The organism is Vibrio sp. V09_P4A23P171 (assembly GCF_963875615.1).
Taxonomy (GTDB): Bacteria; Pseudomonadota; Gammaproteobacteria; order Enterobacterales; family Vibrionaceae; genus Vibrio; species Vibrio anguillarum.
This window is the reverse complement of the sequence record NZ_CAWNMR010000011.1, coordinates 115,220-230,562: the sequence shown is the minus strand read 5'-3', so window position 1 is coordinate 230,562 and position 115,343 is coordinate 115,220. Positions and strand designations below refer to the sequence as shown.

85 protein-coding genes, 4 pseudogenes and 1 other annotated feature (2 of these 90 running past the window's edge) are annotated in these 115,343 nt (G+C 46.0%); of the genes and pseudogenes, 57 read left to right on the top strand and 32 right to left on the bottom strand.

Annotated features, from left to right (window positions below):
* The 14 genes from rsmH to lpxC all read left to right on the top strand — a co-directional run.
* Positions 1 to 771, top strand: partial view of a 16S rRNA (cytosine(1402)-N(4))-methyltransferase RsmH gene (gene rsmH, locus AACT23_RS05285; protein WP_047691553.1) — the 3' portion only. Its footprint begins 180 nt before the window's first position; the window shows 771 of its 951 coding nt (coding positions 181–951); the start codon falls outside the window, past its left edge; the stop codon is at positions 769 to 771.
* Between the two features lie 3 nt (positions 772 to 774).
* On the top strand, positions 775 to 1,092 hold the full coding sequence (ftsL, locus tag AACT23_RS05280; protein WP_010318013.1) for a cell division protein FtsL: 318 nt from the start codon (positions 775 to 777) through the stop codon (positions 1,090 to 1,092).
* Positions 1,089 to 2,819, top strand: a complete 1,731-nt coding sequence (locus tag AACT23_RS05275; protein ID WP_013856076.1) for a peptidoglycan glycosyltransferase FtsI — start codon at positions 1,089 to 1,091, stop codon at positions 2,817 to 2,819. The genes ftsL and AACT23_RS05275 overlap by 4 nt, the downstream gene beginning before the upstream one ends.
* A 16-nt stretch (positions 2,820 to 2,835) precedes the next feature.
* Positions 2,836 to 4,323, top strand: a complete 1,488-nt coding sequence (gene murE / locus AACT23_RS05270; RefSeq protein WP_094129867.1) for a UDP-N-acetylmuramoyl-L-alanyl-D-glutamate--2,6-diaminopimelate ligase — start codon at positions 2,836 to 2,838, stop codon at positions 4,321 to 4,323.
* Positions 4,320 to 5,678: a UDP-N-acetylmuramoyl-tripeptide--D-alanyl-D-alanine ligase gene (locus AACT23_RS05265; protein WP_094129865.1), complete on the top strand. Its 1,359-nt coding sequence runs from the start codon at positions 4,320 to 4,322 to the stop codon at positions 5,676 to 5,678. The genes murE and AACT23_RS05265 overlap by 4 nt, the downstream gene beginning before the upstream one ends.
* A complete protein-coding gene (gene mraY / locus AACT23_RS05260; RefSeq protein WP_017046513.1) occupies positions 5,675 to 6,757 on the top strand; it encodes a phospho-N-acetylmuramoyl-pentapeptide-transferase in 1,083 nt (360 codons plus the stop codon). The genes AACT23_RS05265 and mraY overlap by 4 nt, the downstream gene beginning before the upstream one ends.
* Positions 6,758 to 6,772: 15 nt before the next feature.
* Positions 6,773 to 8,110 carry a UDP-N-acetylmuramoyl-L-alanine--D-glutamate ligase gene (murD, locus tag AACT23_RS05255; protein WP_094123834.1) on the top strand — a complete coding sequence of 446 codons (1,338 nt, stop codon included), beginning with the start codon at positions 6,773 to 6,775 and terminating at the stop codon, positions 8,108 to 8,110.
* A gap of 42 nt (positions 8,111 to 8,152) precedes the next feature.
* Entirely contained in the window at positions 8,153 to 9,328 is a 1,176-nt protein-coding gene (gene ftsW, locus AACT23_RS05250) for a cell division protein FtsW (RefSeq protein WP_038148764.1), read from the top strand.
* Entirely contained in the window at positions 9,315 to 10,376 is a 1,062-nt protein-coding gene (gene murG, locus AACT23_RS05245; protein ID WP_017050453.1) for an undecaprenyldiphospho-muramoylpentapeptide beta-N-acetylglucosaminyltransferase, read from the top strand. Before ftsW ends, murG begins: the two co-directional genes overlap by 14 nt.
* A 13-nt stretch (positions 10,377 to 10,389) precedes the next feature.
* Positions 10,390 to 11,850: a UDP-N-acetylmuramate--L-alanine ligase gene (murC, locus tag AACT23_RS05240; RefSeq protein WP_064625871.1), complete on the top strand. Its 1,461-nt coding sequence runs from the start codon at positions 10,390 to 10,392 to the stop codon at positions 11,848 to 11,850.
* 188 nt (positions 11,851 to 12,038) lie between these two features.
* On the top strand, positions 12,039 to 12,812 hold the full coding sequence (locus tag AACT23_RS05235; RefSeq protein WP_088718004.1) for a cell division protein FtsQ/DivIB: 774 nt from the start codon (positions 12,039 to 12,041) through the stop codon (positions 12,810 to 12,812).
* Positions 12,805 to 14,067, top strand: a complete 1,263-nt coding sequence (gene ftsA / locus AACT23_RS05230) for a cell division protein FtsA (protein ID WP_010317995.1) — start codon at positions 12,805 to 12,807, stop codon at positions 14,065 to 14,067. The genes AACT23_RS05235 and ftsA overlap by 8 nt, the downstream gene beginning before the upstream one ends.
* Positions 14,068 to 14,097: 30 nt before the next feature.
* A complete protein-coding gene (gene ftsZ / locus AACT23_RS05225; RefSeq protein ID WP_017042647.1) occupies positions 14,098 to 15,315 on the top strand; it encodes a cell division protein FtsZ in 1,218 nt (405 codons plus the stop codon).
* 97 nt (positions 15,316 to 15,412) lie between these two features.
* Positions 15,413 to 16,330, top strand: a complete 918-nt coding sequence (gene lpxC, locus AACT23_RS05220; protein ID WP_010317993.1) for a UDP-3-O-acyl-N-acetylglucosamine deacetylase — start codon at positions 15,413 to 15,415, stop codon at positions 16,328 to 16,330.
* A 70-nt stretch (positions 16,331 to 16,400) separates the two neighbouring features.
* On the opposite strand, the gene AACT23_RS05215 is transcribed toward lpxC, so the two are convergent.
* The gene (locus tag AACT23_RS05215) at positions 16,401 to 16,856 is read right to left on the bottom strand and encodes a DUF721 domain-containing protein (RefSeq protein ID WP_017046518.1); all 456 of its coding nucleotides are present in this window, start codon (positions 16,854 to 16,856) and stop codon (positions 16,401 to 16,403) included.
* A gap of 324 nt (positions 16,857 to 17,180) precedes the next feature.
* Between AACT23_RS05215 and secA the strand changes: the two genes are divergently transcribed.
* The 7 genes and pseudogenes from secA (at position 17,181) to AACT23_RS05180 (ending at position 27,907) form a co-directional block, all read left to right on the top strand.
* The gene (gene secA / locus AACT23_RS05210) at positions 17,181 to 19,907 is read left to right on the top strand and encodes a preprotein translocase subunit SecA (RefSeq protein WP_013856087.1); all 2,727 of its coding nucleotides are present in this window, start codon (positions 17,181 to 17,183) and stop codon (positions 19,905 to 19,907) included.
* Between the two features lie 104 nt (positions 19,908 to 20,011).
* Positions 20,012 to 20,410, top strand: coding sequence for an 8-oxo-dGTP diphosphatase MutT (gene mutT / locus AACT23_RS05205; RefSeq protein WP_081244967.1), 399 nt, complete (start codon positions 20,012 to 20,014; stop codon positions 20,408 to 20,410).
* A gap of 104 nt (positions 20,411 to 20,514) precedes the next feature.
* The gene (dapB, locus tag AACT23_RS05200) at positions 20,515 to 21,324 is read left to right on the top strand and encodes a 4-hydroxy-tetrahydrodipicolinate reductase (RefSeq protein WP_094129862.1); all 810 of its coding nucleotides are present in this window, start codon (positions 20,515 to 20,517) and stop codon (positions 21,322 to 21,324) included.
* Positions 21,325 to 21,806: 482 nt separating this feature from the next.
* On the top strand, positions 21,807 to 22,946 hold the full coding sequence (gene carA / locus AACT23_RS05195; protein WP_017047461.1) for a glutamine-hydrolyzing carbamoyl-phosphate synthase small subunit: 1,140 nt from the start codon (positions 21,807 to 21,809) through the stop codon (positions 22,944 to 22,946).
* 16 nt (positions 22,947 to 22,962) lie between these two features.
* Positions 22,963 to 26,193 (top strand): carbamoyl-phosphate synthase large subunit, encoded by a 3,231-nt coding sequence (carB, locus tag AACT23_RS05190; RefSeq protein WP_017046523.1) that lies wholly within the window; start codon positions 22,963 to 22,965, stop codon positions 26,191 to 26,193.
* Positions 26,194 to 26,414: 221 nt separating this feature from the next.
* Positions 26,415 to 26,862: pseudogene (gene tnpA, locus AACT23_RS05185) on the top strand (IS200/IS605 family transposase).
* A 265-nt stretch (positions 26,863 to 27,127) separates the two neighbouring features.
* Positions 27,128 to 27,907 carry a TSUP family transporter gene (locus AACT23_RS05180; protein ID WP_017047462.1) on the top strand — a complete coding sequence of 260 codons (780 nt, stop codon included), beginning with the start codon at positions 27,128 to 27,130 and terminating at the stop codon, positions 27,905 to 27,907.
* On the opposite strand, the gene AACT23_RS05175 is transcribed toward AACT23_RS05180, so the two are convergent.
* The 11 genes and pseudogenes from AACT23_RS05175 to gltB (AACT23_RS05125) form a co-directional block, all read right to left on the bottom strand.
* On the bottom strand, positions 27,831 to 28,703 hold the full coding sequence (locus AACT23_RS05175; RefSeq protein WP_017047463.1) for a LysR family transcriptional regulator: 873 nt from the start codon (positions 28,701 to 28,703) through the stop codon (positions 27,831 to 27,833). The genes AACT23_RS05180 and AACT23_RS05175 overlap by 77 nt on opposite strands.
* 102 nt (positions 28,704 to 28,805) lie before the next feature.
* Positions 28,806 to 29,426 (bottom strand): TRIC cation channel family protein, encoded by a 621-nt coding sequence (locus AACT23_RS05170; protein ID WP_013856095.1) that lies wholly within the window; start codon positions 29,424 to 29,426, stop codon positions 28,806 to 28,808.
* A 74-nt stretch (positions 29,427 to 29,500) separates the two neighbouring features.
* Positions 29,501 to 30,325, bottom strand: coding sequence for a vitamin B12 ABC transporter substrate-binding protein BtuF (gene btuF / locus AACT23_RS05165; protein WP_013856096.1), 825 nt, complete (start codon positions 30,323 to 30,325; stop codon positions 29,501 to 29,503).
* Positions 30,326 to 31,279: a cobalamin biosynthesis family protein gene (locus AACT23_RS05160; RefSeq protein WP_013856097.1), complete on the bottom strand. Its 954-nt coding sequence runs from the start codon at positions 31,277 to 31,279 to the stop codon at positions 30,326 to 30,328. It lies immediately after the preceding gene.
* 17 nt (positions 31,280 to 31,296) lie between these two features.
* A complete protein-coding gene (mtnN, locus tag AACT23_RS05155; protein ID WP_013856098.1) occupies positions 31,297 to 31,992 on the bottom strand; it encodes a 5'-methylthioadenosine/S-adenosylhomocysteine nucleosidase in 696 nt (231 codons plus the stop codon).
* A 240-nt stretch (positions 31,993 to 32,232) separates the two neighbouring features.
* Entirely contained in the window at positions 32,233 to 32,658 is a 426-nt protein-coding gene (locus AACT23_RS05150; RefSeq protein ID WP_081244961.1) for a DUF1499 domain-containing protein, read from the bottom strand.
* A gap of 140 nt (positions 32,659 to 32,798) precedes the next feature.
* A pseudogene (locus AACT23_RS05145) lies at positions 32,799 to 33,602 on the bottom strand (FAD-dependent oxidoreductase); the annotation flags it as partial.
* A pseudogene (locus tag AACT23_RS05140) lies at positions 33,595 to 34,612 on the bottom strand (NAD(P)-binding protein); the annotation flags it as partial. The pseudogenes AACT23_RS05140 and AACT23_RS05145, both read right to left, overlap by 8 nt.
* A gap of 18 nt (positions 34,613 to 34,630) precedes the next feature.
* Positions 34,631 to 39,094, bottom strand: a complete 4,464-nt coding sequence (gene gltB / locus AACT23_RS05135) for a glutamate synthase large subunit (protein ID WP_094129859.1) — start codon at positions 39,092 to 39,094, stop codon at positions 34,631 to 34,633.
* Positions 39,095 to 39,506: 412 nt separating this feature from the next.
* Positions 39,507 to 40,976 carry a glutamate synthase subunit beta gene (locus AACT23_RS05130; protein ID WP_094129856.1) on the bottom strand — a complete coding sequence of 490 codons (1,470 nt, stop codon included), beginning with the start codon at positions 40,974 to 40,976 and terminating at the stop codon, positions 39,507 to 39,509.
* Positions 40,977 to 45,524, bottom strand: a complete 4,548-nt coding sequence (gene gltB / locus AACT23_RS05125) for a glutamate synthase large subunit (protein WP_094129853.1) — start codon at positions 45,522 to 45,524, stop codon at positions 40,977 to 40,979.
* 538 nt (positions 45,525 to 46,062) lie between these two features.
* On the opposite strand from gltB (AACT23_RS05125), the gene AACT23_RS05120 reads away from it, so the two are divergent.
* The 3 genes from AACT23_RS05120 to AACT23_RS05110 all read left to right on the top strand — a co-directional run bounded on the left by AACT23_RS05120 (position 46,063) and on the right by AACT23_RS05110 (position 49,888).
* Entirely contained in the window at positions 46,063 to 46,998 is a 936-nt protein-coding gene (locus AACT23_RS05120; protein ID WP_094129850.1) for a TIGR01212 family radical SAM protein, read from the top strand.
* A 99-nt stretch (positions 46,999 to 47,097) separates the two neighbouring features.
* On the top strand, positions 47,098 to 49,437 hold the full coding sequence (arcB, locus tag AACT23_RS05115; RefSeq protein ID WP_094129847.1) for an aerobic respiration two-component sensor histidine kinase ArcB: 2,340 nt from the start codon (positions 47,098 to 47,100) through the stop codon (positions 49,435 to 49,437).
* Between the two features lie 4 nt (positions 49,438 to 49,441).
* Entirely contained in the window at positions 49,442 to 49,888 is a 447-nt protein-coding gene (locus AACT23_RS05110) for a hypothetical protein (protein WP_013856107.1), read from the top strand.
* A gap of 92 nt (positions 49,889 to 49,980) precedes the next feature.
* Here the strand turns inward: AACT23_RS05110 and arcA are convergent, their stop codons facing one another.
* The gene (gene arcA / locus AACT23_RS05105) at positions 49,981 to 50,697 is read right to left on the bottom strand and encodes a two-component system response regulator ArcA (protein ID WP_013856108.1); all 717 of its coding nucleotides are present in this window, start codon (positions 50,695 to 50,697) and stop codon (positions 49,981 to 49,983) included.
* A 697-nt stretch (positions 50,698 to 51,394) separates the two neighbouring features.
* Here arcA and AACT23_RS05100 point away from each other — a divergent pair.
* Positions 51,395 to 51,880, top strand: coding sequence for a putative 4-hydroxy-4-methyl-2-oxoglutarate aldolase (locus AACT23_RS05100; protein ID WP_010318275.1), 486 nt, complete (start codon positions 51,395 to 51,397; stop codon positions 51,878 to 51,880).
* Here AACT23_RS05100 and AACT23_RS05095 read toward each other — a convergent pair.
* The gene (locus tag AACT23_RS05095) at positions 51,877 to 52,380 is read right to left on the bottom strand and encodes a hypothetical protein (protein WP_094129844.1); all 504 of its coding nucleotides are present in this window, start codon (positions 52,378 to 52,380) and stop codon (positions 51,877 to 51,879) included. The two genes, AACT23_RS05100 and AACT23_RS05095, sit on opposite strands and share 4 nt — an antisense overlap.
* Positions 52,381 to 52,622: 242 nt before the next feature.
* Here AACT23_RS05095 and thrL point away from each other — a divergent pair, with 242 nt between their 5' ends.
* The 4 genes from thrL (at position 52,623) to thrC (ending at position 57,499) form a co-directional block, all read left to right on the top strand.
* Entirely contained in the window at positions 52,623 to 52,700 is a 78-nt protein-coding gene (gene thrL / locus AACT23_RS05090) for a thr operon leader peptide (protein WP_100208354.1), read from the top strand.
* Positions 52,638 to 52,755, top strand: a sequence feature (Thr leader region). (Overlaps the previous gene by 63 nt.)
* Positions 52,756 to 52,784: 29 nt before the next feature.
* Positions 52,785 to 55,244: a bifunctional aspartate kinase/homoserine dehydrogenase I gene (gene thrA / locus AACT23_RS05085; protein WP_026027387.1), complete on the top strand. Its 2,460-nt coding sequence runs from the start codon at positions 52,785 to 52,787 to the stop codon at positions 55,242 to 55,244.
* An 18-nt stretch (positions 55,245 to 55,262) separates the two neighbouring features.
* Positions 55,263 to 56,219 (top strand): homoserine kinase, encoded by a 957-nt coding sequence (gene thrB / locus AACT23_RS05080; protein ID WP_094125216.1) that lies wholly within the window; start codon positions 55,263 to 55,265, stop codon positions 56,217 to 56,219.
* Positions 56,216 to 57,499 carry a threonine synthase gene (thrC, locus tag AACT23_RS05075; protein ID WP_094129841.1) on the top strand — a complete coding sequence of 428 codons (1,284 nt, stop codon included), beginning with the start codon at positions 56,216 to 56,218 and terminating at the stop codon, positions 57,497 to 57,499. The genes thrB and thrC overlap by 4 nt, the downstream gene beginning before the upstream one ends.
* 109 nt (positions 57,500 to 57,608) lie before the next feature.
* On the opposite strand, the gene grcA is transcribed toward thrC, so the two are convergent.
* The gene (gene grcA / locus AACT23_RS05070; protein WP_026027385.1) at positions 57,609 to 57,986 is read right to left on the bottom strand and encodes an autonomous glycyl radical cofactor GrcA; all 378 of its coding nucleotides are present in this window, start codon (positions 57,984 to 57,986) and stop codon (positions 57,609 to 57,611) included.
* Between the two features lie 298 nt (positions 57,987 to 58,284).
* Between grcA and nfo the strand changes: the two genes are divergently transcribed.
* From nfo to AACT23_RS05055, 3 genes are all read left to right on the top strand, one after another.
* On the top strand, positions 58,285 to 59,202 hold the full coding sequence (gene nfo, locus AACT23_RS05065) for a deoxyribonuclease IV (protein ID WP_019282352.1): 918 nt from the start codon (positions 58,285 to 58,287) through the stop codon (positions 59,200 to 59,202).
* 270 nt (positions 59,203 to 59,472) lie between these two features.
* Positions 59,473 to 60,153, top strand: coding sequence for a uracil-DNA glycosylase (gene ung, locus AACT23_RS05060; protein ID WP_094129838.1), 681 nt, complete (start codon positions 59,473 to 59,475; stop codon positions 60,151 to 60,153).
* An 87-nt stretch (positions 60,154 to 60,240) separates the two neighbouring features.
* Complete coding sequence (locus AACT23_RS05055) at positions 60,241 to 60,792, top strand: hemerythrin domain-containing protein (RefSeq protein ID WP_013856117.1); 552 nt, start codon at positions 60,241 to 60,243, stop codon at positions 60,790 to 60,792.
* Between the two features lie 50 nt (positions 60,793 to 60,842).
* On the opposite strand, the gene AACT23_RS05050 is transcribed toward AACT23_RS05055, so the two are convergent.
* Complete coding sequence (locus AACT23_RS05050; protein WP_010318284.1) at positions 60,843 to 61,022, bottom strand: DUF3545 family protein; 180 nt, start codon at positions 61,020 to 61,022, stop codon at positions 60,843 to 60,845.
* Positions 61,023 to 61,732: 710 nt separating this feature from the next.
* Here AACT23_RS05050 and AACT23_RS05045 point away from each other — a divergent pair.
* The 9 genes from AACT23_RS05045 (at position 61,733) to deoD (ending at position 71,361) form a co-directional block, all read left to right on the top strand.
* Entirely contained in the window at positions 61,733 to 63,157 is a 1,425-nt protein-coding gene (locus tag AACT23_RS05045) for an alanine/glycine:cation symporter family protein (protein WP_013856119.1), read from the top strand.
* Between the two features lie 109 nt (positions 63,158 to 63,266).
* Entirely contained in the window at positions 63,267 to 64,040 is a 774-nt protein-coding gene (yaaA, locus tag AACT23_RS05040) for a peroxide stress protein YaaA (protein WP_094129835.1), read from the top strand.
* A gap of 16 nt (positions 64,041 to 64,056) precedes the next feature.
* A complete protein-coding gene (locus AACT23_RS05035) occupies positions 64,057 to 64,188 on the top strand; it encodes a DUF5363 family protein (protein ID WP_170895495.1) in 132 nt (43 codons plus the stop codon).
* Entirely contained in the window at positions 64,181 to 64,969 is a 789-nt protein-coding gene (locus AACT23_RS05030; protein ID WP_094129832.1) for a TatD family hydrolase, read from the top strand. The genes AACT23_RS05035 and AACT23_RS05030 overlap by 8 nt, the downstream gene beginning before the upstream one ends.
* A gap of 208 nt (positions 64,970 to 65,177) precedes the next feature.
* On the top strand, positions 65,178 to 66,437 hold the full coding sequence (locus AACT23_RS05025; RefSeq protein ID WP_013856123.1) for a NupC/NupG family nucleoside CNT transporter: 1,260 nt from the start codon (positions 65,178 to 65,180) through the stop codon (positions 66,435 to 66,437).
* A gap of 646 nt (positions 66,438 to 67,083) precedes the next feature.
* The gene (gene deoC, locus AACT23_RS05020; protein WP_013856124.1) at positions 67,084 to 67,860 is read left to right on the top strand and encodes a deoxyribose-phosphate aldolase; all 777 of its coding nucleotides are present in this window, start codon (positions 67,084 to 67,086) and stop codon (positions 67,858 to 67,860) included.
* 95 nt (positions 67,861 to 67,955) lie between these two features.
* Positions 67,956 to 69,317, top strand: coding sequence for a thymidine phosphorylase (gene deoA, locus AACT23_RS05015; RefSeq protein WP_017043061.1), 1,362 nt, complete (start codon positions 67,956 to 67,958; stop codon positions 69,315 to 69,317).
* Positions 69,318 to 69,338: 21 nt separating this feature from the next.
* A complete protein-coding gene (locus tag AACT23_RS05010; RefSeq protein WP_026027961.1) occupies positions 69,339 to 70,562 on the top strand; it encodes a phosphopentomutase in 1,224 nt (407 codons plus the stop codon).
* Positions 70,563 to 70,641: 79 nt separating this feature from the next.
* Positions 70,642 to 71,361 (top strand): purine-nucleoside phosphorylase, encoded by a 720-nt coding sequence (deoD, locus tag AACT23_RS05005; RefSeq protein ID WP_013856127.1) that lies wholly within the window; start codon positions 70,642 to 70,644, stop codon positions 71,359 to 71,361.
* Between the two features lie 58 nt (positions 71,362 to 71,419).
* On the opposite strand, the gene AACT23_RS05000 is transcribed toward deoD, so the two are convergent.
* The gene (locus AACT23_RS05000; RefSeq protein WP_094129830.1) at positions 71,420 to 72,037 is read right to left on the bottom strand and encodes a YtjB family periplasmic protein; all 618 of its coding nucleotides are present in this window, start codon (positions 72,035 to 72,037) and stop codon (positions 71,420 to 71,422) included.
* Between the two features lie 186 nt (positions 72,038 to 72,223).
* On the opposite strand from AACT23_RS05000, the gene serB reads away from it, so the two are divergent.
* Positions 72,224 to 73,204, top strand: a complete 981-nt coding sequence (gene serB, locus AACT23_RS04995) for a phosphoserine phosphatase (protein ID WP_026027962.1) — start codon at positions 72,224 to 72,226, stop codon at positions 73,202 to 73,204.
* Between the two features lie 86 nt (positions 73,205 to 73,290).
* On the opposite strand, the gene AACT23_RS04990 is transcribed toward serB, so the two are convergent.
* Positions 73,291 to 75,636: a PilZ domain-containing protein gene (locus tag AACT23_RS04990; RefSeq protein ID WP_094129827.1), complete on the bottom strand. Its 2,346-nt coding sequence runs from the start codon at positions 75,634 to 75,636 to the stop codon at positions 73,291 to 73,293.
* A gap of 191 nt (positions 75,637 to 75,827) precedes the next feature.
* On the opposite strand from AACT23_RS04990, the gene radA reads away from it, so the two are divergent.
* On the top strand, positions 75,828 to 77,207 hold the full coding sequence (radA, locus tag AACT23_RS04985) for a DNA repair protein RadA (protein ID WP_094129824.1): 1,380 nt from the start codon (positions 75,828 to 75,830) through the stop codon (positions 77,205 to 77,207).
* Positions 77,208 to 77,369: 162 nt separating this feature from the next.
* A complete protein-coding gene (fusA, locus tag AACT23_RS04980) occupies positions 77,370 to 79,463 on the top strand; it encodes an elongation factor G (RefSeq protein WP_017043055.1) in 2,094 nt (697 codons plus the stop codon).
* Between the two features lie 168 nt (positions 79,464 to 79,631).
* On the opposite strand, the gene AACT23_RS04975 is transcribed toward fusA, so the two are convergent.
* From AACT23_RS04975 to AACT23_RS04955, 5 genes are all read right to left on the bottom strand, one after another.
* Complete coding sequence (locus AACT23_RS04975; protein WP_013856133.1) at positions 79,632 to 79,844, bottom strand: VF530 family protein; 213 nt, start codon at positions 79,842 to 79,844, stop codon at positions 79,632 to 79,634.
* Positions 79,845 to 79,998: 154 nt separating this feature from the next.
* Complete coding sequence (locus AACT23_RS04970) at positions 79,999 to 81,687, bottom strand: AMP-binding protein (RefSeq protein WP_094129821.1); 1,689 nt, start codon at positions 81,685 to 81,687, stop codon at positions 79,999 to 80,001.
* Positions 81,688 to 81,863: 176 nt separating this feature from the next.
* The gene (locus AACT23_RS04965; RefSeq protein WP_017046553.1) at positions 81,864 to 83,012 is read right to left on the bottom strand and encodes an HD domain-containing phosphohydrolase; all 1,149 of its coding nucleotides are present in this window, start codon (positions 83,010 to 83,012) and stop codon (positions 81,864 to 81,866) included.
* A 224-nt stretch (positions 83,013 to 83,236) separates the two neighbouring features.
* Positions 83,237 to 84,385 carry a chromate efflux transporter gene (gene chrA, locus AACT23_RS04960; protein WP_094129818.1) on the bottom strand — a complete coding sequence of 383 codons (1,149 nt, stop codon included), beginning with the start codon at positions 84,383 to 84,385 and terminating at the stop codon, positions 83,237 to 83,239.
* Between the two features lie 114 nt (positions 84,386 to 84,499).
* Positions 84,500 to 85,810: an MATE family efflux transporter gene (locus tag AACT23_RS04955; RefSeq protein WP_094129815.1), complete on the bottom strand. Its 1,311-nt coding sequence runs from the start codon at positions 85,808 to 85,810 to the stop codon at positions 84,500 to 84,502.
* Between the two features lie 292 nt (positions 85,811 to 86,102).
* On the opposite strand from AACT23_RS04955, the gene galE reads away from it, so the two are divergent.
* The 4 genes and pseudogenes from galE (at position 86,103) to galM (ending at position 90,627) form a co-directional block, all read left to right on the top strand.
* The gene (galE, locus tag AACT23_RS04950; protein ID WP_094129812.1) at positions 86,103 to 87,116 is read left to right on the top strand and encodes a UDP-glucose 4-epimerase GalE; all 1,014 of its coding nucleotides are present in this window, start codon (positions 86,103 to 86,105) and stop codon (positions 87,114 to 87,116) included.
* A 53-nt stretch (positions 87,117 to 87,169) separates the two neighbouring features.
* The gene (locus AACT23_RS04945) at positions 87,170 to 88,222 is read left to right on the top strand and encodes a UDP-glucose--hexose-1-phosphate uridylyltransferase (RefSeq protein ID WP_094129809.1); all 1,053 of its coding nucleotides are present in this window, start codon (positions 87,170 to 87,172) and stop codon (positions 88,220 to 88,222) included.
* Between the two features lie 188 nt (positions 88,223 to 88,410).
* A pseudogene (gene galK / locus AACT23_RS04940) lies at positions 88,411 to 89,562 on the top strand (galactokinase); the annotation flags it as partial.
* Positions 89,563 to 89,592: 30 nt separating this feature from the next.
* Positions 89,593 to 90,627 carry a galactose-1-epimerase gene (galM, locus tag AACT23_RS04935; protein WP_255211892.1) on the top strand — a complete coding sequence of 345 codons (1,035 nt, stop codon included), beginning with the start codon at positions 89,593 to 89,595 and terminating at the stop codon, positions 90,625 to 90,627.
* A 69-nt stretch (positions 90,628 to 90,696) separates the two neighbouring features.
* Here the strand turns inward: galM and AACT23_RS04930 are convergent, their stop codons facing one another.
* The 4 genes from AACT23_RS04930 to AACT23_RS04915 all read right to left on the bottom strand — a co-directional run bounded on the left by AACT23_RS04930 (position 90,697) and on the right by AACT23_RS04915 (position 94,873).
* A complete protein-coding gene (locus AACT23_RS04930) occupies positions 90,697 to 91,695 on the bottom strand; it encodes a substrate-binding domain-containing protein (protein WP_026027964.1) in 999 nt (332 codons plus the stop codon).
* A gap of 156 nt (positions 91,696 to 91,851) precedes the next feature.
* The gene (locus tag AACT23_RS04925) at positions 91,852 to 92,403 is read right to left on the bottom strand and encodes a gamma-glutamylcyclotransferase family protein (protein WP_029189893.1); all 552 of its coding nucleotides are present in this window, start codon (positions 92,401 to 92,403) and stop codon (positions 91,852 to 91,854) included.
* A gap of 10 nt (positions 92,404 to 92,413) precedes the next feature.
* Complete coding sequence (locus AACT23_RS04920; protein WP_094129803.1) at positions 92,414 to 93,355, bottom strand: zinc transporter ZntB; 942 nt, start codon at positions 93,353 to 93,355, stop codon at positions 92,414 to 92,416.
* A 66-nt stretch (positions 93,356 to 93,421) separates the two neighbouring features.
* Entirely contained in the window at positions 93,422 to 94,873 is a 1,452-nt protein-coding gene (locus AACT23_RS04915) for a RimK family protein (RefSeq protein WP_017046561.1), read from the bottom strand.
* Positions 94,874 to 94,943: 70 nt separating this feature from the next.
* On the opposite strand from AACT23_RS04915, the gene AACT23_RS04910 reads away from it, so the two are divergent.
* Complete coding sequence (locus tag AACT23_RS04910) at positions 94,944 to 96,059, top strand: GNAT family N-acetyltransferase/peptidase C39 family protein (RefSeq protein WP_088721260.1); 1,116 nt, start codon at positions 94,944 to 94,946, stop codon at positions 96,057 to 96,059.
* Between the two features lie 180 nt (positions 96,060 to 96,239).
* A complete protein-coding gene (locus AACT23_RS04905; RefSeq protein WP_094129800.1) occupies positions 96,240 to 97,424 on the top strand; it encodes an NnrS family protein in 1,185 nt (394 codons plus the stop codon).
* A gap of 120 nt (positions 97,425 to 97,544) precedes the next feature.
* Here AACT23_RS04905 and dapD read toward each other — a convergent pair whose 3' ends face one another.
* The 3 genes from dapD to AACT23_RS04890 all read right to left on the bottom strand — a co-directional run bounded on the left by dapD (position 97,545) and on the right by AACT23_RS04890 (position 100,115).
* Positions 97,545 to 98,576 carry a 2,3,4,5-tetrahydropyridine-2,6-dicarboxylate N-succinyltransferase gene (dapD, locus tag AACT23_RS04900; protein ID WP_094124791.1) on the bottom strand — a complete coding sequence of 344 codons (1,032 nt, stop codon included), beginning with the start codon at positions 98,574 to 98,576 and terminating at the stop codon, positions 97,545 to 97,547.
* Between the two features lie 248 nt (positions 98,577 to 98,824).
* A complete protein-coding gene (locus AACT23_RS04895) occupies positions 98,825 to 99,124 on the bottom strand; it encodes a YebG family protein (RefSeq protein ID WP_010318120.1) in 300 nt (99 codons plus the stop codon).
* Between the two features lie 97 nt (positions 99,125 to 99,221).
* A complete protein-coding gene (locus AACT23_RS04890) occupies positions 99,222 to 100,115 on the bottom strand; it encodes a LysR family transcriptional regulator (RefSeq protein ID WP_094129798.1) in 894 nt (297 codons plus the stop codon).
* A 117-nt stretch (positions 100,116 to 100,232) separates the two neighbouring features.
* Here AACT23_RS04890 and AACT23_RS04885 point away from each other — a divergent pair, with 117 nt between their 5' ends.
* The 4 genes from AACT23_RS04885 (at position 100,233) to recD (ending at position 110,805) form a co-directional block, all read left to right on the top strand.
* On the top strand, positions 100,233 to 101,249 hold the full coding sequence (locus AACT23_RS04885) for a TDT family transporter (protein ID WP_094129795.1): 1,017 nt from the start codon (positions 100,233 to 100,235) through the stop codon (positions 101,247 to 101,249).
* 98 nt (positions 101,250 to 101,347) lie between these two features.
* Entirely contained in the window at positions 101,348 to 104,791 is a 3,444-nt protein-coding gene (gene recC, locus AACT23_RS04880; protein WP_094129793.1) for an exodeoxyribonuclease V subunit gamma, read from the top strand.
* 279 nt (positions 104,792 to 105,070) lie between these two features.
* Positions 105,071 to 108,682, top strand: coding sequence for an exodeoxyribonuclease V subunit beta (recB, locus tag AACT23_RS04875; protein WP_176428692.1), 3,612 nt, complete (start codon positions 105,071 to 105,073; stop codon positions 108,680 to 108,682).
* Positions 108,679 to 110,805, top strand: a complete 2,127-nt coding sequence (recD, locus tag AACT23_RS04870) for an exodeoxyribonuclease V subunit alpha (protein ID WP_094129787.1) — start codon at positions 108,679 to 108,681, stop codon at positions 110,803 to 110,805. The genes recB and recD overlap by 4 nt, the downstream gene beginning before the upstream one ends.
* Positions 110,806 to 110,919: 114 nt before the next feature.
* Here recD and AACT23_RS04865 read toward each other — a convergent pair whose 3' ends face one another.
* Complete coding sequence (locus AACT23_RS04865) at positions 110,920 to 111,099, bottom strand: hypothetical protein (RefSeq protein ID WP_013856153.1); 180 nt, start codon at positions 111,097 to 111,099, stop codon at positions 110,920 to 110,922.
* A 257-nt stretch (positions 111,100 to 111,356) separates the two neighbouring features.
* Entirely contained in the window at positions 111,357 to 112,694 is a 1,338-nt protein-coding gene (gene argA, locus AACT23_RS04860; protein ID WP_026027647.1) for an amino-acid N-acetyltransferase, read from the bottom strand.
* A 151-nt stretch (positions 112,695 to 112,845) separates the two neighbouring features.
* On the opposite strand from argA, the gene AACT23_RS04855 reads away from it, so the two are divergent.
* The 3 genes from AACT23_RS04855 to tcdA all read left to right on the top strand — a co-directional run.
* Positions 112,846 to 113,313, top strand: a complete 468-nt coding sequence (locus tag AACT23_RS04855) for a DUF2850 domain-containing protein (RefSeq protein WP_013856155.1) — start codon at positions 112,846 to 112,848, stop codon at positions 113,311 to 113,313.
* A gap of 69 nt (positions 113,314 to 113,382) precedes the next feature.
* Positions 113,383 to 114,486 (top strand): murein transglycosylase A, encoded by a 1,104-nt coding sequence (gene mltA / locus AACT23_RS04850; RefSeq protein ID WP_013856156.1) that lies wholly within the window; start codon positions 113,383 to 113,385, stop codon positions 114,484 to 114,486.
* Between the two features lie 90 nt (positions 114,487 to 114,576).
* Positions 114,577 to 115,343 carry the 5' portion of a tRNA cyclic N6-threonylcarbamoyladenosine(37) synthase TcdA gene (gene tcdA / locus AACT23_RS04845; RefSeq protein WP_017047341.1) on the top strand. 43 nt of this gene lie beyond the right edge of the window, so the window shows 767 of its 810 coding nt (coding positions 1–767); it begins with the start codon at positions 114,577 to 114,579; its stop codon lies off the right edge, out of view.

Sequence of the window (115,343 nt, the reverse complement as noted above, 5' to 3'; positions counted from 1 at the left end):
ATTGCTGAAGCTGGAAAAATTAACGACCCGCGTTTTACTATCATTCATGGCCCATTTTCTGGCATGGCACAATACGCTGAGCGCTACGATCTGGTCGGAAAAGTGGATGGAGTACTACTTGATTTAGGCGTTTCCTCGCCACAGTTGGACGATGCCGAGCGCGGTTTTAGCTTCATGAAAGATGGCCCGCTTGATATGCGTATGGACCCGACGTCAGGGCTCCCTGTCTCGCAGTGGCTTGCGCAAGCCGATTTGGACGACATTACTTGGGTGATTCGTGAATTTGGTGAAGACAAGCACGCGCGCCGTATTGCCAAAGCGATTGTCGCTTACCGTGAAGACGATGAAAAAGAGCCTCTGACGCGAACCAGTCAATTGGCTAAACTGATTTCAGAAGCTGCGCCGAAAAGCTTTAAAGAGAAAAAGCACCCGGCTACGCGCTCATTTCAAGCATTTCGTATCTATATCAATAGTGAATTAGAAGAGATCGACACTGCATTAAAAGGCGCAGCTAAGATCTTAGCCCCACAAGGGCGTTTATCGGTGATCAGTTTCCATTCGCTTGAAGATCGCATGGTCAAACGCTTTATTCGTAAAGAGAGTAAAGGCCCAGAGGTTCCACATGGTTTGCCGTTAACAGAAATACAAATTCAGGCATTGGGCTCAGCCAACTTAAAACCAGTTGGGAAAGCGATTATGCCAACTAAAGAAGAAGTGGAACTCAATCCCCGCTCACGCAGCTCAGTATTACGAGTTGCTGAAAAACTGTAGTCCATGTCTAAGTCGCCGCCTAACTTAACCAAACTGATTGCACTTGACCTGTTTACGGTGGGTCGAGTGCCGCTTATTTTGTTAATGTTAATTTTTGCCAGTGCGATGGGAGTGGTGTTTATTACCCACCATTCTAGGCAGGCGATTTCAGAAAAAGATCAAACCTTAGTTGAGCGCGAGCGGCTCGATAATGAATGGCGTAACCTCATTCTTGAGGAAACGGCCCTCGCAGAACATAGCCGCGTGCAGAATCTTGCCAAACAAGAGCTGGAAATGAAGCGACCTGATTCTGATAAAGAAGTGGTGATTACGCTCAAATGAAAAAAAACAAAGACAAAGCCCAAGCGGCACCTCGTCAAGAAAAAGCGACATCTCCTATTTTGATCCGTTGGCGATTCTATCTCATCCTCTTTTTTGTATTCGTTGCTTTCGCTTTATTGGTTGGGCGCGTTGCTTTCATCCAAATTATCGAACCGGATAATTTGATCCGCGAAGGGGATATGCGCTCTGTCCGAGCCAAAACCTTGCCATCGGCACGCGGAATCATTTCAGATCGTAATGGTGAACCTCTCGCAGTCAGTGTTCCTGTCGATGCAGTATGGGCTGATCCTGTAGCTATTTTTAAAGCCGGCGGCTTAGTTGAACGTGAACGCTGGTACGCACTGGCTGATGTGTTAGGCATTAAGCGCAGTGAGCTGCTGAAAAAAATTGAAGAGAACCAAACCCGCCGTTTTATCTATTTGCAGCGTCAAGTTAGCCCTGCAATGGCCAATTATATTCGCGAACTTAAATTAGCGGGTGTGGGGCTCAAGGCCGAATCTCGCCGTTACTATCCAGCCGGTGAGGCGAGTGCGCACTTAATTGGTGTGACGGGCATCGATGGCCACGGTTTAGAAGGGGTTGAGCGCAGCTATGATAAATGGCTGACGGGGGAAGCTGGCAAACAGGTGATCCGCAAAGATCGGTATGGCCGAGTGGTGGAAAATATCTCGCTTGAAGAGCGTGAAGAGGGCAAGCCACTGGCGTTGACCATTGACCAACGTTTGCAAGCGATCGCCTTTCGTGCGGTCAAGCAAGCTGTGGCGGACTATCGTGCTACTTCGGCATCGGCCATTTTGCTCGACGTGAAAACGGGTGCAGTATTAGCGATGGTTAACGCCCCCTCATACAACCCCAATAACCGTTCCGATTGGCAAAGTTTTAAAATGCGTAACCGCGTGATCACGGACGCCTTTGAACCGGGCTCAACTGTCAAACCTTTTGTAGTATTGGCCGCGCTTGAAAATGGCGTTGCGAATGACAAAACGGTGATTGATACAGGGAATGGCATCATGCAAATCGGCGGCAGTCGAGTGCGTGATACCTCAAAAGTCGGCAAAGCCGATTTAACCTTAATTCTGAAAAAATCGAGTAACATCGGAGTGGCTAAGCTGGCGCTTGAAATGCCTCTCGAAGCTCTATTAGGTATGTATACCTCTGTAGGGCTTGGTGAAATGTCCGGTTTAAACCTCGTCGGTGAGACTTTGGGTATTTTCCCGAATCGCCGCCGTTGGTCACCGTTTGAAATTGCCACCTTGGCATTTGGCTATGGTTTGTCAATTACCCCCATTCAGTTGGCTCATGCTTATGCCACTTTAGGCAATTTAGGTCAGTACCAACCAATCCATATTATTGACAGCAACCAGCAAGATTTATCACGCCAAGTGGTTGATAAAACTAATGCTAAGAAAGTGTTGGAAATGTTAGAAACCGTTACCCAACCCGGTGGCACAGCAACTCAAGCCGCGGTTCCGGGCTATCGTATTGCGGCCAAGTCAGGCACTTCGCGCAAAGCGATTGCCGGCGGTTATGGTGATGAATATTTTGCTTACACGGCAGGAGTGGCTCCAGTGAGCGACCCTCGAGTCTCGTTAGTGGTGATGGTGAATGAACCTCAAGGTGACTTATATTATGGCGGTTCCGTTGCCGGCCCTGTCTTTGCCGAAATAATGAAAGGAGCGTTGCAGATCCTCAATGTTGCTCCTGATGAAAATCGATTCCAAAAATAATTAAGAGAGAAGCACAATGACGCCGAGTATGTGTTTACAAGATCTCATCGCCCCTTGGCTTGACCTCGATGGCCATTCTATTTCAACGTTGCCGGTGACTCGTTTAGTGCTCGATAGCCGTAAAATATCACCCAATGATACCTTTATTGCAGTGGTCGGCCATACCATCGACGGAAGGCAGTTTATTGATAGCGCCACTCAAGCTGGGGCGAATCTGGTATTGGCTCAAGCGTGTGAGCAGTATCTGCATGGTAGTATGGCTACCGTCAATGGCGTGTTAGTGATTTACCTTGCTGATCTAAACCAACATCTATCTCAACTGGCATCGCGGCTTTACCGCTCGAAGACCAGTACGTTGATTGGGGTTACGGGAACCAACGGTAAAACCACCATTACTCAATTAATCGCGCAGTGGATTGACTTGTTAGGCGAGAAAGCGGCGGTGCTGGGTACGACGGGGAATGGTTTTCTCAACCATTTACAGCCTGCCGCCAATACCACAGGTAATGCCATTGAGGTCCAAGAAACACTCTATCAATTAGCGCAGCAGGGCGCTCGCTATACTGCGCTGGAAGTCTCTTCGCACGGATTAGTTCAAGGGCGAGTTCAAGCATTGAAGTTCGCTGTGGGCGTGTTTTCTAACTTAAGCCGCGATCATCTCGATTATCATGGCACCATGGAAGAGTACGCCAAAGCAAAGTTCTCCTTATTTACCGCTCATCACTGCCAACACGCTGTCATTAATGCCGACGATGCGGTGGGTGCGAGTTGGTTAGCACAGCTGAAAGCACCGATTGCCGTCTCTTTAAAGCAGCAACCGCAATGCGCTAAAGCGCTGTGGGCGAGCTCGGTCTCTTACAGTGATAATGGTATTTCATTAACCTTCGACGGCTACTATGGTCAAGGTGAATTGAGCGTGCCGTTGATTGGCGAATTTAACGCCAGCAATCTTCTACTCGCTTTTGCCACTATGCTGACTTTAGGTTTTGATAAACAAGCCTTGATGACAACGGCTTCTCAACTGCAGCCAGTCTTAGGGCGAATGGAGCTCTTTCAAGCGCCAAATCGTGCGAAGATCGTCGTCGATTATGCACACACGCCTGATGCTTTGGAAAAAGCACTATTAGCACTTCGCGTTCATTGCCAAGGTCAGCTATGGGCGATTTTTGGTTGTGGTGGCGACCGTGATAAAGGCAAACGCCCGATGATGGCCGAAATTGCAGAGCGCTGCGCCGATAAGGTCATTTTGACCGACGATAACCCTCGTAGCGAAAAACCGGCAGACATTGTGCAAGATATGGTGGCAGGGCTTGAGTTTGCAAGTCACGCACACGTTGAACACAATCGTTACGCTGCCGTGCAATACGCCCTGCAACATGCTGATCAGCAAGACATCATTTTATTGGCAGGCAAAGGGCATGAAGATTATCAAGTGATGGCCCATCAAACTATTCACTATTCGGATCGCGAAACGGCGCAAACCTTACTGGAGATAAGTGCATGATAGAAGTCTCTTTACAGCAATTGACGCACGTTTTGCATGCACAATTGGTTGGTTGTGATGTCACCGTGTCCGAGGTCTCGACCGACACACGTCAAATCAAACCCGGTGCGCTCTTTATTGCCTTGGTCGGGGATAAATTTGATGCTCATGAGTTTGCTGTACAAGCGGTTGCGTCTGGTGCAAAGGCGTTATTGGTTCAGCGCCCTTTGGCGGTTTCGGTTCCTCAACTGGTGGTTACCGACACCAAACTGGCGTTAGGCCAGCTTGGCGCTTGGGTTCACCAACAGTGTCAAACACCGACCGCTGCGATTACAGGCAGTTGCGGTAAAACCACAGTCAAAGAGATGGTGGCAAATATTTTATCAGCCAAAGGCCGCGTGCTCTTTACTGCTGGCAATTTTAATAATGATATCGGCGTGCCGCTCACTCTGCTTCGCTCTGGTCCTAATGATGCGTATGCGGTGATTGAGTTAGGGGCGAACCATATTGGTGAAATTGCTTATACCACCTCTTTAGTGAAGCCGGATGTCGCATTGGTGAACAATGTTGCCGCGGCGCATCTGGAAGGTTTTGGCTCAATTGAGGGCGTAAAACAGGCGAAAGGTGAAATTTATCAAGGCCTTGCTTCAGGTGCGACAGCCATTATTAATTTAGAAAGCCACGGTGGTGAGCGGTGGAGCGCTATTTTAGCGGACAAAACCGTTAAAACCTTTTCCAGCCGTCAAATTGCAGATTTTTACGCCCGTGGTATTAGGCTTAATGAACAAGGTGAAGCCCAGTTTGAAATGATCACACCCGTCGGTCATATTGATATTGGGCTCAATATTGTGGGTGAACATAACGTTTCTAATGCGTTGGCGGCGGCGGCATTAGCCATTGAGTTGGGGGCGAATCTTGAAGAGGTGCAGTACGGACTTGCGCATCTAGCTCAGGTGAAAGGGCGTGTTGATGTCACCCAATTGAGCACGACTGTGAAACTGATTGATGACAGTTACAATGCCAGTGTTCCAGCGATGAAAGCGGCGGTTGATCTACTTAACACTTTCTCTGCAAGGCGTTGGTTAATTTTAGGTAATATGGCTGAGTTGGGCGATGAAAGCCTTGCACTTCATCGTCAAGTCGGTGAACATGCTGCACCATTCCAGTTTGACTATGTCCTTACTTACGGTCGCGATGCAAAAGTGATCAGTGACCTATGCCATGGCCTCCATTTTGAAAGCCATGCGGACATGATTGCTTATATCGAGCAGCAATTATCACAATTCGATCAAGAGTCTCATACCTTACTTGTCAAAGGTGCAAACAGTGCGGGTATGAGTAAAATTGTGGCTGCTCTTAAGGAGAAATACTCATGATTATTTGGCTCGCGGATCTACTCCAGCCATACTTCTCTTTTTTTCGTCTGTTCGAATATCTTTCATTTCGGGCCATCGTCAGTATTTTAACCGCACTTGCTCTGTCGTTATGGATGGGGCCGCGCTTGATTAAACGTTTGCAACTACTGCAAATTGGTCAAGTAGTGCGTAACGACGGTCCAGAATCACATTTTAGTAAGCGCGGTACGCCAACCATGGGCGGAGTGATGATCCTCGCCTCTATCATTATTACCGTACTGCTGTGGACTGATCTCTCAAACCCTTACGTGTGGGCTGTACTCGCGGTGCTGCTTGGTTATGGCGTAGTCGGTTTTGTGGATGATTATCGCAAAGTGGTGCGTAAAAACAGTGATGGATTGATCGCGCGCTGGAAATACTTTTGGCAGTCGGCCATTGCGTTGATAGTGGCGTTTGCTCTCTATGCACATGGCAACGATACCGCAGCTACTCAGCTTGTGGTGCCTTTCTTTAAAGATGTGATGCCGCAACTGGGCTTGCTCTACATTGTGCTGACCTATTTTGTCATCGTCGGAACCAGTAACGCGGTGAATTTAACCGATGGTCTGGATGGTTTAGCCATCATGCCGACTGTTTTGGTTGCTGCTGGTTTTGCTGTGATTGCATGGGCAACTGGGAACGTCAATTTCGCCAGTTATCTGCATATTCCTTATGTTCCTTATGCCTCAGAGTTGGTGGTGGTGTGTACTGCAATTGTGGGGGCCGGTTTAGGTTTTCTGTGGTTCAACACTTATCCTGCGCAAGTCTTTATGGGCGATGTGGGTTCACTCGCTCTAGGCGGTGCACTCGGTACAATTGCGGTGTTGGTTCGTCAAGAGTTTGTGTTAGTGATCATGGGCGGCGTGTTTGTGATGGAAACCTTGTCGGTGATTTTACAAGTCGGTTCCTACAAATTGCGTGGTCAACGCATTTTCCGGATGGCCCCTATCCATCACCACTATGAATTGAAAGGTTGGCCAGAACCACGCGTGATCGTCCGTTTTTGGATTATCTCAATTGTGTTGGTGTTAGTGGGTTTGGCTACACTAAAAGTGCGCTAGTGATAGAGCAAAACGGTGTTGAATGGAATGAAGATGGATCGTTGGCAAACTGTTAATAATGTGGTGGTCGTGGGGCTAGGTATGACGGGCCTCTCGGTGGTTAACTACCTTTTGAGCTTAGATCGCTCGCTCACGATTAAGGTGATCGACACGCGGGAAAACCCGCCAGGTCGAGAGCATTTAAGCTCGCAAGTTGAGCTACATTGTGGCGGCTGGAACAAAGCTTGGTTATTTGACGCTGACCTGATTGTTACTAATCCGGGCATTGCTTTAGCTACGCCAGAGATTCAACAGGCGTTAGCACAACATATTCCCGTGGTGGGCGATATTGAGCTCTTTGCTTGGCAGGTGGATAAGCCTGTTATCGCTATCACAGGAGCCAACGGCAAGAGCACAGTGACGGATTTAACCGGAGTACTTGCTAAAGCTGCTGGGGTTAAGGTTGCCGTTGGCGGCAATATTGGTGTGCCTGCTTTAGATCTACTTCAGCAAGAGGCCGATCTTTATGTGCTGGAGCTCTCAAGCTTCCAGCTAGAAACGACCTCAAGTTTAAAACTCGTCTCTGCTGCCTTTCTCAATCTGACTGAAGATCATATGGATCGCTACGATGGTATGGAATCGTATCGCCAAGCTAAATTGCGCATTTTTAAGTATGCGCAAGCGGCGGTCGTGAACGCCGATGATAGCCAGACAGAACCTCCCTCATTTTCAGGTCACATCGCACGTTTTTCCGTTGAACATGACGCGGACTATTGCACTCAAATGATTGATGGCAAATCGTTCTTAGTGGCGAAAGGCACGCCATTGTTGGCAAGCGAGGAACTCAGCTTAGTGGGACGACACAATAGTGCTAACGTGCTCACTGTGCTCGCACTGCTCGATTTAGCGGGTGTTGATTACTCATCTGCGCTTGATGCATTGAAATCTTACCGCGGGCTGACACATCGTTGTCAGGTTGTTGCTGATAATCACGGCGTAAAATGGGTCAATGACTCGAAAGCGACCAATGTCGCAAGCACTCAAGCGGCGTTGTCGGGGTTAAATTGCCAAGGGACTTTGTATCTGCTTGTGGGGGGCGTCGGCAAGGGCGCTGATTTCTCGCCATTAGCACCGATACTAAAAACATTGAACGTAAAACTGTGCTGTTTTGGCGTTGACGGTGGGCAATTCATGCCACTGCATCCATCGGCTCAGTTCTATTCATCGATGGAAGAGATTATCGTATCGATCAAACCGCAGCTGCGTCGTGGTGATATGGTGATGCTTTCGCCTGCTTGTGCCAGTTTTGATCAGTTTAAAAACTTTATGGCCAGAGGTGACGCCTTTGCCGAGCTTGCGCAGCGTTACGCTTAATCAACAGGAAATTGCATTTTGTCCTTTTCAAGCCTCATCAAAATGACTCGTCAATGGTTTCAGAGCCAAGCGCCTGAAGCCTTGTTTGATCGTCAATTGGTATGGATTGCTTTAGGTTTGATGCTGACTGGGCTTGTGATGGTGACATCGGCTTCGTTTCCTATCAGTTCGCGTTTAACGGATCAACCGTTTCACTTTATGTTTCGTCACGCCATTTTCTTGATGCTGGCCATCGTGACATCGAGTGTGGTGTTGCAAGTGCCAATGAAACGTTGGATGCAATACAGCTCGGTGCTACTTGGCGTCTCTTTTATGCTGCTGATTGTGGTTTTGCTCGCGGGCAAATCGGTCAATGGTGCCTCGCGCTGGATCCCTTTGGGGTTATTTAACCTGCAACCTGCTGAGGTCGCGAAACTGTCACTGTTTATTTTCATGGCTGGTTACTTAGTTCGTAAACAAGATGAAGTGAGGCAAACCTTTTTTGGTGGTTTCATGAAACCGATTATGGTGTTTGGAACCTTGGCCATCTTGCTGCTTGGCCAGCCAGATTTGGGAACCGTGGTTGTGATGCTGGTGACTCTGTTTGGTATGCTGTTTATTGCTGGGGCCAAACTGTCACAATTTATTGCGCTCATGGTGGCTGGAATTGTTGCGGTAATCGCACTGATTGCGGCAGAGCCTTACCGTATTCGCCGTGTAACGTCATTTCTTGACCCGTGGGAAGACCCGTTTGGCAGCGGTTATCAATTGACTCAATCTTTGATGGCCTTTGGTCGTGGAGAGTGGTTTGGTCAAGGGCTTGGTAACTCGATTCAAAAGCTAGAGTACTTACCTGAAGCGCACACTGATTTCGTATTTGCAGTGCTGGCTGAAGAGCTCGGTTTTGTTGGCGTTGTACTGGTTCTACTGCTGATTTTTAGTCTGGTGCTTAAAGCGGTGTTTATCGGTAAAAAAGCCTTTGAGCATGATCAGCAATTTGGTGGCTATCTGGCCTTTGGTATTGGAATTTGGTTTGCATTCCAAACACTCGTCAATGTGGGTGCTGCTGCGGGTATGGTGCCGACTAAGGGCCTAACGCTGCCCTTGATCAGTTACGGCGGTTCAAGCTTAATTATTATGTCGGTTGCGGTGTCGATCTTATTGAGAATTGATCATGAATGTCGACTCAAAGATCGCAATCGAGTGTCTATAGAAAAAGAATCCAATGATAAACAATAAACGTTTAATGGTTATGGCTGGTGGCACGGGGGGACATGTTTTTCCCGGCCTAGCTGTGGCTAAACAGCTCCAACAACAAGGTTGGCAGATCCGCTGGCTAGGGACTGCGGATCGGATGGAAGCAGAATTAGTGCCTAAACATGGTATTGAGATCGACTTTATTCAGGTCAAAGGTTTACGTGGCCAAGGCATAGGGCGTTTGCTGAAAGCGCCTTTTCAAATTGTGAACGCGATTTTTCAAGCGCGTCGTTATTTGAAGCAGTGGCAACCTGATGCGGTGCTCGGCATGGGCGGATACGTCAGTGGCCCCGGTGGCGTGGCAGCGTGGTCTATGGGAATTCCCGTTGTGCTTCACGAGCAAAATGCCGTAGCAGGGTTAACCAACCGTTGGCTTTCGAAAATTGCCAAACGCGTATTTCAAGCCTTCCCCGGTGCCTTTACTGAGGCGCAAGTCGTAGGTAACCCTGTACGTCAAGATGTCGCTACATTACCCGCGCCGCAAGTACGCTTTGCTGAGCGAAATGAACCGATCCGCATTCTCGTGATGGGCGGCAGCCAAGGTGCGCAGATTCTCAACCGAACTTTGCCTGACGTACTAGCTGTGCTTGGCGATAATTACCAAGTTTGCCATCAAGCAGGCAAGAATAATCAACAGTCGGTTGAGCAAGCTTATCGCGCGCTTCAGATCAAAAATGCACACGTTACCGAGTTCATTGAGGATGTGGCTGGCGCTTATGCGTGGGCTGATTTACTGGTGTGCCGTTCGGGAGCATTAACGGTTTCCGAAGTGGCAGCGGCCGGTGTTGGCGCTATATTTATCCCTTTTATGCATAAAGACCGACAGCAAGCGCTTAACGCGGATCACTTAGTCGCTTGTGGTGCGGCCAAAATGATTGAACAGCCGCAGCTCACAGTAGAAAAACTAGCGCAAGAGATTGCTTCTCTTGAGCGTCATGATCTGCTGTTGATGGCGCAACAAGCGCGTGCAGCCGCACAACTGGATGCTGATAAAGTCGTTGCCGACGCTATCATCGCACTTACCCAATAACGAGAAATTTTTCATGACCATTAAACATACTCAAGATTTAGCTCAAATCCGTGCCATGGTGCCAGAGATGCGCCGCGTCAAGTGTATTCACTTTGTCGGTATTGGTGGGGCGGGAATGAGCGGAATTGCAGAAGTATTGCTCAATGAAGGCTACCAAATTACCGGCTCAGATCTCGCTTCCAACCCTGTGACTGAAAGATTGGCAAATAAAGGGGCTATCATTTATATCGGTCATCAAGCCACTAATATTGAACACGCCAGCGTGGTGGTAGTCTCTACTGCAATCGATGAGCTAAATCCTGAACTGAAAGCGGCGCGTGAGCGACGCATTCCTATTGTTCGTCGTGCAGAAATGTTGGCGGAATTAATGCGTTTTCGTCATGGCATTGCAGTGGCTGGTACGCATGGTAAAACAACGACTACGGCATTGGTTACGCAAATTTATTCTGAGGCTGGTTTAGATCCTACGTTTGTTAATGGCGGGTTAGTCAAAAGCGCCGGCACCAATGCGCGTTTGGGTTCAAGTCGGATTTTGATTGCTGAAGCTGACGAAAGTGATGCTTCATTTCTTCATCTTCAGCCTATGGTTAGTATCGTGACCAACATCGAAGCTGATCACATGGATACGTATGGCGGTGATTTTGAAACGCTCAAACAGACCTTCATCGATTTCTTACACAACCTGCCATTTTATGGTCAGGCGATATTATGTATTGATGATCCTGTTGTGCGTGAAATCATCCCACGTATCAGCCGTCAAGTGATCACCTACGGTTTTGCCGATGATGCAGATGTCAGGATTGAGAATTACCATCAGCAGGGGCAACAAGGCCAGTTTACGGTCGTCAGACAGGGACGAGCCAATCTGGATATCACGCTTAATATTCCAGGTCGTCATAATGCGCTTAATGCCTCCGCGGCTATTGCAGTGGCAACGGAAGACGACATCAGCGATGAAGCGATTTTAAAAGCGATGGCTAGCACCCAAGGTACGGGACGTCGTTTTGATCATCTGGGCGAGTTTGATACGGGCAATGGGGTTGCGATGCTCGTTGATGATTATGGTCATCATCCGACCGAGGTGGGCGTGACTATTAAGGCGGCGCGTAGTGGTTGGCAAGAAAAACGGCTAGTGATGATTTTCCAACCTCATCGCTACAGTCGAACTCGCGATCTGTATGATGATTTTGCCAATGTACTGGAGCAAGTCGATGTGCTGATCATGCTCGATGTCTATGCCGCAGGAGAAAAGCCGATTGCGGGAGCCGATGGTCGATCGTTGTGCCGAACGATACGCAGTCGCGGTAAAATTGATCCTATTTTTGTTCCCGACAGCACCATACTGCCTTCGATTCTGGCTAATGTATTACAAGATGGTGACCTCGTGCTGACGCAAGGTGCTGGGGATATCGGCAAGGTAGCGAAACATTTAGCGGGGCTCGAACTGAATATCAGTAAAATGCAACAGGTTTAATTTAAATGGCTTATTTGTGTATCAATATTGAATAACATGGTATCCAGTCCAGATTTATTACTTTCAATGTTTGATACTTTCAGCGACCTCAGTATAATCCGGAGGTTAAAGTCAGTGCTTTTACCTCTATTGTGAACCAAATAGGGCATGCGATTGCGATTTAGAAACAGGAACATCAGGCTTTGTTAATGAATGTGTTCGATGAAAGCCGAGCTGTGTCCCGTTCGCCACTCATAAAAGATCACGCCGCTGGCGCTATTTTTTTATTTGTGGTGTTGTTGCTGATAAGTTCACTCATTTATTCAACACTCAGTTGGATGTGGGACGAACAGAGGCTACCGCTTTCAAAAATTGTTCTACAAGGTGACTTGCAATACGTATCTTCGCTAGATGTGCAGCGCGCTTTTGCTCAGTTGGATCATATCGGTACTTTCATGTCGCAAGATATTAACGTACTTCAATCGAGTGTACAGGTCATCCCGTGGGTGGCCCATGCATCGATTCGTAAACAATGGCCTGACACAATAAAAGTGTTTCTGACAGAGTATAGAGCGGTAGCGATTTGGAATGGCAACGCTTTGTTAGACGGATATGGCACGGTATTTAATGGTGATATTGGTCAATTGAACGGCGATAGAGTGAAACTTTATGGCCCGCAAGGAACCAGTCACGAAGTACTGGATGTTTGGAATAAAACGAACCCTAAGTTTCAATCATTAAACTTAAATATATCGTCACTGTTACTCAACGATCGTCGAGCGTGGCAAATAATTTTAGATAATGGCATCCGCTTAGAGTTAGGTAAAGAATCACTAGATGAGCGAGTTGCACGTTTTATTTCGCTGTATAAGAATTTAGGTAATAAAGCTGAACAAGTTAGCTATATCGATCTTAGATATGATACAGGAGCCGCAGTAGGTTGGTTCCCTGAACAAGAAGCACAAGAGAGTAAAAATGACTAAGACCGCTGATGACAACATTATTGTTGGTCTTGATATAGGCACAGCCACCGTGTCAGCTTTAGTCGGTGAAATACTGCCTGACGGTCAAATTAATATTATTGGCGCTGGTACGAGCCCATCCCGTGGGATGGATAAAGGGGGAGTTAACGATCTTGAATCGGTCGTTAAGTCTGTCCAAAGAGCGGTTGACCAAGCAGAATTAATGGCGGAATGCCAAATTAGTAATGTGTTTCTCTCTCTATCTGGGCGACATATTGCGAGCCGTATTGAAAAAGGCATGGGAACTATTTCGGATGAAGAAGTTTCTCAAGAAGATATGGATCGAGCGATTCATACCGCCAAATCAATAAAAATTGGGGAAGAGCAAAGAATATTGCACGTCATTCCTCAAGAATTTACGATTGATTACCAAGAGGGAATTAAAAACCCGCTTGGTTTATCAGGTGTGCGCATGGAAGTGAGCGTGCATCTTATTTCTTGTCATAATGATATGGCGAGAAATATTATCAAAGCGGTAGAACGCTGTGGTTTAAAAGTTGAACAACTGGTTTACTCTGGTTTAGCGGCAAGTAATGCAGTTATTACGGAAGATGAGCGAGAGTTAGGTGTGTGCGTGATTGATATAGGCGCAGGCACTATGGATGTTGCTATCTGGACCGGTGGTGCGTTACGACATACTGAAGTGTTTTCTTATGCAGGAAACGCAGTAACCAGTGATATTGCTTTTGCATTTGGCACACCAGTCAGTGATGCTGAAGAGATTAAAGTAAAATATGGCTGTGCGCTGAGTGAATTGGTAAGCAAGGATGATACCGTTAACGTCCCAAGTGTAGGAGGAAGACCTTCGCGAAGTTTGCAAAGACAAACCTTGTCGGAAGTGATTGAACCTCGCTACACTGAATTAATGGGATTAGTTAACCAAACTATAGATACTGTCCAAGACAAATTGCGCAAAAATGGTATTAAACACCATTTAGCGGCTGGTGTTGTTTTAACTGGCGGCGCTGCGCAAATTGAAGGTTTGGTTGAGTGTGCGGAACGCGTTTTCCGCAATCAAGTTCGCGTAGGCAAGCCTTTAGAGGTGAGTGGCCTTACAGATTACGTAAAAGAGCCGTATCATTCTACGGCGGTTGGTTTACTTCATTATGCGAAAGAGAGCCAAATTAATGACGACACGGAATACAGCGAACCGAAACGCCAATCCATGTCGAGCTTAATTGGTCGTTTGCGTAACTGGATACAAAAAGAGTTTTAACCTGAGTTGCAGGGAAAACGGAGATAACACATGTTTGAACCGATGATGGAAATGTCTGACGATGCTGTAATTAAAGTCGTTGGAGTTGGTGGTGGTGGCGGTAACGCTGTTGAACACATGGTGCGTGAGTCCATCGAAGGCGTGGAATTCATCAGTGTCAATACCGATGCGCAAGCACTTCGTAAAACAAGCGTAAGTAGCGTCATTCAAATTGGTGGTGATATCACTAAAGGTTTGGGTGCTGGTGCAAACCCGCAAGTTGGACGTGATGCAGCTCTAGAAGACCGAGAAAGAATTAAAGAAGTTCTGATGGGTGCCGATATGGTGTTTATCGCAGCTGGTATGGGCGGTGGTACAGGTACTGGTGCAGCTCCTGTTATTGCAGAAGTTGCCAAAGAACTGGGTATCTTAACCGTAGCGGTTGTCACGAAACCTTTCAGTTTTGAAGGAAAAAAACGTTTGGCATTTGCTGAGCAAGGTATTGAAGAGTTGTCAAAACACGTTGACTCTTTGATTACCATTCCTAATGAAAAACTACTGAAAGTGTTAGGTCGTGGTATTACCTTACTTGAAGCATTTGCGAGTGCGAATGATGTACTTAAAAATGCAGTGCAAGGTATTGCAGAGCTAATTACACGCCCAGGCATGATTAACGTGGACTTTGCTGACGTACGTACTGTGATGTCAGAAATGGGCCACGCGATGATGGGTAGTGGAGTGGCTCGCGGCGAAGATCGTGCTGAAGAAGCGGCAGAGATGGCAATTTCTAGCCCTCTTTTGGAAGATATTGATCTTGCAGGCGCTCGTGGCGTGTTGGTCAATATTACTGCTGGTTTGGATATGCGACTAGACGAATTCGAAACCGTCGGTAATACTGTTAAGGCGTTTGCGTCTGACAATGCGACAGTTGTCATCGGTACTTCGTTAGATCCTGATATGGCAGACGAAATTCGCGTGACTGTCGTTGCAACGGGTATTGGCAATGAGAAAAAGCCAGACATTACTTTAGTTGCAGGCGGTAAAGCCAAAGTCGCACCAGCAGTTCAACCACAAATGGTTCAGCAAGCAGCGAAAATCGAAGAAAAAACGGCACAGCCTTTGCAAGAAAGAGCAGAAGTGAAACCGCAATCAGCATCGTCGTCAACTGTTTCATCTTCTTCCGGTGCAAGCCAAAATACGGCACCGAAAGCAGATAAGGAAAATGGATATCTTGATATCCCAGCATTTTTACGTCGTCAGGCTGATTAACAATTAGACATAATTTGACACTGTTCAAAATTATGGTAGCATTCGCGGTCGGTGCTTTACCGACCGTGTTTTGTCGCACTGACATAGAGGCAAGTAGATGATCAGACAACGAACTCTGAAAGAAATAGTGAAAACAACTGGGGTGGGCTTACACTCTGGTCGTAAAGTCACATTAACGCTTCGCCCTGCTGCTGCAAACACTGGGATCATTTACCGCCGTACTGATGTCAATCCTCCAGTAGACTTCCCTGCGGATCCTGAATCTGTTCGCGATACCATGCTATGTACTGCTTTGGTCAACGATGAAGGTATTCGTATCTCTACTGTTGAGCACTTAAATGCAGCATTAGCGGGCATGGGAATCGACAACGTTATCATCGAAGTTGACGCACCTGAAATTCCTATTATGGATGGTAGTGCTAGCCCATTTGTTTACTTGCTACAACAAGCGGGCATTCAAACGCTGAATACACCAAAACGTTTTATTCGAATTAAGAAACCAGTTCGATTTGAAGATGGTGATAAGTGGGCGGAACTTGTACCCCATAACGGTTTTCGTATGGATTTTGAGATTGACTTTCAACATCCTGCTATCGATTCTGATGAACAACGCATGGTGTTTGATTTTTCCTCGCAAGGTTTCGTCAAAGAAATTTCAAGAGCTCGTACTTTTGGTTTCATGCGTGACATTGAGTACCTACAATCGCAAAACCTCTGTTTAGGTGGTAGCTTTGATTGCGCCATCGTATTAGATGAATACCGTATTCTTAATGAAGAAGGTTTGCGTTTTGCCAATGAGTTTGTCACTCATAAAGTATTGGATGCCATTGGTGACTTGTACATGTGTGGTCATTCCATTGTGGGTGAGTTCCGTGCTTATAAATCAGGCCATGGTTTAAATAACCAGCTACTGCGTGCGGTCTTAGCCGACCAAGAGGCGTGGGAATGGGCTACTTTTGAAGAAGAAGTTGGCTCTCCAGTGGCGTTTGCTGAACCAAATATGGTTCTCGCTTAATCGCAATTTTTAAATAAAAAGGCCAGACAGTTGTCTGGCCTTTTTATTTGTACTAATTCATTGATGACGCTTATTTGGGCCTAGCCAATTTCGCCAAATTTTCCAAACGTTTTTTGACTTTAGGGGAAGCGCTACTCGCCACCATCAGTAATGCCTGCGCCGTATTTTCAGATAGTGGTGGGCGAGCGACCGTTTCTTTTTCTTCTTTCATACCACGATTACGATAGAGCGCTGGGTTTATCTTGAGCTCAATGCTGATCAATTTGGCAAATCCTTGGTTGCGTAACTGATTCAAAATGTGTAATCGGTCATAATCAAGCTTCATTTTTATCGATGCACTGGCCACTTCAACGATTAAGTGACCACCGCGCACATTAGCGGCTCGGACATGATCGGCCGTTCCTTTAGGAAGCAACTTATTGAGCACTTTATTTAAAGCGAGGATCTCGGTGGCATGTTGCTGTATTTTCTTTAGAGATGAATCGCTGATCAGCTCTTTCGTTAACGTGGGACGGTGATCGCGCATGGTGTCTCCCTCTTAAGTTGCCATTCAATTCTATTGTGGTGCCTATGATGCGTATAGTAATAAATCCATTTTATTGCTTAAACAGTGCTCAAAAAGCGTAAAAATATTAAGTGTGCTTCAAACAAATAGTTTTGCTATTGGTTGTTGCCGCAAAAATTCCTTACACTATGCGTTACATAATTATTTAATACCTTGAAAATAAACCTCACCGTCACAATATCTGTGATACATGATTTATCTCAGTATCCTTAGTTCAAAACTGGTAGAGACTGACGGCATTAAGAGTAGATCGAAAACGATCTAATAAAGAGAGATTCCTGACACATGATAACTAAGCTACTGACAAAGGTTATTGGCAGTCGCAATGACAGAACGCTGCGCCGCCTTAAAAAAATTGTCAAAGAGATCAACAGCTACGAGCCTACTTTTGAAGCACTAACTGATGAAGAATTAAAAGCCAAAACGGTTGAGTTTCGTCAACGTTTAGAGCAAGGTGAAACCTTAGACCAATTACTTCCTGAAGCATTTGCCACCGTGCGTGAAGCGTCCAAGCGCGTATATGGTATGCGTCACTTCGACGTACAGTTGATCGGCGGTATGGTTCTCAACGCGGGTCAAATCGCAGAAATGCGCACTGGTGAAGGTAAAACGTTAACCGCGACTTTACCTGCGTATCTCAATGCCTTGCCTGGCAAAGGCGTGCACATTGTTACTGTCAACGATTATCTTGCTAAACGTGACGCAGAAACAAACCGCCCACTGTTTGAATTTTTAGGCATGACGGTCGGTATTAACGTACCCAATATGCCACCACAAGAGAAAAAACTTTCTTATCAAGCCGACATTCTTTACGGAACCAATAACGAGTTTGGTTTCGATTACTTACGCGACAACATGGCTTTCCGTAAAGAAGATCGTGTACAGCGTGAACGTTTCTTTGCCGTAGTCGATGAAGTAGACTCGATTCTTATTGATGAAGCGCGAACGCCGTTGATCATCTCAGGTCCTGCAGAAGATAGTTCTGAGTTGTACATCCGCATTAATACCCTCATTCCACTTCTGCAAAAGCAAGATAAAGAAGATTCTGAAGAGTATCGTGGTGATGGTCACTACACGGTTGACGAAAAATCAAAACAAGTTCATTTGACGGAAACGGGTCAAGAATTTGTTGAAGAGTTAATGGTGAAAAATGGTTTGATGGAAGAGGGCGATACTCTTTATTCACCCACGAACATTAGCTTACTTCACCACGTCAATGCCGCATTGCGTGCGCATGTGTTATTTGAGAAAAACGTTGATTACATCGTGACAGAAGAGGGCGAAGTGGTCATCGTTGATGAGCACACTGGCCGCACTATGCCAGGTCGTCGTTGGTCTGAAGGTTTACACCAAGCTGTCGAGGCGAAAGAAGGTGTTAAAATCCAAAACGAGAACCAGACTCTTGCGTCGATCACCTTCCAAAACTATTTCCGTTTATACGAAAAACTTTCTGGTATGACGGGCACTGCCGATACCGAAGCGTTCGAATTCCAATCGATTTACGGTTTGGAAACCGTGGTGATCCCAACCAATAAACCTATGGTTCGTGATGATATGCCTGATGTGGTGTATCGCACTGAAGCTGAAAAATTTGCGGCGATCATTGAAGACATCAAAGCGCGTGTTGCGAAAGGTCAGCCAACGCTAGTCGGTACGGTTTCGATTGAGAAATCTGAACTACTTTCTAATGCGTTGAAGCAAGCTAAAGTGAAACATAACGTGCTTAACGCGAAATTCCATGAAAAAGAAGCAGAAATTGTAGCGCAAGCGGGTATTCCGGGCGCGGTGACGATTGCGACTAACATGGCTGGTCGTGGTACTGATATTGTATTGGGCGGCAGCTGGCAGGCACAAATTGAGCAGCTAGAGAATCCAACACAAGAACAGATCGATGAGATCAAAGCGAAGTGGAAAGAGGTTCATAACCAAGTGTTAGCCGCTGGTGGTCTGCACATTATTGGTACTGAACGCCACGAATCTCGTCGTATCGATAACCAGTTACGTGGTCGTTCTGGTCGTCAAGGGGATGCGGGTTCTTCACGTTTTTATCTATCGATGGAAGATTCACTGCTGCGTATCTTCACCTCAGATCGTATGGCAAGCCTTATCCAAAGTGGTATGGATGAAGGTGAAGCGATCGAAAGTAAGATGCTTTCTCGCTCGATTGAAAAAGCGCAACGTAAAGTCGAAGGACGTAACTTTGATATTCGTAAACAGCTTCTTGAATACGATGATGTTGCTAACGATCAACGTAAAGTAGTTTATGAGCTGCGTGATGAGCTCATGGAAGCAGACGATATCAGCGAAATGATTGAGCAGAATCGTCAAGATGTTCTGACTTCCGTTATTGACGAATACATTCCGCCACAATCACTTGAGGATATGTGGGATGTTAAAGGATTGGAAGATCGTTTGAAAAACGATTTTGATTTAGAGCTGCCATTACAGCAATGGCTAGATGCTGATGATAAATTGTACGAAGAAGCGCTGCGCGAACGTATTCTTGAACAAGCGGTTAGTGTGTATCGTGAAAAAGAGAAAGCAGTTGGGGCTTCTGTTCTGCGTAATTTTGAAAAATCGGTCATGCTACAAACTCTGGATACCTTGTGGAAAGAGCATCTAGCGGCGATGGATCATTTGCGCCAAGGCATCCACCTACGTGGCTACGCGCAGAAAAACCCAAAACAAGAGTACAAGCGTGAGTCATTTGAGCTGTTTGAAGAACTATTGAATTCTTTAAAAACCGATGTGATTACTATCTTGTCGAAGGTGCGCGTACAACAGCAAGAAGAAGTTGAACGTATGGAAGCACAGCGTCAAGCGCAAGCGGAAGAAGCCGCGCGTCGCCAACAGTTCCAGCACCAAAGTGCCGACAGTTCGGTTGCAGATGAAGCTTCTGAAGATCAAGGGCACCAGCCTATGGTTCGTGAAGAGCGTAAAGTTGGTCGTAATGAGCCTTGCCCTTGTGGTAGCGGTAAAAAGTACAAACAGTGCCACGGACAGATCAACTGATCCCTTGAATGATCACCCCAAGAGTCGCTTAGGCGACTCTTTTTTTAACTCAATATTTCTCATCTTTATTTTCTAGGTTGGGAAGTCGGCGAATCGGAGTCTTTATGAAACGTGTTCATATTGTTGCGGCTATTATCTTCAATAGCGATAAATCAGAAATTTACATTACCAAACGACCAGATCATCTTCACAAAGGCGGTTTTTGGGAGTTCCCTGGCGGCAAAGTTGAAGCGGGAGAAACGATTGAACAAGCCATTTGCCGCGAGCTAGATGAAGAGATTGGTATTCATATTACTGAGCAATCTCCTTACCAATACCTTGAGTTTGACTATTCAGACAAGTCCTTAACTTTTGATTTTATTTGCGTGACACAATTTGATCATCAGCCGTATGGTAAAGAAGGGCAGCAAGGAGAATGGGTAGCGGTTTCTGAGTTGGCAAACTATTCATTTCCTGAAGCCAATGCGCCCATCGTCGAGCGCGTCATGAAAGAGTTTGCCTAAGTCGCTAGCCACCACAAGCAAATGTTGATAGTTTACAGAAACACCTTGAACGAAGAGAAACGATGCAAGCTTAAGCTGATGTCGTCACAATGGAGAATAACGCAATGGTGAGAATTGCGATTGCAGGAGCGGCGGGTCGAATGGGCCGCAATTTGGTGAAAGCCACTTATCAAAATAACCATGCTCGAGTGGGTGCGGGCTCAGAGCGTCCTGAGTCCTCGTTGGTTGGTGTTGATATCGGTGAGTTATGCGGTGAAGGGCGATTTGATATCGCGTTGGTGGATAACCTAGAGAATGCCGTAGATAACTTCGATGTCATCATTGATTTTACAGCTCCTGTGAGCACCTTAGCCAATATTGAGTTATGTAAAAAACACGGTAAGAAGCTAGTGATTGGCACAACGGGCTTTTCTGAAGCAGAAAGAGCACAAATCAATGCTGCCGCACAACAGATTGCGATTGTCATGGCTCCTAACTACAGCGTTGGGGTTAACCTTGTTTTCAAATTGCTTGAAAAAGCGGCTAAAGTGATGGGTGATTACTGTGATATTGAGGTCATTGAAGCCCACCATCGTCATAAAGTGGATGCTCCGTCAGGAACCGCAATTGGCATGGGAGAGGCGATTGCTAATGCTATGGGTAACCAACTGAGTGACGTTGCCGTCTATGCGCGAGAAGGTATTACCGGTGAACGTACTAAAAATGAGATTGGTTTTGCTACGATTCGTGCTGGCGATATCGTGGGTGAGCATACCGCGATGTTCGCTGATATCGGTGAACGTGTAGAAATCACCCATAAAGCGACGGATCGTATGACTTTTGCCAATGGTGCAGTGAGAGCGGCGGTTTGGCTTGCTGATAAACCTGCGGGTTTTTATAGCATGACTGACGTGTTAGGTTTGAACGATCTTTGATTACATAATTATGCGTCAGTGTTTGCTGGCGCATCTTTGTTACACCTCTTTTTACCGATTTAATTATCTCTCTTTATTTTTACTTTACTGACTTACTTTTGTTGTGTTTTAGGTGGGTATTGCTTTCTTTTTGTTTTAGATCTCTGAAATTGCACTTATTCTCTGCTTGATTAACGTTTGCGTGATTTTGTTTATCGTTGATTGTTTAAAATGCATCAAAGAGTTTCAGTTTGCTGATTCTAATTCCTCCATTCTCATTTTTTTACTCATCAAACCTATTTTTTTACTGTCTTAGGTTCGCTTTTTATCTCTAACGCTTTAAATGTTGCCTTAATTTATTATGAAATGTTGACAGTAATCATGGTGGTCATTAGAATACCGCCAATTTGTCTAAATCACCCTATGGCGCGACTCTATGGCCTTAAGGAAGACAGATTTGCAGTTTAATTTATATTTTTTGCATTTTTATTCTGGAGGTTGTCTTGAGTAAGTCAGCACTGTTAGTCCTAGAAGATGGGACGGTGTTCCACGGTGTATCCATTGGCGCTGATGGAATATCCGTTGGTGAAGTCGTCTTTAATACCTCGATGACGGGGTACCAAGAAATCCTCACTGATCCTTCCTATTCTCAACAAATCGTTACTCTTACTTACCCCCACATAGGCAATACCGGAACCAATTCCGAAGACGAAGAATCCTCTTCTATCCATGCACAAGGCCTTGTGATTCGCGATCTCCCTCTTATCGCTTCTAACTTCCGTAATGAACTTTCCCTTTCTGACTACCTTAAATCACAAAATATTGTGGGCATTGCCGATATCGACACGCGCAAGCTAACGCGCATTTTGCGTGAAAAAGGAGCTCAGAATGGCTGCATTATGGCAGGTGACCATTTAGATGAAGCATTGGCGCTGGTAAAAGCCAAAGAGTTCCCCGGTTTAAAAGGAATGGATCTTGCGAAAGAAGTTACAACAAAAGAAGCGTACCAATGGAAACAAGGTTCGTGGACGCTCGAAGGTGGACTTCCTGAAGCGAAAGATGACAGCGAGTTGCCCTATCACGTTGTTGCCTACGATTTCGGTGCAAAGCGCAATATCCTCCGTATGTTGGTTGACCGAGGATGCCGCCTAACTGTGGTACCAGCACAAACCTCGGCTGAAGAAGTTCTAGCGCTGAAACCTGATGGTGTCTTTTTATCAAATGGCCCTGGCGACCCAGAACCATGTACTTATGCGATTGAAGCAACCAAAGTGTTCTTAGAGAAAGGACTGCCTATTTTTGGTATCTGTTTAGGGCATCAAATTTTGGCATTGGCGTCTGGTGCAAAAACAGTAAAAATGAAATTTGGCCACCATGGCGCGAACCATCCAGTGAAAGATTTGGATCGTAATGTGGTGATGATTACGGCACAAAACCACGGTTTTGCTGCTGATGAAGCAACGCTGCCTATCACGCTTCGTGCAACGCACAAATCGCTATTTGATGGTTCACTACAAGGAATTCACCGCACCGATAAGCCAGCCTTTAGCTTTCAGGGACACCCTGAAGCGAGTCCTGGCCCGCACGATGCCGCCCCTTTGTTTGACCATTTTATTGAACTAATTAAAAAGCACACAGCGTAATTCGGAGTAGTAGACAATGCCAAAACGTACTGACATTAAAAGTATTCTAATTCTAGGTGCTGGCCCGATTGTAATCGGTCAGGCTTGTGAGTTTGACTACTCTGGCGCTCAAGCATGTAAAGCCCTGCGTGAAGAAGGTTACCGAGTGATTTTGGTCAACTCGAACCCTGCCACTATCATGACTGACCCAGAGATGGCCGATGCGACTTATATTGAGCCTATCCATTGGGAAGTAGTGCGTAAAATCATCGAAAAAGAGCGCCCAGACGCGGTATTACCGACCATGGGTGGCCAAACTGCATTGAACTGTGCACTTGAACTGGAAAAGCATGGTGTTCTGGCTGAGTTTGGCGTTGAGATGATTGGCGCAACGGCTGATGCGATTGATAAAGCGGAAGATCGTTCTCGCTTTGATAAAGCGATGAAGTCAATCGGCTTAGCTTGTCCTCGCGCTGATACGGCAAAAACTATGGAAGAAGCTTACCGCGTTCAAGAGATGGTGGGTTTCCCTTGCATTATTCGCCCTTCATTTACTATGGGTGGAACCGGCGGCGGTATCGCTTACAACAAAGAAGAGTTTGAAGAGATTTGCCGCCGTGGCCTTGATCTTTCGCCAACCAACGAGTTGTTGATTGATGAATCACTCATCGGTTGGAAAGAGTACGAAATGGAAGTGGTTCGCGATAAAGCGGACAACTGCATCATAGTCTGTGCGATTGAAAACTTTGACCCAATGGGTATTCACACGGGGGACTCGATCACGGTAGCTCCTGCGCAAACGCTAACTGACAAAGAATATCAGATCATGCGTAACGCATCGCTAGCCGTACTGCGTGAAATCGGTGTGGAAACGGGTGGTTCGAACGTACAGTTTGGTATCAACCCGAAAGATGGCCGCATGGTGATCATCGAGATGAACCCACGTGTTTCTCGCTCTTCGGCTCTTGCATCGAAAGCGACGGGCTTCCCTATTGCCAAAGTTGCAGCCAAATTGGCGGTAGGTTTCACACTTGATGAGTTAATGAACGACATTACTGGTGGTGCAACCCCAGCGTCGTTTGAGCCAACTATTGATTATGTTGTGACGAAAATCCCTCGCTTTAACTTCGAAAAATTTGCCGGTGCTAACGATCGCTTAACCACGCAAATGAAGTCGGTGGGCGAAGTGATGGCGATTGGTCGTAACCAACAAGAATCGCTGCAAAAAGCACTGCGTGGGCTGGAAATTGGCGTAAACGGCCTAGACGAAATGGTTGATTTAGACGCACCAGATGCACTGACTAAAATTCGCCATGAGCTGAAAGAAGCGGGTGCTGAGCGTATTTGGTATATCGCAGATGCTTTCCGCGCTGGTTTGTCTGTGGATGGGGTCTTCAACCTGACTAACGTTGATCGCTGGTTCTTGGTACAAATCGAAGAACTGGTCAAAATGGAACAAGAAGTCAAAGCGGGTGGTTTTGCTGGCTTAAATGCGGATGTTCTACGCAAGATGAAGCGCAAAGGTTTTGCGGATGCGCGTCTCTCTTCACTGCTTGGCGTGGCTGAAAGTGAAATTCGTCGTATGCGTGACCAATATAATATTCATCCGGTTTACAAGCGTGTCGATACTTGCGCGGCGGAGTTTTCGTCTGATACGGCTTACATGTACTCCTCTTATGATGACGAATGTGAAGCACAACCGACCGATAGAGACAAAATCATGGTGCTCGGCGGTGGTCCAAACCGTATTGGTCAAGGTATCGAGTTTGATTACTGTTGTGTTCATGCCTCACTCGCGCTACGCGAAGATGGTTATGAAACCATCATGGTTAACTGTAACCCTGAAACGGTTTCAACAGACTATGACACTTCCGATCGCCTCTATTTTGAACCAGTGACACTCGAAGATGTATTGGCGATTGTTCGTGTTGAAAAACCTAAAGGCGTCATCGTGCAATACGGTGGTCAAACACCACTGAAATTGGCTCGTGCACTTGAGGCCGCTGGAGTGCCTATCATTGGTACTAGCCCAGATGCGATTGACCGCGCCGAAGATCGTGAGCGTTTCCAGCAAGCGGTTGATCGTTTAGGTCTGCTGCAGCCAGAAAACGCAACAGTGACCACAATGGAACAGGCGATTGAAAAATCGAAAGACATCGGCTTCCCGCTGGTGGTACGCCCGTCTTACGTTCTTGGTGGCCGCGCGATGGAAATCGTCTATGACGAACAAGATCTGCGTCGTTACTTTAACGAAGCCGTCAGTGTGTCTAACGAATCCCCAGTACTGCTTGATCGCTTCCTCGATGATGCAATTGAAGTCGATATTGATGCGATTTGTGATGGTGAGCGTGTCGTCATTGGTGGCATCATGGAGCACATTGAACAAGCGGGTGTTCACTCTGGTGACTCAGCTTGCTCTCTGCCAGCTTATACGTTAAGCCAAGAAATCCAAGATGTGATGCGTGAACAAGTTGAGAAGCTGGCGTTTGAATTAGGCGTTCGCGGTTTGATGAACACGCAGTTTGCGGTTAAAGATAATCAAGTGTACCTGATTGAAGTTAACCCTCGTGCCGCTCGTACTGTACCGTTTGTGTCAAAAGCAACGGGCGCACCGCTTGCCAAAATTGCCGCGCGCGTGATGGCAGGGCAGTCTCTAGAGTCACAAGGCTTTACTAAAGAGATCATTCCTCCTTACTACTCAGTGAAAGAAGTGGTTCTGCCATTTAATAAATTCCCTGGTGTTGACCCACTGCTTGGCCCTGAAATGCGTTCAACGGGTGAAGTGATGGGCGTGGGTGCAACGTTTGCTGAAGCTTATGCAAAAGCGGAATTAGGTTGCGGTAATGTTTATCCTGAAGGCGGCCGAGCTCTGCTCTCTGTACGTGAAGGTGATAAACAGCGTGTGGTTGATTTAGCGTCGAAACTGGTGAAATTAGGTTATCAGCTTGATGCTACCCACGGTACAGCTGTAATTTTAGGTGAAGCCGGTATTAACCCACGTTTGGTGAATAAAGTGCATGAAGGTCGCCCTCATATTCTTGACCGTATTAAGAATAATGAATACACCTACATCATTAATACAGCCGAGGGGCGTCAAGCGATTGAAGATTCTAAAGTTCTTCGTCGTGGAGCATTAGCACAAAAAGTCAACTACACCACAACACTGAATGCTGCCTTTGCAACCTGTATGTCTCATACGGCCGATGCGAAGTCATCAGTTACGTCAGTGCAAGAGTTACACGCGCAAGTGAAAGCACACTTAGCATAAGCGTTAAAAAATAATAAATCAGTAGGTCTAAGACCTACATGACAACCTCATTGCCCGCTGAATTAAGCGGGCTTTTTTTGTATCGAGAAAACCCCCAGCTAGGCTGGGGGTTCCGTAAAGCTTACAGCTATAAGTCAGTTATATAACCCCTTTCAATTTGATAAAAACGTCTTGTGGTCTGGCAACTGCAAGAGTTAATTAAGAATTGAAAGGGGGTCCCAATGGGGGACGAAAAGAGCTTAGCGCACACGCGATGGAATTGTAAATATCATGTAGTTTTTGCACCTAAGTACCGAAGGCAGGTGTTCTATGGTGAGAAACGAAGGGCAGTAGGCGAGATACTTAGAAAACTATGTGAATGGAAAAGTGTGAATATTATTGAAGCGGAGTGCTGCGTAGATCATATTCATATGCTTTTAGAAATACCACCGAAGATGAGTGTTTCATCATTTATGGGGTATTTGAAAGGAAAAAGTAGCCTGATGCTATATGAGCGATTTGGCGATTTGAAGTTCAAGTACAGGAATCGAGAATTTTGGTGTTGAGGGTATTATGTAGATACGGTAGAAGATACAAAGTTACATAAAGCACCAACTAGAGCAGGATAAAATGGGAGAGCAATTATCGCTCCCGTACTCAGGTAGCCCGTTTACGGGCCGCAGGAAATAGTCATATGCAAATGTCAGATCACTACGCGCCTGCTAGGGCGCTGCCAGTAGGAAAGCCTTATAGGCGCATATGAAAAACCACCGGCTATGCCGGTGGATACTTTTCGGCCGAATTGAATCGTTTTACCAATGAAGAAGAGATTTGGCTTAGAGGATAGCTTTTTAATTGATGAAAAATGGGAATGGGTTGTTGTCTTGGCTTTCGCTGTTTTCACCTTTTAAGTGGTGCTATTGTTGGTTTTTATTGTTCAATGCGTTGATAAGAAATGGAACTTTCACTGGAAGTATTAGGCCTGTTGTTTTTGGTTGCAGGGATTGCAGGGTTCATTGATGCGATGGCTGGCGGTGGCGGTTTGCTTACTTTGCCGGCTTTGCTGGCAGTAGGCGTGCCACCGACTCAAGCGCTGGCTACCAATAAGCTGCAAAGCTCATTTGGCAGTTTCTCCGCCACTTGGTATTTTGTACGCAATGGCATTGTGAACCTAAAAGAGATGAAGTTGGCGATAGCTTGTACTTTTATCGGCGCTGCGTGTGGGGCTGAACTTGTGCAGCATATGGATGCCAGTTTGTTGACCAGCTTAATCCCGCTGTTGCTGATCGGTATTTCACTCTATTTTCTACTTGCACCCGCGACGAAAACCCACAATGGGCCTGCTCCATTGTCTGAAACGGCTTTTGCTTTTACGGTCGGTTTTGGTATCGGTTTTTATGATGGTTTTTTCGGTCCGGGCACCGGGTCTATTTTTACGGTCTGTTTTGTCGTGTTAGGTCATTTTTCGTTGATTGAAGCGACTGCAAGAACCAAGGTTCTCAACTTCACTTCAAACATTGCTGCGCTGCTTTTTTTTGTTATTGCTGGCTTGCCGATTTGGAAGATAGGGCTGGTGATGGCCGTTGGTGGTTTTTTAGGGGCGAGAATGGGCGCAAAGATAGTGGTGACTAAAGGGCAGAAATGGATCCGCCCATTAGTTATTGTGATGTCGATGTTGATGGCAATAAAACTTCTTTGGCAACAGCATCAGCAATGGTTGTTATCAATCTTTTGACCCTTGGCGAGCGATAACTATTGCTGCGCAGACAGAGATGAACAGGCCGAACCAAAGGTTGCAGTTCATCAAAATCAAAGTAATAGCGAGGTTCAATGTTCAGCGCTTTAATCACTGAAAGTGGTACTAAAGCAGGCGTCATGCCTCCTAATGCCAATTGTGCTGCGGCCGTATACGAGTCCATTTCCATCTGTGGCGTGATGGCGAGTTTCGCCAATATATCGACTTGATAGGCGTTCGCTGGGTTGGATAAATCATTGGTAACGAGCTGTTTAGGTAACGAAGATAAGGGTGTTTGGCTGACAATGTAAAAGGGTTCATCTACCAGATGAAACGTCATTAGCCCATGATTAGCGGGTAAGTAGCCTGCGCAAAATCCTAATGTCGCTTTGCCTGATTGAACGTGCTGAACAATCCTCGGCGTATGGTTCGTGGTGATGGTGATGAACTTATCGTGCTTGAGGTACTGCCCCATGGTGGTATTAATATAGCCAGCGACTAACGTTTCTGAGCAGTCTATCCTGATCAGTGTGGCATCCGTAAAAGATTGCTGATCGAAAATCAAACCGCATAACTCACTAAAGCTTGGGCCAATAGTTTCAACCAAGGCCTGTGCATCTGTGGTTAATTTAATCTGTCGGCCATCAGGCTCAATCAGCTTTTTACCGACCCTTTTTTCTAAATTAGCAATCCGCTTACTAACGGCGGACTGGCTAATGTAGAGTAGGCTGCCCGTACGCCCCATGGTTTTTTCTTTGCTCAGTACCAGCAAAGTTTCGATACCTTCTAGCAACATAATTAATGACGATGAGGAATAGATTGGCTCATCTTATCGCAAAGCGACCATAACCCATAGCGTCTGTACATGTTACTGATTGTGGTTTTGATGAGATCGGCTTTATTTATTCAGTGCAAAAGTGGGCAGTGATAAGTGCCAGCGGATCGCTCCAAGTCGAATGATTAAGGTTGAGGCGACTCCGGCCAGAAAGGCGCTTGAGCTATCGTAGCCCATCGCTAGTGCTGTGGTATGAAACAGACCGCCGATGATACAAGCTGTAGCATAGACTTCGCTGCGTAGCACCATTGGAATCTCACGGGCCAGTACATCACGAATAATACCGCCGCCACAGCCAGTAATAACGCCCATGATTACCGCAACCATGGCCGAGTCTTGATAGTTCATCGCCTTTTCAACACCAATGCCAACAAACACGGCTAAACCGATTGCATCACAAACGGGTAAGATCCACCAAGCAACGCGTTTAGGCCTGCGAACCAGCAGCATGGTGAGTAAACAAGTGATGAAAATGACCCAAAGATAAGTGGTGTCTTTTATCCAGAAAACTGGCGTCGCACCCAATGCCATATCACGAATTGTTCCACCGCCAATTGCAGTAACGCTCGCAAGCACGACCACGCCAAACGGGTCCATTTTTAATCGACCAGCTAATAATACGCCAGAAATGGCAAAGATAGCCGTACCAAATAAGTCAATAAGATAGAGCAGCATGGAGTCCATGTTACTGGGTTCTCTTTAGTCGTTAATGGAACAAAATTCGGGCAGGAATTGTACGAGATTTTATTACGCAAGCGTTAGCGTTTTTGGCGAACGACGGAAAAGTACTCACACACTTCTTCTATCGCTTGCAGTGTTCTGGGCGTTGGTCGATTTAACCAATCTGAGGTCAGTGCCCACACAAACCCGTTTTGTACAGCGGGTAGTTGCTGTTGCCACTTTTGCCACATCGTGCCATTTTTTATCGCATGTTCAGAGGTGAAAATTACATCAGGTTTAGCCAGCAGCACTTGCTCAATCCCAACTTGAGGGTAGGGGGATGCGCTGTTGGCAAAAATATTTTCGCCGCCACAAAATTCAAAGACCTCACTGGGCCAACTGCCTTTGGCCAGTGTGATGATCGGTTTTTCACTGAGTTGATAGAAATAACGAACTTTACTTTGGCTGCCATAACTCTGTTTCAGAGTGATGAGTGATTGACGAAAATCACGCGCCGCTTGCTGGCCGATACTCGGATCATCGGCAAATTGGCTAAGTGCTTCAATATTATTGGCAATGTCATCGAGTTTTTGAGTTTTTGTCGTATAAATCCTCAGCCCTAACTGCTTTAATTTATCGAGCTCCTTCGCCGGATTGCCCGCAGGCCAAGCAATCACTAAATCCGGTTTTAGGGTAAGAATGCGCTCTATATTCAACCCTTGGTAATTGGCCACTTTTTCGAGTTTGAGTGCTTGTGCTGGGTAGTCACTGTACTCGCTGACGGCCACCAATTTATCACCAAGGCCAGCCGCAAAGGCCAATTCCGTGGCATGAGGCGCTAAGCTAATGATGCGTTTAACTTGCGCTTGAACTGGAAAAGCTACGCACAGCGTGACGACAATATTGAGAAACAGTAAACGCATCTAAAATCCTTGATGGACGAGCAGCAGTATCACGCTCTCTAATGCTATCCACGCGAAAATACGCCAAGCTAACAGTTTTTGGATTTGCGCAAGGTGGAAGGCTGATGGGGCGATACGTCCGCCTATTTTTACGCGCAGGGCTTTTTTATCACCGTAGATAGCTGGGCCACCTAAGGCCAGTGATAGTTTATTGCCGACGGCGGTTAACAGCCATGCAGGCCCTGGGAGTGGCCATAAGCGGCTTTGTTGTAACATGGCTGAGAAGGTGTTTGATGCGTTGCGACCAATGATAATCAATAGGCTAAATAGGCGCAGTGGCACAAAGTCAAGCACAGCCAGCAAGCGTACCGATGGAATACCAAAAGGATGAAACGCCGCTCGCGAAGGCGCCCAAGCTCTGGCGAGTTCAGCGATGAGACGGTACATCAACGCGCCAATACCGCCAAAACAGGCGTACCAAAATAGCACTGCAATCACGTTGCGCCCATAGCCAACAATGACGGTTTCAGCCCCCGCCTTACCTAACCCCAGCGCAGACAAGCTATCGGTTTCACGATTCACAAAAGGGGCAAGCACGCTGCGAGCGTATTTTTTGTCTTCTTTGCTGAGTGCGCCGATAAGCTGATTGGCTAATAATTCTTGGCTACGCCAATCAAATGCGAGTAATAGTAGCGCTAAATCAAATAGTTGAGGTTGCCATACCAAAGGTTTTAACGCGACTAAGGTGACCCATGCGGGTAGGCACATCAATAGCCAAGCCAGTGTGCCGGAAAGTAGGCTTTGTGAATAACTGCTACTGGTATTGACTTTATCCGCTAATATTTCCGCAAATTTTCGCCACAAAGTGACGGGATGAGCGTTACGCGGGATGGGTAAAATAAGATGAAAGGCAACCGCTCCCCACATAACGAGGAGCGTACCGTTGGCATACAAGTAGGTGATTAACTCGTCCATGTTGAGTCTGTCACTGCTTACTTAAGCAGTTCGACCATCTTAATCACCATTTCTGATGAGCTTTGTGCGGCAAGCGGTAAAAATTCATCAAAGGACATCGGAGACGCTTTATCGGCTACATCTGAAATGGCGCGAACGACCACAAAAGGCACTTTGAATTGGTGGCAAGTTTGTGCAATTGCTGAAGCTTCCATCTCAACCGCAATCACGGTTGGGAAGTGTTGGCGAATAAAGCTTTGACGCTCAGCGGTACAAACGAAAGCATCCCCGGTACAAATCAGGCCGCGTACCGCGTGCTTATCTTTGATGTGTGTTAGTGCTTGTTCTGCAACGCGGATCAATGCATCATCCGCTTTGAAAGCGGCTGGTTGACCTGCCATTTGCCCCATTTCATAGCCAAATGCTGTTACATCGGCATCATGGTGACGAACTTCGCTTGAAATGACTACATCACCCATGGTTAAGCTTGAATCGAAACCACCTGCAGAACCGGTGTTAATCACTACATCTGGTTGGTATTCATTAAGTAAAAGAGTGGTGCCAATGGCTGCGGCGACTTTACCAATGCCAGATTGTAGCAGCACCACATCCACCCCATGGATTTGACCTGAAAAATAGGTGCAGCCTGCTTTGCTGACTTCTTGAACATTGTCGATTGCGTCTTTTAATATCGCGACTTCTTGCTCCATCGCGCCAATAATGCCGATTTTCATGAGGTTTCTCTTATTCGGTTAGTAGTAAATATTCGGTTGATAGTAAATATCTGGTGAATATACCCTTCCTACTTGAAGCCGCAGCGGTGTTGGCTACGTTCGTTCACCCCAATCACATAGTTTGCCTATGCTCATGGGGACTCACTCACTTGCCGCCTACCTGCAACTCCAAGTTGTTTGGGTATAGCAAAATTGGCCGAAGTTTAGCACGAAACTTTCCGCCAGTGCGATACTGAGCAACTATTCAATCAAGCCTGCTTTGGTGAGGTTTTCTCGCAGTGTTTCTGCTCGCTTACGATTGACGCCCATATCTGAATAACCAATGCGCGATTCAGATCGTACGATTAAACGTCCGTTCTCTATCTTAAGTTCAAGATCATCCACAAATCGCCAAATACGACTGGTGCATTCAATGCGGAGATAATTGTCCTCTTTCACCGCCGTTTTAGAGCGAGGAATAGAAAGCGCTACCGCTTCGATTTTATCTAAAGAGACGCCTGTTTTGAGGATAAAGGGAGAGAGCGAGAACGCGTTACGCTCATCTTGAGTCGAAACGCAATTCGGTTTATTTCCGCAAGGGGTCGCAGTGCGATCGGTCATAGTTGTCACTCCTTGGCTGCAAGCGGTTAGTGTGGCAAACATCAGTAAACTTAGTACTACGCGCATGATAGTCCTTATCAAATGAATCCTCATTACCAATCGCCAAAATACAAGCGAGCTGCAGTGTCGATGGCTGAAGGAAAATGGCCTAAGAAAAAAGGATTCACGTCACCATGAATCCTTCAAGGATATTAAGCAGTTAAGGCTTAAAGACCTAAGTAGTCAAGTATTCCTTCTGCGGCTTTGCGCCCTTCGTCAATGGCCGTGACGACCAGATCGGAGCCGCGTACGGCATCCCCACCAGCAAAAATTTTTTCATTACTGGTTTGGTACTGGAACGATTGCTGCGACGCGGCCTTAATGCGTCCCCATTGATCAAGTTCAACGCCAAATGGCTCAAGCCATGGCATGGCATGTGGCTGAAAACCAAACGCCATAATGACGGCGTCGGCTGCCAACACATGTTCGCTGCCCGCAACGGGCTCGGGCTTGCGACGCCCAGCAGCGTCAGGCTCCCCCAAAGCGGTTTGCACCACTTTAACGCCAATCACTTGGCCTTGTTCATTGACCTCAATGGCGAGCGGTTGCAGGTTGAACATAAATTCTACGCCTTCTTCTTTGGCATTTTTCACTTCTCGGCGTGAACCCGGCATGTTCTCTTCATCGCGTCGGTAGGCACAAATCACTTTGGCGGCATGTTGGCGAATGGAAGTACGCACGCAATCCATCGCAGTGTCTCCGCCTCCAAGTACCACGACTTTTTTGCCCGCCATATCAATAAATGGTTGGGGTGATTCCAAACCCATCACTTTATAAGTATTTGACACTAAGAAGGGTAGAGCATCGTAAACACCGTTTGCCTCTTCATTTTCTAGCCCTGCGCGCATGTTTTGGTAAGTCCCGACACCGAGAAAAACGGCATCATATTCATTAAGCAGCGTTTGCAGTGTGATGTCTTTACCTACTTCGATGTTGAGCTGAAATTCGACGCCCATCTCACTGAAANTCTTCTCCTTCTTCTTTGCCTTTTTCCCCTTCTCGGTGTGCACCCGCCTTTTTCTCTTCACCGCGTCGTTGGGCAAAAATCCCTTGGGCGTCTTTTGGGCGAATGGAAGTACCCCCGCATCCATCGCAGTGTCTCCGCCCCCAAATCCCCCGCTTTTTTGCCCGCCATATCAATAAATGGTTGGGGTGATTCCAAACCCATCACTTTATAAGTATTTGACACTAAGAAGGGTAGAGCATCGTAAACACCGTTTGCCTCTTCATTTTCTAGCCCTGCGCGCATGTTTTGGTAAGTCCCGACACCGAGAAAAACGGCATCATATTCATTAAGCAGCGTTTGCAGTGTGATGTCTTTACCTACTTCGATGTTGAGCTGAAATTCGACGCCCATCTCACTGAAAATGCGGCGGCGGTTTTCCATCACGCCTTTTTCAAGTTTGAAAGAGGGAATACCAAAGGTTAGCAAACCACCAATTTCAGGATAGCGATCAAACACCACAGGCTTCACCCCGTTGCGCACTAAAATATCGGCTGCGGCTAGACCTGCAGGGCCTGCACCAATGATCGCTACTTTCTTATCTGTCCACTCCACGTGTGACATGTCTGGTTTCCAGCCCATCTCAAACGCTTTGTCGTTAATGTATTTTTCGATGTTACCTATGGTGACCGCACCAAAGTCATTGTTTAGGGTACAAGAGCCTTCACAGAGGCGATCTTGTGGGCAGACTCGCCCACAGACTTCGGGCAAGCTGTTGGTTTGGTGCGATAGTTCAGCGGCTTCAATAATGCGCCCTTCATTGGCCAGTTTTAGCCATTGCGGAATGTAGTTGTGCACTGGGCATTTCCATTCGCAGTAAGGGTTGCCGCAATCTAAGCAGCGATCCGCTTGAGCGGTCGCTTGCTGTTTAGTAAAGGGTTCGTAAATTTCGACGAACTCGATTTTGCGAATAGTGAGCGGCTTTTTTGCCGGATCAACTCGATTCACATCAATAAATTGGTATACGTTCTGGCTCATTAATCTGGCTCCTTCCAATTATTGCGCTTGAACGCGAAGTTCGGCGGCACTGCGGCTTTGATGGCCGAGTAGGGTTTGCAGATCCGCCGCCTGGGGTTTGATGAGATAGAACTTTGGAATCCATTCATCAAAGTTCGCTAAGATCTGTTCAGCATGCACCGACCCCGTCTCTTCCAAATGCTCGGCAATTAAACCACGTAAATGTTCTTGGTGAATGTAGAGATCTTGCAATGAAATAGCCTCTACTGATTCACTGTTGACTCGACCTTGGAAATCACCGTTTTCATCCATCACGTAAGCAAAGCCGCCCGTCATACCCGCGCCAAAGTTAACGCCTGTTGCACCCAAAATGGCGACGATTCCGCCGGTCATGTATTCGCAAGCGTTATCACCAGCGCCTTCGATAACTGTGATAGTGCCAGAGTTACGCACACCAAAACGCTCTCCCGCTTTGCCAGCCGCAAACAGCTTGCCGCCCGTTGCGCCATATAAACAGGTGTTGCCGATGATCGTAGCGTCGTTGCAGTTAAAAGCGGTACCAAGGTGGGGTTTGATGACTAGCTTTCCGCCTGCCATCCCTTTACCAACATAGTCATTGGCATCGCCAGTAAGGTAAAGCTCAACACCACCTGCGTTCCATACACCAAATGACTGACCTGCTGTGCCATCGAGATAAATTTTAATCGGCGAGGCGGCCACGCCTTGGTTACCATAACGTTTGGCGATTTCACCAGATAGGCGAGCACCGAGCGAGCGGTCAGTATTTTGTACGTTGTAATACAAGCTGATCGATTGTTGTGCTTCAACTGCCGCTAAAGCGTCATCGACAAATTGTTGGTTAAGTTGTCCTTTATCAAACGGTGTATTGGGTTGAGTCCAGTAAAGCGGATGACCCTGAGCGGATACTGGCGCTTCCAATAAACCGGATAAGTCCAATTTGCTTTGCTTAGCGGTCATCCCTTCAAGTACTTCTAGTAAATCGGTGCGGCCAATCAGATCGGTGAGCTTTTCAACGCCCAACTGCGCCAAGTAACCACGGACCTCGTCGGCAAGACCGATGAAATAGTTCATCACCATCTCAGGTAAGCCTTTGAAATACTCTTTACGCAGCGTTTCATCTTGCGTTGCTACGCCTGTCGCACAGTTATTAAGGTGGCAAATCCGTAAAAATTTACAGCCCATCGCGACCATAGGAGCTGTGCCAAAACCGAAGCTTTCGGCACCTAAAATCGCGCCTTTAATCACGTCCAGTCCTGTTTTTAGACCACCGTCAACTTGAAGTCGAATTTTGTGGCGCAGGCCGTTTGCGACTAACGCTTGTTGGGTTTCAGCAAGGCCGAGTTCCCAAGGGCTACCAGCGTATTTTACCGAGGTGAGTGGGCTAGCCGCTGTACCGCCGTCATAACCAGAAATAGTGATAAGATCGGCGTAGGCTTTGGCAACGCCAGTGGCAATGGTGCCAACGCCCGGCTCTGAAACTAATTTGACCGAAACCAAAGCTTTTGGGTTAACTTGTTTGAGATCGAAAATCAGCTGGGCTAAATCTTCAATCGAATAAATATCGTGGTGCGGCGGTGGTGAAATTAAGGTCACGCCTTGCACTGAATAGCGCAACTTGGCAATTTCCGCGGTCACTTTATGGCCGGGAAGTTGGCCACCTTCACCCGGCTTTGCTCCTTGCGCCACTTTAATTTGCAGTACGTCAGCATTGGTGAGGTAATGCGGAGTCACGCCAAAACGCCCTGATGCGACCTGCTTAATACGGGAGTTACGTTCAGTGCCAAAACGGCGTGGATCTTCTCCACCTTCACCAGAGTTGGAGTAGCCACCTAAGCGGTTCATTGCGGTCGCTAACGCTTCATGGGCTTCTGGGCTTAAGGCGCCAATCGACATCGCCGCAGAATCAAAACGTTTAAATAGCTCCGTACTGGGTTCGATTTTTTCCAGTGCTAGCGGTATCGCTGATTTTTTTAAGCGCAGTAAATCGCGTAGCATCGCAACGGGGCGTGCGTTGACCTGCTGGGCAAAGCTTTGGTAATCGGCGCTTTCACCTGATTTAACTGCGGCTTGTAAGGTACCAACCACATCTGGGTTATAGGCATGGTATTCACCACCATGCACGTATTTTAATAAGCCACCTTGTTCGAGTGTTTTACGTTTGGTCCACGCTTTGCGCGCTAAATTAAATAGATCTTGTTGGAAGTCTTCGAAGTTAGCACCTTGAATACGCGTGGTGACACCTTTAAAACACAACTGAACTACGTCGCTATGTAGGCCAACCGCTTCAAACAGCTGCGAGCAGCGATAAGAGGCAACGGTTGAAATGCCCATTTTCGACATGATTTTCAATAAACCTTTGTCGATACCGTAACGGTAATTTTGCATCACCTCGCGATAGCTTTTTTCCAACGTGCCATCATCAATCATTTTGCCGAGCGTTTCGTAGGCCAAGTAAGGGTAGACGGCTGTTGCGCCAAAGCCGATTAAGACTGCAAATTGATGAGGGTCACGTGCGGTGGCGGTTTCGATAATGATGTTTGCATCGCAGCGTAAATTGGCTTCGACTAAGCGAGTGTGTACTGCGCCCACGGCCATTGCCGCTGGGATCGGCAGTTTATCCTTATGCAAAGCGCGGTCAGACAATACGATCAATACCGATCCTTGGCGTACGGCCTCCTCTGCTTGTTGGCAAAGTTCGAGCAAAGCTTGCTTGAGATCCTTATGCTGTGGATCGTAATTGATGTCTAAAATGGTATTGCGATAGTGTTTGTCGCTGAGCTCCAATAGCTGTTGCATGTCGGAATAGAGCAAGATAGGTGAATCAAAGGTAACACGATAAGCGTGACCATCGGTTTCACAGAACACGTTCATCTCTTGGCCGATGCTGGTGGCCAGTGACATCACGTGCTTTTCACGTAGTGGATCGATAGGCGGGTTCGTAACTTGGGCAAATTTTTGGCGGAAATAATCGGTAACCAAACGCTCTTTCGAAGAGAGCACCGCCATCGGCGTATCATCACCCATTGATCCCACCGCTTCTTGGCCTACATCTCCCAGTACGCGCAGTACTTGATCAATCTCTTCGTTGCTCATTGCAAACTGTTTTTGATAGGTTTTCAGCTCGTCATTGTCAAAGCTGCGCTCGCCCACCAAATCGTCACTGAGTTCAGAAAATGGCGTTAATCGGTGGACGTTATTTTTCATCCACTCGCCATAAGGGTGGCGGCTTTTGAGATCGTTATCAATTTCACTAGATTGCCACAATTTCCCATGACGGGTGTCGATCACCAGCAGTTCACCGGGCCCAACGCGGCCTTTTTCAGCCACTTCATCGGGCGCGTAATCCCAAATTCCGACTTCAGAGGCGAGGGTGATGAGTTTATCTTTGGTGATCACATAACGCGCAGGGCGAAGGCCATTGCGATCAAGGTTACAAGCAGCATAACGGCCATCCGATAACACAATGCCAGCTGGGCCATCCCATGGCTCCATGTGTTTTGAGTTAAAGTCGTAAAAGGCACGAAGGTCTGGGTCCATATCAGGGTGATTTTGCCACGCCGGCGGCACTAACATACGCATGGCACGGAAAATATCCATTCCCCCCGCTAAAAACAGATCGAGCATGTTGTCTAAGCTTGATGAATCGGAACCTGTTTCATTGACAAATGGCGCGGCGGTTTGCAGATCCGGTAGTAGGGGAGAGGCAAATTTGTAAGCCCGTGCTCGCGCCCATTGACGGTTCCCTTCGATAGTATTGATTTCACCATTGTGCGCTAAGTAGCGGAACGGCTGTGCCAGTGGCCAACGTGGCTGAGTATTGGTTGAAAAGCGCTGGTGGAACAAGCAAATGGCTGATTCCATCCGTAGATCAGCTAGGTCAAGATAAAAGCGCGGTAGGTCAGCAGGCATGCACAAGCCTTTGTAAACAATGACTTGAGTCGATAATGAGCAAACATAGAAATCACGATCTTCGGTGATCTGCTTTTCAATGCGACGGCGAGCAATGTAAAGGCGTCGTTCAATGTCTCGTTCACGCCAACCCGCTGGAGCACTAATAAAGACTTGTTGAATATCAGGCACGGATTCGGCAGCAATAGGGCCAAGTACAGCTTGGTTCGTTGGTACGGTTCGCCAACCTGTCACTGTGAGTGTTTCTTGCGCCAGTTCTTTGTTGATAATATCGCGCGCTGATTGCGCTTTGACCGGATCTTGGCTGAAGAAAATCATACCAATCGCATACTGTTTGGCGAGCTTCCAGCCTTTTTCTTCAGCGATGAGTCGTAGGTAACTATCTGGTTTTTGTAGTAATAGACCACAGCCATCACCGGTTTTACCATCGGCTGCGATGCCGCCACGGTGGGTCATACGATCTAATGCTGAAATCGCGGTTCTGACTAATTTATGGCTGGTTTGGCCTTCCATGTGGGCGATCAAACCAAATCCACAGTTGTCTTTCTCTAAACTTGGATCATATAGAGCCATTGCAATTCTCCCTTTGCTTCTCTGTCATCCAGACAGTAAATGACTAACTATTCTATTTTTGTTGTTTTAAGTGGGTAATTATGCGTTCATTCTCAATTTAAATTTTAACAAAAATGATTATTTTAATTTTCACTGACTTCACAACCTATAGCTTATGGTGCAAAAGGTCAAGTTGTTGGTGAAAAATCATGTTGCAATGGGATTTACCACCTAATCATCTAGATTAATATAATATATTCAATGAGATAGAATTTTTGTTGTTACAGTTTGTTAACGTGGGTAATCTCATGGAATAAGAATTAGCCATAAAAAAGGCCAGCATTAAATGCTGGCCAAAAAGTAGAACGTTGGAAGAAATCATCGCTGCTTAGCGCTCTGGATCACCTTGAACCAGCGAAAAGAGCGCGAGGCACTAGGCTGAAAGCATCAATGAGTCGGCTTTCGCTTCTAAGTTGGTGTTGCCCATCAAGTAAGCGTCGATCTCGCGTGCGCACTCGCGCCCTTCATTGATACAACGTACGACTAACGATTGTCCTGTACGCATATCACCTGCAGCGAAAACACCTTTTTGGTTGGTCGCAAAACCTTGTGTTGCCACATTACCACGCTCATCTAACTTGATATCAAGCTGAGCAAGTACACCATGTGGTTCTGGATGTAAAAAGCCCATAGCAAGGAAAGCCATATCACACGCAATAATACGTTCACTGCCCGCGACTTCATCAAAGTTCGGGCGCTCACCCGGTTTTGCATCTTGCCAAACGATATCAGCAACACGTAGCCCCGTGACTTGACCTTGCTCGTTGCCGAGGAACTCTTTGGTTAGAATATTCCAATGACGTTCGCAGCCCTCTTCGTGGGAAGTTGAGGTGCGCAAAATCATTGGATATTGCGGCCAAGGCATGTTGGCTGGGCGTTTATTGGCTGGGATCGGCATGATTTCAACTTGCGTGATGCTTGCGGCGCCGTGTCGGTTTGAGGTTCCGACACAGTCAGAACCAGTATCACCACCACCAATCACCACCACATGTTTACCCTTAGCGTGGATCTCGTCAGTTTTAAGATCCATGTTATTCGCGCGGCGGTTATTTTGTGCCAGAAACTCCATCGCAAAATGAACCCCTTTTAACTCGCGCCCCGGAATCGGCAGGTTACGAGGCACGGTAGAGCCACCAGTAAGCAAGATGACCTCAAACTCTTGGCGTAGTTGCTGTGCGTTGATATCAACACCGATATGTGCGTTTACTTCAAACTTGACGCCCGCTTCTGCCATCAAATTGATTTTGCGATCAATAACGTCCATACCCAGTTTGAAATCCGGAATGCCAAAACGCAGCAGGCCGCCGACTTTTTCATCACGTTCAAACACAGTAACTGAGTGACCCGCGCTGTTCAACTGCTCAGCTGCGGCCAAACCTGCCGGGCCAGATCCAATGATAGCGATGGTTTTTCCAGTACGAGAACGCGGCTTTTTCGCTTTGGCATAGCCTTCGCGATAAGCCGTTTCCACGATGGTTTTTTCGATATTACAGATAGTAATGGGATCTTGGTTGATCCCGAGTACGCACGAACTTTCGCAAGGTGCAGGGCACACGCGACCAGTAAACTCGGGGAAGTTATTGGTTGAGCTTAAGATCTTCCAAGCTTCTTCCCAACTATCACGATAAACGGCATCGTTAAATTCAGGAATAATGTTACCGATAGGGCAACCGTTATGGCAAAACGGTACTCCGCAGTCCATGCAACGAGACGCTTGAGTATTAATTTTGCTACCAAACTCTTCGTTGAGGACAAACTCTTGGTTGTTTTGAATGCGAACCGTTGGATCGAGCTTTTTTGGCAGCTCGCGGCCATGTTCTAAAAATCCAGTAGGTTTACCCATTTATACGGCCTCCACTTCTTCCGTTTGTACTTGCGCAGCTGCAACCTTGCGTTTTTGAAGAACCGCTTTGTAGTCACGCGGCATCACTTTTACCATTTGGGTAAGGTTTGCTTCAAAATTATCAAGGAATAACTGAGCCACTTCACTTCCTGTGAACTGAACATGCTTGTTGAGCATCTCACGTAGCAGATCGGTATCTTCTTGTTGCAGTGGGTCGAGATCAACCAATTCAGCGTTAAGCTTAGTTTCGAAGTCTCCATGTCGATTCCACACGTAGGCTACACCGCCACTCATACCAGCCGCAAAGTTACGTCCTGTCGAACCTAGGATCACTGCGACGCCACCTGTCATGTATTCACAGCCGTGATCGCCGATACCTTCTACGACCACTTTGGCTCCTGAGTTACGCACGCAGAAACGTTCTCCAGCAAGGCCGCGAATATAGGATTCACCAGAAGTTGCGCCATAGAAACAGACGTTACCCACCACGATATTATCTTGCGCAATGATGGTTGAGCGCGTGTCAGGGTAGAGCACTAAGGTACCGCCAGATAAACCTTTGCCCCAATAATCGTTGGCATCACCTTCTACTTCAAACGTTACACCTTTAGCAAGGAATGCACCGAATGATTGTCCTGCGGAGCCGTTGAATTTAACTTTCATTGGCTGAGGTAGACCTTGGTCTTTGTATACCTTCGATATTTCGTTCGACAGCATAGTACCCGTGCTACGGTCAGTGTTGACGATAGGGAAGACTGCGTTAACCGCTTCGCCTTTTTCAAGCGCGGGGTTGGCTATTTGAATTAGCTGACGATCTAGCACGTTTTCTAGATGATGATTTTGTTTGGTTTGGCAATAAACACCATCTTCTGCACGAGGCTCTTGAATGTACAACACTGGTGACAAATCGAGGTTTTTGTATTTCCAGTGGTTGATGTTGTCACGCACTTTCAGTTTATGCGATTGGCCAACCATTTCATCGATAGTACGGAAACCCAGTTCTGCCATGATTTCACGTAAGCCTTGCGCCATGTATTGGAAGAAGGTGACCACATCGTCTACGCGGCCATCAAAGCGCTCACGCAAGGTTTTGTTTTGTGTCGCAATCCCTACTGGGCAGGTGTTTTTATGACACTTACGCATCATGATACACCCTTCAACCACTAGCGCAGCGGTGGCAATTCCCCACTCTTCCGCGCCTAACAATGTCGCCATTGCAAGGTCACGTGGTGTTTTCATCTGACCGTCACTTTGCACCACAATGCGATTACGCAGGCCATTTTTAAGCAAGGTTTGGTGCGTTTCAGCAAGGCCGAGCTCCCAAGGTAAGCCTGTGTGACGAATCGAAGACATCGGTGATGCACCCGTGCCGCCATCATAGCCAGCAATTAATACCACATCCGCTTTGGCTTTAGCCACACCGGAGGCGATAGTACCAACCCCGGCTTCGGAAACTAATTTCACGTTGACGCGGCCGGTACGGTTCGCGTTTTTCAAATCAAAGATCAGCTGCGCCAAATCTTCGATCGAATAGATATCGTGATGTGGTGGTGGTGAAATAAGACCGACTCCCGGAGTCGAGTGGCGTGTCGCGCCGATCCAATCATCGACTTTATCACCCGGCAGTTGCCCACCTTCACCTGGTTTCGCGCCTTGAGCCATTTTGATCTGTAGTTCATCGGCATTGGTGAGGTAGTAGGAGGTCACGCCAAAACGACCAGAAGCGACCTGTTTAATTGCAGAGCGTTCCCAATCGCCATTTTCTTTGCGTTCAAAGCGTGCTGGATCTTCACCGCCTTCACCCGAGTTGGATTTCGCGCCAATACGGTTCATCGCCACGGCTAACGTTGAGTGCGCTTCGTAGGAGATTGAACCAAACGACATGGCACCGGTTGCGAAGCGTTTTAAAATACGTTCAATCGGTTCCACTTCCTCAATGGGAATCGAACCGGCTGGATTTTTAACAAAATCAAGCTGGCTACGCAGCGTGGCAGCGTTGTCGCCTTGGTCATCTACCGCTTTCGCGTATTGCTTGAACTGCACATAATCTTTGTTGCGTGTTGATTGTTGCAGCAACGAAATCGTCTCTGGGTTAAACAGGTGTTTTTCGCCACGCTGTTTCCACTGATAAACGCCGCCCACATCCAACACTTGCACTGGAACTTCGCGAGTCGGGTAGCCCACGCGATGGCGAACTAACACCTCTTTTGCGATGTCATCAATGGTCAAACCTTGGATGCGCGATACAGTGCCAGTAAAGTACTTATCTACCACTGATTTGCTGATGCCCAACGCTTCAAAAATTTGCGCACCGTGGTAAGACTGCAGTGTGGAAATGCCCATTTTGGAGAAGATCTTCAGTAGCCCGCCGTTGATGCCTTTGCGGTAATTGTCAAACAGATCTTTCGCTGCAATGGTCGGGTCGAGTTTTTTAACTCGTTGTAAATCGATAATGGTTTCAATGACTAAATACGGGTTAACCGCATTTGCGCCATAGCCAATCAATGTCGCAAAGTGGTGTGTTTCACGCGCGTCGCCGGTTTCTACCACTATGTCACATTTAGCTCGTAAGCCTTTACGGATCAGGTGGTGATGAACCGCACCGACAGCGAGCATTGCAGGGATTGCCGCATGGTTTGAGTTTACCGCGCGGTCGGTCAATAAAATAATCGAGTAACCATCGATAACCGCATCTTCTGCATATTGGCAAATGCGTTTCAGCGCGCGTTCCAATTTGCCTTGATCTTCACTGGCTTGAAATACGATATCTAAGGTTTTCGCTTGCAGATGTTCGTTATCAATAGCGCGCAGTTTCTCAAGCTCAGAGTTGGAAAGAACAGGAGATTCCAATTCGACTTTTAAGCAGTGCAGGGGCGTCTCTGTCAGTAAGTTCTGATCTTTACCGAGGTAAGTATTGAGCGACATCACCATTCTTTCACGGATCGGGTCGATCGGTGGGTTGGTGACCTGAGCAAACAGTTGCTTAAAGTAGTTGGAGAGATGCTGTGATTGATGCGAAAGCACTGCCAGAGGCCAGTCTGCCCCCATGGCCGAAAGCGGTTCATAACCGGTTTTTGCCAAAGGAAGAATGATTTCATTCACCTCTTCTGAGCTGACGCCAAACGACTGTTGGCGGGACATTAGACGCTCAGGAGCAGGTTGGCTGTACTGGTTGCTCGCTTCAGGCAGTTTTTTCAAGCTGAGGAGGTTCTCTTCAACCCATTTGGCGTAGGGCTGAGCATTCGCAATGCTGTCTTTCACTTCCTCATCAGAAATGATGCGTCCTTGCTCTAAATCAGCGACAAAGATACGTCCGGGCTGTAAACGGCCGCGGTATTCCACGTTCTCTGGTGCAATTTCAACCACGCCAGATTCTGAAGCCATGATCAGAAAATCATCTTTAGTCACGGTATAACGTGATGGGCGCAGGCCGTTACGGTCCAGTGTTGCGCCAACTTGTACACCATCAGTAAAACATACTGATGCTGGGCCATCCCACGGTTCCATGACGTTAGCATGGTATTGGTAAAATGCGCGGCGGGTTGGATCCATATTTTTATTTTCTTGCCACGCTTCAGGGATCATCATCATCAGGGCGTGTGGCAGGCTGCGGCCAGACAGAACCAGTAACTCTAATGCCATATCGAAGTTGGCGGAATCTGAACTGCCTTCTTGGCAAATTGGCAGCAGCATGTCGATTTCAGCTTGTGTAAACAAATCTGATTCGAGGATCGCTTCGCGCGCTTTCATCCAGTTTAAATTGCCGCGAACTGTGTTGATTTCGCCGTTGTGCGCAATGTAACGGAAAGGCTGAGCTAAGCGCCATTTAGGGAATGTATTGGTCGAAAAACGAGAATGCACCAGCGCCAGCGCGGTCACCATGGTCGGATTTTGTAGATCAAGGAAGTACTGTGGTACTTGCTCTGTGGTGAGCTGACCTTTATACACCAAGGTTTTGTAAGACATGGAGTTGATGTAAAAATCATCACCAATGTTAGATACACTTTCTAAGCAGACGCGAACGGTGTAATTACGCAGAACGTACAATTTACGCTCTAATTCTGCGGGGGTGGTACTTGGGCCACCGGAGATGAAAACGTGCTCAAATTGAGGCTCAGTGCTAAGTGGGTCTGCGCCAATCATGGAGTTATCGGTTGGCAAAACGCGATAACCCAGTACTTCTAAATCGAGTCTCTTGGCGTTGCGTTCTAAAATATCACGACACTGGGCGCGTTTGTGCTCATCTCTTGGAAACAGCACCACGCCGACGCCGTACTTTTCAAACGAAGGCAGTTTTAAGCCAAGTTTAACGGTCTCTTCAAGTAAAAACTCATGGGGTTTTTGTAATAAGATACCTGCGCCATCACCAGAACATGGGTCACAGCCTTGGCCACCACGGTGTTCCATACGAGCAAGCATGTCTAAAGCTTGAGTCACTACTTGGTGAGACTTACGGTTTTTCAGGTGGGCAACAAAACCGATACCACAAGCGTCATGCTCCAATTCAGGAGTATATAGACCTCGTGAATCCTGCTCTCTATCTACCATAGATACATCCTTCCAGTTCAATTTAGACGCACGTGTGCTAAGGCATACTTAGCGATGCGACTTGTCCTTTAATTGTTATCAATCTAAACCTGCCTGTGTTGGCGGGTTCGAATCCTTTCCGTCTCTCGCCGGAAAAATATGGCGAGAAAAACATTCCTTAGTGATATTCAATTTATTTATGCCACTTGCTAGTGGTTTGTATAGGAGGGGTGCGAATATCACCGATTTTTCCACAACTATTTATGTAAGGAATATCACAAAAAATAGGGCGGATGTGTAAGTATCCTACAATTTTGTTTATAGGAATTCCAACGAAAACTCATTTTAGTCGCCCATTTTTTTCGTTAAAAATGCATGTACCGTTTAACATTGGTGCAACATTAAGCAAATAACGCTGTTTTTATGAATGTTTATTGATTTTTGTTAGGTTGGAGAGTGTTTGATACGGCTACTCTTTGTGAATTTATTTTGCAGGGATGTAATTTAGTTACATAAATCTAACTGATATTCATTACTATCTATAAGCGGTATTTCTTCAATGCAATTACATCAATTGGTTAACACGATCGGCCAAGATCTGCAGCGCCGTTATGGCGAAAAAGTTCACAAGCTGACCCTGCATGGTGGTTTTAGCTGTCCGAACCGAGATGGCACGATTGGGCGAGGTGGTTGCACCTTCTGTAATGTCGCTTCTTTTGCTGATGAAGAAACACAAGCCCAAAGTATTGAGCAGCAATTGACAGAACGCGCTGGTGAAATCAAACGTGCCAAAAAATATCTAGCCTATTTTCAAGCTTATACCAGTACCTATGCGGAAGTGCAGGTGTTGAAAAATATGTATCAGCAAGCGCTTCAATCGGCTGACATTGTTGGGTTATGCGTTGGCACTCGGCCTGATTGTGTACCCGATGCTGTGCTCGATTTATTGGCCGATTATGTGCGACAAGGTTTTGAAATTTGGCTCGAACTGGGTTTGCAAACCGCCAATAATCAAACGCTCAAACGGATCAACCGTGGTCATGACTTTGAATGTTATGCGTTGATCACTGAGCGCGCTCGAGCCTTGGGGATCAAAGTATGCACGCATCTCATTGTGGGGCTACCTAAAGAAACGCGTACCGATAATCTTCAAACCTTAAAGCAAGTCTTAGCGGTAGGCACTGATGGTATCAAGTTACATGGGTTGCATATTGTTGAAGGCAGTACGATGGCCAAAGCGTGGCGAGCAGGAAAATTACAAGCGCCAACGTTAGAAGAGTATGTTGCCATTGCCAGTGAATTGATTCAAATGACACCGCCTGAGATCATTTATCACCGAGTCTCGTCAGCCGCCCGGCGGCCGACACTGCTTGCGCCACTGTGGTGTGAAAATCGTTGGCTTGCGATGACCGAAATAGGCCGAGCACTTAATCAAGGTGGCGCGCAAGGCTCACGCTTAAGTCGACCGTTTGTCTATACGCTTCCAAACAGCTAAAGATTCAAGCAATTTCGCAAATCCTTGTGATTAACTTGGCTGACGAATCGACGTTAAACGCGTTAGACTAGTGGCACTGTTATTACATGGAAGTGTTTAATGAAACCCATGAAAAACCTTGCCCAGTACTATGTCGACCTATTGGTCAAACTGGGCATTCTCCGTTTCTCCATTCTTCTTGCGCTCGCTTTAGTGGCCTTGGCAGTGGTGGTGCAAGTTGGTATCACGTTGGTGCTCAATGGTTATGTTGATGATATCGACATCGTTCGTTCTGTCTTTTTTGGTTTATTGATCACGCCTTGGGCGGTCTATTTTCTTTCAGTGGTGGTCGATCAGTTAGAAGAGTCACGTCAACGCCTCTCGAAGTTGGTTTCTAAGCTCAAAGACATGCGCTCACGCGATCAAGAGCTCAATTATAAGCTTCAGCAAAATATCGAAAAACTCAACCAAGAAATTGAAGAGCGAATTAAGGCAGAGGAAGCGCGTGAAGAGGCGATGGCCGATTTAGAAAATGAGGTCTATCAACGCGAAAAAACGCAGCTTGAATTGGCAGAAAGAACCGCCTTATTGCGCTCTTTTATCGATGCCTCTCCTGATCTGATTTACTACCGTAATGCGAACGGCGTTTTTTCTGGCTGCAACCGAGCGATGGAAGAGCTAACGGGCAAGCGTGAGCATCAGTTAGTTGGGTTAACTCCGTGGGATGTCTATAGCAAAGAAGTCGCGCAACAGATCGTTGAAACTGACGAAAAAGTGTTTGCTGACAATCAAGCCATCACTTATGAGCAGTGGCTTGAATACCCTGATGGCCGCAAAAACTATTTTGAACTGCGTAAAGTCCCTTTTTATAGCAAAGATGGCCGCCACTTAGGGTTGGTGGGCTTTGGGCGAGACATTACCGAACGTAAACGCAATCAAGAGTCTTTGGAAAAAGCGAGCCGGGATAAAACCACTTTTATTTCGACCATCAGCCACGAATTGCGCACACCACTCAACGGTATCGTTGGTTTGAGCCGCATGTTGCTCGATAGCCCCATGACCCCAGAACAGCGTAAGTACATGCAGACCATTAATGTCAGTGCCATTACGTTAGGTAATATCTTCAACGATATCATTGATATGGATAAGTTTGACCGCCGGAAACTAGAGCTACTGCCAGCACCGTTGAATTTTGAAGAATTTGTTGCTGAAATTGAAAGCATCTCGGCGTTGATGGCTGAGCAAAAAGGGCTTAGGTTTGATCTCGAGCGGCTCAGTGATTTACCTGTTGCGATTGAAGTGGATGCTACGCGCCTGCGTCAGGTATTGTGGAACCTGATAAGCAATGCGATGAAATTTACCAAAGAAGGTGGCGTCGTCATGACGGTCTGCGCTGACATTGAGGATAAGTTTGCGCACATTACCATGGAAGTTGAAGACACAGGCATTGGTATACCAGAGGCTGAACTCGATAAAATCTTCGCCATGTATTACCAAGTTAAATCGGGTAAGGACAATTTGCACGCTGTTGGCACGGGGATTGGCTTAGCGGTATCTCGCCAGTTAATCAACTTAATGGATGGTGATATTTCTGTGAGCAGTGAAGAAGGCTTTGGTAGCACCTTCACCGTTTCAATTCGTGTGCCTTTGGCACAAGATGCCCAATTCAAACCAACGTTACCCGTTCCTCAAAAAAGTTTAGCCATTTTTATGGTTGAAGATATTGAGCTCAATATTACAGTTGCTCGTTCTTTGCTAGAAAGTTTAGGACACACGGTTACCGTCGCTATGACAGGTGAAGAAGCCAAACAAAAATTTGTGCCGCAAGAGTACGATCTGGTTTTCCTCGATATTCAACTGCCAGACATGACCGGGTTTGATGTCGCTGCGTTTTATCGAGAAACTTATGATAACCTTCCGCCACTGGTTGCATTGACCGCCAACGTATTGAAAAATAAAGCTGAATATCTAGAGAAAGGGATGGATGACGCGATCAGTAAACCATTGTCAGTACTGGCGATTCAAGAGGTGATTGCAAAATTCACCCATAGTGAGGCGACTCAACTTGCCGACGCTAAGGTTAAGGCTGCCTCAGAAGAACACAGTGAGTTGAACACGCATTTGCTCGATCTTGAAATGCTTGAGTCTTATATCGATATTGTTGGCCCGAAACCTGTGCTGGAAAGTATCCAAATGTTCGAGCAGATGATGCCCAGTTACGTTGAAGTGCTAGACTCCAATATGGTAGCAAAAGATCAAGCAGGCATTGTTTCAGAAGCACACAAAATCAAGGGTGCTGCGGGTTCAATTGGTTTGAAACACATCCAAAACGTTGCACAAAAGGCACAGTCACCAGAGCTACCTGCTTGGTGGGAAAATATTGGTGACTGGATAGATGAAATTAAAAATGGGTATCAACACGATATTCAAGTCTTGAAACAATGGTTAACTCAAAGGTAATGGTATGAAAAAAATCGGGTTGGCTTCATTAGTCATGGCGCTACTATCTGGCTGTAGTTCACCGCAAGTGAATTGGCTGCAGGACAGCAGTGCCGTGATATCAAATATCACCATTGGGTTGAAAAGTAACCTTTGGATCAATCAAATGCCTACAGCTAATGAGAGCGAAATACCTCTTGTGCATGGGACATTAAGATTGGATTCGTCGGCAATATTACCTGCCAATTTAACGATTGACGCGTTGATGGTCCAGCAAAGGGATAAAAATTGGCTGGTGGGCAGTGAATCGTTAGATTTACGGACTCAAAGTGAAGATCAATGGGAAGTTGTGTTTGAATGGCCGATGCAGCTTAATGTGGATAAGCCCGTTAATGTAGCTTTGCAATTGAGCGATGGTACAACAGCGCAGTGGCTTATCGAAAAGAGCGTCTTCATCGACAAAGTCTATTAGATTTATAGAACGGCTCCACGCGCAGTAGTCAGCCATGAAAAAAGCCCTTTAACCTGAGGTTAAAGGGCTTCTAACTATCTGGGGGTAGACGTTTAGTCTTCTAGATCACCACAGAAGCGGTAGCCTTCGCCATGAATTGTGGCGATGATCTCTGGCGTACCTGAGACTGATTCAAAGTGTTTACGGATACGACGAATCGTCACATCTACTGTTCTGTCGTGTGGTTTCAATTCACGGCCAGTCATCTTTTTAAGCAAATCTGCGCGAGTTTGGATTTTTCCTGGGTTCTCACAGAAGTGCAGTAAAGCGCGGAATTCTGAGCGAGGAAGCTTGTAGCCTTCACCATCCGGATTCACTAAAGAGCGGCTATTGATATCCAATACCCAACCGTTGAACTCATATTTTTCCACACTGCGTTTCTCTTCTTGAGTCGTATTGGTATTCATTGAACGACCTAGAAGATTACGAGCACGAATCGTCAGTTCACGTGGGTTAAATGGTTTGGTGATGTAGTCATCAGCCCCGATCTCTAAACCGAGGATTTTATCAACTTCATTATCACGACCAGTCAAAAACATCAGTGCAACATTAGCCTGTTCACGAAGCTCACGAGCTAACAGAAGGCCGTTTTTACCTGGTAAATTGATGTCCATAATGACCAAGTTAATGGGGTTATCAGACAGCACATGGTGCATCTCTTCACCGTTACTGGCCTCAAAAACAGCGTATCCCTCTGCTTCAAAAATACTCTTAAGAGTGTTACGAGTTACTTGCTCATCTTCAACGATAAGAATCTGCGGGGTTTGCATTGGCGGTACCTAAACTTGTGAAAAAATTGTGCTAATAGAATTAATTGTAGGCAAAAAATTGCAACATACAGGTAATCTGCTGCCGATAATAAACTAAAGTTTTGAAAAAAACACTTACTTCAGTTGCCCGCCGTCCTTAGGCATATCTTGCATTGAGGTCTCCATACCCTCGGTGTTCTACTAGTCTTTAAGGCGGATTCTATAATGTTAACAGCATGCTAACAACGGCAGAATGTTAATTCCAATCACTTTGTTGATTTACATCAAGAGTTCTAATGTAACAAATATTAATCGTCTTAAGCAGTTGTAAATTTACACCACATTACCCATGCAAATAGCATGTTTTTTGGGAATTTTCGCTGGGGATGGTAGCATTAGGCGTAATGGGCTTTACCTCACATAGAAATTTACCAGCAAAGAACTTGTTAACTCGATACTTGTCAAAAAATGGGAATTGCGTAAAAAATCAACGTTTACAGCGGGGGATATCGCACTATTATGGATGTCACCAATATGAATATTCAGTCTTTTAAATGCAGTTGGCCGCCAAGTTATGCTCATTCTCAGCGGGTTTTTCTTTGCATCGTTTGTATGGATAGGTGAGTAAAGTATCTGGCATTATGGTTCATTGAGCTGTGATTTTACAGCGCGTCTAATGTGTCAGATGAAAATAATAAACAATAATCAAGGAAGAAGGATGATAGATATCACACCAGATATTTGCGATAAATTTGAATCGCAAATCAATATATTGGATTTGCCTTTGCAAACTTTTGGTTTAAGGAGTGCTTTTTGGGGGCAAATTGTCACCGTGCGTTGCTATCACGATAACTCTAAAGTTCGTGACGTATTAAGCCAAAATGGTAAAGGTAAAGTTTTAGTCGTCGATGGTAACGGTTCGTGTCAAAGAGCGTTATTGGGTGACCAACTGGCGATCATGGCGATTGAAAACGGTTGGGAAGGGGTCATCATTTATGGAGCGATACGCGATGTTGCTGCGTTATCGCAAATGGATTTAGGCGTGAAAGCGTTAGCGAGTTGTCCACTTAAGACCGATAAGAGAGGTGCAGGCGAAATTAATGTGACGCTGACTATCCTCAACCAGATGATTCAGCCGGGTGACTATGTTTATGCCGATTGGAATGGTGTTTTAACGTCAACTCAAGCGCTAGACTGGCACTAGAATCTGAAACCCACCCCAAATTGAACGCCTTGTTGCCACTCTTGATAATCAAGGGTGGCATGTAAATCAACGTTTTCTGACAGTTGAAGTCGGCTAGATAGCTCCGCCGCCATAGCATCGGCACTGCTCGTATTATTCGGATTACTGGCGGCTGACCGTAAGGTGCTTTTTAGTGATAATTTTGGGGTTAGCTGGTAGCTAAGGCCACTTAAAAAACCACTTTCGGATCCGTAGTCGGAATTATTTATCCTCGCTCCAATGTACAGATCTAAATTGTCAAAAAGGTTATAAGAATAACCGCCATCAATAGTCCAACTATCAAATTGTTGACCATCACTTTCGCTTGAAAGAAATAAGCGATGTGGAGATTGGCTCTGTGAAGAAGGAAGTGCAGGTAAGGTATTGGCCATGCTAGATAAAGAGACAAGCAGAAATAAACATAGTGCGACTTTTAGTTTCATCTGCCTCTCCTTATTCTTGTTTTGAGTTACTGCGTCCACTGCGGTAACAACAATTAAAGCACAAATTTCACACGATGACAGCGTTATGTATATAGCATTTTGTTATTTGCTTATGTGTAAAATGGTTGCACTTAATGTGCAATAAGTATCTTATTTGTGTTGTGTTTTTTAATTTGATTAATTCGGAATGACTATAAAAAATAGCAGATTTTCGTTGACTAATGATGACGAAGTAAGGTAAACGTAAAGGCAATTAAACACACGAGTATTTAAATTTTTCTATGTTACAGCGCAGCCTAGTAGTAATGACAACCACCATTATTATTACCGACATGACACATGTTGGGGCGGGCCGCTGAGCGAAAAGTTTTTACAAAAAAGGCCTGTATCCCACCAGATACAGGCCTTTTTTTATACCAATTTGAACTGTTTTGGAGGAAGGGATGCGAGTATTAAAGTTTGGAGGTTCATCGTTAGCCGATGCTGATCGTTTTTTAAGGGCGGCAGATATCATCGTTAACAATGTACAGCAAGAAGAAGTCGCCGTTGTGCTCTCTGCACCGGGAAAAACCACCAATAAATTAGTGGCAGTTATTGAGAGTGCTTTGCGTAATGGCGAAGCAGAACGCCAAATAGCGGAGCTTGAATTCTCATTTTTCGATCTACTCGCTGGCATCAAAGCACAATTACCTAATGTGGATTCGGCCGCTTTTGACAATCAAGTAAAAACGTCACTGTCTCAGCTTCGTCAATTTGTACACGGCATTAATTTACTCGGTATGTGCCCAGACAACGTCAATGCGCGCATTATCAGTAAAGGTGAGCGAGTCTCTATCCAACTGATGAAAGCGGTACTTGAAGCAAAAGGACAAGCGGCTGCACTGATTGATCCAGTACAATATCTTTTTGCTAAAGGTGAGTACCTTGAGGCAATGGTTGATGTTGAGATCTCCACGCAAAATTTCAAGCAAAATCCACTTCCGCAAGCGCATGTTAACATTATGCCGGGTTTCACGGCTGGTAATGAAAAGGGTGAATTGGTCTGTCTAGGCCGTAATGGCTCGGATTATTCTGCGGCTGTGCTTGCGGCATGTTTACGTGCAGATTGTTGTGAGATTTGGACCGATGTCGATGGCGTTTATAACTGTGACCCACGTTTGGTTGCGGATGCTCGTTTATTAAAATCACTCAGCTACCAAGAAGCGATGGAGCTTTCGTATTTTGGCGCGTCAGTGTTACATCCCAAAACCATTGCACCGATTGCACAATTTCATATTCCGTGTCTTATCAAAAACAGTTTTAACCCTCAAGGCGCAGGCACGCTGATTGGTCAAGATACTGGTGAAGATAAGCTGGCTATCAAAGGCATTACTACACTCAATAATTTGACTATGGTCAACGTCTCCGGCCCTGGCATGAAAGGCATGGTCGGCATGGCTAGCCGTGTGTTTGGCGCGATGTCTGCCGCAGGTGTTTCTATTGTGCTGATTACACAATCCTCTTCAGAATACAGCATCAGTTTCTGTATTGAGGCGCAAGATAAAGCCCTTGCCAAAAGAGCATTATCGGAAGCGTTTGAACTGGAATTAAAAGATGGCCTACTTGAGCCTGTCGAGTTTATGGATGACGTTGCGATTGTCACTCTGGTTGGTGACGGCATGCGCACTTCGCGCGGAGTGGCTTCTCAATTTTTCTCATCGCTGGCTGAAGTTCACGTCAATATTGTTGCCATTGCACAAGGCTCTTCCGAGCGAGCTATTTCGGCGGTGATTCCAGAAGATAAAATTTCAGAAGCGATCAAGGCTTGTCATGAAAATCTTTTCAATTCTAAGCATTTCTTGGATGTGTTTGTGGTCGGTGTTGGCGGTGTCGGAGGCGAATTAGTTGACCAAATTCATCGTCAGCAAGCCAAACTAGCCGATAAAGGAATTGTGATTCGAGTGTGTGGCCTTGCCAATAGTAAGGCGCTATTGCTCGATAGCGAAGGCTTGCCGCTGGAGCATTGGCGTGATCGAATGCATAGCGCGAGTGAAGAATTTAGCCTCGCAAGGCTTATCTCTCTAGTGCAGCGTAACCATATCATTAACCCTGTCTTAGTTGATTGTACTTCCAGTGAAGTGATCGCCAACCAGTACGCCGAATTTCTGGCTGCGGGTTTTCATGTTGTGACGCCTAATAAAAAAGCCAATACCGCAAGCATGGCCTACTATCACCAGCTGCGTGAAGTGGCGCGCAACTCGCGCCGTAAACTGATGTACGAAACGACGGTTGGTGCTGGTTTACCTGTGATTGAAAACTTGCAAAATCTCATTGCTGCTGGTGATGAGTTGGAAAAATTCAGCGGTATTTTATCTGGCTCTCTCTCGTTTATTTTCGGCAAACTGGATGAAGGTATGACACTTAGTCAAGCTACGCAGCTAGCTAAAGACAAAGGTTTTACTGAGCCTGATCCTCGTGATGATCTGTCGGGAATGGATGTGGCTCGCAAGCTGTTAATTTTAGCTCGTGAGGCGGGAATGCCTTTAGAACTGGATGATGTAAAAGTCGATCTTGCTTTGCCACCGGGTTTCGATATTTCGGGTACAGTTGAAGAGTTTATGGCGCGCTTGCCGCAGGCTGATGCTTATTTCCAAGAGTTATCCACTAAGGCAGCAGCCGAAGGTAAGGTATTACGTTATGTTGGTGAAATATCAGAGGGCCAATGCAAGGTGAAAATTGCAGTGGTCGATGAAAATGACCCAATGTTTAAAGTCAAAGATGGTGAGAATGCACTGGCGTTTTATAGCCGTTATTATCAACCGATTCCATTGGTGTTGCGTGGTTATGGGGCGGGTACAGAAGTAACAGCAGCAGGGGTGTTTTCTGATGTGATGCGCACCTTAGGTTGGAAGTTAGGGGTTTAATTGATGAGTTCAAGTGACATGAGTGTAGTGGTGTATGCCCCAGCTTCAATTGGTAATGTGAGCGTTGGGTTTGATGTTTTAGGGGCGGCCGTGTCGCCAATTGATGGTAGTTTATTGGGGGATCGCGTTGAAGTTAAAGCGGGCAGCGAACCTTTTGTACTCGAAACTGCAGGTCGCTTTGTCGACAAGCTGCCACAAGATCCAAAGCAGAATATTGTTTACGATTGCTGGCTTGTTTTTGCCAGAGAGCTTGAAAAAAAGAGTATTGCAGTAAAGCCGTTGCAAATGACGTTAGAAAAAAATATGCCGATTGGTTCAGGCTTAGGTTCGAGTGCTTGTTCAATTGTTGCAGCTTTAGATGCGTTGAACCGGTTTCACGGTAACCCACTTAATCAAACCGAGCTTTTAGCGCTGATGGGCGAAATGGAAGGCAAAATTTCAGGCGGTATACATTATGATAACGTTGCCCCCTGCTACTTAGGCGGCGTGCAATTGATGCTTGAAGAGCTAGGCATCATCAGCCAAGAAGTGCCTTGTTTTGACGATTGGTATTGGGTGATGGCGTATCCTGGGATTAAAGTTTCCACAGCCGAAGCGCGAGCGATCTTACCTTCACAATATCGTCGACAGGACATCATTGCGCATGGCCGTCATCTCGCAGGTTTCATTCATGCTTGTCACTCAGGTCAGCCTGAGCTAGCGGCTAAACTGATCAAAGACGTGATTGCTGAACCGTATCGTGAGAAACTTCTGCCCGGCTTTTCGGATGCGCGTAAATACGCTGCATCAGCCGGAGCGCTCACCACTGGCATTTCCGGCAGTGGCCCAACACTGTTCAGTATTTGCAAAGAAAAAGAGGTTGCCGAGCGAGTTGCTCGTTGGCTTGAACAACATTATGTACAAAATGAAGAAGGATTCGTCCATATTTGTCGCTTAGACAAAAATGGCTCGACCGTTACAGGAAGTGCTCTATGAAGCTTTACAACATAAAAGAAAATGATGAACAAGTCTCTTTTGGCCAAGCCGTACGCCAAGGATTAGGACGCAATCAAGGGCTATTTTTCCCAGCAGAGTTGCCTCAGTTTGAAGATATTGACGCGTTACTAGCCGAAGATTTTATCTCTCGTAGTACAAAAATTCTCAGCGCCTTGATTGGTGATGAATTACCAGCAGAGCAAGTGAATGCGATGGTTAATGCGGCTTTTCAGTTTCCAGCACCGATTAAGCAAGTGAAAGACGGCATTTATGCTCTAGAGCTTTTCCACGGTCCAACGCTGGCATTTAAAGATTTTGGTGGTCGCTTTATGGCGCAGTCACTGGCCGCCGTTTCAAATGGTGGACAGATCACCATTTTAACCGCGACTTCTGGTGATACTGGCGCTGCGGTGGCTCATGCCTTTTATGGAATGCCCGACATCAAGGTCGTGATACTTTACCCTAAAGGTAAGATCAGCCCGTTACAGGAAAAACTCTTCTGCACTCTGGGCAACAATATTCACACTGTCGCGATAAATGGTGACTTTGATGCTTGCCAAGCGTTAGTTAAGCAGGCTTTTGATGACGCTAAGCTTCGCCAAGAGATCGGTTTAAACTCTGCAAATTCAATCAATATCAGCCGATTAATGGCACAAATTTGCTACTACTTTGAGGCCGCATCACAATTAAGCAAAGCGCAGCGTGAAAACTTAGTCATCTCCGTACCGAGTGGCAACTTTGGCAACCTAACCGCTGGTCTGTTGGCAAAAGCATTGGGCTTACCTATCAAGCGTTTTATCGCGGCAACCAATGCCAATGATACCGTTCCTCGTTACTTAGAAACGGGTCAATGGGATCCAAAACCCACTGTCGCGACCACATCGAATGCGATGGATGTGAGTCAGCCGAACAACTGGCCGCGCATCGAAGAGCTTTGTCGCTTAAAGGGCTGGGGGCTAGATACCTTAGGTAAAGGTGCGGTATCTGATGCACAAAGTGCGGATTCAGTTCGTGAACTTTACGCGCAAGGTTATTTGTGTGAACCGCATGGTGCCATTGCATATCGAGTTTTGGATGAGCAGTTACAAGCGGGAGAAACGGGGCTATTTTTGTGTACTGCGCACCCTGCCAAATTTAAAGAAGTCGTTGACGATGTGCTAGGTACTGACATTGAATTACCAGCTCCTCTTGCAAAACATGCAGTGATGGCGTTGCTTTCTGAAGAGTTAGACAATGATTTTGACGCTCTAAAAACGGTGTTAAGACGCGTTCAGCCTTAAAGAGATCCTGATTTCATCTTATTGAAGTCAGGATGATATTCCTCTAACGATAAAAATGGCGCTCATTGAGCGCCATTTTTGGATATGAATATTCTCATCAACGCTATGATTATAGCGTCTCAGTGAAGGTACGTGCGATAACGTCACGTTGCTGTTCTTGAGTCAATGAGTTGAAACGAACAGCGTAACCAGAAACACGAATCGTCAGTTGCGGATACTTCTCAGGGTGTGCAACGGCATCTTCAAGAGTTTCACGCTTAAGAACGTTCACATTTAGGTGCTGACCGCCTTCGATGCGAGGTGCTGTTTCAATCGCAACTTCACGGCTTTCATACTCACCAAGGTCGCTGACCGCGATAACTTGATCTGCTTGGTAGCCTGCGTTAGCGGCAACGCAACGTGCTTCATTCTTTTCGTTATCGAGTAACCAGATAGAATTTAGTAGGTTGTCGTTTGCTGCTTTTGTAATTTGAATGCCTTGAATCATCACTATCTCCTAGTCCACTTAAGTGGCGTTATTGGTGTTTATTTTCTAACTTTGTTGAGTTGGTTATTATATAGCTAATATCCTTAAAATTAATATTGATTTAGGTCAAAAAACAACGATAAACATTGATAATATGGGGTTTATTTCATTGATTTAAATCAATAAAGCATTTAAAAACAATGAGTTCTACTTTTTTTTAATACATAAAATATTTTTTATCTATTGTTTTGTTGTAATTTTACTACATTTTTAGCGCGTGTTTGACCTAAGTAACAGAAAATCAGACAATTGAAGTCCAATGTTGAAAGTACAAAGTGATTTAATGACAAATAGAATTCAGGGCCGTGGAATGAAATTTATTGGTGCTCATGTATCGGCCTCTGGCGGCGTTGACCAAGCCCCATTGAGAGCGAGAGAAATTGGAGCAAATGCATTTGCTTTATTCACTAAAAACCAGCGCCAGTGGGTTGCTAAACCGCTCGAAGAGGCAACCATTCGCGCTTTTAAGGCTAACTGCCACATGCTTGGTTTTAAAAGTGAACACATTTTGCCGCATGATTCATACCTTATTAATCTGGGCGCGCCAGAAGCCGATAAGCTTGCTAAGTCACGCGAAGCTTTTATTGATGAAATGCAACGTTGCCAGCAACTGGGGCTGACGCTTCTGAATTTTCATCCGGGTAGTCACCTTAAACAAGTCTCAGAAAGTGAATGTCTTGCGACGATTGCAGAATCGATAAACCTTGCACATCAAGCCGTGCCTGAGGTCGTTGCTGTGATTGAAAACACCGCAGGGCAGGGGACGAATCTAGGCTGGCGTTTCGAACATTTAGCCGAAATTATCCAGCAAGTTGAGGATAAATCGCGAGTAGGTGTGTGCCTTGACACGTGTCATACTTTTACTGCAGGTTATGATTTGCGCACAGTTGAGGCGTGCGAGGCAACCTTTTCAGAGTTTGATAGCGTGGTGGGAATGCACTACTTACGTGCAATGCACATCAACGACTCAAAGGCAAAGTTTGCCAGCCGTGTTGACCGCCATCATTCTCTAGGGCAAGGCGAAATTGGTTGGCCATGCTTTGAATTTATTGCCAAAGATGCAAGGTTTGATGGTATCCCATTGATTTTAGAGACAATCGATCCAGACATCTGGGCCCAAGAAATTCAAACATTAAGAGATCTACACGCACAATCGGTGGATTCAGTAGCATCTTAAATAAGTTGGCATCTTTCTTTCATAAAGACAAAGGCATAGCGCGTCAAAATGAAGGAGGATGTCACTATGTTTCATATGATCTCACGTTCACCATCAATAGCTCGACCACCAGTCCGATTGCCTATACCTAACCGACATGTGAACGGTCAAGGGCATACACGAACGCCACAAAAATCACATTAACTGGCAAAAGCTCTGTGACATTGACTCATGCAGTGGTGGCTTTTTATGGTTACAATGCTGTAATTAGTTAATTTGCAGAGCGTTGTTATGACTCAATCATTGACTTGGCACGATGTTATCGGCCATGAAAAACAGCAGGAGTATTTTCAACAGACGATAGCGTTTGTTGAAAAGGAAAGGCTGGTGGGGAAAGTGATTTATCCACCTGCTGCTGACGTGTTTAATGCGTTTCGTTTTACCGAATTTGGCGATGTTAAGGTTGTGATTTTAGGGCAAGATCCTTATCACGGGCCAAATCAGGCTCATGGGTTATGTTTTTCGGTGTTACCCGGCGTTAAAACCCCACCTTCACTGGTGAATATCTACAAAGAGCTGGTGCAAGATATCCCCGGTTTTGTTACTCCTCAGCACGGTTACCTAAAAAGTTGGGCCGAGCAAGGGGTGCTATTGCTCAATACCGTATTGACCGTTGAACAAGGTATGGCGCATTCGCACGCTAATACTGGTTGGGAAACCTTTACCGACCGGGTGATTGAGGCGGTAAATCAGCAGCGTGAAGGTGTTGTCTTCCTGTTGTGGGGTTCACACGCGCAGAAGAAAGGCAGCATGATTGATCGCAGTAAACATCATGTATTAGTAGCACCGCATCCTTCTCCTCTTTCTGCGCATCGAGGCTTTTTGGGCTGTAAACATTTTTCAAAGACTAATCAATTGCTTATTGAGCAGGGGAAAGCGCCTGTGAATTGGCAACCCGTATTGGATAAGTGATTAATTGATGTTTTTTCGAGCAGGGTCAAAACAAGCACGCTGAAGCTTTTATACACTTATCTAAAATAAGTGTAATGGAGAAGCACAATGATGATTGAAAGGATCCGTAGAGAACACGGGTATATGGCGCGTTTGCTTGCCATTTTGCGAGATAAACAACGGCAATTGAGTAATGAACAAAGTATCAACTACTCTTTAGTGAGAGAGATTATTGACTACTTGGCGACGCATTCAGAGTCAGTACACCACCCCAAAGAAGATATTCTCTATCACTATTATATTGATCATTATGGTCAACATAATGATATTCAAAATTTAGCGAGAGAACATATAGAACTTTCTGAGAAAACTCATGCTTTTCTAGAGATTGTCGATATGATTTTGCAAGATGCAGTTGTACCACAGCACGTGTTCATCGAGCAGCTTGATGCATTTATTTCTTCCCAGAAGCGTCATCTGGAGTTAGAAGAACAATCGGTTTTACCCTTGATCAGCCGCACCTTTAATGTGACTGATTGGCAAGCGGTGGAGGCGAGCTGGCAACAATCCGAAGATGATCCAGTATTTGGTGAGACAATTGCGGAGCAGTACCAACAATTAGCTCACCGAGTTCGACAAACCGCACAAGAGTGCCAGTAATCTCTGCTGATTCAGTTAAACAAAAAGGCACTGTTGAAGTGCCTTTTTACTCAGAGTTTTATTTGATCAGCCTCGAAGCAGACATCCATCTCCATCAATTCTCTTTGTAACCGTTTTTGATCCTGAATCGCTTCAATTTCTCGCCACATTCTTTTTACTGGTTTAGTGCGACTAGAGCGGAGTTTTGTGATTTCCATTTCCAACATTTCGTCAAATTGCAAGCTTTCCATAAGCAACCTCTTGTTGTTGTTATTACGCCATGTCGTGCTCTCTAGATAGCACAGTTTTCGCTAGCCTAGCTATGATTTGTTTCTCATTTGTTTCCTTTTGATGAACCTTTTATTGGATTTTGACCAGAATTTCACAGTTTCAGTGGGATTCTTTAGTACAAAAAGGGAGCGGTTAAGCGACGCAAACGATTTTATTTGCATTTTTAAATGTTAAATAAATGTTGTTTTGAAAATTTACAATTGCCTGGTTGGTTGTTTTATGACCATTCAATAAAAAATTATCATAAATTTATGCAAGATTTAGTGGTGAAACTGATTAGCCCTTTATTCTCAAGGGGTGAGATTAAGTGAGTGCAACTGGGTTTTTATGGTTGTTTTTTATCTTTCAATGTTTCCAGTTTGGGTTGTTTTGATTGCCAAGTTGTTGCTGTATTGGTTTGTTAAATGTTAATCAAAGGTGATTTTATAGTGAAAAATAACATTTTAACTAAACTTGTTGCATATTGATTTTTGTTCTTTCAGGTTGCATTATCCGCCCGTCAAAAATACGTTGCCCCTTCAAAAGTTGAGACTCCTCACTTTTTGGACGAATAAAATGCATTGCATAATATCGATAAAAACATGCTGGTTAGAACGTTGACTCGCAGCATGTGCATTTTTTCGTGAAGCTTTTCGCTTAGGTCAGCGCTATCACTCTATGAGAGGTTCTTGTGACAGACTTAATCAATTTAATGAATGATTTACTTTGGGGATCCATCCTTGTTTATCTTTTAGTCGGTGTTGGTGTGTACTTCACCGTTCGCCTAGGATTCATTCAATTTCGCCATTTCGGCCACATGTTTAGTGTGTTGAAAAACAGCCGCAAAGCAGATAAAGCCGGTATTTCTTCTTTCCAAGCACTTTGTACTAGCCTTGCTGCGCGTGTTGGTACGGGAAACATGGCCGGTGTAGCCGTTGCTTTAACGGCGGGTGGTCCAGGCGCGATTTTCTGGATGTGGTTGATTGCTATGCTTGGTATGGCGACTTCATTTGCTGAAAGCACGTTGGCTCAGCTATACAAAACCCGTGACAAAGATGGTAACTACCGCGGTGGCCCTGCGTACTATATGGAAAAAGGCCTTGGTATGCGTTGGATGGGTGTGCTGTTTTCCATCTTCCTGATTATTGCTTTTGGCCTAGTATTCAATGCCGTTCAAGCTAACTCAATTGCAGGAGCTATGAAAAATGCTTTTGGATTTGATCCGCTGTATGTCGGTATCTTCATCGTTGCAATTTCGGCTTTCGTCATTTTTGGTGGTATCCGTAAAATTGCGCGTACCGCTGAGTTGATTGTACCTTTCATGGCATTAGCTTACTTAGCGATTGCGATGTTTGTCATGGTCACTAATATAGAAAAGCTACCAGCCGTATTAAGCCTTATTTTCAAAAGTGCATTTGGCCTTCAAGAAGCGGCCGCAGGCGGTTTAGGTTACGCGATTGCTCAAGCCATGATTAACGGCATCAAACGCGGTCTGTTTTCCAATGAAGCGGGTATGGGTTCAGCACCTAATGCAGCGGCTTCTGCAACGCCTTATCCGCCGCATCCTGCTTCTCAAGGTTACGTGCAAATGTTGGGTGTTTTTATTGATACGATTGTGATCTGTTCAGCAACCGTCGCCATTATTTTGATGTCGGGTGAATATGTACCGCACGGTGAAATTACCGGTATCGAGCTGACTCAGCGCGCATTAAGCTCACAAGTGGGCAGTTGGGGTGGGATTTTTGTTGCTTTTGCGATTTTCTTCTTCGCCTTTACTTCAATTATTGCCAACTACTCTTATGCCGAAACGAACCTGATTTTCTTAGAGCACAACAATAAGAAAGGGTTAACGTTGTTCCGTATTGTTTTCCTTGCCATGGTGATGTTTGGCTCATTGGCGACCTTGCCTACCGTATGGGCAATGGCGGATGTCTCGATGGGGTTAATGGCGATTGTTAACTTGGTGGCGATCATTCTGCTCTCTGGCATTGTGATTAAGCTCGCGAAAGATTATAACCGTCAGCTAGCCGCAGGTAAGGTTCCCACCTTCGATGCTAATGATTACCCTGAGTTAAAATCTCAGTTGGAAGATGGCATTTGGTACAACAACAAATAGCCGGTTATCGTTACTGACGATTAAATAGATTGAAAAAGCCATGCAGACACCGCATGGCTTTTTTTGTACTCTGTGAGCCATAAAATAAGAATAGAAAGGAAGGAAAATTATGCTCATCGTTGTTTCCCCAGCCAAGACGTTAGATTACGAATCCCCGTTGGTGACAAGCAAATATACTCAGCCGGAGCTTATTGACCATTCAGCTCAGTTGATCGATGTTTGCCGTCAATTGACTCCTGCCGACATCTCAGCGTTGATGAAAGTGAGCGATAAAATCGCTGGGCTCAACGTGGCTCGCTTTGCGCAGTGGAGCCCAACCTTCACGTTGGATAATGCACGTCCCGCCATTTTGGCGTTTAAAGGGGATGTTTATACAGGATTTGAAGCAGAAACATTATCGGATGCCGGATTTGAATATGCCCAACAGCATTTAAGAATGCTCTCTGGCTTGTATGGTGTATTGAAACCACTGGATCTGATGCAACCGTACCGTTTGGAGATGGGCACGAGATTGGGTAACTCGAGGGGGACTAACCTGTACCAGTTTTGGGGAGATATCATTACCGATAAACTCAATCAAGCTCTGAAAGAGCAAGGCGATGATGTGTTGATTAATCTCGCTTCCAACGAGTATTTTAAAGCGGTTAATCCGAAAAAGCTTAAGGGGAGCATCATTACTCCGGTATTTAAGGATTGTAAGAAAGGGCAATACAAAGTCATTAGCTTCTATGCTAAGAAGGCTCGTGGCATGATGGCGCGCTACATTATCGATAAACAAATCTCTTCTGTAGAGCAATTGGCTCAGTTTGACAGTGCTGGCTACTATTTTGTAGAACAGGAGTCATCAGCAACTGAGTTGGTCTTTAAACGCGAAGAGCAGTGATGTAAGAGAGGCGGTTATGTGGCAGTGGTTGAAAAAGCAGGTTGCGCGTTATGATCGCTGGTGTGAGAACATGGGTTTAACACCAGATAAAAAACGTAGCTGTGTTCCTTATCGTCAAGATCCTGTTCAGAGTAAAGAACGTGAGTGAGAATAAGAAGCTGCGTTTATTTGATACGCATTGCCATCTCGATTTTCCTATCTTTGAGCGTGAGTTTGAACACCATTTACATTTAGCTCGCCAGCAGGGGGTTGAGAAAATAGTGATTCCCGCCGTTGGTCCAAGTAACTGGCAGCGAGTGGCCGAGCTTGCTAACGGTTATCCTGAACTCTATTTTGCTCTCGGTTTCCATCCCTGTTTTTTATCAACCTCTTCCCCTGCGGATATCGACGAGCTTGAGCAAAAGCTACTTCAAAAACCAGCTCAATGCGTGGCTCTGGGGGAGTGTGGCTTAGATTTTGCGACTGATATTGCTCCTGCTTTGCAAGAAACAATGTTTGAAATGCAACTAGAGCTTGCGAAACGAGCCAGACTTCCATTGATATTACACAGCCGCAAAGCGCACAACCGCCTAATACAACTGTTAAAAAAGCATCAATTTAACCAAGGTGGAGTGCTGCATGCTTTTTCTGGCAGCGTTCAACAGGCAAACCAGTTTATTGAACTGGGTTTTAAGATTGGCGTGGGTGGTGTTATTACCTATCCAAGAGCCAACAAAACCCGTCTTACTATTGCGGCACTCCCCATCGAAAGTTTAGTGCTAGAAACGGATGCTCCTGATATGCCACTCAATGGTTTTCAAGGGCAAGCGAATCACCCACAAAAACTGCCGATTATCCTGCAAACGCTTGCGTTGCTGAAGAACCAATCAGAGCAAACGGTTGCTGATGTTTTGTGGAAAAACAGCCATTCTCTGTTCTTTCCGGTGTGAATAAATTCGAAATGAAATGTAGGTTTAATGATTCTAGTATCAGTAAATATTGAACGTGCTCACATAAATGAGTGAATGGGCAGTGAATCTTATAAGAAAGTGTGAGGCTGGCATTACTTTATCTTAGTGGTGATGAGTATAATCACCCCGCTTCATGAGCTCCATTTTATAACACGCCAACAATAACCTAATAAGGAAATCATAAACTATGAGCCTGTTTATGAGCCTAGTCGGTATGGCAGTTCTGCTAGGACTTGCAGTTCTACTGTCTGATAACCGCAAAGCTATCAATCTAAGAACAGTGGGTGGCGCTTTTGCTATCCAATTTATTATCGGTGGTTTCGTTCTTTACGTACCATGGGGTCGTGATCTCCTTGCAGGTTTCTCTGCGGGTGTTCAAAACGTCATAGACTTCGGTAAAGACGGTACTGGTTTTCTATTCGGCAGCCTAGTTAACTTTTCAGTTGACGGTATTGGCTTCATCTTTGCTTTCCAAGTTCTACCTACTCTAATCTTCTTCTCGGCACTTATCTCTGTGCTTTACTACATTGGCGTTATGCAATGGGTAATTAAGATTCTAGGTGGTGGTTTACAAAAAGCACTCGGTACCTCTCGTGCGGAATCGATGTCTGCTGCAGCCAACATTTTCGTAGGTCAAACAGAAGCGCCACTCGTGGTTCGTCCGTTTGTACCTAAAATGACTCAATCTGAGCTGTTTGCAGTAATGTGTGGTGGTTTGGCTTCAGTTGCGGGTGGTGTACTTGCTGGTTACGCATCGATGGGTGTACCGCTAGAGTACCTTGTTGCGGCCTCTTTCATGGCAGCACCGGGTGGTCTACTGTTTGCAAAAATCATCAAACCAGAAACCGATACTCCAGATGAAGAACTGGGTAGCGATATGGATGGCAATGATAAACCTGCCAACGTAATCGATGCTGCTGCAGGTGGTGCTTCTGTTGGTCTGCAACTTGCGTTAAACGTAGGTGCAATGCTACTTGCCTTCGTTGGTCTAATCGCCTTAGTTAACGGTATGCTTGGTGGTGTGGGTGGTTGGTTCGGTATGCCTGAACTGACTCTAGAACTACTGCTTGGTTGGCTTTTCTCTCCATTAGCATTCCTGATTGGTGTGCCATGGGAAGAAGCAACGCTAGCGGGCTCTTTCATCGGTCAAAAACTGGTTGTAAACGAATTTGTTGCTTATCTAAACTTCGTACCTTACGTGGGTGAGAACGCACAGATCGTTGCTGCTACTGGTGCGGTGATGTCTGAGAAAACTCAAGCTATCATCTCATTTGCACTGTGTGGCTTCGCCAACCTTTCTTCTGTTGCGATTCTACTCGGTGGTTTAGGTGGTCTTGCTCCTAACCGTCGTCACGATATCGCGAAGATGGGTGTAAAAGCCGTTTGTGCTGGTACACTGTCTAACTTAATGGCAGCAACCATTGCTGGCTTCTTCCTTTCTTTCTAATTAAATAAGAGAAAGAGATATAGACGCCGTTTAACATCGCCCCGTAGCAAGAGATTGCTGCGGGGCTTTTTTGTTTTGGCGAAAGGAATACTTTGATTTACTCTTTAGTCGGGTGGTCAGTGTTTATCACCTCAAGCTCTCTTTTATAAGTTAGCTTTTAATGGATAGATCAGAGTTTATCGGTAAACGAGATTATCGTTGACGCTGATCTTTTTTGAGATACAAACCGTTTGCTCTATGAATGACGCTACAGTTTTGTAGTGAAAATCTATACTGTATCAGTGAGATTCATTTTCAATAGAAGAGTGAAGATATCAGCTAGCGCCAATCAATACATGGAGTATGATTTGACGCAAAGGCAGCCCGTTTTATCATGTCGTGTTGCTTTGATATAAATTAGATACGGGTATAAGTTACACACGGATATACGTTAGACACGGCGATGAGTGCAAATAAGCGGCATATCATGGTTGTGCCATAGGCCAAATTGGTACTGTGCGGTGACAGGGATAGCAATTGAAATGCAAGTGCATTTCGAGTCTTCAAGGAACCAAGTCCGTTCATTTGTGGCTAGCAAGCCATCTCGCTCTCAACACTGAGCGTGGTTTACTAGTGAACTATTTGAATATATTGATCGGAGATAGAAATGAGCGATTTAAAAGCAGCCGCACTACGTGCACTGAAATTGATGGATTTGACTACGCTAAACGATGATGACACGGATGCGAAAGTGATTGCCCTTTGTCATGATGCCAAAACGGCTGTAGGTAATACCGCTGCAATTTGTATTTACCCTCGCTTTATTCCTATTGCGAAGAAGACACTTCGTGAGCAAGGCACGCCAGAGATTCGTATCGCAACCGTTACCAACTTCCCACACGGTAATGATGATATTGAGATTGCCGTTGCGGAAACTAAAGCCGCTGTTGCGTACGGTGCTGATGAAGTCGACGTTGTGTTCCCTTACCGCGCATTAATCGCCGGTAATGAGCAAGTCGGTTTTGATCTTGTTAAGCAATGCAAAGCCGCTTGTGGTGACATTCTGCTTAAAGTGATCATCGAAACTGGTGAGCTAAAAGAAGAAGCATTAATCAAAAAAGCGTCTCAAATCTGTATTGAAGCGGGCGCTGATTTCATCAAAACCTCAACGGGGAAAGTCCCTGTGAATGCAACACCAGAATACGCACGCATGATGCTAGAAGTGATTCGCGATATGGGCGTTGCCAAAACTGTAGGCTTTAAACCTGCGGGCGGTGTACGCACAGCGCAAGATGCTGCATTGTATCTCGCGATGGCTGATGAGCTACTTGGCGCAGATTGGGCCGACAGTATGCACTACCGTTTTGGGGCTTCAAGCCTGCTAACCAATCTTTTGAATACATTAGAAGTAACAGACCAAAAAGCCGATCCAGCTGCGTATTAATTATGCGCTGAAGTAGGACTGATAATAATAAGTCTGACTCGTGGAGCTGAGCCATCAGCTCCCGATTACCTCTTTACCTTACTGACCAAAGCATCATGCTTGGGAGGCAACTAATGTATTCAACTCAAACTTTTTTACCTCAAGAAATCATTCGCAAAAAGCGTGACGGCGAGATCCTCACCACCGAAGAAATTAACTTTTTTATTCAAGGTGTGGCGAATAATACCGTCTCCGAAGGCCAAATTGCGGCCTTTGCCATGACGATTTTCTTCAATGAAATGACTATGCCAGAGCGCATTGCACTGACGTGCGCCATGCGTGATTCTGGGATGGTGATCAACTGGGATGCGATGAACTTCGGTGGTCCTATCGTTGATAAACACTCAACTGGCGGCGTGGGCGATGTTACTTCGCTGATGCTTGGCCCCATGGTTGCAGCCTGCGGTGGTTTTGTTCCTATGATTTCAGGGCGTGGCCTTGGTCATACGGGCGGCACGCTGGATAAATTGGAGTCGATTCCCGGTTATAACATCACGCCAAGTAATGACGTATTTGGTCAAGTAACCAAAGAAGCGGGCGTTGCTATCATCGGCCAAACAGGTGATCTCGCGCCAGCGGATAAACGCGTATACGCCACACGTGACATTACCGCAACGGTCGACAATATTTCACTCATCACCGCCTCGATTCTTTCTAAAAAATTAGCCGCTGGGTTAGATTCCTTGGTGATGGATGTCAAAGTCGGTTCTGGCGCATTTATGCCGACTTACGAAGCTTCTGAAGAGTTGGCTAAATCTATCGTCGCAGTGGCTAACGGCGCAGGTACGAAAACCACGGCTATTTTGACGGATATGAACCAAGTGCTGGCCTCTTCGGCAGGTAATGCCCTTGAAGTGCGTGAAGCGGTACGCTTTTTAACTGGTGAATATCGCAACCCTCGCTTACTGGAAATTACCTTGGCCTCTTGCGTTGAGATGTTGTTGTTAGGCAATTTAGCAAAAGACAGCAATGATGCTCGTGCGAAACTGATGTCCGTTCTTAATAACGGAAAAGCGGCTGAATGCTTTGGCAAAATGGTCAAAGGGTTAGGCGGCCCCGCTGATTTTGTTGAAAATTACGATCACTATCTTGAAAAAACCGAGCTGGTTAAGCCCGTTTACGCTCTAGAAAGTGGCGTCGTATCGGCAATGGATACTCGCGCGATTGGCATGGCCGTGGTGGAGATGGGCGGTGGACGCCGCGTCGCAACTGACACCATTGATTACGCGGTTGGGTTTGACCAATTTATTCGCCTAGGTGACGTTGCCGATAGCAGCAAGCCGTTGGCGGTGATCCATGCGCGTAATGAAGCGCAATGGCAACAAGCGGCCAAAGCATTACAAAGCGCCATTCAAATTGGCGGAGAATATACACCAACACCCGATGTCTACGGCCAAATTCGCGCAGAAGACGTATAAAAATATCGGTTGGAGAGAGCAATGAAAAGAGCATTTATTTTAGTATTAGATTCATTTGGTATCGGCGAAACCGCTGATGCACCACAATTTGGTGATGTTGGCGCTGACACTTTGGGCCACATCGCAGACAAATGTGCTAAAGGCGAAGCGAATAACGCGGATCGCCAGGGCCCATTGACGCTGCCAAACTTATCGAAACTGGGGCTTGCCATGGCGCATAAAGAGTCAACGGGGCGTTTTGCTCCGGGGCTTGATGCCAACGCTGATATTATCGGTGCGTACGGCCACGCCGCTGAACTTTCATCAGGTAAAGATACTCCTTCGGGTCACTGGGAAATTGCTGGTGTTCCTGTACTGTTTGAATGGGGTTATTTCAGCGATAAGCAAAATAGTTTCCCGAAAGAGCTGACAGATCGCATTATTGAACGCGCAGGTTTGGATGGTTTTCTTGGTAACTGCCATGCATCAGGCACTCAGGTTTTAGATGATTTGGGTGAAGAGCACATGAAAACGGGTAAACCGATTTTCTATACCTCGGCTGATTCAGTGTTCCAAATTGCTTGTCATGAAGAGACGTTTGGTCTTGATCGTTTGTTAGAACTTTGCCAGATCGCACGTGAAGAATTGGCGGATTACAACATTGGCCGCGTGATTGCGCGCCCGTTCATTGGCCCGAAAGCGGGAGAATTTGCTCGTACTGGCAACCGTCGTGATTTATCCGTTGAGCCGCCAGCAGCGACCGTGCTGCAAAAGTTGGTTGATGAGAAGCAAGGTAACGTGGTTTCTATTGGTAAAATTGCCGATATTTACGCTTACTGCGGCATCACTCATAAAGTCAAAGCGACAGGCATCCCGGCTTTATTTGATGCAACACTAGAACAAATCAAACAAGCGAAAGATAACACCATCGTCTTCACTAACTTCGTTGATTTTGATTCCGCTTATGGTCATCGCCGTGATGTAGCGGGCTACGCTGCGGCACTGGAGTACTTTGACAAGCGTCTGCCACAAGTGCTTGAGTTAATGGAAGAGGACGATGTACTTATTCTTACAGCGGACCATGGTTGCGATCCAACTTGGCCGGGTACGGATCATACGCGCGAGCATATTCCAGTCTTGATTTATGGGCATAAAGTGGCCCCCGGTTCATTGGGCCGCCGTGAGACGTTTGCTGATATTGGTCAGTCACTGGCGCACTATTTCGGTACGTCTGCGATGGATTACGGCACCAATTTCTTACAGTAAGCGTAGCGATTCATTTTTTGAGGATGAATAGAGAGATCACTCTCTATTCTTTGGTCAATTTAGATAAAGGATACTTTTAATGGCAACTCCACATATTAATGCTGAAATGGGTGCATTTGCAGACGTCGTTTTAATGCCGGGTGACCCACTTCGCGCAAAATACATCGCAGAAACTTTCCTTGATGATGTGGTTCAAGTGTGTGATGTCCGTAACATGTTTGGTTATACAGGGACGTACAAAGGTCGTAAAATTTCGGTAATGGGCCATGGCATGGGGATCCCTTCATGCTCAATTTACGTGACGGAACTTATCAAAGATTTTGGCGTGAAAAAAGTGATCCGTGTCGGAAGCTGTGGTGCGGTCAGCGACGATATCAAAGTGCGTGATGTTGTGATTGGTATGGGGGCTTGTACCGATTCCAAAGTTAACCGCATCCGTTTTAAAGACCACGACTTTGCTGCGATTGCCGATTACAAAATGGTTAAAGCCGCAGAAGAAGCGGCTACGGCGCGTGGTATTAACGTGAAAGTGGGTAACTTGTTCTCCGCAGAGCTTTTCTACACGCCAGATCCAGAGATGTTCGATGTGATGGATAAATACGGTATTGTTGGTGTAGAAATGGAAGCGGCGGGAATCTACGGCGTAGCAGCGGAATATGGCGCAAAAGCACTGACGATTTGCACTGTCTCTGATCACATCAAAACTGGCGAGCAAACGACGTCAGAAGAGCGTCAAAACACTTTCAATGAAATGATTGAAATTGCGTTAGATTCAGTATTGATTGGCGACGCTCAATAATATTCTTTTATAAAAAAACCTCAGTGTCGCAACTGAGGTTTTTTATTTACAAAGCCTGCTAAGTCATATCATCCACATTCTGTAGCAGCAGATTCTCACCACGACTCTTTGGCTTTCGGCGCAGCAGTAGCAGTGTGAGCAATACACCGCTGACAAAGCTGGTTAGCAGCATGAGATACATGTAGCGATCACTTTTACGATAGTGGTGATCTGAAATCGCGGTGACGCGGCCAGTTTCAAAAGTAATGCGGATAAAACCAATAATACTGCTTTCATGATAGACAGGCTCAACCAGTTGCTGACGGCCAATGCTGGCCGTGCGCAGTGGTGTATCCAATCCTAATACTTCGCGTACGCTTAACGCGTTATCGCTGGCGGCTAATTTGACCCCTTCGGAATCATAAATGGTGGCATCAAACACCAGTTTGTCTTGAGCTAACTGGTTGGTAAGGGCTAGCAGGCGCTCTTGATCTTGCTCTGATATCATGCTGCCCGCAGATAATGATGCCTGTGAAATCAAAACCTTAGTTAATGTTTCTAGTTGGTTGGCCTGAATTCGTTCGTTACCTTTACTGATCACAACGCTGTTTTTTACGGTAAAGAAGAACATGCCTGCTAATAAAATGACGGTAAGCACACGAATTGCGACGCGAAATGAAAATAAAGAGCCGTCCATAACCCACCTGATTGGATAAATAAAAACTTTACTCATATTGAGACTTGCGTTTTTAAATTGCAATAGGGTAACGTCAGGGGCATACACCCATTTATTGATACTCGAGCATTGAATCGAGTTGATCCCATTTTGCTTGCGGTGCGTTTAAGCAGGCTGAAGGAAAGGATTGATTAAGGAATGATAAACATGGATGCCCTCAAAACATTGCCGATCAAAAGGCACACAACGCTGCTCAACCGCTTGCCTGAAACTCGTTTCTCTTCACAATTTGACAAAGCAAAAGCAAGTTGGATTGTTTTTGCACCTTATCTCTCCACTCAACACTTTGATGATATTGACTTTTTTACCGGTTACTACAACGCTGTCCTCGATATGTGGAAAGTGGGGCATTATGAAGTGGCGCTGATGTCAGGTGAGCTGACGACAGAGCACGAGAAAATTTTACAAGGGCTCGAAATTGATTATGCCCGTTTGTGTGAAGTACCAGACCTTTCTAAACCGGGTTTGATTGTGATGGATATGGACTCCACGGCGATTCAAATTGAATGCATTGATGAGATAGCTAAGTTAGCGGGTGTCGGAGAGGAGGTAGCCGAAGTCACTGAGCGAGCGATGCAAGGTGAATTGGATTTTGAGCAAAGCTTGCGTCAGCGGGTTGGAAAGCTTGCTGGTGCCGATGAGTCGATTCTTGAAGCGGTTCGCTCTACATTACCCATGATGCCCGATTTACGTGAACTGGTGGCGACACTGCATGCATTGGGGTGGAAAACGGCGATTGCATCCGGTGGCTTTACCTATTTTTCAGATTATTTAAAAAGCGAACTGCAACTTGATCATGCGCAATCCAATACGTTGGAAATTGTTGATGGCAAGCTTACTGGTCAAGTGCTAGGTGATGTCGTTTCGGCACAAACCAAAGCCGATATTTTGGTTGAGTTAGCACAACGTTATGAGATTGAATTGCACAATACTGTCGCGGTTGGCGATGGGGCGAATGATTTAGTTATGATGGCTGCAGCGGGGTTAGGCGTTGCTTATCATGCTAAACCTAAAGTTGAAGAAAAAGCACAAGCGGCGGTCCGTTTTGCAGGCCTTGGTGGCGTGCTCTGTATTCTCTCTGCCTCATTGGTGAAGCAGCAAAAACTCAGTTGGAAAGTGAAGCCTTAAGTAAAGCTCAACAGCAAGAGATAAGAGAGTGAGCGATGCCCACTCTCTCTTTTACCCACACTCTCTTTTACAAAAGTCAGTCGCTTTTACAAGGTCAGCTCTAAGCGGATCAATACTTCTTCTGTAATATCGATCACCTCTCCATAACCAATGATTGAGGTGATCTCTTTTTCTAGCGTACGAGCGTGATGAAGACTAATTTGTGCCAACTCATTGAGATCACTGCGCAGCAGCGTAGTGATTGGGTCAAAGACGGGTGCACTGCAAATCCTCAAGATGTAAATTTCACCCATGTGCTGCGCTTTTTGAATGAAATCAATACGCTCTTTAGTGTTTTCAAAATCACTTAATAATTTCGATTGGATTGATTGAATACGCGTGCCAAATTTGATTGCCGCAATATAAACGTCGTGATATTGCGGTATCGCTCCTTCAATGCGCCGCATCGGTTTAGCCAGTAGCGTATTGGTGTGACCTTTGAATATTGGCTCTAACGTGATGCGATTTTCTTGGCCTAATTTAGCCAGTAACACAAGATGAGGCGGCAAGGGATAATTCACGCCAATCACTTTAGGGCGTAAATTTGCACCGTGTTTATCAACGAAAATCGGCGAACTTATCATCTTATCAAGCAAAATGTTGTGCAACCCTTCCAGCAAGTTATGACTTGGTAGCACTTCTTCTTTCTGTAACAACTTATCTTGATTGTTTTCAATAATGCTATTGAAAAAAGCGATTGTTTTGATGGTATGTATATTTTCTTCTATCACCAATTGTAGACGCCGACCTTCGGGCCCAATACGAATGACATTATAGGGAAGGCTATGCAGTGGCAGCTTTTTGTCGTAAAGCTGTAATTCGTGGTAATTGATGGTGACGTTATCGCCTGCTTTCACGGGTAGTGGTGTATCCACAATAATACTTAAACCACGTTTGGATAAATCAATCGAGTGGCCTGTTGCATTTACCCCAGATCCTGAAGTGATGGTCAGCGGTGTCTTGAATTGGTAACGAGGCTCTTTTCTACGCGAGCGAGCATCAAAATAAATGCCTGTAGGTTGACCAATGATCTGCCTTGGATGACGAAATTTATTGAGTTCGCTATTGGGTAAATTGGGTTTGTCAGTCAATAGGTAATCTTTTGCCGAATCCTCATCGCCAATTTCTTGTAAAACGCCACAGTGCGTTAAGTGGCTTGAGCGATCTGACAATTCATGGGCATGAACCGCAAGTTCTTGACGCTCTTCATCCGAGAGTTCAAAGACAAATAAGCGAAACGCTTTCCAACTTTGTCGACGAGCACCAACATGCCAAAACATTTTTCTTTGTTCACGGTTGGCCTCTGGCATCATCATTGAAAAAAAGAGCGTTTTTTCCTGATGTTCATGCTTAAAAGCATAAAGCACATTATTGCTACCCCGCATCCCCGGCTTGGTTAACTGTTCCATCCGCTCTTTATTGAATAACGAACCGAGTGCTTGTTGATTACGCTCGTCGTGCCAGTATTGCCAGATCGGTTGGTTATTTTCAGTCAGCAGCACCAACTTCAATTCACTGCCACTAAAAAACACTGGTAAGTTACAGGTGTGTTTTAAATAGGTGTGCTCGTAACCACGGGTTCGAGCTCGGATTAGTTTATCTTGGTTATCGTGGCGCGCTTTTTGAGTGTTATTTTGCAGCGATTCAGTAATCACTTTTTCGATGATGTTAGTGTCGGAAAGTTTTAGTGTACGCAGAAATTTCACGGCATCGTTATCGTAAGACTCATCAATACCTAAAATACGATATTCAATGGCGTGGTGCAGTCCAACCACTTCTGACGTTTTGTTGAGTTCGGAAAAATAGACTTTGATCACCTCACCGAGCTTGTAGTTAAAAGCGGCGGGAACTTTAAATTTTGCACCCGAAACGGATAGATCAACACTGAGGCCATTGACCAGCTGTTTACTAGGTAGGTGAATCTCAACTTGTGAGGTGACTTTTAAGCGATTTTCTTGACGCTTGAGATCATAACCAAGCTTAATTGGCTCAGCCTCAAAAAACGTACTTCCACCACCGTCTTTTTGTGGGTTTTGGGCACCACGTTGTTGCATCACACGGAAGTTGTTTGGCGTATTGTTTAATGCTTCCCATACACCTTCCGTGTACGCACCAAATTTTTTGACCCCTTTGTGATAGGCGTTAAAGGCCACATCGTCGAACCAATGTTTGCGGCCATCTAATTCATATTCTCGGCATTCCCCTTGTACCCGACCTCGCAAGTCAATACTTTTAACACAAGGAGCCATGATGCGATTGAGCTCCATTTTGACCAGTAATTTTGCCGACGGTGATTCATCTTCTGTCATTTGTGAAAGAAGGTATTCAAAATCAGGTAAACGGTAAGCTGGGATCAAACGCTCTGCGATTGATAGAATTTCAGATTGCTGCATACTTTTCTGTTAGAGTGTCCGTCTTAAAGATTAATCGGCATCGTTATCATAATCTTTAGTTATCTGTTGCGAAGGTTCAACCTTTATTTAAACGTAAATCAACCTATATCACTTCATGATTACTTAACAGTTTAATCTTTAAGCTTGAAAAGTATAGGTTACCAACAAGAAACAGGAATTGTTGAGGAAGCATGGCAAAAGCAAAACGCGCCTATGTATGTAATGATTGCGGCGCAGATTTTCCGCGTTGGCAAGGTCAATGTAGTGCTTGTGGTGCATGGAATACTATCACCGAAGTACGCTTGGCAGCATCGCCGCAGGTTGCACGTAATGAGCGACTAGGTGGTTACGCTGGGGCAGTAACGGAATCACAAGTCCAAGTGCTGTCGGATATTAATCTGCAGGAAGTCCCACGGTTTTCTAGCGGCTTTAAAGAGTTGGACCGTGTATTGGGTGGTGGTGTCGTACCCGGCGCGGCGATTTTAATCGGTGGTAACCCTGGCGCTGGGAAATCGACTTTATTACTGCAAACCATGTGTCAGCTCGCGGCGTCAATGCCTGCTTTGTATGTCACGGGTGAAGAATCGCTTCAGCAAGTCGCGATGCGAGCCTCTCGTCTTGGTTTACCTAAAGATAAGCTTAAAATGCTGTCGGAAACCAATGTAGATCGCATTTGCCAAATCGCTGAAAAAGAGCAGCCCCGCATCATGGTCATAGACTCAATTCAAGTGATGCATGTGGCCGACGTCCAATCCTCTCCCGGTACGGTGGCACAAGTGCGCGAGTCTGCGACAACGCTCACACGCTATGCTAAGCAAAACAACGTTGCCGTATTTTTAGTCGGACACGTTACTAAAGACGGTTCTTTGGCTGGTCCAAAAGTGCTAGAGCATATTATTGACTGCTCGGTATTGCTCGACGGAGGGACTGATAGTCGTTTTCGTACATTGCGCAGTCACAAGAACCGATTTGGTGCGGTCAATGAACTCGGCGTTTTTGCCATGACGGGACAGGGCTTGCGTGAAGTGAGTAATCCTTCTGCCATTTTCCTTTCGCGAGGCGAAGAAGATACTTCGGGCAGTTCGGTGATGGTCGTATGGGAAGGAACGCGTCCACTGCTAGTGGAGATCCAAGCACTGGTTGACTATTCACAATTAGCGAACCCAAGGCGAGTCGCCGTTGGGCTTGAGCAAAATCGCTTATCTTTATTGTTGGCAGTGCTTCACAAGCACGGTGGCTTACAAATGTCCGATCAAGATGTGTTTGTTAATGTGGTTGGTGGCGTTAAAGTGACGGAAACAAGCGCCGACTTAGCACTTCTCATGGCACTGCTTTCAAGCTTCAGAGATAAACCACTTGCTAAAGATGTTGTCGTGTTTGGCGAAGTCGGTTTGGCCGGAGAAATTCGCCCAGTACCTAGTGGTCAAGAGCGATTAAATGAAGCATTTAAACATGGTTTTAAGAAAGCAATTATTCCGATGGCGAATATGCCTAAAGGTGGAATGCCGGGCATGCAATTGCACGGTGTGAAGAAATTATCTGAAGCAATTGAAGCATTTGATGAGTTATAAATCTTAATTAAACTCGCCTCTTTTACGGTTATGACCTATATTTCACCGACAGTTCGTAACCGTACTATATTTTTTTTCAAGCAAGCGTATGCAAGGGTATCAGTCTTGACAGATTGTGATATACTCTGCGCGCACTTTATACCTTATTAACAGAGTAAGACAATGGCAGATTTATCAAAATACAGAAACATTGGTATTTTCGCGCACGTTGATGCCGGTAAAACCACTACCACTGAGCGTATTCTTAAGCTTACTGGTAAAATCCACCGTACAGGTGAAGTACACGATGGCGCTTCTACCATGGATTTCATGGATCAAGAAGCTGAACGCGGTATCACAATTCAATCAGCAGCGACGACTTGTTTCTGGAAAGATCACCGTTTTAACGTTATCGATACTCCTGGGCACGTTGACTTCACAGTTGAAGTTTACCGTTCTCTGAAAGTTCTTGATGGCGGTGTTGGTGTATTCTGTGGTTCTGGCGGTGTTGAACCTCAGTCAGAAACTAACTGGCGTTACGCGAACGATTCAGAAGTAGCTCGTCTGATCTTCGTAAACAAACTAGACCGTATGGGTGCAGACTTCTTCCGCGTTGTAGGACAAGTGAAGAAAGTTCTTGGCGCAAACCCACTTGTTATGACTCTTCCAATTGGTCGTGAAGACGAATTCGTTGGCGTTGTTGACGTATTAAACCGTCAAGCTTACGTTTGGGATGATTCAGGTCAGCCAGAAAACTACGAAATCAAAGAAATTCCAGCAGACATGGTAGAGCAAGTTGAAGAATACCGTGAAATGCTAATCGAAACTGCAGTAGAGCAAGACGACGAGCTAATGATGGCTTATATGGAAGGCGAAGAGCCAACTATTGAGCAACTAAAAGCTTGTATCCGTAAGGGTACTCGTGAATTAGCGTTCTTCCCTACATTCTGTGGTTCAGCATTCAAAAACAAAGGCATGCAACTTCTACTAGATGCCGTTGTTGATTATCTTCCAGCTCCAGCTGAAGTTGTACCTCAAGATCTGACTGATCCTGAAACAGGTGAGCCTACTGGTAAAGTTGCAACAGTTTCTGTTGACGAACCATTCCGCGCACTTGCGTTCAAGATCATGGATGACCGTTTTGGTGCCCTAACGTTTATCCGTATTTATTCTGGTAAACTGAAGAAAGGTGACACCATTCTTAACAGTGCTACTGGTAAGACTGAGCGTATTGGCCGTATGGTTGAGATGCACGCGAACGATCGTAACGAACTTGATTCCGCTCAAGCGGGTGATATCATCGCTATCGTTGGTATGAAAAACGTGAAAACTGGTCACACTCTATGTGATCCTAAACACGAATGTACTCTTGAGCCAATGATTTTCCCAACGCCTGTAATCTCTATCGCTGTTGCTCCTAAAGACAAAGGCGGTTCTGAGAAGTTAGGTATTGCGCTAGGTAAAATGGTTTCAGAAGATCCATCATTCCAAGTTGAGTCTGATGAAGAAACTGGCGAAACCATCCTAAAAGGTATGGGTGAACTTCACCTAGATATCAAAGTTGATATCCTTAAGCGTACACACGGCATTGATCTTATCGTTGGTGCTCCTCAAGTTGCTTACCGTGAAACTATCACTAAAGCAATTGAAGATAGCTATACGCATAAGAAACAGTCTGGTGGTTCTGGTCAGTTCGGTAAGATCGACTACCGTATCAAACCAGGTGAGCCAAATTCAGGTTTCACGTTCAAATCAGTAGTTGTTGGTGGTAACGTACCTAAAGAATTCTGGCCTGCGGTAGAGAAAGGCTTTAAGTCTATGATGGACCAAGGTGTTCTTGCTGGGTTCCCTGTACTAGACGTTGAAGTTGAACTGTTCGACGGTGGCTTCCACGCAGTTGACTCATCTGCAATCGCATTTGAAATCGCAGCGAAAGGTGCATTCCGTCAATCTATGCCTAAAGCTGGCGCTCAACTTCTAGAGCCAATTATGCACGTTGACGTGTTTACTCCAGAAGATCACGTTGGTGATGTTATCGGTGACCTTAACCGTCGTCGTGGCATGATTAAAGATCAAGAAGCTGGCGTAACAGGCGTACGTATTAAAGCGAACGTTCCTCTATCTGAAATGTTTGGTTATATCGGTCACCTACGTACAATGACATCTGGTCGTGGTCAGTTCTCTATGGAGTTCTCACACTACGCTGCATGTCCTGCAAACGTTGCAGAGCAAGTTATTGCTGACGTTAAAGCACGTAAAGAAGCAGATAAGAAGTAATTCTTAAAAGCTAAGCTGAACGTAAAAAGCCCCACCAGTGAAAGCTGGTGGGGCTTTTTTATGTAACAACGAAATAGAAAAGGGCATAAAAACCGATAAAAGCAGAACCGATAAAAGTGGAAACTGCCGGGCGAAGGTAGCCTATGCTACTCAATTCATATCGTTTAGTTAGCCCTTAAGGTTGATATAGATTTCTTCAACTTTAATACGTGCCCATTCAGTTTTACGTAAAAACTTCAAGCTTGATTTAATACTCGGATCCTTTTTAAAGCAGTTAATATTGACCATGTAGCTGAGCTCTTCCCAGCCATAGTATTCAACGAGATCCGTGAGTAGTTTTTCTAAAGTGACCCCATGCAGCGGGTTATTATCTTGTGTCATGATTCAATTATTCAATAGCGTTATTTAAGCTAAGTATAGCAGGCACAGGAGTTAAATTAGGACAAAATATTAGGCAATATAGGAGGTTGTTAGTGTGAAAACTTGGTGTATTGGCAGGTTAGAGGCTAAGTCCAACCTGCTCAATTAGAATGGATTACTCTTCCCAAACAACCAGTTGTCCTTTTGGCCAATTGTGCCCCATTTCATGATATTTCTGTTCTAATACATGCCGCTTGATTTTTAAGGTAGGAGTGAGCACACCATTTTCGATTGACCATGGCTCCTTTATCATTAGCACGCCTTTGATTTGCTCATGCGATTCCAATTCCTCATTCATCCGCTTAATGACTTTTTGAGTAGTACGCTCATAACGAACGCGATCAAAATGAGGGAAATTATGTGGAACAACCAGCAAAATAGGGGCGGGAAGCCCTAAGCCAATCAGACACATCATCTCGACTCGAGTGTATTCGAACAGTTTATTTTCGATAGGTACGGGAGCCACAAACTTGCCTTTGGCTGTTTTAAAGGTGTCCTTTTTGCGCCCTTGAATGGTGAGATAACCTTCAGCATCAATAAAACCGATATCGCCAGTATGTAGCCATCCTTCTTTATCAAATGACTCTTGAGTTGCAATGTCATTTTTATAATAGCCAGAAAATAGTCCTTGGCTACGCACCATAATCTCATGATCATTATTAGCGATTTTAAGTTCGATTCCTGGGCCTGCTCGTCCAACCGACCCCAATTTGTCGGCTCTAAACGGGTAGTTCAGGGTGCTATAAGCAAAAGATTCTGTCATGCCCCAAGCTTCGGTAATGTTCAGCCCAATTTGGTGATACCACTCTAATAACGCCGGTGATACGGGAGCCGAGCCACAACCAAGCACACGTGCTTGATCAAGCCCTAAGCCATCAGCAAGTTTCTTCTTAATCAGCGTGCTTACAAAAGGGATCTTTAGCAGAAAATTGAGCTTTTTCTGCGGTAATTTGTCTTGAATGCGTTGCTGAAATAGAGTCCATAACCTTGGTACTGAGATAAAGAGTGTCGGGCGCTGCATTTTGACATCTTCAATAAAGGTGTCTAATGATTCAGGGAAAGCCGTTTGTACCCCACCCATGATGGAAGAGCCAAAAATATAAACACGTTCAGTAATATGAGCCAAAGGGAGGTAGGAAAATAAACGGTCGTTTTCTTGAATGCCAATGTGGTTTATAAGCTGTTGAGCTGACCAGCTAAATGCACCGTAGGTCAGCATAGCCCCTTTCGGCAAGCCCGACGTACCCGATGTATAGACTAAAGACATCAACTTATTGTCATGATGTACAGGGCGTTCTGTGCTTGGCGGATAGTGCTCAATCAATTTTGTAAACAGGTGATCGCAAGTGGGAGCTGAATCATAGGGTAGCGCAATACTGATGATATCTGGCAAATGGCTCAATACTTGTTGGGTAGCTTGGCCGTTATCGAGTTTACCCACAATGACTATTTTTGTTTCGCTATGGGTGAGGCAGTATTCGATGGTATCGGCGCCAGCCGTTGGAAAAATGGGAACACTGACAAAGTCGCCGAGCATCATTGCGAGATCACACACAAACCATTCAGCGCAGTTTTTGGAAATGAGTGCAATTTTATCTTGGGGTTTTGCCCCTAGCTCTTGTAGTGCCGAGGCGAGCCTGAGTGCTTTGTCGGCCACTTCAGCATAGGTGTATTCAACAAATTTTCGGTTAATAATTTGTCTTAAATAAACTTGGTTGGGGCGTTCCGCTGCCCATTTCAAGATCATTTCATTCGGTGGTGGGAGAGCACAAGTTGCTTTGCTTAACTCGTTAGGCTGAATCATTCTCTAACTCCATGTTATTGGCAAAAATATTATTATTCTTATGTTAATGTTTTGTTAACTTTAGCATGGTGGAATGGTTAGGTAAAAGAAGATTGTAGTTACTAAACGTTAAAGTTGCGCGCTGGATTCACTTTCTTATTTTGACACTATTAACTCAGAGTGACGTTTATTTCTGTTCAGTTGAATCTATCCTTCGGGTCGATTTCTGGGTGAATATCAATCACATGTTTTAAGTAATCTTGATGATAGCGAAGGGCATTAACACAATGTTTATCAAGCTTGCCGCTCACGACCATTTTTTCCAGTTCGAGAAGAGCAAAAGGAACAGACCAAGCTTGTTTGTATGGACGATGGCTTGTTAAGGCATCAAAGACGTTGGCAACAGCAATAATGCGTGCCGATATCGGGATATTGTCTTGCATTAGGCCGTAAGGATAGCCACTGCCATCCAAAAACTCATGATGATAAGCGACGATCTCTTTTAATATGGATATGCAAGGGTGATCAGGTGTACCTATGTCATCAATAATTTGATTAATGATTTCAATACCTTTTTCTATGTGGCTATACAGTTGAGCACGCTCTGGTTTATCTAATGTATTTGGGTTAAGTAATAAGCTTGTCGGTAGGGCAAGTTTGCCTATGTCGTGATAGCGCGAAAACTGGATGATGTTATCAATGGTCTCATCATCTAGTTGATAAATGTCAGCAACCTCAGTAGCGATGACTTTGGCATAACAGCTAATACGTTCTTTATGCTCTTTCGATTCCAATTGATGCTCTGGGGAGCGTGCTTGAGTCAAATTGACAGTCTCTAAAATAGTGTGGACTAAATCGTATTCAGAGCAAACTGCAAAGCGAATCATCTCAATAAAAGGTTCTACATTCTGCTTTACCTGTTCGGTAAACAAATGGCTTTGACACGAGTTGAGGAAAATAAAGCCAATAAATGCTTGCTGGTGGTAAGTCGGAATCGCCAGTGATGAACAATAACCTTGCTCAATTAGCCAGCGAGTATGAGGATAGTCTGGCTTCAATTGGATTGGGATATTTTCAACGCTACGACTCTGGCCGTTTTGTGCGCATTGCTTAAGGACTGGAAGCTCAGCAAGTGGAAACTCGTAATGTATAAGCTCGCCCCCGTGAAAGGTGCTGTCGGCGTAGGTTTTCAAATTATCATGATGATGGTCGTATAGCGCAAAAGAGATACGGTCAATCTCTGGGACTTTGACTTGCATTCGTTGGTGTATGTTAGCCAGTTGCTTATTGAGTGGACCAACATGTGGAAAATAGGCGTGCTCGCAACCTTTGCTATGCGTATCCATCGCGTGTTCCTCTGCGCTACAGGGTCTCCAAGGTTGAAATGGAGAAGCTCTTCTAATTGATAAGTTTAGAACAGATAAGCGATGCGTGCGTGAAATTTAACTAAAAAATGGGTTATATAACCAAGCAATATGAGGTGGTACTGGAAAGCCGTTGGATGACGCTGGGTCACTAGATAAATACGGCTATTTGACGCCATTTTTAGTCACAAGGCGTATGGCCAATTTCAGTTTAATCCAAGTGCAATACCACTGAGCATAAAGAATATAACCAGCCAGACAATAGGCAGTTTGAGCTGTTTTAGTAGGTAAAAACCGATCAGAACAATCGCCATGTCTAAATTGTTGCTGACCGAGCTTGTAAATACAGGGTGATATAAGGCTGAGAGCAGCAAACCAACGACGGCGGCGTTAACACCGTTGATTGCTCCTGATACTGATCGATAGTTTGCTAAGGCTTGCCAATTTTTAAGCACGCCGAGCAGTAACAAAAAACCCGGCAAAAAGACGGCAATGGTCGCCAGCGTTGCGCCTAAGATTGGCGCTTGTGGTAGTATAGCGTAGCCAATGTAAGTGGCGAAGGTAAACATTGGACCAGGAACCGCTTGTGCTGCGGCATATCCTGTTAAAAACAGATCCGGGTCAAGTGCGTCGCCAACTAAATTTTGCAGCAATGGAAGCACGACATGCCCACCGCCAAACACTAAGCTACCCGCTTGATAAAAGTGGTTAAATAGAGCGATTTCAGGCATTAAGTGGGCGGCAAAAGGTAAACCGACCAGTAAGCCAATAAAGAGAGCGAAAGGGATGAAAGCGGGGACAAATGAACGTTCAGTGGCTAAATCTTGACTAGGGAGCCATTTCACTCCGATCAGCGCTGCCGCAATGAGAACTCCGATTTGCGTTCCAATACTGGGTGCAACAATCAGCATCACAGCGGTGGCCACACACAACCCAACAGTTAAGCGATTCTTACAGAAGTTTTTATACATTCCCCATGTGGCATCCGCGACAACCACAACGGCTAGCAGTTTTAAGCCGTGAATCACGTTTTGAAATAAGGGGGTTTGTAGTAATTGGCTGCTGGCGATGGCAAGGGCAACCATGATCAAAACCGAAGGGAGTGTAAAACCAGCAAAAGCGGCGCATCCACCCAATAAGCCACCACGATGGTATCCTAGTGCAAACCCAACTTGGCTTGAACCTGGCCCTGGCAAAAACTGACTTAAGGCAACGATCTGTGCGTATTCTTTATCTTCAATCCATTTTAATTTTTCAACGAATGTATTGCGGAAATAACCAATGTGAGCGGCAGGCCCGCCAAAGCTTATCCATCCAAGCAGAAAAAAAGTTTTGAAAATAGTAAACATGTGCATAAGCACTCTTAAATAGACGTTGTTTTGCTACTTTAAAAGGATGTTTGAGCAGATTCAAATTTAATCATTAACCATTTGTAAACCGCAGGAAAATGATAGACAGATTGGCATGGGTTAACTGAGTTTAAACTTAGTCCAAACCTTAGATCGCCAACGCCTAAACATGATGATGCCTCTGAACCATTCATCCACCGAAATGGTCACCCATGCACCCATAACTCCCCATCCCCAATGTAGGCCAAATAAGTAAGTTAAACCTGCGCCAAAAGTCCACATGCTTAATATGCCCATCTGCACTGGAAAGCGAATGTCTCCTGCGCCTTTGAGTGCGGCAATAAAAATTAGGTTAAACGTGCGCCCGGCTTCCATTGCAATGGAGCCAGCAATTAACCCTGCGACCAAGGCCGTTATCTCAGGATCAGAAGTGAAGAGGGCGATGATGTCAGCGCGCAGTAGATAAATTGAGATCGTCAATGTGCTGGAGACGAGAAAGCCAACCACAAAATATTGTTGAACTTTAGTCAGAATCTCATCCACCCAACCTTTACCAATGTAGTAGCTAGTTTGAATTTGCCCGGCTTGCCCAAGAGCCACTGAGAATGCAAAGGCGAGACGGGCAATATTTTGCGCATAAGTAAACGCGGCCAGTGAAGCCGTGCCCATTTTTACAACGAAAAAAATCACCGTCAGTTGCATCATGTTATAGGAAAGAATCTCTCCCGCATTCATCATGCCGATCTTGATGATCTTCTGGTATAGCGGCTTCGGGATGATTTTCCACTCTTTCACCGGTAGTGATATGTGGTAGTACTTAACGGTGTAGTACAGCAAAATAGTGCTGACAATTTGGCTGAACACTGTTGATATCGCAACCCCTTGTACACCGTAGACGGGCAGTCCAAAGGGTTGAAAAATAGCAATATAGTTACCGATGATATTCAATAATCCGGCAAATAAATTAATGAACATCGGCGCTTTGGAGTAGCCGTTACTGCGCAAAATCGTCGCCAGTACAATGCCGATGGTAACGTTTACTGTAAAGCTGCCACTGATAACCAGATATTCATAGCCATATTGTGCGACCTGCGCTTCTAAGCCGTAGGCATTCATGACTGAATTAGCGCTCAAATAAGCGGCTAAACTGAGCGATGAGCCAATGATTAATCCAAGCAGTAAACTGGCCACCCCAACATGTGCCGATTCACTTTGGCGGCCAGAGCCATTGTATTGCCCAATTAGGATCCCTGTACCACTGCTGACCATCATTGAGACAATCAGCAAGAAAAAATTGATTTGAGTGATAACCCCAACCGCTGATACAGCCTTGTCTGAATAACTACTCAGCATAAATACATCACTGGTGTTAATCGCCGTCCGTAATAAAATCTCAATAAAGATCGGCCAAGTCAAAGTGACGATATTCATTCGGTTATTCAGTTCTACACGGCTTTGGGTCATGGGCTAAAACTCAGCAAGGTAAGTCGAACTAGAGAAGATGATGGTGCAAGGTGGTGGGCTGCAAAATATCTCACTAGAGCCTACCTGTGCGTATTGTATACGTAATTTAAATAAAATCAGTTAAGTGAAGGGAATTGTTTTAGAGTTTTCGTGGAAACGTTTACATTGTGGTGTTTTGATCACAGATTGAAAGCGAGTAAGGCTGTTAGACTTTTTCAAAAGCGAGAATCAACCTCTATCGGTATCCCAATAGGAGAGTATGGTGAAAGTATTAGTGACGGGCGGCATGGGCTATATCGGAAGTCATACCTGTGTACAAATGATACAAGCGGGTATCGACCCCATTATCGTTGACAACTTATCTAACGCGAAGATTGAAGTATTAAGCCGTATCCATGCACTGACAGATAAAACGCCCGTGTTTTATCATGGTGATATCCGTGATGAGGCCTTTCTCGATAAGGTATTTGCTGAACATAATATTGATGCTGTGATTCATTTCGCAGGTTTAAAAGCCGTCGGTGAATCCGTGATAAAACCGCTCGAATATTATGACAATAACGTCAATGGTTCGTTGGTGCTAGCGCGCAGTATGCGTAAAGCTGGAGTGAAAAGTATTGTATTCAGTTCATCGGCGACAGTGTATGGCGATCCTGAAATCGTGCCGATAACTGAAGATTCTCCAACCGGATCAACCACCAATCCTTACGGTCGTAGCAAATATATGGTTGAGCAGTGCCTGTCGGATTTAGTGGTTGCTGAGCCAGATTGGAGCGTGACCTTACTGCGTTACTTCAACCCTGTGGGGGCTCACCCTTCTGGCACTATGGGCGAAGACCCGCAAGGTGTGCCGAATAATCTGATGCCGTTTATTGCCCAAGTTGCGGTAGGTCGCCGCGAGAAGTTATCCATATTTGGTAGCGACTACCCCACACCGGATGGTACGGGTGTGCGTGATTACATTCATGTTATGGATCTAGCCGATGGCCATTTGGCCGCTTTAAATACGGTTGCGATGAAAGCGGGAAGGCATATTTACAACCTTGGATCGGGTAACGGATCGAGTGTGTTAGAGATAGTTTCAGCCTTTGCTCAAGCAAGTGGTGTTCCTATTGCTTATGAGATTTGCTCACGACGCTCGGGTGATATTGCCGAGTGTTGGGCTAGTACCACAAAAGCGGAGCGAGATCTGGCTTGGAAGGCGACGCGCAGTATCGATGAAATGGCTGCTGATACATGGCATTGGCAATCCAATAACCCGCAAGGGTACTAGTTTTATCCGGCGTGACGCGTCGGACTATCAAATAGCATAATTGAGTAAGCAATATGTCGAATGTTGAATTTAACCCAGTGGATCATCCACATCGTCGCTACAACCCACTCACGGGGCAGTGGATTTTAGTCTCACCACATCGCGCTAAACGCCCTTGGAGCGGGGCTGATGAAAAGCCAGCGGTAGATGAACTGCCAAGTTATGATGAGAAGTGTTTTCTTTGCCCGACAAACGAGCGTATCTCTGGTGATGTCAACCCAGACTACCAAAGTACATACGTATTCAACAACGACTTCGCAGCACTGATGGTAGATTCACCAGATGCACCGGAGTCCGATAGCCCTCTATTCAAAACTCAAGGTGTGCGTGGTTTGAGCCGAGTGATTTGTTTCTCTCCAGATCACAGCAAAACTCTGCCAGAGTTACCCGTGGGCAACATTCGCAGCGTGATTGATACGTGGAACGATCAAATCGAAGAGTTAGGTAAAGAGTACGTTTGGGTGCAAGCATTTGAGAACAAAGGCGAAACCATGGGTTGTTCCCAGCCTCACCCACACGGCCAAATTTGGGCTAATAGCTTCTTACCCAATGAAATTGAACGCAAGGAGCACAACCTAAAAGCGTATTACCAACAACAGGGTAGTAACCTGCTGGTGGATTATGTGCAAGCTGAGCTGAAAGATGGCTCACGCATTGTGCTGGAAACAGAGCATTGGGTGGCTGTTGTGCCTTACTGGGCTGCATGGCCATTTGAAACCATGTTGCTGCCAAAAACGCATATCCGTCGCATGAGTGAGTTGAGTGATGCGCAACGTGACGATCTCGCCGTTGCGATTAAAAAACTGACCAGCCGTTACGACAACCTGTTCCAATGTTCTTTCCCTTATTCTATGGGCTGGCATTACGCGCCTTTCTTTGAAGAGGGTACGAACATTGACCATTGGCAACTGCATGCACTGTTCTACCCACCACTGTTGCGCAGTGCCTCGATTCGTAAGTTTATGGTGGGTTATGAAATGTTGGCTGAAAGCCAACGAGATTTAACCGCAGAACAAGCGGCGCAGCGTCTGCGTGAGCTAAGTGATGTTCACTACAAAGAGCAGTAACGTCATCTGTGAAGTTGTAGCTTTGTTGCTGCGTAAACGCACCCTAAGAACATAGGTAATCTATGTTCATTGGCTGAATTTACTTATCACCTCACTGCGCCTCCAACGACTTGGGCTTAACAAAGTTTTTTCATAGCGCTAAGTGGTTAATGAGAAATGAAAACCAGTTTATGAGTTTAGGAATACAAATGTTTGATTTAATCCAAAATGTGAAAGCGTCTTTTGAGCAAGTGTTGGGCTACGCGCCTAGTCATATCATCCAAGCACCTGGCCGTGTGAACTTGATTGGTGAGCACACCGACTATAACGACGGTTTTGTGCTCCCCTGCGCAATTAACTACCAAACCGTGGTAGCGGCGGCCAAGCGTGAAGATAATTTAGTGCGCATCGTGTCTGTTGATTATGGCAATGCACTTGATGAGTTTGACCTCACCCAAGAGATTACTTTCCAGCAAGACAAAATGTGGGCGAACTACATTCGCGGCGTGGTGAAATGTTTGCTTGCGCGTGGGTACTCGTTTACCGGGGCGGATATTACTGTCAGCGGTAATGTTCCACAGGGAGCGGGGCTCAGCTCTTCGGCTGCGCTTGAGGTCGTGATCGGTCAAACTTTTAAAGAACTTTATCAACTGGATATTTCTCAAGCGGAAATCGCACTAAATGGCCAACAGGCTGAGAACGAATTTGTCGGCTGTAATTGCGGCATTATGGATCAAATGATTTCGGCGCAAGGTCGTGAAAACCACGCGCTACTTTTAGATTGTCGTAGCTTGGAAACACAAGCGGTTTCAATGCCTGAAGAGATGGCCGTCGTGATCGTCAACTCCAATAAAAAACGCGGCTTGGTGGATAGCGAATACAACACCCGCCGTCAGCAGTGTGAAGAGGCTGCGCGTATTTTTGGCGTCAAAGCGCTGCGTGATGTAAGCATTGAACAGTTTAACCAAAAAGTTTCTGAGCTTGATGAGTTGGTGGCTAAACGTGCTCGTCACATCATTACTGAAAATGACCGTACTGTTGAAGCGGCCCAAGCGTTGCGCGCCCACGACATGAAGCGCATGGGCGAGCTGATGGCTCAATCGCACGCATCGATGCGTGATGATTTTGAAATTACGGTCAAAGAGATTGATACCTTGGTTGATATCATCAAAGAGGTGATTGGTGACCAAGGCGGTGTGCGTATGACTGGGGGCGGCTTTGGTGGCTGTATTGTGGCACTTGTCCCACCGACATTGGTTGATGCAGTGAAAGCGGCTGTCGATGAGAAATATGAAGTGGCGACTGGCCTGAAAGCGTCGATTTACGTCTGCCAAGCAAAAGAGGGCGCTGGTCTAGTGGAGGCTTGCTGCACATCTTCACTTTTTCACACTATGACTCAGCAAGTAGCCTATGATGGCCGTCCTGCACAACTTGTCAGTTTGACTAACTGCATTGGTAGCCGCGTAGTATTAATGGATATTGGCGCAACATGGCTCAGTTGTGAGTTGGCGCTTAAGGATGGAGAACGCAGAGAAGTTCTGCTGGGTGTTTCCACCATGAGCGACTTCCAGAAACAACAAAGCTATATGGGCGTCACTGTGGGACGTTATGCCAACCGGATCGCTAAAGGCCAATTTGAATTAAATGATCAACGCTATCAAGTGACGACCAACCAAGCTGGAAATAGTTTGCATGGCGGTCTTGAAGGGTTAGATCAGCGTCGTTGGACTATTGCTCACAAAAGTGCTCAACAAGTGACGTTTTCAATCCATTCATCGGATGGTGACCAAGGTTTTCCCGGTAATGTTGACATTGCCGTGAGCTATGAACTGAACGATCAGAATCAATTGCTCCTCCGCTATTTAGCGACCACAGATAAACCAACGCCGCTTAATTTAACCAACCACGCCTATTTTAATTTGCTAGGCGCAGAGAGTGATCATACGATTTTAGATCATTCACTTTTTATAAAAGCCGATCAATTTTTACCCACAGATCCACATGGAATCCCATTGTCAGGGCCAAAATCTGTCATCGACACGGGCTTTGATTTTCGCGTTGCAAAATCAATAGGTCGTGACTTACTCAAAGATGAGCAGCAACAAGCAAGCAAAGGGTATGACCACAGTTATTTATTGCCTGATAAAGCTGATTTAACCGTGTGCGCCGCGCAACTGAAATCACCAGATGCAAAGGTAACCATGAGCGTATTTACGACTAAGCCAGCCATACAACTTTATAGTGGAAACTGGCTATCGGGGACGCCCAATCGGCGCGGTGGGGTTTATCAAGGCTATGCGGGGGTCGCATTAGAAACTCAATACTTGCCGGATGCTCCCAATCATGCCGAATGGCAGCAACCCAGCTGTATTACTCTACCAGGGCAAGAATATACTCATACCACCATTTACCAATTTGACGTTTAAGGTGGGTGCGTCGCTTAGATGTTGAGTATTGATGCCCAAAGTGGCGAGTGAAAGTGTAACCTGAGTGCGTCAGATTTTTTCTACCGAATCTCGACGCACCAAAGTCGGTGAGAAAATCATCGGTTCTTTTTCTATCGTTTCGCCACGGGCTAATTGGAGTGCCAGTTTAGCGGCTTTTTCAGCCATCATCTCGATTGGGTAGCGGATGGTGGTCAGCCTTGGGCGAATGTAGCGTGCGATCAACGCATCATCAAAGCCGATCACTGAAATTTGCTCAGGGCTTTTTACACCATTCTCCTCAAGCACATTTAACGCGCCCGCTGCCATATTATCGTTGTAGGCGACCACGGCAGTCATGTCGATCGAACGGATCAGCAAGTGAGTCATCGCTTGCTCGCCACCTTCGCTGTGTGGTTCGGCCAACTCGATGTAATTAGGAGCGATCTCAATACCGTGATCTTTCAATGCGGCTTGATAACCAGCTACGCGATCTGTAGCGTCTTCAATCGAATGAGAAGAGCCAATACAAGCGATTTTTTTATGACCGTGGCGGATTAAAAACTCAGTCGCCAAATAAGCACCTTTGTAGTTATCCAATGAGATGCAGCGGTTAGCCAGTTGCGGGATATGACGGTTGATCAATACCATCGATTTCACTTCGGCGGCGTAGTCGATCAATTCTTGATCCGATAAACCTTTCGAGTGAATCACCAAAGCGTCACAACGGCTGTTGATCAACAGTTCAATCGCTTGGCGCTCTTCTTCAGCACGGTGATAACCATTGCCAATCAACAGATGCTTGCCATTGTCATGAGCCACATTATCGACCGCTTTCACGAGCATGCCAAAAAAAGGATCGGAAACGTCACTGACTAGCACGCCTATGGTGTCGGTACTTTGGCTGACTAAAGCTCGTGCGGCGGCGTTAGGCCGATAGCCAAGTAAACTCATTGCGGCGGTGACCGCTTCAATCGATGTTTTACTCGCTTTAGGGGATTTATTGATGACTCGTGAAACCGTTGCCACTGACACACCGGCTTCGCGAGCTACATCTTTTATGGTAGCCATATTACACCTCTTGCTATTGCTCGCTGTATTTAACAATGGTGGTGTAAATAAGGCAAACGAACAATGCAATCAATGTGATAATTACGACTTTCTATACAGGTAAATCAAGGCTTCTGATTAATGTAAACGTTTAAAGTTGGAATAAAAGCTAATGCGCTAACGTACCGTAGCCATCAGCTTATCAATGATCGCATGATGACAGGGTTCTACCCCTGCTAAATTACCGTATTTCGGCGCGAGGCGATCGTTAATCAGCGGATGTTGCCAGCCTACCGTATGCTCAACAAAATGGCGCGCAAAGGTTTCTGAAAACTCTAAACAACCAGCCAGCACGGTATCGACATAGGTTTGTACGATAGGGCTTCGCTCGCAGGGAGGCTCTGGTGCCTCTTTGACATAAACCCAAATCGGCCATTGGAGGTTAAAAGCGTCATCACTCTCGATTTGATTAGCGTTGAGGGGCACTCGCTCATAACCACGTTCTCGACGGTCAAATTCTGCCAAAGCGGTTTCATCGATCTCCAGCAGTACGCCGTTGACTTGCCCTTGTCCTTCATTCACCACCAAAGGTGACAATATGTAGCTCTCATCAATTTTTCCCCAGTAACGAACTAAACCATGCGCGACCACGGGAATCGCTCTTCCTGTTTGCCCTGTTAACTGGCGAGAAGCGGAGTTGATCAAGCTGCCATAACCAAAAATATACATCATCAGTGAATTACGACTCCTTATTGAAAAAACGTAACCGATGCAAAATCCAAAACTCTAAACCAAAAATACCAACCAGTGCGACGCAAAAGAGAGCAAAAGCAACGGGGGATTCAGTGCCGGGAATACCGCCGACATTAACCCCAAGTAAGCCAGTTAAAAAGCTTGTTGGTAGAAAGATCGCCGCAATCACCGAGAATAAATAGGTGTTTTGGTTCATCTTCTCTGCATGATATTGACGTAATTCCCCTTTGATCAGTTCGAGCTCACCAAGGTAAAAATCGAGGGTTTCATTAATGCGCGTGATGGTGTTAACGCTGTGGCGCAGACGCAAGTTTTTATCATTTGCCAGCGAGACTTTGGAATCACTGAAATCATCGATGGCGTATTGCTGAGGTTTGATAAAACGTTTGATTTTGAGCAGCGCTTTATGCGTCTGCATCAGCTCGTCACTGAGTTCAATTTCGTTATCGTATTGGGTGATTTTCGCTTCAATGCTGTTTAAGTAGTTATCGATGTTTTTGTTTAAACCATCAATGATCTGCACGAGTACATCTGAAAGAGTTTGCGGGCCTTGCCCGGCTTGCAGTAGGTCACGGATTACATTGACGGCTTTTGACGGGATTTTTCGGGTTGAAAACAGCGCGCCATTGAAATAGAGAATGCGCACGCTCAACATATCTTCCGGGTTGGCGTTGTCGTTCATGTTGACGCCACGCAAAATCAGTAAAAAGTTATCATCATCGTATTGCTCAAACAGTGGGCGAGTGTCCTCTGCTAAGAGGCTGTCGACAATTGAAGTGGGGATCTGATACTGCAGCAACCACTCTTTTAAACCGGGAATATCGCGTTGGCAGTGATACCAATTCCCAGCTTCAATCAGTGAAGCACTATTGAGTTTTTGCTGCGGAGCGGATGCAGAAAAATGCCACTGGTCGATCAAAAATTCCATGAATATCCTTATAACTTGCTCCTCAATGACTCTGCATTGAGGAGCAGTAGATTATACCAATTGAGATCAGAAGCCGCGCATTTGAATACGGCGCAGAAACTCAGTCATAATCCTATCGTAAAGAAGATCGCCTAAAAACGCATCCTCAACTTGGTGATCAATACTAGGGTTATCATTCACTTCAATTACATAAACTTGGCCATCAATCTCTTTCAAGTCAACGCCGTACAGGCCACTGCCGATAAGGTTTGACGCTTTTAAGGCAACATCAACCACGTTTTTAGGTACTTGTTTTAAATCCAAGGTTTCAAAGCCGCCAGAAGAGACTCGGCCACTATTGTGATGTTGATAAATTTGCCAGTGGCCGCGGCTCATCATGTATTTGCAGGCGAAGATGGCTTGGCGGTTCATTACACCGATACGCCAGTCAAAGTCAGTTGGCATGAAGGCTTGTGCCAAAATCAGAGCACTTTTTTCAAACAGTGCGCCGGCTTCGCGTTCCAGCTCTTGCTCGTCGCGTACTTTGACCACGCCACGTGAAAATGCGCCATCTGGAATTTTTAATACCATGGGAAAGCTCAACTCCTGCATGACATTGCTTTTCCATTGCTCATCAAAACTTTGCAAAATCACGCCTTTTGGCGCAGGCACTTTGTTGCGTTGCAACAACTCAGTTAAGAACACTTTATTGGTGCATTTCATGATCGATTCAGAATCATCCATCACCACCAAGCCCATTTTCTCAGCCGTTTTTGCAAAGCGGTAAGTGTAATTACTGATGTTCGTGGTGGCGCGAATAAACAAGCCATCAAATTCACCCAAACGCGATAAGTCATCCGGTGAAATGGTTTCTAGGTTAACCCCTAAACGGTTTGCGGCGCGGCGAAAACGTTTTAATGCTGAGGGATCAGAAGGTGGCATTTTCTCTTCTTCGTCCACTAGCATGGCAATATCGTAACGGTATTTTTTCTCTTGCTTTGGTTTACGCCAAACTTTGGTTGAAAACAGCTCTAATGATTCAACGAAGAAATCTTGCTCTTGGTCGTTCAAATCTTGGAATGGGAAAGGACCAATTTTGCTGATTTGCCACTGCCCTTGAACGCGGTTCATTTCCAACTCAATAACGGGCACCATAAACTGTTCAAACAGACGGCGAGCCAGTTTATCCAAGCCTTTTTCTGCGGTGCGGCCAAAATAAATTTTGCACTGTATAAAATCGGTTTGGGCGCACAGTTTATTGAGTTTCAATAAGCCAGAAGAGAGTAAAAAGGGTTGATTGATGTCGTTGATTGCCATCACTCGAGGGATAACGCGGTGGCCGCGTGCCTCTGCCATCAGCGAGCAGTAATAGCCGCTGCTCATGTAGCCATAATCGCGACACAGGTTGACCACTTGCAGGCTGCGATGAGTATGGGTGCCATTACTGTTGAGGTATTGGTCTACACTTACCACTTGCTCTGAGGGGAAATATTGTTGCCAGTCACTGGACTGGTCGGTCACGATCAAAAGGTTTGCCATTGCTATTCTTTTCCTTAATCAATAGGAATAATATTGAGCCGCAATCTTGCCAACCACTTAAGGACGTCGTATGGACTTTCGTCTTGCGAAAAGTGCTGATCTCACTGCTCTTAATGCGTTAGAACAACAGCTGTTTGACGGAGATAAAATCTCTCCACGTCAAATGAAGCGTTTTTTACATTCCAACCAAGCGGTGTTGTTTGTGGCCGATGCCGGCACAGAGCTGGCTGGATATGCATTGCTACTATTTCATCAAGGTACACAGCTATCAAGGTTGTATTCGATTGCCGTAAAACCTGATTTCAGAGGCCGGAGGATTGCTCAAAATTTGGTCGAGCAATGCGAGCGTGCTGCTCTTGATCAAGGTGCCACTACATTACGATTAGAAGTGCGTGAAGACAATACGGCAGCGATAAATTTATATGAAAAAATGGGCTATAAAACCCTGAAATTTCTTATCCATTATTACGATGATTTGTGTAATGGACGCCGGATGCAAAAACGCTTGTCGCCACAAGGGCCTAAGGTGCAATTACCGATGCCACTTTATGTTCAGACTACGCCATTTACTTGCGGTGCGGCATGCTTGCTGATGAGCTTTTCTTGCTTGTCTAAATCGTTTGAGCCGAGTCGCACCGCTGAGCTGCAACTGTGGCGAGAAGCAACAACGATTTTTATGGCGGCAGGGCACGGTGGGTGCAGCGGCCAAGGGTTGGCACTGGCTGCTAGTCGACGCGGTTATCATGTGGAGCTGTGGAGCCAATCCAAAAGCACGCCTTTTATTGATAGCGTGCGAGATGCCAATAAAAAACAAGTTATCGAATTGGTTCATCTTGATTTTTGTGAGCAGCTTAGTCATCAAGATGTGGCGATGATTGATGCACCACCGAGTCAAGAGCAACTAGAAGCGTGGGTGACGGAAGGGGCATGTGTGCTGCTACTCATCAGCACTTATCGTTTCGATGGTAAGAAAGAGCCGCATTGGATCGTACTCAGTGGTATGAGCGATAAATTCTTCTTCATTCACGATCCACATGCAGAAACAGAAGCGGATGCGATGGCTTCGGCCTTCATTCCGGTCGGCAAAAAAGCGCTGTCACAAATCATCGGTTTTGGTAAACAAAAACAGACGGCTTGTGTGGTGATTAGCTCGAACAGCAGTGCCATGCGTGTAACCACTGGTTAGGATAGAGTTTAAGTGAATTCATTGAGTCATAATGACTGTTTTTTATTGAGTTGTTATGACTCTTTTTTTTGAGTGATATTTCTTATTTTATTGTTTTTATTGGGTATTTTTATTGGCTTGAATTGTGCCTGTGGTGTTGGTCGTCTGTCATGATATCCACCACCGCCGTAAGAGGTCACAGTGCTCAATATTACCGATATAAAAGTAGAACAACGCATACCCGCTTGGTTGCGCCTTGGTTTTCGTCCCTTTTTCCTACTTGGTAGCGTATATGCCGTTTTAGCGGTGACGTTATGGGTCTGGATGTTTCAAACAGGTCAACCATCGGCATTGCAAGTTCCTGCGCTGTGGTGGCATGTACATGAAATGCTGTTTGGTTTTGCTATGGCAATTGTGGTCGGTTTTCTATTGACTGCCGTACAGAACTGGACTGGCATTAATGGCACGAAACATTATCGCTTAGCCGTGTTAGTCGCCTTGTGGTTAGCGCCTCGAATCTTATTGTGGACGCCGACACCTTTGTGGGTCATCTCTTCTGTCGAAGCGCTTTTTTTGGCGGCTTCGGCTTATGAAATTGGCCGCCGAGTAGTGCAAGCGAAAGGCTGGAAAAATCTCTTTTTTGTACCGCTGTTTATTTTAGCGATCGGCGCGAACTTTGCGAGTTATGCCACCATCAAAGGAATGCCGCCCTTTAGCTCGGCGGCGGTATGGCAGGCGATGTTGTGGTGGTTCACATTGTTGCTATCAGTCATGGGAGCACGCGTGATCCCTTTCTTCAGCGCAAGGCGTTTTAACTTTGAAAAAGCACAGCCATGGGTATGGCTCGATTGGTTAGCCAATGCACCCATTGCGGCCTTGTTTATTTTGAGTTTCTTCCCGCTGACGATGGTGCAGATTGGTCAGCCTATCATGTTACTGGCTGGGTTAGCGCAGTGGGTACGTTGGATGCGTTGGAAGCCATGGCTAACACTGAGTGAGCCTCTGGTTTGGTCGCTGCACGCTGCGTATGCCTGTATTCCTTTGAGCTTATTACTGCGCGGGTTAATTGATGATGTATATGTCACTCATAACCTGATCCATCTCTTTGCTATTGGAGCCATCTCAGGCTTGATTTTGTCGATGATTGCACGCGTGACCATGGGGCATACCGGCAGGGCGATTTATCAAGGGCCTAAAATGAGTATTGCGTTTGCGGCTTTGATGATGTCGGCATTGGTACGCAGCCTCGGTGTGGCGTTTTTTCCAGCGCAACTCTTTTTGATGGTGAATATCAGCGCCGCACTCTGGATATTGGCTTTTACTCTGTTTGTGTGGAAATTCGGTACGATGTTACTTACGCCGAGAGTCGATGGCCACCCGGGATAACGGTTTGGCTCGTAACGTGGAAGTAGCAAAATAAAAAAGTAGAAAGTAGCCTAGCAGTAGAAAGCGCGCAAAAGAAAAAGGCTTGGCACATCGCCAAGCCTTTTTATCAGAAAAACTGGATCAGTTATGGCTGTGCAGCATGCTGTTCAGTTCAACGGCTGATTTATTGGCTAAACACTCAATTTGACCAGTGATCGAGTTGCGACGGAAAAGTAGATCCGATACACCAGCTAAATCACGTGCTTTGACGATTTCCACTTCTTGGCCTTGGTTATCGAGCATACGCACTTTAGTGCCAGCAGTTACGTACAAACCTGATTCTATCGTGCAGCGATCGCCGAGTGGGAAACCTAAGCCTGCATTTGCGCCAAGCAGTGAGTTTTCACCGATAGAGACCACGACCTTACCGCCGCCAGAAAGCGTACCCATGATAGAAGCGCCACCGCCGATGTCTGATCCATTACCAACAACCACACCAGCAGAAATACGCCCTTCAACCATGCTCACGCCTGTTGTACCAGCGTTGAAGTTGATAAAACCTTCATGCATCACAGTGGTACCTTCGCCCACGTGCGCGCCAAGGCGAACGCGCGAGGTATCCGCAATACGGATGCCCGCTGGGACAATGTAATCAACCATTTTCGGGAATTTATCGACACAATCTACCGTTAAAGCTCGGCCTGCAAGGCGAGCTTCAATTTGACGATCGGCTAGTTCAGGTAGGTCGATAGGACCTTCATTGGTCCATGCGATGTTGTGCAGCAGGCCAAAAATACCATCAAGCACAGTACCGTGTGGTTTCACTAAACGGTGTGAAATCAGTTGTAGCTTCAAAAAGCCTTCAGCGACTGATTGAGGCTGTTCGTCGGAAGCTAAAATAACCAGCACCAGTGGTTGTGAGGCGTTAGCGGCTTTATCGGCAAAACTGGCATTGTTAGCCTGATCATGTCGAGCAAATATCGCGGCGAGTTGGGCGCTTTGCTCAGTTGAGATGTCGATATACTGGTTGCCTTCGCCATAACCAGAGACTTGAGCAAGCTCGCTCACTAGCGCGTCACTTGGGTTGAGAATTGGCGCTGGAAAAAACGCTTCAATAATTTTTCCATCACGGTTTTTGGTTGCCGTGCCAAAGGCAAGTGCAAAGTAAGCCATCTTGATATCTCCATGTTGTCACTATTGATGCGCTCGCCAGCGTAGGTTGAGCATCATTGCGGCGCACTCGATTTATCAAGCATCATAAAGAGTGAGGCAGGGGTAGGAAAGGGTAAAAGGGGAGAAAGTCCGTAAAACGATACCTTTTGTCTTTTTAGCGATGTATTTCTTTAGACAGAAATATAAAACCGCTGACGAAGCAGCGGTCTTTTCACGTTCTATCATCTTAAGTTAAGCGTTTAATCGCCTTAAGCTGCATCTTCTTCTGGTGCTTCGTCTTTTACCGCTTTGGCTTTTTTAGGCTTAGCCGGTGCAGGCTTGCGCTTTGCGCCAAGTGCGTAAAGCACTTCTTCTTTATTTTGCGCTAAGAACATCGCCAAAGCTTCTTGCTTGGCTTCATCTTCTAGCAACTCACTTTTCCCTAACAGTTCGAAAAGCTCATCTGCCATATCGAGCATTTTGTCATAAGCGTCAGCGTCTGCTTTAGAGGTAAAAGTCATCTTTTCTTCTCCGTTGCGTTCCACCACGTACTTGACGATTACAGCCATGGTTAATCCTCTAACTTAGTCATTAATTCTACTGGCTGTTTATACAGTTTTTAAACCATGAAGTCTAGGTGAGCAGGAAAAAGTGAGAGGTGGATGGCTACTCTTTGTTCCATTGATAACAAAATTCAATAAAGTGTTTGAGCAGTGGGCTTTGGTATTTTTCTTTATGCACCAATAGCCAAAAACGGCGTTTCATGTCCAGCGGAACATCGAGTCTTTTAACCCGGCCATCTTGCAGTGCTGAATGCGCAGCAAGGGTGGATAAACAGCCCAAACCTAACCCTGCCGAAACACTGTTGATTAAGGCTTCAGTGGTATTCAATTCAAAGGCTTCATGCCACTGCTCAAGTCGTGGTGCGATAGCCCGTAAGAAAAACTCTCGCGAGCCAGAACCCGCTTCGCGCAATACCCATTGGCTCTGTTCGAAATCATTGAGGGTGAGCTGATTTATCATTGTGAGCGGATGTTCGGGTGCGCAAATAATACACATTTCATCGTGTGAAAAAGGCGTTGAAATCAGCTCTGGGTGCAGTGTTTTTCCTTCAATCAACGCAAGATCCAGTTCGTAATCGACCAACTTTTGGCAAATCAGCGCCGAGTTGGAAATAAACAAACTTTGCGAGATGTGTTGGGTTTGCTGGCGAAATTGACTGAGTAGATAAGGCGCAACATGGTTGCCAATCGTATCACTGGTACCAATGCGCAATTGGCCTGCGAGGGTTTGCTCACTGTCAAACAGTTGGTTGATGTTGCTCGCACGGCTTAGCAGTTCATCGGCGAGCGGCAACAGTTTTTGTCCCTCTTGATTGAGGATTAAACGGTTATTGACCCTATCGAACAGCGCATGCCCAAGCTGTTTTTCCAGTTCAGACAGTGACATGCTCACGGCCGCTTTTGACAAAAACAGCGCCTCTGCAGCTTGGGTCAAGGTTTTGTGTTGCGTAATCGAAGTGAATACTTTCAATTGCTTAAGAGAAATATTGGTAGCCATAATTTTGTTTAATTAATCTGAACGTGTGTTCTATATATTTAGATATATCAGAACAAAAGGCAAGCGTATGATAGCGACATTGAACAACTACTTTGTTAGTTCTGATGAGAGGTCAATATGATTCGAGCAGCAAAAGCGAAAGTTATGGGTGCGCCAACCCCTATGGCGGGTTTAGCTCTAGGCATCGCAAGCTTGGGTTGGAGTTGGGAAAACTTTGCACCATTACAAGGTTATGGACAATTAAGTGGGGCCGTTATTGCCAGCGTGTTGCTGGTGGTTCTTGCGTTTAAATTTCTCTTTCATGGCCACTTATTACGCCAAGATCTCGCTCATCCGGTCGTGGGCAGTGTTGTGCCTACTTTTGCGATGGGCACCATGGTGGTTTCCAATTCATTAGGCTATTTTCACCCAATGGCCGGTGATGCGTTATGGCTATTTGCTGTGGGTTTACACATCATCTTCTTGGTCAGTTTTTTGTACCATCGCGCGCAGTCTTTTGAACTTCACCACATGGTGCCAAGTTGGTTCGTTCCACCTGTGGGTATTATTGTGGCCGACGTGGCGTTTTCTGGAAACCCAGCACTTGCACCAATCGCAAATGCAACCATGATGTTCGGTTTAGTCGCTTATGCGGTGATGCTGCCGATGATGATTTACCGTTTCATGTTCACACATGAAGTTCCAGATGCAGCAAAACCAACTATGGCTATTTTGGCGGCGCCAGCGAGCCTCTCATTGGCTGGTTACTTAACTGTCACGGCTAACCCATCGCCAGTGATTATCGGCATTTTATTTGGTATTGCCGTGTTAATGACAACGATTATCTACTTAGCTTTCTTTAAATTATTACGCTTGCCTTTTAGCCCAGGCTACGCAGCGTTTACCTTCCCAATGGTGATTGGTGCAACGGCGCTATTTAAACTCACACATTGGATGGAAACCGTTGGGGTGAGTGCTGAGTATGTACAGCAAGTGCATTGGTTGGCTGGGTTAGAGTTGATTGTGGCAACTATTGTGGTGGGTTATGTTGCTATTCGTTACTTAAATTTCTATCAACCTCATCGCGTACTACTCAGCAGCATGAATGAGCTAGAAGAGCAAGATGAACACGCATTGAACTGTGAAATGAAATAGCCTGCAGTTTAGGCAATTCAAAACATAAAATTCTCAAGTATAGAATGCACTTATGCTAATCTCAGTCCTTATTGTGACAAGAAAAGCGTGAGTGCATTTTGTTTACTGTCTACCATTCCAATAAAGTCGATACCTTAAAGATCCTACTCGTGCATTTGATCAAAAGTGCACCGTTAGCCAACCCCTTTGAGAAAGAGCAGATCTTGGTGCAAAGCCCGGGGATGTCGCAATGGCTCAAAATGGCCTTAGCGAAAGAGCTCGGTGTGGCGGCGAACCTTGAGTTTCCTCTACCGGCGACCTTTATCTGGGACATGTTCACTAAAGTGTTACCTGATGTACCTAAGCGCAGCGCTTTTAACAAAGAAGCGATGACGTGGAAACTGATGCATCTGTTGCCAACCTTGCTCACGCTCGACCCCTTTGCCCCTTTGCAGCGTTATCTTGAACAGGATGATGACCATTCCAAGCTCTATCAGTTGGCCGAGAAAATTGCCGATATTTTTGATGGTTATTTAGTCTACCGCCCCGACTGGATTGCCAAGTGGGAGTCGGGCGATGACGTGAGCGAGATTGGTGATGAGCACCCATGGCAGCCGATATTATGGCAAGCCTTATATCAATACACGCTAGATCAAGGCCAGTCGCACTACCATCGTGCCAATCTCTATCAAAGCTTTATTGATCAGCTTGCGCGTGGCTCGGTTGATTTAACCAAACTGCCTAAACGTTTGTTTATTTTCGGTATTTCGTCACTGCCGCCTCGTTATATGGATGCACTCAAAGCGTTGGGCGATCAGATTGATGTTCACTTGATGTTTACCAACCCTTGTCAGCATTATTGGGGCGATCTTCGAGATAGAAAAACGCTCGCCAGACTGCACAGTCAGCTACGTAAAACGTTCGCCTTACAAGGTGATGAGATTCAGTTTGAAGGGCAACGCTCGCCGCTTAAAGGTGACATTGAAGCTAACCTCGTGGATGAATTGCATACTGAAGCTGCGGTTGGCAATGAGTTATTAGCCTCGATGGGAAAACTTGGGCGCGATAATCTTTTTTTACTCTCCCAAACGGAAAATGAAGAGCACGAATTTTTTATTGATCTGCCACGCGATAACTTATTGCATCAGTTGCAGGCCGACATTTTACATTTGCAAGAGCATCGAGATGATAGTCAACTGGACAGTAGCGACCACAAACAAGTGATTGCTTTGGATGATCCATCGCTCACTCTTCATGCTTGCCATAGCCCGATGCGAGAAGTGGAAGTGTTGCATGATCAATTGCTGGCAATGTTTGATGCTGACCCTGAACTGAAACCGCGCGATATTATTGTGATGGTGGCGGACATCAATGCCTACAGCCCAGCCATTGCGGCAGTATTTGGTAACGCGCCGGGTGAGCGCTTTATTCCTTACTCCATTTCAGACCGTACGGCAGATCAAGAGAGCCCAATCTTAGCGGCATTTATGCAATTAGTGCATTTACCCGATTCTCGCTGCCTAGCGTCAGAGTTATTAGAGCTGCTTGAAACTCCTGCGATGATGGCAAAATTTGAGCTTAATGAGCAAGACTTTGCGCAAGCCAAATTGTGGGTAGAAGAGTCAGGCATTCGCTGGGGGCTTAATGCTAGCACCGCGCAACAATTTGAGTTGCCGCAGACCGAGCAAAATACTTGGCAATTCGGGATTGAGCGCATGTTACTTGGTTATGCCATGCCTGCCTCAGCGGGTTTATTTACGCAAGGCGAAGTGACGCTCGCGCCTTATAATGAAGTGCAAGGCATGAACGCTGAATTGGCGGGTAAATTAGCGCACTTTATTCAGCAAGTGAGCCATTACCGCGAGCAGTTAGCACAAACCCAAAGCGTCGACGAGTGGCGTCGCTTGCTCGGTGAGATGCTTGGCGCTTTTTTCAAGGTTGAGTTGGAAGGGGAGCTCGCACTCAAGTCGATTCGCGACACCTTGTCGCAGTTAAAAGATCAACTGGCCGAGGCCGGTTATGAGCAAGCACTTGCGCCAAGTATTATTACTCAATATTTGCAAAACAAATTGTCAGGTACGCGCATCAGCCAGCGTTTTCTGGCGGGACAAGTCAATTTCTGTACTTTAATGCCAATGCGTTCCATCCCTTTTAAAACCGTTTGTTTACTAGGAATGAACGATGGCGTTTACCCGCGCACTATGCCAGCCGAAGGGTTTGATTTGATGAACGGTCGCACCCGCGCTGGCGATCGCTCGCGGCGTGACGATGACCGCTATTTGTTCTTAGAAGCGATGCTCTCGGCGCAGCAAACCTTGTACATCAGCTACGTCGGACGCTCAATTCAAGATAATACCGAACGCGTTCCTTCGGTGTTGGTCTCTGAGCTTTTAGAGTATTGCCAACAAAATTACTGTTTGGTCGGTGATGAAGCGCTTGGCAGCGATCAATCGGCCAAAAATTTAGCCTGTGCTTTAACGACCACTCACGCCATGGTGCCTTTTAGCCCTAATGCTTTTTTGAGTAAAACCGGTAGCTATGCCAAAGAGTGGCTACCTGCCGCCAGTCGGCAAGGGCGAGCCAGTGGTGAGTTTAATCTCGCCCTGAGCGATTATTTACAAGGGGCGAGCTTTCCTGTCAGTTTAGATCTGGTTGAGCTGCAACGGTTTTGGCGTTTGCCTGTGCAATATTTCTTTAACCGTCGCCTTAAAGTGACGTTCGAGCCTCCGTTACCAGTAATGGAAGATGATGAACCCTTTGCCTTAAATGGCTTAGAGAGCTACCAGTTACGCGATGAACTGCTAGAGTTGCTGCTTGAACAACCCAATTCACCGCATGCCCTTGAGAGATTCATTGACCAGCAGCGCGCGCAAGGAAAGTTACCGATTGGTGCTTTTGGATCCTTGGAATTTGAAACTAATCGCGTGCAAGCACAAGAATTGGCGCAAAGAATCGCTTTCTTATGCCATTCGCCACTTGATGACCAAGAGATCGATCTGCGATTTGAATTGTTTGGTGAAGGCAAAAACGTACAACTGACGGGGTGGCTGACTAAGCGCTATCAATCCGGTTTAGTGCGCTACCGCAGTGGTTCGATTCGCGCGCAGGACTATTTAGCCGCGTGGATTGATCATCTCTCACTAGCGGCGATGGGCGAAAGTCAACCTACTCATTTGATGGGCTACGATCGTAAAGAAGGTGTGCAGCATTTTATTTATCCGCCCATGCCTGATACCGAACAAGCCAAAGCGTTGCTCGCAGAACTGGTGGGTTTGTTTTATCAAGGTATGACAGCACCGCTCGCTTACTTTCCAAAAACCGCGTTAGCCTGTGTGGAAGCTGGCTTCAGCCGTGGTCAATGGGTTGATGATCGCGACAAATCGCTCAAGAAAATGGCCGATACCTTTAATGAAAGTTACATGAGCCACGGTGAAGGAAGCAATGTTTACATAGCGCGGATCTGGCCACAGTGGAATGAAGCCTTAGCTGAGCAGGTGCGTTTATTTGCCACATTGGTGATGCAAGGGCCACGATTGTGGGTTCAAGTGGCGCAGGATGTTTAGCGATGGATAACTGCTTGGAAAGTAGAGTGGCCGCCAGTCAATCATTATTGTGTAGGGCGTTTTCTGTACGGCCACAGGTCAGAGGGACCATGATTTTGTTGGTTCGCATCATCGTGAGATTTACGAAACACGTGGCGCTGATAGTAAAGGCTGCCCGTTTGGCGAACCGTGAGAAAGATCTCACAACGTCTTAATTTATAAACTTATTTTGATTATTCATACCATTATTCAAGCGCGATCACATTCGCTTGCGTATTCAAAGGCTAACTGTTTATGAGTATGACCCCGGTTACGGTCACAACACCATTAAATACCCTTACGTTCCCGCTGCACGGTGCAAGGCTTATCGAAGCGTCGGCGGGCACAGGTAAAACCTTCACCATTGCAGGTTTGTATTTGCGCCTGTTACTTGGGCATGGTGATGCAAAGTCACGTCATCAAGTGCCACTGACGGTCGATCAAATTCTAGTGGTTACCTTTACTGAAGCTGCCACTGCTGAGCTTCGCGACCGTATTCGGCGGCGCATTCATGAGGCGCGTATCGCTTTTTCGCGCGGTTTCAGTGATGACCCTGTTATCAAACCGCTACTTGAGCAAACCAGTCATCACAAGCAAGCGGCGCAAATATTACTGCAAGCGGAACGGCAGATGGATGAAGCGGCAGTCTATACCATTCACGGCTTTTGCCAGCGTATGCTCACCCAAAATGCGTTTGAATCGGGAAGCCGTTTTAATAACGAATTTGTGACCGATGAAAGCCATCTAAAAGCGCAAGTGGTCGCGGATTATTGGCGTCGTCAGTTCTATCCGTTGTCGATTCAGCTTGCTGCGGAAGTGCGCCGTTTATGGTCATCACCAGCGGCGCTGCTTGAAAAAATCAGTGGCTATTTAACTGGCTCGGCGCTAACGCTCTCTGTTGAAGCGATGAGTGGCGATTTAAGCGCGCTTTATCAATCGTGCTTGTCACGCATAGAGTCGTTAAAAAAGCAGTGGCTTGATTCATGCGATGATTTACCGCCGTGCATTGAAGCTTCAGATTTGCATGCAGCAACCAAGAAAGCGTTACTGAAACGGCTAGAAGGGTTAGCGTTGTGGGCGAGCAACCCACAGCATGAATTGAACCTACCGAGTGAATTACAAGAGTTTGCACAAAGCGCGTTGGAGGCTAAGTCGAAAAAAGGTCAACCCCCGCAACATGTGCTGTTCACGACCATTGAGCTCTTTTTGCAACAACCCATCAGCTTAGAAGCGCCGCTGCTGGCGCACGCTATTACTCATTGCCGAGCCATGCTTGCCAAAGCGAAAGCACAAAAGCAGTGGTTATCGTTTGATGATTTGCTCACTCAGCTTTCTGCCGCGATAGATAATGATGAGCTGGGCATACTGACTGAGCGGATTCGCAGCCTTTACCCCGTTGCGATGATCGATGAATTCCAAGATACCGATCCGCTGCAATACAGTATTTTTAGCCGCATTTATCTGCCTAAGGCTGAATGTGGTTTGTTTATGATTGGCGACCCAAAACAAGCGATTTACGCGTTTCGTGGTGCAGACATTTTTACCTACATCAAAGCGCGTAAACAGGTGAGCGCACACTACACCTTGGGGACCAACTGGCGTTCTAGCGCGAATATGGTCAATGCCGTCAATCAGATTTTTAGTACGCCTGATAGTGCTTTTATCTACGACCAAGACATTCCCTTTTTACCCGTTGAAGCCAGCCCAAATGCGCAGCAGCGTCAATGGTGGCTTAACGGAACCGTGCAACCAGCGCTCACCTATTGGCTGCAAGAAACGCAAGACAGCCCGTTGCCAAAAGGCGAATACCTGCAATGCATGGCCAAAGCGTGCGCCAGCCAAATTCAGACAATTTTGAGCGCCGCGCAGCATCAACAAGCGTACTTTGATGCTGCTAAAGGGCAAAAGAGCGTGCAAGCAGGCGACATCGCGGTCTTAGTTCGAACGGGTAATGAAGGTCGTATGGTGAAAGAGGCGCTCGCCACGCAAGGCATTGCCAGTGTTTATCTCTCGAACCGCGATAGTGTTTTTAGCAGCGAGGTAGCACAAGATGTACAGCGTCTATTGCAAGCGGTACTGACTCCTGAACATGATCGCGCCTTGCGGGCTTGTTTGGCCTCACCACTTTTCGCTTTAGATGCTGCCAGCTTGGATGATTTAAACAACGACGAATCGGTATGGGAAAGCGCGGTTAACGAATTTAAACAGTATCGCCAATTGTGGCTTGAGCGCGGCGTGCTTCCTATGTTGCGCAGTGTGATGAGCAAACGTCACGTCGCTGAACGTTGGTTGGAAGAGCCGCAAGGTGAGCGCTCACTGACCGATTTTATGCACATCGGTGAGCTACTACAGCAAGCGCGACAAGAGATTGATAGCGATCACGGTTTACTGCGTTGGCTGGCACAAGCTATCAGTGACGCCGAGCATGGCCTAGGGGGCCGTGATGATCAAATTCAACGTTTGGAATCCGAACGCAACCTAGTGCAGATCGTCACTATTCACAAATCGAAAGGTTTGGAATACGACTTAGTGTTTCTGCCGTTTGTGGTCAGCTATCGTGAGGCAAGTGAAGGCAAATATCATGATGCCGTGAATGAGGAAACTGTGCTGGATATTACCGCCAGTGAAGCTTCTCTCAAGCAAGCAGATAAAGAGCGGCTTGCGGAAGATCTGCGCTTGATTTATGTAGCGCTGACTCGTGCTGTGTATGGCTGTTTTATCGGCATTGCGCCGCTGCGTAATGGCCGCTCCACCAAAGAGCCAACCGGTGTGCATTTAAGTGCCATTGGCTATCTGCTGCAAAATGGTCAAGCCGCAGGCATTGCCGATCTTCACGCTGCGTTGCACGCTCAATCTAATCAATACATTCGTGTTTCTGAGCCACCAGCCGATCAGCCTGAGCCGTTTAAAGCGTTGAGCGTCGAGACGCCGGTATTGAGTGCCAAAACACTGCAAGCGCAGATTGACCGTTTTTGGCGAATGACCAGCTATTCTGGGTTGGTAAAACAAGGTGTGAAACACGCTAGCCACGACGCGAGTTTAGAAGTCTCAGGCTTTGATATCGACTCTGTTGATGAGCAAGCGGAAACTTTACTGGTTGAACCTGAACGTTCCATTTTCACTTTTCCACGCGGTGCAACGCCCGGTACTTTTTTGCATTCTCTCTTTGAAGAGGTAGAGTTTACTGAGCCTGCTAGCAGCGATGCTAACCAAAAAGTGATACTTGATTTACTGGTGCGAGAACAAATCGATATTGAATGGTTACCAGTATTACAAACGCTGGTCGATACCGTGTTACAGACACCTTTAGATGGCAAAACGTTGCGTTTGAACCAAAAAACCGCCACTCAGCGCTTGGTTGAAATGGAATTTCTATTACCGATAGAAGTACTGAGCGCTCCTGCATTGAACCGTGTCATTCAACGCCATGATCCACTGTCGGCTAAAGCTGGAGATCTTGGTTTTTACACTGTGCAGGGCATGCTGAAGGGCTTTATTGATTTGCTGTTTGAGCATCAAGGAAAGTATTACGTGCTGGACTGGAAGTCGAATCATTTGGGGGATGATGTGAGCGCCTATCATGGCGAGCGTTTGAAAGCGGCGATGGCAGAGCATCGCTATGATTTACAATATCAACTCTACGCATTGGCGCTGCATCGATTCCTACGCAGCCGTCTAGCAAACTATGACTACCATCGCCATTTTGGCGGAGTCTATTATCTCTTTTTGCGCGGCATGGATGGCGAGTCTGAGCATGGGATTTTCTCAACCAAACCGAGCTTTGAACTGCTTGATGAGATGGACAGATTGATTGATGGAGAAACCGTAGATACTCGCGCGACCGATGCAGGGCAAATGGAGTTAGATTTATGAGCAGTACGCTAATGACAACGCTTAAGCAGTTAGCGGAAAAAGGCGCTATGCGTCAGTTAGATTACCAATTCGCGCGTTTTATCGAACAAAAAAGCCAGCAGCAACTTGGCGCTGAACATAGCCAAGCGCTCGGATTTATTGCCGCGGTGGTCAGTGCTGAATTGGCCAAGGGACATATCTGCTTACCTTTAGTGGATGCTTCAACGGCGCAGGGTGTTGATCTCGCGGCTAAGTTAGGCTTGTTTGGTGAGGCAGCATTGGCGGTCAATCAGCACCTATTGGCGATTGATTGGCCTTGGCTACTCAACCGTTCAGACTTAGTCGGACAACAAGGGGAAGCGGTGCCTTTAATGTTTGATGGGCAACGTTTATACCTACACCGTTATTGGCATTATGAAGTTACCTTAGCACAGCGTTTAATCAGCTTTGGGACACCCATGAGCCTAAAGCCTACTGATGTCCAAAAGCTAAAATTGCTGCTCGATACACTGTTTGCGCGTCAATACCACTTTCTGCTCCATGCGCTTCGCCAATTGCCAAAGACAGCCAATGCATCAGCACGCCAGCAACAAGTGTGTGATTTTCTGGATGTGGTCAACGCCGATGAACTTAATTGGAATGAGATTGATCAAGTCATTAGCCAAGCACGTACGGCGAAAGAACTCGAAGCATTAGAGACGCTGATCCCGCAAAGCGTTTGCATCAACTGGCAAAAAGTCGCAGCGGCAGTGGCACTGACACGCCGCTTTGCCGTGATTTCTGGCGGGCCGGGAACCGGTAAAACCACCACGGTTACCAAATTACTAGCCGCTTTGATTACCCAAGCCCAACAGCAAGGTGAGACGCCCACCATTAAATTGGTCGCACCAACGGGTAAAGCTGCGGCACGTTTAACGGAATCGATCGGTAAAGCGGTGGCTGAACTGGCGGTTGAGCCGGCGTTGAAAGCGGCGATTCCCACCGAGTCGAGCACACTTCACCGTTTATTGGGCGTCATACCTAACAGTGTTGAGTTTCGTCACCATCAGCGTAACCCGCTGCATTTGGATATATTGGTGGTTGATGAAGCATCGATGGTCGATTTACCGATGATGGTCAAGTTAATCGAGGCATTACCCAAACACGCACGCTTGATTTTATTAGGTGATAAAGACCAACTCGCGTCAGTCGAAGCGGGCGCTGTGCTGGGGGACATTTGTTCATTTTTAACCTTAGGCTACAGCCGAGCGCACAGCGAGTACCTAGCTAAGTTAACAGGCTATCAAACACTGATTGCTCATTCACACCCTAACGCAACCCCGATTTCAGACAGCTTATGCATGCTGCAAAAAAGCTACCGCTTTGATGTCCGATCAGGCATTGGTCAATTAGCAAAAGCGATCAATGCTGGGCAAGTGGCTATGGTGGATGAGGTGTTAAAACGTAATTATGCTGATATTACGCACCACTCACTCAGCAGTGAAAGCTATAACCTAATGCTGAAAACCTTAGTCAAGGAGTATGGTCGTTATCTCACGCGCATCGAGAGTTCTGGTGCTGACGCTTTGGAAACTCAAGCCCAAAAAGCCAAAGCCGTATTGGATTGCTTTAATCAATGCCGTTTGCTTTGCGCTATTCGTGAAGGGGATTTTGGGGTAAGTGGTTTGAATCAACGCATTGAACGTGCGCTGGTCGCACGTAAGTTGATCAAGACTCAAGATGAGATTTGGTACCACGGCCGACCCGTGATGGTGGCGCGTAATGATCATGGGCTAGGTTTGTATAATGGTGATATCGGCATATGCATGCTTGATACGAGCGAGCAAGAACCGCATTTGAAAGTGTATTTTGAGCTGCCAGATGGTAGCGTGAAAGCTATTTTACCAAGCCGCGTACCAGAGCACGAAACAGCCTATGCGATGACCATTCATAAATCACAAGGCAGTGAGTTTGAGCTAACGCTGATGATTTTACCGCCTGATTTTAGCCCGATATTGACCAGAGAGCTTATCTATACTGGCATTACGCGCGCCAAGAAGCAGCTGATGCTTTTTGCTGACATGGGAACGATGAAACGAGGGCTCAAGATAAAAACGCAGCGAGCCAGCGGCTTAGTTACGAGATTAGACAAGAGACTAGCGTAAATCAGCAACTAGGATAAACGAGTTTGAGCTGTCCCCACACAGTTTGAAGTTTACATGGTATGTTCAATTCATTCCGTTGTTTGGGGGAAGCTCAATTACTGATTTGGTGTGCTGCTATGCGAAAGCATGAGTAAAAGAGATGTTTCTGATTTTATAACGATCTTGCGAGCTGAGTATAAAGACTCGTAGCTTGTCGTTAACGGGAAATACGCAATGCACATGTTGGCCTTCAAGGAATTGGTTATCAGCCATATCCCAAAAGCTTTGAAGTGAGTTACAAATAACAGTTTTCATAGAATTTTTGCTCTTAAGTACGTGTCGTAGTAAAAGCAATCCGTGCAAGCCGACCTACTGGTATCTGACCAATCGGTATAAAGCCAAGTTCCTGTGTTGTTCATTAAATGTACATCATTAATGATGTCGGCGGATTCTACACATAATATTAAGTTAAATAAAGCGCTTATTTTGTATACAAAACAATGAAAACGTTTGCACTTGATCAAAGATAAACTATTCACCATAACTTAACGAATAAATACAATATCCTGACGTTAGAGCGTCAGGACTAAAATTTTTGAACGGCGTTGATAGTTGTACAAACTCTGTTTAGTTATCGGTAACGATTCCACACCGACTTCATAAAAACCTTGTTCTCTAAACCAATGCAAACTGTGCGTTGTCAAAACAAAGAGACGATCTAAACGCATCGATTTTGCCTGTTGCTTCATGTGATTGAGTAACAATAAACCGCGGTTGCCGTCCCGATACTCCTGGTGAATAGCGACACACGCCATTTCTGCCATGCCCTCTTCTGGGTAAGGGTAAAGCGCGGCGCAACCAATCAATAAGCCATCTTTATCAATAATCGTGAATTTGTGGATCTCTTGCTCTAACTGCTCACGTGAACGCCGTACTAATATTCCTTGTTCTTCTAACGGGCGGATTAAATCGAAAATTCCGCCGATATCATCGATCTGTGCCTGACGGACTTGTTCGGCACTTGCCATGACGATCTGAGTGCCGATCCCGTCAAAAGAGAACAACTCTTGGATCAAAGCACCATCTTGTTTGTAACTGACTAAGTGACTACGTGGCACACCTGCACGGCACGCTGAAACGGCGGCACGCAGAAAGCGTGAGGTACCTGAGCTATTATCCTGAACTTGGTCGGTATCTGCTTCAATACGCTGCATTATCCGTTCAACATCAGATGGAAACAGTTCAGCAATCGCATTGCCTTGCTCATCGATAATGCCTTGCTCTGAGCAAAAACCGATCAGCTTATCTGCTTTTAGGCGTATTGCGACTTGTGTGGCTACTTCTTCAGAGAGCAAATTAAAACATTCGCCAGTGACGGAACTCGCAATTGGCCCCAGTAGCACGATCGAACCTTGGTCAAGCATACGGTTGATGCCTTCAATATCAATACGGCGAATGCGGCCACTGTGGCAATAATCGACACCATCATCTATACCTAATGGTTGAGAGATAACAAAATTACCACTAACGATATTGAGCTGAGTTCCTGCCATTGGCGTGTTATTTAAGCTCATTGAAAGGCGTGCTGTGATAGCGAGTTGGAGCTGCCCCGCGGCTTGCATGACTAAGCTGAGCGCTTCCTCATCAGTGACCCGAATGCCTTTGTGATAAGGAGTGGAGCAATGATGTGTCGCCAGAATTTGATTGATTTGTGGGCGAGCACCGTGCACCAAAACAATTTTGACACCAAGGCTATGCAGCAGTGCGAGATCGCTGATGATATTAGCGAAATTTTTATCGGCAATCGCTTCACCGCCGAGCATGATCACCATGGTTTTACCACGGTGAGCGTTAACATAGGGAGCAGATTGTCTAAATCCTTTAACGAGAGCTGTACTGCGAATTTTCACTCTGAGAGCACCTTAATGTTTAAATATGTTCAAATAATGACTTTTTATTCACGTATCGGCAAGTGGTTTTTTGAGTTTGGTGCAATTATTCAATCGCCGATTTTATCTCTGATTTAGGACACGTTAGACTGCTTGCCAATAAAGGCGAAATATGGCCAAAACCAACGAGTTGAGTCGCATGAAAATGACAAAAAACGTAGGCCTTACGGCTACGCCTCAGTTCACAAACTTGCGAAGACGTAAGTACATTGAACGAGGCTTGATGCTGGTTGTGATGATTGGCTTGCTTTCCGTCGCGTCGCTATACGGTGATCTCTTTACTCGGTTGGAAAACTATTTTTCGCCAAAAGATGAGGTGTATGGGGTTTGGGTTGAGCAGTATGTTGCCCCTTATTCAGCCAAACGAATTGAATTGGGGAAAGCAGGCGTGATCAGTAGTGGCCGAGTACTCACCACTTCATTTGAGTTTGATGGTCATTTTTTAGAATACCAGATTGGTGATACGAGCTATCGTTACAAAATGCGTGATGATAACAATACCGAAATGACACAAATGTCGTCGTCGCACTACAATCCAACCTTCCGATTGTCAGGAAAATACCAAAAAAACCTCCGTTAACAATTCGCTGATTGCGGTTTAGGCGCGAGTTTGTCATGCTTTTAGCAACTCAAATAACGGATAACTTCTGTGATTAAGCAAATTTTTCCTCTTGCGGCAGTACTGCTGCTGTTTGGTTGTGCGCAACCGACCGACCGTGCTCAGCAATATTTGGATGGTGATTTCTCTAAAGCGCTCAACAAAGTAGACACGGTGCAGTCCAATACGCCACGTGACTTTACGCAATTTTCCAAACAGAGCGAACAAGTGGTGACTCGCTCGGCGTCGATGGCAGCGATTTATCAACCTTTGTATCAACAGATCAGTGAATGGATTTTGCAAAGTGGTGATCCACAAGATTTGGCGAATTTTGGAATACAAGCGGCGCAGCTTGGTGGTGGCGATAAAAAAGGTAATGTGCTTTTCACAGGCTATTTTTCTCCGGTAATGGAGCTTCGCCATCAACCGGATGAAATATTCAAATATCCCGTATTTGGTTTGCCTGAATGTTCGGCCGATTGCCCAACGCGTGCGCAAATTTATGATGGTGCGTTAGCTGAAAAAGGGCTTGAGTTAGGTTATGCGGCGAACCTGATTGACCCTTTCATTATGGAGGTGCAAGGCAGTGGTTTTGTGCATTTTGAAGATGACGATACGCTTGAGTACTTCGCTTACGCGGGTAAGAATAACAAAGCCTACATCAGTATTGGCAAAGTCTTGATTGAACGAGGTGAAGTGACACGAGAGAAAATGTCACTCAAAGCGATCAAGGAATGGGTGCTAGCCAATGATGAACCGACGGTGAGAGAGCTGCTAGAGCAAAATCCTTCCTATGTCTTTTTTGCGCCCAAAGCGGCAGCCCCTGTCACTGGCTCTGCCGGTATTCCACTACTGCCGATGGCATCGGTTGCCGGAGATCGTTCCATCTTTCCAATGGGCACACCTATTTTAGCAGAAGTGCCGCTGCTCAATGCCGATGGTACATGGAGTGGCGCTCATCAGTTGAGAATGTTGATTGTGCTAGATACGGGCGGCGCGGTAAAAGATAACCACCTCGATCTGTACCATGGCATGGGCGAGCGCGCCGGAACGGAAGCTGGGCATTACAAACATTTTGGTCGCGTTTGGAAACTGGGGTTAGAAAACTCAGCCACACAAGCGCCTTGGGCATTGCCGCCTGAAAAGCTACAATAGTGACACAGGTTTCGACCTAGACTTTTAAATAAAGAGTGCGTATAAATCGCACTCTTTATTTTTCTATCGCTTTCAATCGGACTTTTAATTATGCGTGAACTCGATACCCCCGCTTCAGATAGCTACAACCAACGCTTCGGAGGCACTCGTCGCCTTTATGGAAATCGTGAGGTTGAAATACTGCGTGCTGCGCATGTGTGTGTGATTGGTATCGGTGGCGTTGGCTCGTGGGCAGTCGAAGCATTGGCGCGCACCGGCATTGGCGAGTTAACGCTGATTGATATGGACGATGTGTGCGTCACCAACATCAACCGTCAAATCCATGCGATGAGCGGTACGGTTGGGCAAAGTAAGATTGAAGTGATGGCCGAGCGGGTCAAGCTCATCAACCCTGAGTGTGTGCTGCACTTAATTGATGACTTTATCACGCCAGATAACCAGCACCGCTATTTGAGTCAAACGTTCGATTACGTGCTTGATGCGATAGACAGTTTGAAAGCGAAAGCTTCACTACTGGCTTATTGCCGTAGCAATAAAATTAAAGTGATTACCGTCGGTGGTGCGGGTGGTCAAGTTGACCCAACTCAAATCAAGGTCGCGGATTTAACCAAAACGATTCAAGACCCATTGGCAAAAAAACTCAAAGATACGCTTCGTCATCGCCATAATTTCCCTGTAAACCCTGCGCGTAAGTTTGGTATTGATTGCGTGTTCTCGACAGAGCAGCTCAAATATCCGCAAGCCGATGGCAGTGTATGCGCGGTGAAATCAACCGCAGAAGGGCCAAAGCGGATGGATTGCGCCAGCGGATTTGGCGCTGCGACGGTTGTTACCGCAACCTTTGGTTTTGTTGCCGT

Bases quoted from the DNA above. Each gene is read 5' to 3' on its own strand.
- murE (WP_094129867.1), top strand. From the start codon at position 2,836: ATGACGCCGAGTATGTGTTTACAAGATCTCATCGCCCCTTGGCTTGAC.
- AACT23_RS05055 (WP_013856117.1), top strand. From the start codon at position 60,241: ATGATGATTGAAAGGATCCGTAGAGAACACGGGTATATGGCGCGTTTG.
- chrA (WP_094129818.1), bottom strand. From the start codon at position 84,385: ATGCACATGTTTACTATTTTCAAAACTTTTTTTCTGCTTGGATGGATA.
- AACT23_RS04925 (WP_029189893.1), bottom strand. From the start codon at position 92,403: ATGTATATTTTTGGTTATGGCAGCTTGATCAACTCCGCTTCTCGCCAG.
- mraY (WP_017046513.1), top strand. From the start codon at position 5,675: ATGATTATTTGGCTCGCGGATCTACTCCAGCCATACTTCTCTTTTTTT.
- AACT23_RS05100 (WP_010318275.1), top strand. From the start codon at position 51,395: ATGATAGATATCACACCAGATATTTGCGATAAATTTGAATCGCAAATC.
- AACT23_RS04855 (WP_013856155.1), top strand. From the start codon at position 112,846: ATGGCCAAAACCAACGAGTTGAGTCGCATGAAAATGACAAAAAACGTA.
- AACT23_RS04915 (WP_017046561.1), bottom strand. From the start codon at position 94,873: ATGGCAAACCTTTTGATCGTGACCGACCAGTCCAGTGACTGGCAACAA.
- serB (WP_026027962.1), top strand. From the start codon at position 72,224: ATGGATGCCCTCAAAACATTGCCGATCAAAAGGCACACAACGCTGCTC.
- arcA (WP_013856108.1), bottom strand. From the start codon at position 50,697: ATGCAAACCCCGCAGATTCTTATCGTTGAAGATGAGCAAGTAACTCGT.
- mtnN (WP_013856098.1), bottom strand. From the start codon at position 31,992: ATGAAAATCGGCATTATTGGCGCGATGGAGCAAGAAGTCGCGATATTA.
- yaaA (WP_094129835.1), top strand. From the start codon at position 63,267: ATGCTCATCGTTGTTTCCCCAGCCAAGACGTTAGATTACGAATCCCCG.
- AACT23_RS04895 (WP_010318120.1), bottom strand. From the start codon at position 99,124: ATGGCTGTAATCGTCAAGTACGTGGTGGAACGCAACGGAGAAGAAAAG.
- AACT23_RS04955 (WP_094129815.1), bottom strand. From the start codon at position 85,810: ATGAATATCGTCACTTTGACTTGGCCGATCTTTATTGAGATTTTATTA.
- grcA (WP_026027385.1), bottom strand. From the start codon at position 57,986: ATGATTCAAGGCATTCAAATTACAAAAGCAGCAAACGACAACCTACTA.
- mutT (WP_081244967.1), top strand. From the start codon at position 20,012: ATGAAACGTGTTCATATTGTTGCGGCTATTATCTTCAATAGCGATAAA.
- thrA (WP_026027387.1), top strand. From the start codon at position 52,785: ATGCGAGTATTAAAGTTTGGAGGTTCATCGTTAGCCGATGCTGATCGT.
- AACT23_RS05110 (WP_013856107.1), top strand. From the start codon at position 49,442: ATGAAAAAAATCGGGTTGGCTTCATTAGTCATGGCGCTACTATCTGGC.
- AACT23_RS04965 (WP_017046553.1), bottom strand. From the start codon at position 83,012: ATGGATACGCATAGCAAAGGTTGCGAGCACGCCTATTTTCCACATGTT.
- AACT23_RS05010 (WP_026027961.1), top strand. From the start codon at position 69,339: ATGAAAAGAGCATTTATTTTAGTATTAGATTCATTTGGTATCGGCGAA.
- ung (WP_094129838.1), top strand. From the start codon at position 59,473: ATGACTCAATCATTGACTTGGCACGATGTTATCGGCCATGAAAAACAG.
- btuF (WP_013856096.1), bottom strand. From the start codon at position 30,325: ATGCGTTTACTGTTTCTCAATATTGTCGTCACGCTGTGCGTAGCTTTT.
- AACT23_RS04930 (WP_026027964.1), bottom strand. From the start codon at position 91,695: ATGGCTACCATAAAAGATGTAGCTCGCGAAGCCGGTGTGTCAGTGGCA.
- deoD (WP_013856127.1), top strand. From the start codon at position 70,642: ATGGCAACTCCACATATTAATGCTGAAATGGGTGCATTTGCAGACGTC.
- AACT23_RS05180 (WP_017047462.1), top strand. From the start codon at position 27,128: ATGGAACTTTCACTGGAAGTATTAGGCCTGTTGTTTTTGGTTGCAGGG.
- AACT23_RS04890 (WP_094129798.1), bottom strand. From the start codon at position 100,115: ATGGCTACCAATATTTCTCTTAAGCAATTGAAAGTATTCACTTCGATT.
- AACT23_RS05215 (WP_017046518.1), bottom strand. From the start codon at position 16,856: ATGCGCGATCACCGTCCCACGTTAACGAAAGAGCTGATCAGCGATTCA.
- AACT23_RS05160 (WP_013856097.1), bottom strand. From the start codon at position 31,279: ATGGACGAGTTAATCACCTACTTGTATGCCAACGGTACGCTCCTCGTT.
- deoC (WP_013856124.1), top strand. From the start codon at position 67,084: ATGAGCGATTTAAAAGCAGCCGCACTACGTGCACTGAAATTGATGGAT.
- AACT23_RS05035 (WP_170895495.1), top strand. From the start codon at position 64,057: ATGTGGCAGTGGTTGAAAAAGCAGGTTGCGCGTTATGATCGCTGGTGT.
- AACT23_RS04920 (WP_094129803.1), bottom strand. From the start codon at position 93,355: ATGGAATTTTTGATCGACCAGTGGCATTTTTCTGCATCCGCTCCGCAG.
- thrL (WP_100208354.1), top strand. From the start codon at position 52,623: ATGTTACAGCGCAGCCTAGTAGTAATGACAACCACCATTATTATTACC.
- radA (WP_094129824.1), top strand. From the start codon at position 75,828: ATGGCAAAAGCAAAACGCGCCTATGTATGTAATGATTGCGGCGCAGAT.
- secA (WP_013856087.1), top strand. From the start codon at position 17,181: ATGATAACTAAGCTACTGACAAAGGTTATTGGCAGTCGCAATGACAGA.
- carB (WP_017046523.1), top strand. From the start codon at position 22,963: ATGCCAAAACGTACTGACATTAAAAGTATTCTAATTCTAGGTGCTGGC.
- AACT23_RS04970 (WP_094129821.1), bottom strand. From the start codon at position 81,687: ATGATTCAGCCTAACGAGTTAAGCAAAGCAACTTGTGCTCTCCCACCA.
- AACT23_RS05120 (WP_094129850.1), top strand. From the start codon at position 46,063: ATGCAATTACATCAATTGGTTAACACGATCGGCCAAGATCTGCAGCGC.
- galE (WP_094129812.1), top strand. From the start codon at position 86,103: ATGGTGAAAGTATTAGTGACGGGCGGCATGGGCTATATCGGAAGTCAT.
- dapB (WP_094129862.1), top strand. From the start codon at position 20,515: ATGGTGAGAATTGCGATTGCAGGAGCGGCGGGTCGAATGGGCCGCAAT.
- AACT23_RS04910 (WP_088721260.1), top strand. From the start codon at position 94,944: ATGGACTTTCGTCTTGCGAAAAGTGCTGATCTCACTGCTCTTAATGCG.
- AACT23_RS05275 (WP_013856076.1), top strand. From the start codon at position 1,089: ATGAAAAAAAACAAAGACAAAGCCCAAGCGGCACCTCGTCAAGAAAAA.
- AACT23_RS04945 (WP_094129809.1), top strand. From the start codon at position 87,170: ATGTCGAATGTTGAATTTAACCCAGTGGATCATCCACATCGTCGCTAC.
- murC (WP_064625871.1), top strand. From the start codon at position 10,390: ATGACCATTAAACATACTCAAGATTTAGCTCAAATCCGTGCCATGGTG.
- AACT23_RS04990 (WP_094129827.1), bottom strand. From the start codon at position 75,636: ATGCAGCAATCTGAAATTCTATCAATCGCAGAGCGTTTGATCCCAGCT.
- lpxC (WP_010317993.1), top strand. From the start codon at position 15,413: ATGATCAGACAACGAACTCTGAAAGAAATAGTGAAAACAACTGGGGTG.
- arcB (WP_094129847.1), top strand. From the start codon at position 47,098: ATGAAACCCATGAAAAACCTTGCCCAGTACTATGTCGACCTATTGGTC.
- AACT23_RS05170 (WP_013856095.1), bottom strand. From the start codon at position 29,426: ATGGACTCCATGCTGCTCTATCTTATTGACTTATTTGGTACGGCTATC.
- murG (WP_017050453.1), top strand. From the start codon at position 9,315: ATGATAAACAATAAACGTTTAATGGTTATGGCTGGTGGCACGGGGGGA.
- deoA (WP_017043061.1), top strand. From the start codon at position 67,956: ATGCTTGGGAGGCAACTAATGTATTCAACTCAAACTTTTTTACCTCAA.
- AACT23_RS05175 (WP_017047463.1), bottom strand. From the start codon at position 28,703: ATGTTGCTAGAAGGTATCGAAACTTTGCTGGTACTGAGCAAAGAAAAA.
- thrB (WP_094125216.1), top strand. From the start codon at position 55,263: ATGAGTGTAGTGGTGTATGCCCCAGCTTCAATTGGTAATGTGAGCGTT.
- AACT23_RS05265 (WP_094129865.1), top strand. From the start codon at position 4,320: ATGATAGAAGTCTCTTTACAGCAATTGACGCACGTTTTGCATGCACAA.
- gltB (WP_094129853.1), bottom strand. From the start codon at position 45,524: ATGGTAGATAGAGAGCAGGATTCACGAGGTCTATATACTCCTGAATTG.
- AACT23_RS05000 (WP_094129830.1), bottom strand. From the start codon at position 72,037: ATGGACGGCTCTTTATTTTCATTTCGCGTCGCAATTCGTGTGCTTACC.
- AACT23_RS05130 (WP_094129856.1), bottom strand. From the start codon at position 40,976: ATGGGTAAACCTACTGGATTTTTAGAACATGGCCGCGAGCTGCCAAAA.
- AACT23_RS05050 (WP_010318284.1), bottom strand. From the start codon at position 61,022: ATGGAAAGCTTGCAATTTGACGAAATGTTGGAAATGGAAATCACAAAA.
- ftsZ (WP_017042647.1), top strand. From the start codon at position 14,098: ATGTTTGAACCGATGATGGAAATGTCTGACGATGCTGTAATTAAAGTC.
- recB (WP_176428692.1), top strand. From the start codon at position 105,071: ATGACCCCGGTTACGGTCACAACACCATTAAATACCCTTACGTTCCCG.
- gltB (WP_094129859.1), bottom strand. From the start codon at position 39,094: ATGGCTCTATATGATCCAAGTTTAGAGAAAGACAACTGTGGATTTGGT.
- nfo (WP_019282352.1), top strand. From the start codon at position 58,285: ATGTTGAAAGTACAAAGTGATTTAATGACAAATAGAATTCAGGGCCGT.
- AACT23_RS05025 (WP_013856123.1), top strand. From the start codon at position 65,178: ATGAGCCTGTTTATGAGCCTAGTCGGTATGGCAGTTCTGCTAGGACTT.
- ftsL (WP_010318013.1), top strand. From the start codon at position 775: ATGTCTAAGTCGCCGCCTAACTTAACCAAACTGATTGCACTTGACCTG.
- ftsA (WP_010317995.1), top strand. From the start codon at position 12,805: ATGACTAAGACCGCTGATGACAACATTATTGTTGGTCTTGATATAGGC.
- dapD (WP_094124791.1), bottom strand. From the start codon at position 98,576: ATGGCTTACTTTGCACTTGCCTTTGGCACGGCAACCAAAAACCGTGAT.
- AACT23_RS04975 (WP_013856133.1), bottom strand. From the start codon at position 79,844: ATGACACAAGATAATAACCCGCTGCATGGGGTCACTTTAGAAAAACTA.
- galM (WP_255211892.1), top strand. From the start codon at position 89,593: ATGACTCAGCAAGTAGCCTATGATGGCCGTCCTGCACAACTTGTCAGT.
- AACT23_RS05235 (WP_088718004.1), top strand. From the start codon at position 12,039: ATGAATGTGTTCGATGAAAGCCGAGCTGTGTCCCGTTCGCCACTCATA.
- AACT23_RS04885 (WP_094129795.1), top strand. From the start codon at position 100,233: ATGATTCGAGCAGCAAAAGCGAAAGTTATGGGTGCGCCAACCCCTATG.
- recD (WP_094129787.1), top strand. From the start codon at position 108,679: ATGAGCAGTACGCTAATGACAACGCTTAAGCAGTTAGCGGAAAAAGGC.
- ftsW (WP_038148764.1), top strand. From the start codon at position 8,153: ATGACTCGTCAATGGTTTCAGAGCCAAGCGCCTGAAGCCTTGTTTGAT.
- AACT23_RS04865 (WP_013856153.1), bottom strand. From the start codon at position 111,099: ATGAAAACTGTTATTTGTAACTCACTTCAAAGCTTTTGGGATATGGCT.
- AACT23_RS05150 (WP_081244961.1), bottom strand. From the start codon at position 32,658: ATGCGCGTAGTACTAAGTTTACTGATGTTTGCCACACTAACCGCTTGC.
- fusA (WP_017043055.1), top strand. From the start codon at position 77,370: ATGGCAGATTTATCAAAATACAGAAACATTGGTATTTTCGCGCACGTT.
- thrC (WP_094129841.1), top strand. From the start codon at position 56,216: ATGAAGCTTTACAACATAAAAGAAAATGATGAACAAGTCTCTTTTGGC.